Origin of the sequence: Legionella sp. 27cVA30 (genome assembly GCF_024160945.1) — a bacterium.
In the GTDB taxonomy this organism is placed as follows: Bacteria; Pseudomonadota; Gammaproteobacteria; order Legionellales; family Legionellaceae; genus Legionella_A; species Legionella_A septentrionalis.
On the sequence record NZ_JAMYXK010000001.1, the window covers coordinates 1,038,086 to 1,145,782 of the forward strand.

The window sequence follows — 107,697 nt, forward strand, 5'->3', positions numbered from 1 at the left end:
TTATTGTTTAAGGAAAAATATTGATGGGTTTTACTCTCAGCATTATACACATGCCAAATGCCTTCAGGCGCAGGCTTCCAGGCTGTGGTTAACGAGGTATTGCTGGGATCTATGTTTGCCATTTCAGCAACAGCTTCGTTATTTTCTATATTAAAACGTAACCAGGCTTTTGCTTCAACACACCAATAAGGGCCTTCAATCATCAAATAAACCTCGCCGTAATGTTGTAATAAATTATAAAATAAATTGCATAAAAAATAAACATGAAGTAAGTAAACTAAGCGAACGTTTCGTAACTCGATATATCGACAGGAAATATAGGATGTGTATTTGCCATTATCCCTGACAAGCTATTGCATGGGCATCCGGGTGAATTAATTAAAAGTCCAGCCCAGAAGCAACGCAGCATAATAATGTGTTGTACCTTGCTCACCATTCCAATGCTGGGTTATTGGTATGGAAATTCCAAGCTGCGCGGTGAATTTTTGCGTGGAAAACCAGACTGAAGGAGTGATATAAACAATATTTCCACCGGAATTAGGATCATACTGGCCGAAAATTTTATCTTTTTCGCTGTATTGGCCGTCCAATTCCAGCAGCGCTGAAAAAATATAACGGTTGGAAGCGCTGTAAAGATTTTTACCTAAACCCGTTTGATACCAGTATTGTGTACCCAAATGGGCATTGTCGGATGCTTCAATCAATAAAACCCCGGGCGAGGCAAACCACCACCAATCAACAAACATTTCATTATAAGTGGTACCCAAAAAATAGCTTGGTGCGCCAAATCCTGTCGGTGGATTTTTTTTAAGAGAGCCCGTGGGAGCGCTAATTGCTGCTACAACGGTGGCTTGTTTGCTGGCTTTAGCATTATTTGCATTGTAAAACGCATATTCCCCTTGAATGGATGCATCGGCTATCCCTGATGAACGGCTGTCTTGTGCGCTATAGTTTGCTGCGACCGGAATATTGACAAGAATGGATGCGTTATCAGTTATGCCATACAAGAAAGCAGGAACTACAGTGAGCAGGTTCTGGGTCGTGCTGGAAAGATAGTTGGTTTCTAAAAAAAATTGCAGTTGATTTTTATTGATAATATTTTGCCCAAATGAGAAAAAAGGGCCTGGCTGTTGCGATTCGCCTAAGGCAAAATTATTAATGCTGGGAGGTTTTATGGCAGGCACTGAAATTGCCTCCACATCCATGGTAAATAACAAAGCAGCTAAAAAATGGCCAAAGACAAGGTGATGGGTTTTATTTTTAAACATAGCAGCCGACAAAATAATATCCTTTTAAAGGTTATTGACCTTATTCCCCAATGCGGTTGTCTTCTTTTTCACCAAAAATAGCGGAAGGGTGAGTATAATATTTAAACTCAAGTAAATTATTACTTGGATCTTGCAGAAAGAAACTTTGGTGTTCAATTTTAGAATGAGCAAATCGGGTTTTTAAAGGGATTGCAAAAGAAATTTTTTGCGTATTTATTCGTTCAATGAACAGATTAAACTCTATTTTCTCAAGAAAGATTAAGCCAAAATGTCTAGGATATATGCTGCCTTGCTCTGCAAGTGGTGCGTCCACTTTATGCGCGACGATTTGGTGCGGGCCGAATTGAAAAATTAATGCACTCGCTGATTCTCGTCCCAATGCAAAGCCAAGCTGCTGGTGATAAAACTGTTTGGCCAGTGCAAAATCATGCACCGGGAAAGCCAGATGAAACAGTGCGTTCATAATGATATCCATTGCCGTATGTGTACCTTATAGCAATTTTCATGAGAATAAAACAACTCTTATTTGCTGTGCCGTACGGATGATATGCGTTTTAAAATAAAAAATTTATGGCATTGAAATTGGTTCATTTTGCATAATTTGTATACAATTATATGATAAAACGGTTAAATTGCTGCCTATGTAATGAAAATTTATTCCAAGGATAGTCAAACAGTTTTCATCCCTCAGTCGGGCCTGGGCTTTACTTTGTTTGAAATTTTACTGGTTTTTGCCCTGGTGGCTACGTTAGCTCTCATTGTGACTCCCATCTATCAACAATCTTCTTATCGAACAAAAATTGATCGCACAATTGCGGATATTAAAGAAATAGAAACAGCCATAGAAAATTATTATGTTGACAATGGCTATAAATATCCTGCGAGCCTTACCGAAATAAATATGAACAACAAACTTGATCCTTGGGGACACCCTTATCAGTACTTAAATATTGCAAGTTTACCAGATAAGGGAAATAACCCTAAAACGCGTAAAGATAAAAATTTGTACCCTTTGAATTCAGATTATGATCTCTACAGTATGGGAGAAGACGGTAAGACGGATTTATCACTTACTTCAGAAGTTAGCGAAGATGATGTCATTCGTGCAAATAATGGCAGCTATGTGGGATTAGGCGAAAATTATTAATTAAGGTTAACGATGAAAATTGAATTAAAATTCTTTCACAGTCGTGTTGCCCGCAGAATTTTTTTGCTGTTCGTCGTTTCCGCATTAATTCCTGTCATCTTACTTGCGCTTTTTCAATTCATGCAAATGGATCGCCAACTTAAAGAAAAAAGTCATATGCAATTGCGCCAGGATGTTAAAAATATGGGGATGCAATTGATTGGCCAATTATTTAATCTGGAAAGTCAGATAAATTTATTAGGACGCGGTTTGGAAACGGCATTAGCTGAAAAAAAGCTGCCTGCAAAGAGTGGGCATTGGGCGCAATTAGCTCCGGATTTTACCGCACTAACTGTAATGAATCTTGATACGAAGCCGGTTTCGTTAAAAGGGAAACTACTTTCTTTGCCTAAGAAAATGCCGGCCCTACCTCTGCATGGTACCTGGATAAGCTTGAGTAACGTGCCAAACAGCGGGGATAAACAAGTACTCTTGGTTCATAAAGTAGACTTCGGGCATTTTTTAATTGGCGAAGTGCAATTAGATTGGAATTTTGATTTACACCCGGGTGCATTGATTTGGGTTTTAAATTATGACAGGCAAGTGGTTTATACCAATAGCCCTACTTCTGTGCCTCCACAGTTATCGCAATATATGGCAAACCAAGATACAGGAACCTTTACCTGGAGCTTTAATGACCGAAATTACCTGGTGGGCTACTGGCATTTATTCTTAAGAGAGCGCCTGCACAGTGGTAAATGGCTGGTCGTATTAGCAGAACCTGAAACAAATATTTTTGTGCAGGCGCAAAAATTATATTTAATTTTTCTCCCTACCATTCTTTTTGCATTGATTTTAAGCATGTTGTTAAGTCAAGCTCAAATTCGCCGCATTTTAGTGCCTCTGGAAGAACTGAGCAAAGCCACCCGCAGAGTTGCCAGGCGTGATTTTACGCCGATGGTGACTGTAAAAAGTAATGATGAATTCGAGGAGCTGGCGGAAGCATTTAATAAAATGTCCAAGCGTTTGCAACATCAGTTTAAAACATTATCCATTATGTCTTCCCTGGACCAGGCTATCTTGTCCACGCAAGACGCCGAAGAAATATTGCACATCATTTTTAAAGAATTGGATGAGTTGGTGGATTATGATTTATTGATATTAGGTGTACTGGAGCGGGACGATGAACATGCCATGCAATTGATGATTGATTCTCCTGTCTATGAAATACCCAAAGTTCAAAAAGCATTTATTTCCGATAGCGAAATTGAAGCGTTGCGCAATAATAAGAATATTATTTTAAATTTAGCCGAAGCAGATCCCCCGGGTTATCTGAATGTATTGGCGCAATATCATATGCAGCATACGCTGATTTTTCCCATACTGCATCGTACGCAGCCGGTAGCCATCATTTGTTTGGGATTTGCCAATGCAGCCGCGCTCAAGGAATGCCGCACAGAAGAATTGGCTGACATTTTTTACCGGGCGGCCGTCGCATTTACCTACGCAGAATGGGAAGAACGTTTATACAGGCAAGCTCATTATGATGATTTGACCAATTTACCCAACCGTTTGTTTTTGCGAGACGAAATGAATCAGGCATTGGAACGGGCATCGCTTTATGGCAAGCATTGCGTTCTCATGTTTATTGATTTGGATAATTTTAAAGATATTAATGATACGCTGGGCCATGCCGTGGGCGATCGTTTTTTAAATAAAGTTGCGCATCGCATGCACAATGTAATTGGCAAATACGGTCTTCTTGCCCGGATAGGGGGGGACGAATTCACATTATTGATGGGGGATTTAGCCAATAAGGAAACTGCAAAACAAAAAGCAACGGAAGCTGCAGAAGCGCTTTTGCATTCTTTCTTGAGATCTTTTTATCTTGGGGAAGTTGAATATCACGCATCGGCGAGCGTTGGCATCGTATTTTATCCTGATGATTGCAAAACCAGCGATGAGCTTTTCAAATTTGCCGATATGTCGATGTATGAAGCTAAAAAAATGGGTAAAAATAATTATGTTTTTTTCTCGGCGCAATTGGAAACAAGCATTCGCGAGCGTAATCAACTCATGCAGGAAATGCATACAGCACTGGAAGAAGAACAATTTATTGTGTACTTCCAACCTAAGGTAAACAGTAAAAAAGGAGAATTAGTTGGTGCGGAAGCTTTAATCCGCTGGCAGCATCCCACTCGCGGCCTTCTGTTTCCTGATTTATTCATGCCTTTGGCAGAAGAATCCAATTTGATTTTTTCCATAGGCGAATGGGTGGTGCAGGCAGCCTGTAAGCAATTATACACATGGAAAAAACAAGGCTATAAATTATCTACCTTGGCGCTTAATATTACCGCCAAGCAGTTTACGCAAAAAGATTTGGGAAACCGCATCCAGCGCATTATTGAACAAACAGGCATTAGTCCGAAGGATTTAGAGTTCGAGGTGACCGAAAGTGCTTTTATTGCCAATTTTGATGAAAGCAATTTGATCCTTAACCAGTTAAGCTGGTTAGGTTGCCGTTTATCTTTGGATGATTTTGGTACGGGTTATTCTTCCATGCATTACTTGCATAAATTGCATCTTGATACAATGAAAATTGATCGAATTTTCATAACTAGTCTTCCAGACGATAAAAAAAATATCAGCATTATCAAAGCTATTATCACTTTAGCAAAAAATCTTAATTTGGAATTGGTGGCAGAAGGAGTAGAAACAAAAGCCCAATCTGAATTATTGTGTGAGCTTGGTTGTGCTATTCAGCAGGGGTTTTATTTCAGTAAGCCTTTGCCGGCAGATGAATTTGAATCTAAATTCTTAATGAAACAGTGATTAAACAAGAATGAGAAATAAGGCAAGGCTAAATTAAAGCTTGGGTGCGAAATGTCAAGCTCACAATCATTGAATTATATTTTCTCTACATGTCAATTATTGGTTTTATCGGCTGTTATTTTGCATGGGAAGAAGCTCTAAAACTACCATATTGTTCCTGTGCTGGCTAGAAGCTTCTTCGCCAATAAAACATCACCAGGGAGTGCCGCCACAACAACTCGGAGCTGCGTAGTTGAAACTGTAAGCACTGCCTCCGCATACATCGCAGCCTGTATTAAATCCGCAGGCACTGAGCGTGAGTGCAGCCGTGGTTAGGCAAATCACTAAAAAGAATCTTTTCATCATCTTCCTTGATTAATTCTTGTATATTAATACTACTTTATGTGTATATATTTTGCAAATAAGGCTTGAACTGTCAATTTATAAAAGCATCAGCTACGCTATTTAAATAAATAAAAAAGAGAAAATACTTATGAAACAAGGACGTAAGAGCGATACTGATAAGCAGTTCGCCAAGGGAGCTCAAGCCATTCAAGAAAATTTTGCTGCCATCATGGGGAAAATGAAAGAGCAGATGGTTTCTTTGGAAGATGCTATCTTTGCAAAAGATGCAAAAACACGCGCTGAATTGTTGGACCGCATCTTTCATGCCAATCTGGGAATGATGACTACCGGTTTGTCTCCGGCTGCATTGACAGTGGCTTATACCGATTGGCTAGCGCATCTTGCCATTGCCCCCAATAAGCGATTAGAGCTTGCGGAACTTGCGTTTAAACAATTGGCAGACTTTTATAAGAATGTAAGTGAATATCTTTTTGTCCGAGAGACGGCATGTTTCGATATAAAAGATAAACGGCTAAAGCACCGGTTTCAAAGCGATGAATGGAAAGCATGGCCTTTTTGTGCCATTGCACAGGGCTTTTTAAATCTTGAGGAATGGTGGCGGGAAGCCCTCGACATACGCGGTGTCGCAAGAAACCATAAGGATTTAATTTCTTTTGTCTGCTACCAATGGCTGGACGCGTTTTCACCTGAGAATAATATTTTTTTAAATCCAGATGTCATTAAAAAAACGTTGCAAACCAAGGGGCAAAATTTAATTGACGGTTGGCAAAATTGGCAAGAAGATTTTTGGAGATATCTTAAAGGCGAAAGGATAGCAGGCACCGAGAATTTTATTGTCGGTAAAGATGTGGCTGTCACTAAAGGTAAAGTCGTTTTCCGTAATGAGCTTTTTGAGCTTATTCAATACCAAGCCCAAACAAAAACGGTGTATCCGGAGCCTATGCTCATCATTCCGGCGTGGATCATGAAATATTATATCCTTGATCTATCGCCACAAAATTCTCTCGTCGATTTCATGGTGAAAAGAGGGCATACCGTTTTTATGATTTCATGGAAAAATCCAGACGCACATTATCGAAATTACGGTATGGAAGATTATTTAAAGAAAGGCATTTTGCAAGCGATGGATGTAGTGACCGATATCAGCGGGCAAGAGCAAATTCATGCCACTGGATATTGCATTGGTGGTACTATATTAACCATGGCGGCATCCTATATGGCTCGTCATAAAAATCGCCACTTAAAGACGATAACCTTGTTTGCTGCGCAAACAGATTTCGAAGAAGCGGGCGAGTTGATGACTTTCATTGATGAAAATCAACTTTGTTATCTGGAAGACATCATGTTTTCCCAAGGGTATTTACGCGGCGATCAAATGTCTGCTGCTTTCGAGTTATTGCGTTCCAAAGAATTAATTTGGTCTAAAGGGGTTGGACGCTATTTACTGGGGGAAAGGCAGCCGTTAAAGGATTTATTGGCATGGAACTCGGATGTCACTCGTCTGCCGTATAAATTACATGCCCAATATTTACGCTACTTTCATTTGAATAATGATTTTGTCAAAGGCGAATATAAAATCGATGGAAAATTAATCGCTTTGGAAGACATCAGGTTGCCTCTTTTTGTTGTGGCAACGGAAAAAGATCACATCGCTCCCTGGAAGTCGGTGTACAAAATACATCTTTACACCAAATGGACCGATATAACGTTTGTTTTGACGAATAAAGGTCACAACGGCGGTATCATTGCAGAGCCAGGGCATGACAATCGCAGTTACCGAATTGGTAAAACCGAAGCGGCTTCTCACTATAAAACGCCCGAAGATTGGTATGACGAGCAATCCAGCCACCCGGGTTCTTGGTGGCCGGTATGGCACGAATGGATTGCTGCTTACTCGGGCACAAAGATTTCTCCTCCAAGGCTTGGAAATCCCGAAAAAGGATACAAACCAATTTGCAATGCTCCAGGCCGGTACGTAAAAGAACGCTAAAGCTCACTATTTCTTTTGTTTGCCTATTTTGAGTTTTCCAGTTTGGCAGAAAGAGTAATCTTGGCATTGAATAACTTGGAAACCGGACAGCCTTCTTTCGCATTGCGGGCGGCCCGCTCAAAGGTCTCCTGGGTAGCATTGGGTATGACTGCGTTTAAAGTTAAATGCACAGCCGTAATGGCAAATCCATTGTCTGTTTTCTCAAGGGTAACGGCGGCGCTAGTATTGATAGAATCTGCCTGCAAACCTTCTTTTTCCAATTGACCGGATAAGGCCATAGAAAAGCATCCGGCATGAGCCGCTGCCAATAATTCTTCCGGATTCGTGCCTTTACCTTCTTCGAAACGATCGTGAAATGAGTAAGGCGTATCTGCAAGAATCCCGCTTGCTGATGAAAGAGTCCCTTTTCCATTTTTTAACCCGCCCTGCCAGTGCGCTGTTGCTTTCCGTTCCATTTTAATTCTCCTTAAGTGGTGTTTGCATAGTGTAGTAATAGTTTCGGAAAATTTAAACAGCATGGCCATGCGTTTCTTTTCAAGATGTCACGCCATGGTATGTCTTTATCTCGTAAATGTGCCAAGGAGATAGACAAGTGTTGCTGTCTCGTTTAATGACACGTCCATTTCATGGCATTCATAATAGAATAGATTTCGTTATCGCCTACTACGATGTGGTCCAATAACCGCGTATCAATAAGTTCCAGAGCGCATTGTAGTTTTGCTGTCACAGCAAGATCATAATCGCTGGCGTCCGATAAGCCGGATGGGTGATTGTGCGCTAAAATAAGGGCTGCAGCATTTAGCTGCAACGTGCGCTCGATAATTGGGCGAGGATGTATGGTTGCTGAATTGATGGTGCCGGTAAATAATTCTTCATAAGTGATGATGCGATGTTGGCTATCCAGGAAGAGGGCTGCAAATGTTTCATTTTTTTTATCGCGCAATTGCCGTTTTAAATAGGCATAAGTTTGATTTGAATTTGTTAGCGCGAAATTTTTTTGCAGGCTGATAAAATCGCTGCGACGGCACATTTCCTTCGCTGCTTGCAATTGTACGTAGCGCACCATCCCAAGCCCTGCGATTTGTTTGAATGCATGCAAATCGCAATTGAGCAAAGAACGCAAATCGCCTAGATGTGTCAATAAATCCTGAGCTAATGTCATGCAGGATTTTTTAGGACTGCCAGAACTGATAAAAGCCGCGAGCAACTCAATGTCGGCCAGGCTTTGCGCGCCGCATAAGAGTAATTTTTCGCGCACGCGCAAGCCGCGGGCGAGGTCGTGGTTGGTCATGATAATTCCTTTATAGCGAGGTTGATGTTTTGATCATATACTTTGCCCTACCATGCAAAGCATAAGCAGTATTTTTAATCCGAAACAGATCATCATGCAAGATTTTGAAAATAAAAAGATTGTCCTTGGTATTTGCGGTGGGATCGCCGCTTATAAATCAGCCTACCTGATACGTGAGCTAACCCGTTTGGGAGCCGAAGTGCGGGTGGTGATGACCGAGTCGGCCAAACAATTTATTACACCCATGACTTTGCAAGCGCTCAGCGGCAATGAAGTGCGTTCAGAATTGTTTGATCCACAAGCCGAACGAGCCATGGGGCATATTGAGCTGGCGCGCTGGGCAGATTTGCTGCTCATTGCCCCGGCCTCGGCAAATTGTCTGGCAAAAATGGCGCATGGTTTGGCGGATGATTTGCTGTCCACCTTGTATTTGGTTGCGGAAACGCCGGTATTGGTTTGTCCTGCGATGAACCGCAGCATGTGGAAACATCCTGCCACCCAGGAGAATTGCGCATTGTTAAGCCAGCGCGGGGCTATGATTATTGGTCCTGAGGAAGGCATGCAGGCCTGCGGTGAAGAAGGGATTGGCCGGATGAGCGAAGTGGAGAATATCATTACCGCACTGCGGTTTTATCCGCTTAGAAATTTGCTGCAAGGGCAAAAAATTATGATCACTGCCGGGCCAACGCGGGAAGCAATTGATCCAGTGCGTTATTTAACCAACCGCAGCTCAGGCAAAATGGGCTATGCTCTGGCACAAGCGGCATGCATGGCGGGGGCGGAAGTTCTTTTGATAAGCGGCCCGACTGCTCTGCAACCACCGGTGGGGGTGCGGTTTTCTGGTGTTGAATCAGCACAGGAAATGTTTGCAGCCGTGACGCAGCATTTTGAGCCAGGAATGATATTTATAGGCGCGGCCGCAGTGGCTGATTATCGTGTAGAAACCCCATCGGTTAAAAAACTTAAAAAAAACGAACAGACTTCCTTGACGTGTCATCTGTCGTTAAACCCGGACATTCTCGCAGCAATTGCCGCGAGCAAAAAGGCTAAATTTGTCATTGGTTTTGCGGCGGAAACAAATGATGTCATCATCCATGCGAAAGAAAAATTAAAAAATAAACAATTGGATATGATTATAGCCAACCAAGTAGGTGCTGGCATTGGTTTTGATAGTGACGATAATCAAGTGACGGTACTGACCTCTGAAACGCAAAAAGTCTTACCCTTCACCCACAAAGCAAGAATTGCAGGGCAAATTGTTGCAATCCTTGCTGCAAGCTTGCAAAATGCCGCATTATAAAGCGAAGAGGACGTATTTTGTACGGATTTTATGACATGAGGATTATATGGAACACACCATTCAATTAAAAATTCTGGATTCGCGCATAGGCGATACAATCCCATTGCCAACTTATGCGACATCCGGCTCCGCCGGTTTGGATTTACGGGCATGCATTGACGCCCCCTTGCAAGTGGCCGCACAAGAAACCATTCTCATTCCTACCGGTATTGCCATATACATTGCTGATCCAAACTTGGCGGCGGTCATTTTACCGCGTTCAGGACTGGGCCATAAACATGGTATTGTTTTAGGCAATTTAGTTGGTCTTATTGATTCGGATTATCAAGGTGAATTAAAAATTTCTTGCTGGAATCGCAATCAAGAGCATTTCACCATTAATCCTGGTGAACGCATCGCACAACTGGTTTTTTTACCCATTGTTAAAGCGGATTTCAAACTTGTAAATTCATTTAGCGAAACGTCTCGCGGCGAGGGCGGTTTCGGTAGTTCCGGGAGAAATTGATGCAAATACGGCCGAATTACCAATACAAAGCCATAGAACGCAGTGTTTTTCGCGCCTATGACATTCGCGGCATTGTGGGTACACAATTAGATGAAAATGCTTATTACAGTATTGGTAAGGCAATTGCCTGTCGTCTGCAAGAGCTTGAGCGCGGCAGCATTTTCCTGGCGCGCGATGGGCGACTGACCAGCCCGGGATTGGCTGCGGCATTAAAAACAGGTTTATTGGAAAGCGGCATGCATGTCATTGATCTGGGGGCAGTACCCACGCCGGTGATGTATTATGCCACGTGTCATTATCCTACTGATTGTGGCCTCATGGTAACCGGCAGCCATAACCCGGCCGATTATAATGGCATAAAAATGGTCTTGGCTGGAAAAACGTTGGCGAATGCCGATATCGATACCCTGTATGCTTTACACAATAAAGGAGTATGCATAGCCGGAAAGGGACGGGTCGAGGAACTGGATATTCTCACACAATACCGTGAACGCATCATCAGTGATGTGCAGTTGCACCGCCCATTCAAAGTCGTAGTGGATTGCGGAAATGGCATTGCCGGGCTTATTGCGCCATATATCATCGAGCAGTTAGGATGTGAAGTCATACCCTTATATTGTGAAGTGGACGGACGCTTCCCCAACCATCATCCTGATCCCTCTGTGGAAAGCAATTTGCATGATTTAAAAACTGCTGTGGCCATGCATCGCGCCGATATGGGGTTGGCATTTGACGGGGATGCTGACCGCTTGGGTGTCATCACCGATTGTGGCGAACTGATATGGCCTGATCGTCTGATGATGCTTTATGCTCTGGACGTACTGAAACGCTCTCCACAAGCTACAATCGTTTACGATGTAAAATGCTCCAGCCACTTGGCCGAGATCATTAAACAAGCGGGCGGAAGCGCGAAGATGTGCCCAACAGGGCATTCCATCGTAAAGGGGGTAATGAAGCAAGAAAATGCATTACTCGCAGGGGAAATGAGTGGCCATATCTTTTTTAAGGATCGCTGGTATGGCTTCGATGACGCAATTTACAGTGCTTGCCGTTTACTGGAAATTTTAAGCCAGTCCGTGCAATCTGTAAGTGAACAATTTGCAGCAATTCCAAACAGCATCAATACGCCTGAAATTAAAATTCCTATCGCTGAAGATAAAAAGTTCAGCTTCATGGAGCTTTTTAAACAGCACGCTTCTTTTCCAGGCGCGCACGTTATTGATATCGATGGCTTACGCGTTGAATTTGCAGATGGTTGGGGCTTGATCCGTGCATCCAACACCACACCTTGCCTGGTGGTGCGTTTCGAAGCCAAAGATGAGGCAAGCCTTAGTGAAATCCAAAGGTTATTTAAAGCCTCCATTCACACAATCGATCCGCAATTGGAAATTCCATTCTAGACAAGCTTGGCTACATAGAGAGTCATGGTCAAAGGTTGTTTATGCTGGTGGCGTCCAGTAATATTTTCTTGATGGATAAGCTGCATGCCGTATGGTTTGCATAATGAGGCGATGTAATCAGGATGATGGCAAAAGCGGGCACTTTCCTGAAGCCTCCAGGAATCCTCTGCACAATTTTCCGTGGTGAATAAAAATATGCCTTGTTTGTGCAAGTGTTGACCCACTTGTTTGAACAAAGGTTGCAGATCGCCGAAATAAGGCAATACGTCCGCGGCCACCACCAGATCATAAATCTGGTTGTCTTTCTTTAGAAAAGTAAGCAAATCGGCAGCAGCCAATTCATCATAAATCCCTTTGCATTCCGCTTGTTCCAGCATTTTTGCAGCCACATCAACACCAGTGAGGTGTTGACTTATTTCCCGCAAAACGCTGCCGCTTAACCCGGTTCCACACCCTAAATCCAACGCTTTCTCGACGTTTAAAACATGCAATTGATGCAGCACGCGGCTTATATGTTGCGGCAGGGAATATTGCAGCACGCCTTGTACATGTTGGTCATAATAAAGCGCATAATTATTAAAAAGATTGCTTATGTAATTAAGGCTTGGTTTTGGCTGTTTTTCACTACCGGTCAAAGCACTTAACATGAATTGGCTGGCCGCATCGTGTGGATTGGCAGCTACTGCCCGTTTTAAATAATTGATGGCTTGCTCGCGTTGTTCCAAACGAATGTAAATAGCGGCCAGATTATTTAATGCGGCAAAGTGATTTTCGTTTAATTCAAGGATGCGTTCAAAATGGGCAATCGCTTCTTGCAAATGCCCTAAAGTCATTTGCGCAACCCCTGCATTATATAAATATTCAATGTTATCAGGCTCTTGTTTAAGCAGCACATCGTAATGCATCAAGGCATTTTCGAAACGGTCATGATGCATGAATGTCGCGGCAAGATTATTGCGTGCATCCAGGTGATCAATGTTTAAAGCCAGAGCTTTGGTGAAATAATCAATTGCCACTTGCGCCTGTTTCCGCTTTAGGGCGATAACACCCATGTTGACCAAAGTTTCCACATGTTCATCATCAATACTCAAGGCAGTTTGAAATGCAGCTTCAGCTTCCTCCAGGCCGTCTTTTGCAAGAGCCAGCACGCCTAAATAAAAATGCGCATCCACGTGGTTTGGATTTAGATTGATAACATTCGTAAATTGCTTTTTAGCTGCGGCAAGTTCTTGTTGCCTGAGTAAAAGTAAACCTAAGTTATAGTGCGCAGCAGCAAAATCAGGTTCAGCGTGTACAGCCAGACGATAATGGTTTAATGCTTGCTGGTATTGTTGCTGCAGGGCATATACTGCCGCCAAATTATTATGTGCCTGCGCATAATCGGGTTTTAGTTGCAGCGCTTGCTGATAATGCTGCACGGCTTTATCCAACCATCCTGATTTTTTATAGGCATTGGCGAGATTGTTATGTAACGTGGCGTCATCGGGATTCAAGCTTAAGGCTTTTAAGAAATATTCAATGGCTTTGGGCATATCGACCAGTTGCGCATGGGCTAATCCTAAAAAATGCAGGGCATCAAAGTGCCCAGGCGTTAAGTTTAAGATTTGCTCATAGAGTTCTATCGCTTTTGATAATTCATTCTTTTGCTGGAAACGGTAAGCTTCGGCAAAAAGGGAACTTATGTCCGCATTCATTTGGCAATGTCCGATGAGTGAAAATTAAATATCGCCTAAGTTGGCAAGTAGCGAGCGCAATGCTAAGGCACGATGGCTTATTTCATTCTTAATTTTAGCAGGCAGTTCGGCGACCGTGCATTGATATTGCGGTACGTAAAACACTGGATCATACCCAAATCCCTGTTTTCCCTTAGGTTCTAACGTGATAAAACCAAAAAACTTGCCGGTTGCAATCAACGGGGTAGGGTCTTTTGCATGTTTTACCAAGGCAATGGCGCAATAAAAATAAGCTCCCCGTTGTTTTTCAGGAATCCCCTGCAGCTTTTCTAACAGTAATGCAATATTGTCTTCACTGCCGGCATGTGGCCCTGCAAAGCGGGCTGAATAAATGCCTGGTTGTCCATCAAGAATGGGGACGACCAAACCTGAATCATCTGCAAGCGCTGGTTTATGGCTCTCTGCCGCTGCGTGGCGGGCTTTAAGAATGGCGTTTTCAATAAAACTCAAGCCCGTTTCTTCAGCATCGTCGATGCCTAAGGATTGTTGCGTAATACAATGTATCGGAGCTAGCAGGGATTGTAATTCTGCAATTTTGCCAGCGTTACCAGTCGCAAGTATAAGTTCTTTCATGAAAAAATTTTAATAAATAACGAGCGTGCATTATAACCGATACCATACCATTCGCAGCTTTCAAGGAGTTAAAAATGTCCGCCTGGATGTAGTTAAACCGTCGCAAAAAAAATCTTTAGGAGCCACATGTAACCAGGTAGTTAGGAGATAAATTACCGTTGGAATGGCTTTAAAGAAATAAATAAAATTTTAAGATAAAAGATTTGATCATAGCTATCTTTGGCAATAACCGGCTGATAAGCCGGTAAATTCATTCATTCAACTCAATTACCATGACTTTAACTGGATGATTGCTGATGTTTTCATCAGAATGTAATTCATTGGCGATGTCTTTTTTCAGAAAATAAGCCGTATCTTTTTTAAGTTGCAGATAGTGGATTTTCCCTTTATCGTTTGTAATTTTTAGAAGCCCGTCGCTCAGTGCAATCAACACGCGATTATTCTCATGACGATGCATGGCCAACTGCTGTGCCGATGAGGGGTAAATGATAGTTTTCCAAACATTCACTTGTTTATTAGAAAATTGCGTGATGCGTTTGGATGAGACTGTCTCTGCTTGAGCCACTTGCAATAAAATCGAACCAAGCAGAATCAATGAAAATCGCTTCATCAGGAATCCTTGCTAATTGAAAATAGTTTATGCGTCAACGCCAATATAAATGCTAATTTCGTTGGGGGCAGTATATGCTTCAAAGTCGCTTAAAAAATTACGTTTGTGATTGGTTTTGCCAGCAAAATAATCCCAAATTTGTTGCCATGCTGCAATCACCGTAGCTGGCATAGGGCCTGTATCTTTAAAGACAAGATAATTACCGGACTGAATATTAACCGAATTCAATGCATTGGCAACAATATTCTCAGCAATCCCTGCAGTTAATGTATAAAAGCCGTTGGCGTCGGATTCATAATCCGCATAAACGCCAAAGGCAGGGGTTTTTCCGGCTAAATCACTAGCATAAAATTGCTGCCAGATGGCTGGTATTTTAGCTTTGCCAGGATCAAATTCATCACGATTGCAGGTTCTTACGCTAAACCCTGTAATAGTAAAGCCCGCAATTTGTTGCAGGATGGGTTTTGTATTTGACATCATTATTCTCCTTGCGTTTTGTGGTTGTGTTGCATGGCTTGTGCTATTTGCTGCATATCATGTTCGCTAAGCTCAAAGAGCCCAAAACGAAATGGATATCCCCAATTCTTTTTACCTTGCGTGAAATCCAATTGATTTAAAAGCGGTGCAATAAATGTTTCTTGCGCGTCAAACCAAAGAACGTCACGCCGAAACGGGCAAAAGCCATTTCCCATGTCGACTTGATAAGGTACCCCTGGTTTGACTGAGCCTATGGCAGTAAACGATTGTAATTTATCCTTGCCGCGAAAAGTAACGGTTGGGGAATAATAAACGACCCAATCATGCGGGTGCAGGCGCAATAAAGGTGCTTTTTTACCATGGCAGACTTGCATGAAACCCAATTGACGTCCTACCCGCACATGCTCGGCAGCAGCAACAGCTAGCCAATTACGCTTCATAGGTTTGTCCTGTTATTAAGGTGAATTTATTTTAATAGGAAGGGCTGACAATTTATGTCAGTAGTCTTCTTGCAGAATCGCGATGCCTTTCTTTTATTAATTGCATATAATTTAGTTAAGTGATTTTGTGGTCTTACTGAAAGGGTAAATACAGCTTGAACAAAACAATTGAAGTAGATGGATTTAAACTTGGCTATACCACAGTTGGTGAAGGTAAACCTTTACTGGTTATCGGCAGTCATGTGTATTATCCCAGGACCTTTTCCGGTTCTTTATATAAGCATTTTAAATTTATTTTTATGGATCACCGCGGTTTTGGCCAAGCAACCAAGCCCTATAATCCGCAGGATTTTTCTTTGCAAAAGCTAATTGCCGATATCGAAGCGATGCGCAAGCATTTACAGTTAGAACAACTGTTGTTGCTTGGGCATTCGGGGCACGCTTATTTTGCCCTGGAGTACGCCAAGCAATTTCCAGAGCGTGTATCGCATTTAATTTTACTCGCCGTTAGTCCTGATGCGAAATTAAGCAGCGTTGAAGCTGCCAACCGCGGTTTTGAAGAATCCGTCTGCCCCTGGCGTAAATATTTACTGGCGCAACGGTTGGCTATATTGGAAGAAGAAATAAAAGCTAAAACAAGGCCGGAATTTATTGCCCGCCTGCTCGCGTTTAGCCCGATGCTTTGGTATCAAGCTGATTATGATGCCACCCCTTTATGGGAAGGAGTGCATATCATTCCTGAAATGTTTGCAGAAGTGTGGGGAAAATGTTTTCCCACACTGGATATCACTAAAAATCTTGATGTTTTGCAATGCCCTATTTTTTTAGGGTTGGGACGTTATGATTATTGGAATCCTCCTTACTTTTGGGAAGCAGTACGCGATCGCTTTTCTCGCCTGACGATACGGGTGTTTGAACAAAGCGGCCATACACCGCAGCTTGAGGAGCCTGAGTTGTTTAATAAAATCTTGCTGGATTGGGTAATTCAGTCGGTTTAGACGAGCGTATTTAAGCTGGTTTTATGGTGCATCCAATTCACTTATTATCATTATGGCTTGAGGAAGAAAAAGTTGCCGGAGCAAATTATGCTCAACATGCCGTATTGTCGACTGTAGATATTTCCGGTAAACCGCATGCACGTGTTGTGGCTATCCGTGACATACAAGAAGATAAAATAATTTTCTTTACTCAAAAAAGAACGCAAAAAGTTACAGAAATCAATGCCTGCAGCGCATTAGCGCTCACGTTTTGGTTTGAGCGTTTCCAAAGAGAAGTGATAATTGAAGGCGAAGCAGGGTTGCTGTCTATTGAAGATAATAAACGTTATTGGGACACTTATCCAAAGTGGGCGCAATTGCGTTTTTGCAGTTACGCCCCTTCCTCAGGATTAGCAATAGACAACAAACAAATTCTGCAAAACATACAATTGCAACTTGAGCAAAAATATTCAAATAACCCGGTTCCTTTCAGTACCGATTATTGTGGTGTTTTTGTGAAACCCAGGCGCTTTGTATTATACGCCTATCGTCTGGATGAATTGTCCGATGTTTGGGAATATGAGCTTCATGGTTGTAATTGGCTAAAGAGGCGGCTGTCGCCTTAATGATGAAACGATGATTTGGAAACAAGTGTTATGCATCCGGTATTTTTTATTTTTGGTTTTGGTTACACCGCACAATGTTTAGCGGTAAAGCTGCATGCTTTGGGGTTTGAAGTTGCAGGAACTACCCGATGCCAGGAGAAGATCCTTGACGCCAACTTAGAGGGGCAATTGCTGGATTTTGCAGCGATGGATATAGAAAAATATTTGGCACAGGCAACTCATATTTTAGTTTGCATCCCGCCGGTCGCTGCGGGGGGGGATTGCGTTTTAACAAAGTATGGAAGTTTGCTTGCACATTATTCCAGCAATATTCAATGGTTAGGTTATCTTTCTTCAACTGGAGTTTATGGAAATTATGACGGGCAATGGGTGGATGAACGATCACCCTGTATCCCACAAAGTGGCCATGGTCGTTTAAGGCTCAATGCAGAAAAAGACTGGATACAGTTTGCCGAGAAAAATCAGCTGCCATTGCAGATATTTAGATTAGCTGGAATTTATGGGCCGGGAAGAAGTGCTCTGGAAAGAATACGAGCCGGAAAACCCTATAGTATTTTTAAAAAAGGGCAGGTATTTTCAAGAATTCATGTGGAAGACATAGTTTCTATATTGATTGCCTCCATGCATGCCATAAGCCCTTTCTCAATCTATAATGTGGCGGATGATGAACCTGCCCCCTCGCATCTGGTCGATGCTTATGCCGCTGATTTACTGCATCAGCCGCCGCTGCCTTTGCTTGCTTTTGAGAAGGCTGGTTTATCGCCAATGGAAAAGGAATTTTATGCCAATAATCGCCGGGTTTCGAACAGTAAGATTAAGCAAGAGTTGCAAGTGACATTGCAATACCCAACCTTTCGCGAAGGATTGCAGCAAGTTCTTGCTTTCATGCTTCGTAATAAGTCGGTGCAATGACGATATCGCGTATGCAAATACTTTTTGGTTGCTCATAAATCCAAAGCAGCATTTTTGCAATCTCGTCAACAGGAATAACTTGTTCATCGTGCAAGTTCGATTGCATTAACAGAGGCGTTTTCACTTTCGCTGGCGAAAAATTGCAAATTCGAATGCCGAATTTTGCATAGGCTGCTCTTAAGGATTCACTCAAGCTTTTTACCGCGGCTTTGCTAGCGGCATAAGTTGCCAGCTGCGGCCGTGAGTGCCGATCGGCCAGTGAGCTGATGTTGATAATAGTACCAGAGCGGCGCGATTTCATGCCAGGCAATACAGTTTCCATGCCATGAATCACACCCAGCAAATTCACGTGCACCATGCGTTCATGCTCTTGCTGTGTCAGAGTATCGAAATCGCCTGTTTTACCAAATCCCGCATTGTTAATCAGGCAATCAACAGGTCCATACTTTTCTTCGGCTTGCTGTACTGCGCGCTGGAATGCATTAAAATCGGTCACATCGGTTTCAATACAGATGCTTTCTTTTAGATTTAATGCATGCAAAGCGTGAATATTCCTCGCTAGTAATCCCAGTGGAAAACCCACTTGCGCGAATAGCCTCGCAGCGCTCGCACCAATGCCAGAACTTGCGCCTGTTATGAGGATTAAGGGTTTTGTTAATTTTGAATCCATGCAATACTCGCCAAACCTCGATTGCAAGTACTATAACCTTATACGATGACAATGTTTATTGTATTGCTGCCTTGTGCTGTATTTTTTTATGATCCCTAGTATCTATTTTCATTTTGTTCTATAATTTTACCATGTGTATTAAATTTGAGTTGTTATGAGCATTCCTGCCTATCCAAAAGCATTAATTCAGTTAATGACTAACCATGCAAAAAACTTGCATACAAAGAATGAAGCCAATGTGCCTAATGATGTGCCTTTGCCAGTTGAATATAACGAAGGCGTTGTGCGTGAAATGCAGGTAAAAGACAGTGTTGAATTTAACATCGATGCAAATGACATGCCGCTTGAGGTAGAAAAAAATTTAAAGGCTAACTTAGGGCCTGTCGATACCGAGGCAGAACTGAGTGCACATGGCCTTAAAGATAAAAAAGATTTTTCGGCAGAAATTGAAGAAGCAGCTTCGCTGCGTCCTTCGCTAAAACCATATTAAAACCATCAATAAATGCTATGTGGCAAACATAGAATGCTAATTTTCTTCATCCAGCCATTTTTCAGTTCGTTTCCTCCATTCTGCATAGCAGTCATTACCGCAAAAATATCGAACATAACCTTCGCCCTCAAAAGAATTTGCCGCTGATTTGGGAACGAGTTTCAGGCAGGTAAAACAGCTTTCAGTTTCACAGTTTTGTAAACTGAATTGCTCAAAGGATGTTAACTGGGATAAAGGTTTTCTATCTTCTTCTGCGTGCGGTTTGAGCCTTTCTTGCGGATATCCCAAAGCCAGTCCACCAATAAGAGCGTGTTCTTTGGGAAGTGCTATGCGCTCACGGGTAAAAACATCATCAAGAGTTACCCAGCAACAGCCGATCCCAAGAGCTTGCGCTGCTAGCCACATGTTCTGCATGGCTGCAGCAGCGCTGTAAATATGCTGGTTATGTTGTTTTAACCATGGATCAATATTAATTTCTGTATCGACTGTGACCAGTATTAAAAGTTGTGCATGGCTAAGAAAGGAGGCGTGGCGGGTTTTCTCAGCTAACGCACGCAGATTTTCCCTATTTTTGATCAGGGTAAAATGCCAAGGCTGCGAATTTAAAGGGCTTGGTGCATATTGACCGGCTTTAAGGATACTTTCTATATCTTTTTCATGCACTTTTTTTCCAGAATACGCACGTACGGCGCGTCTTTGCTTGATTAAACCCAGGATATCCATATCTTTCTTCCCATTGTTTCTTTTTTATAATTTATAGGCGGTTGCCTATTTTTGGCAAACATTTCTGCCGATATATTATAAAAACGAATCGCTATATATCTTTGCCGATGAAACGCCAGCAAGAATGTCTTTGTTTTTAATTTGTTGGTAGTTTCTTTAGGGCCGCAGATATAAACCCGTGTATTTATAGGATCAGTCAAGTAAAGCAACACGTGCTCGAAAATACTGGCTTGCGGATATTTTTGAATAATCAAATGGCGCTGCGTGCACTCCTCTTCACTGCTGTGAAGGAGCAGGTGCCTGTGTTATTTCAGGCCACTTGGGCCAGGATGCAAGAACTGCTTTAAGTACTTGTGCATGATTATATTGCGTATCTTTTGCAGCATAAAATAGTGAGATTTCCGAGTTGCCTGCTTGTTTCAAAATACTTTCCAGCAATTCAGGCTTTTTTTTGAGTTCATCGATGTAGTGTTTTGCAAATTCTTCCCACTTGGCGGGATCATGATTAAACCATTTTCTAAGTTTAGGGCTGGGGGCGATATCTTTTATCCAGTCATCGAAAGAAAGCTCGTTTTTTTTCAATCCGCGTGGCCATAATCTGTCTACTAATAGCCATAGTCCGTGCTTTGCAGCAGGTGGCTCATAGACCCTGTATAATTGAATGTTCTTATGATTTTTTTTCATGATAGACTCGAAATGATTTAAATTGCTAAATGTTTCTGTGCAAGCAGCAGGGCAAACATCCCTTGTTTTGGTTTGCCGGTTGCATCCAGTTTATGCAATTGTCCTGGTTTTTCATGATATTCAAGAATGGACCAACCGCTATCTTGATAAAAATGATATAGCTCTTTTGGCTCCGGCAGGTAGGTAAAGCTATGTGGGTATGAATAGGGCTCTGCCTGCACTGGAAAAACGAAAAAATTCATCCCGCCCGCTGCCGTATATTGTTGCAGTTGCGTTAGTAATGGCTTAATGCGTGTTTTATCTAAAAATTGCAAGGTCACTGTGCAGTAAATAAAATCAAACACTGCATCAAGACTTGGAAGAGGGAAATTTAAATCATGAAGTTTGAGCTTTATAGCTGATAATTGTTCTTTTTCAGCAATAGACTGGATATTTTGTATAGCATGTTTATTGTTATCAAGGCCGGTGACGTGGTGTCCTGCCATTGCAAAATACAAAGGGTTGCGCCCAGAACCGCACCCAACATCCAAAATCGTCATTTGTTTTTTATTTTGCAGATAGGTTTGCTGTACATATCTTAAATCATGATGAAGAGGAGCTAGTCCGTATTTTTTTTCGAAGTATCGATGCGGTTGACAGTAAAACGTAAGCGTTGCATCCAATTCAGGGCCTTTCGGAAGAAGCTTGTGCCAGCATGCAGGTGGCACAAGCAGCGTGGGGTGTGCTTCATGCAAAGAGCGGCGCGATAGTTCCTTACCATTCCCATCCAAAAAAATAAAATCAACCTCGCCTTTTTTTAATTCCAAATAACCCCACGTGCCTTCTTTAGTACTGTGTTTGTTTAGAAAAAATTGCAGATTTTTCTCATTATTGAGTTCTATTTTTTTGTAGGGACATAAGTTTTTTATTAAATTTTCATAATTATTCATATAAATCAGCATCTTATGTTATGAGGTTGGTAAGGCAGCATGCAAAGACATATTTTGCAGCTGCATCATTGTAATTAAGTATACGGTGATGATTTGCAAAGTTCGAATTTAACTAGAGGCGCATTGCGGCATATTTGTTTACATAACTTGTAAGGAGTAAAAGTTCAATATGGTTAAACCCATTTTAAAATCCAATTTTTTTATTCTTACTGGCGGTCCGGGTTCTGGCAAAACTTCTGTCTTGGATCAATTAGGGCAGCATCAATTTAAGATCACTGCGGAAGCAGCACGTTCTATTATCAAGGATCAGCAGGTAATAGGTGGTAATGCCCTGCATACGGGTGACCGCGATGCATTTCTTGCTTTAATGCTCACGCATGCCATTCGGGATTTTCAAAAGATGCAAGACGAAGAAACTGCTGTATTTTTTGATCGCGGCATCCCGGATTTATATGCTTATGCTAAGGCTTTCTGCAAGAAAGAAGATCTCATCGTCAATGAAGCCATATCTCAATTTAGATATAATAAAACCGTTTTTATTTTTCCTCCCTGGTGGGATATTTATGAAAATGATGCAGAGCGCCAGCAGGATTTTGCTGAAAGTTTAGAAACTTATCGAGCTCTAAGAGAGGCTTATGCTCATTGGCAGTATGAGTTGGTGGAGGTGCCAAAAATGTCAGTTGAAGATAGAGCCGTTTTCATTTTAAAAACACTAAAGCTTCTTTAGCTTGGGCGCATGGATTGCAGGGAGGGCACAGCCTCTTTAAGATTTTGCTGGTCATGTTGCTGATAGGCTTTAACGTGGCTTTCGTATACCAGTGCTCCTGCCCCTGATTGTTTGCAAAGTTTGGAATCCTGAGTCAGTTTTTCCAAGTCTTGCTTGGTTAAATAAACTGAGCCGTTTTGCGCAGTTTTACTCACCCCAGCCCCAAAAGTGTGGCTGTGAATTCCATGTTCCTTATGTAATTTTTGACAAAAAGCTTCTGCTTCTTTTTGTGAAGCAAAAGTAACCTTGATTGCATGATTATCATGGCCTTGCGTACCAGCGCGGCTGTTCTCTACTGCTTTAACATTCACCTGGGTATTAAAATCATTCATGACGTTTTTTACGGCGTATTGCGGGATAATTTCAGCAGCTTCATTTTTATACTGATTTGAATTACTGCGTATATACGCATCCAGAATAGTGTGTTCTCTATCCAGTAAAGGTACCTTTCCCTTCCTGAGTGTAGTTTCAAGCTCAACTCTGGAAGGGAGATTTTTAACAACTTCATCAAATTCAAAAGCATGAAATCTATTGGACGGGAGCTCGGACATCGACGGCATTGCATTTGGAATAACCCAATTTTTACTCGTAGGTGAAAGCAAGGGAGCCAAGGCATTGTGAGATAAGTCCTGGTTTTGCTGAATAGAGCGATAAGCTTGGGCCGGGTTTGGGATTGCAGGCGTACCACCTTGCTGGGCAAGTAGTTTATTTCCTTCTTCCAAGATAATAACACCTAACATATTTTGTCCTTTACCGTTATCCCCGGAAGCCCAATTTACATCATAGCGGCTCACTTCTACCGGCATAATTCCATTTTTCGCACACTCAATTGCTTTTTCACGCAATTCAGGGTTTTGAGCCAGCTTCAGTTGCACCACCGTTCTCATAAAATCAAGTGTTTTTCTCTCGCCGTTTGGATTATGGACTGCATGATAATCAGCGCCGCAAAGTTTATCGAAACTTTGTTTATCGGACACATTAAGACCGTGTTTACGGAGTTCGGGTAAATAAGCTCTTACCAAAGGGTCATAATCGTCGCGCGGCATAAAGACTTTATTGGTAGATTCAATCTCTTTCACCATCTTCGTCAGAGTGGCTTGTGCCGGATGATTTTGGCCTAACTGCTCTTTTAAATAAATGATTTTTTGCGCATGGAAGGCATGTTCTGAGGATGGCCAATGCAGCGTTGTATTTTTTCCACCCAGTATAACCGTTTGATCAATAGGATGTTCCCCGGGTTCCGTAGTATTGGCAAAAGCACCATATGGTTCTATTTCAGGGTTTTTGAAGGGAGCAATTTTTACCCCATTACGCTGTAAATAAGGAATAGGCATATTGGCTTTGGAAAAAATTATTATAGTTTTAGATATAGCATATGTTTCATTGTTTGACCATTTTGAATATAAAATGACTTATTTGCGTGATAAATATCTTTTTGTTGCTTTATGGTAGCCTGCAAGTATGAATTCACAGCGGATGGTAAAAGACAGACATTAAACAAATATAGTTTTTATGAGGGATTAGTTAGAATATCGTTCGATATATTTTTTATTATTTTAAAATGAGCATTGTTGAACCCATTTTATTGGGGTTGGTCTTAAGTGCAGATTCCTTCTCAGCCGCCATAGCCATGGGGCTTAAGCCTCATAAAACAAGAGATGCCTTTAAATTTGCTGCTTTATCAGGAGGGGCAGAGTTAATTGCTACTTTTGTAGGAGCCATTACGGGTGGGAAAATTATTTCCCAATTTAGCACTATTGATCATTGGATTGCGTTTCTATTATTGCTGATGGTTTCCCTCCACATGGTTTACGAAGGTTTTATCGAATGGAAAAACAGACACAGCGACATTCCCACTATTAAATTCCATGGCTTTATCAAACTGTTAATCGTTGCAGTTGCAACCAGTTTGGATGCACTTGCTGTAGGAGTGAGTTTGGGAATTTCTAACAAACCACTATGGCCTTATTTAATTTCCATAGGCGGATGGGCATTTGCATCAACCATAGTTGGCATGCGCATAGCCAATAAGATACCAAAACGCTTATCAGCAATTTTTAATCTCATCGGGGCATGCATTATATTTATTCTAGCCGTGGAAATGTTGAATTTATAATAGGTGAGCCGCACGGTAGTTAATATGATGCTGTATTTATTCCTTTAGGCTTTTCTTGTAGATTCAAACTTTGCCAGTGTAATTTATTATGTTAAAACTTATTTATTTCAGGATGAACGCATGTCCCTAAGACGGCAAGTTGCAGTATGGCTAGATCCGGCCTTAAGGCTAGCGCCAGGCTTATCTGCCGTTAATAAGCTAATTGTCTCTATTATCATTTGTTCGCTGTTACTGGCTATCATTGAAACGGAACCTTCAGTTTACCAAGGCCATGAGTGGATATTTTTAGATTCCGAATGGGTATTTACCTTCTTTTTTACAATTGAATACTTGGCACGGGTTTGGGTGAGTATAGAAAACCCCAAATATAAAACCCGATTAGCCTATATGTTATCTCCAGCAGCTATTTTAGATCTTTTAACGGTATTATTAATTTTTCTTACCATCGTGGGCACTGAGGGATTTATCCTAAGATTAGCGAGGTTGTTTCGTATCTTAAGAATTGCAAAGTTAGGGCGCTATACCGTTGCCATGCAAAATATAGCCCATGCTGTTTACCTGAGGCGGTTTGAGTTGATAATCAGTTTCGCTATAGGATTATTTGCATTGGTTTTATCTTCCTCAATTTTATACATCATTGAAGGAGGGATACAGCCAGAGCATTTTGGAAGTATACCGAGAGCGATGTGGTGGGCGATCGCGACACTGACCACCGTCGGTTATGGTGATGTTTATCCTGTTACGCCTTTAGGCAAATTATTCGGTGCAATTACCGCCATTACAGGGATTGGTGTAATTGCCATGCCTACTGGCATATTGGCAGCATCTTTTAGCGATGCGATCCAGAATATTAGAAAGAATCATCAGGGGGAGGAGTAGAGGACATTTCTCAGCAAGTTATTACCTGTGCCATACAGAATGGCCACAGCCGGGCTAGCCTAATTAAAATCTAATCGCGTGCAACGTTCATGTAACAATTGAAGATATTTTTCTTGCATTGGTCGAGATAAATAGCTGAAACCAATCAGTTGGCGCCACCGCGGTATTGCTTGCCTGAATTCATGTAAGATTTCATCAATAATTTTGGGGTTTAATGCGAGTTGTTCAACGGCAAAATATTTAAAAAAATCATGTTTCGTTAAATTATTTTTTCTGCCTCTTAAAGGCAAAGCTATTTCTTCTTTTGGTTTTTTTTGGACAATAGTTGAGTTAAGTAAGTCATATGCAGGTGATAGAGAAATTTTTTTATCCTTTGTAATCAGGGAAAAATTTTTTAAATGCATGTCTTCATTGCCGATTAAGAAGTTAAATAGAGTTAATTTGAATAATTTCACGAATTCAATCTTCGGGAAGGTGCAAAATTCTTTTATTACAACGATCACTTTTTCCATAGAGCTTTTGTATTTTGTATGGCGATCTTCGCCTGATAGCTGTGCAAAATCTTCTACTGCTAATTTTTTATTATGGCCGATGCGGTCAAATCGTTTAATGAAGTAAGTCATACTGTTGTCTTTGGAATACACTAAACCATGGACTGGCACTTCAAGGCCAACGGTTTTTGCAAGGGACATAGTAATGGCTTCATTTTCTGGCAATTCTGCATAAATTTCACTTTGTGGTTTTAAAATATAATGACCATTTTGATCAACGATTTCAAAACAACCTGCCTTGACTTTTAATTGTGCACTTAATTTCTTTTGTACACCTTGAATTGACATTTTTCCTACACGATCGAGTGCTTCTTGCCTTTGTTCCCCAGCACTTAATTCTAATGGATTAAGTTTTTTTAATTGAGGCGAAAGCAAGCGTAATCCACGTTGTGAATAGTTTTCCTGATCGCTTATGATGTCATAGGTAATAAGACAGCGTTTCATTCTACTTCCTCAATAGTCACTGAGCCTATGACGTCATGGCCAACTGTTATCAATTGACCAAAGTAATCATTTCTATCGATTTTATATTTTCGTAATAGCGCTTCAAGCAGAATACCCTCTGGTAATAAGCCTTCAAAGAATGGAGGAAATTTATCGAAATCGTAAACCGTGTTTGTTAATGGCATGGTAAGAGAAACTGGTGCTCCGTGATAATCATCAAAATAAATAAATTGATATTTCCCACCGTTTAATTCTTTTAATATCCCAGCCTTAACCCCATTAACCAATACGCTTGCTTTTCTCATATATTATTATCCGTTGGTGCTGGAAAAGGCGTTTCAAATTTTACGCGGATATTCAAAACATCGAGTATTTTTAATAATGTATTTAATTGTATGGTTTCTTTACCTTTTTCAACATCGAATATAACGGTTTTGCCTACACCAGCCAGTTTGGCGAGTTCTCGTTGCGATAACCCACTTTGTTTGCGGTAATAATAGATCATCTTTGCGATCTCACCGGGAGCCATTTTACATCCTAAAATACATTTATTACTGTTATAGCAGTAATAACAGTGAAATTAAAGGGAAAAAAGTTATTTTATAGTTAAAATCGAGGTTATTTTACTGTTATGGCGGTAATTAATTATATTTTTTGAAGAAATCAGGTATTTAAATAGCTTAAAAAAACTAAATTACTGCTAAAGCAGTAATTTATATTTGATTTTGTAATTGTCGGTTTATTGACAAGCACTGGTAAAGAGATCTAAATAATAATTTTTTCCTCAATTAGCAACCCACAACCAAAAGGGACTTTTCCGGCTGTGTTGGAGGCAATCCATCATTTATTTTCTCATCAAAATGCATCTAAAGTTTTAGGTTTATTAGTGCAATTTAGGGCAGATTTTAATTGCACTTTATTACCCCAAATGAAGAGTCACCTGCACAGTTAATTCCCAGAATATAACAGTTCCGCTTTTCTTTCCCGTAGAGCAGAGCATAATTAAATTTATTTGCTCTTTTGGGTGTTTTGAAATGTATCACGAAACAGGAAGCATCATTTTCTCTCCCTCTGATCTGACTTTGTTCATTCAAAGTCCATTTGCCTCTTGGCTGGAGCATTTGCTAATCACTAATCCTGAATTAGCCCCAAATCCTGATGAAGATGATCCCCTTCTGGCAGTATTAAAAAAAGAAGGTGAAACACATGAGCTTGAAAAATTGCTACTGTTTGAAGAGCAGGGATTTAATATAGTCAGATTGACTGCCAATCACACGGTAGAGGATGCAATTAAAGCCATGTATTCAGGCGCTGATGTAATATATCAGGCACCCTTGGCAATATTACCCTTTAAAGGCCGGGCTGATTTTTTGATTAAGAAAGAAGGTAAGAGTAAGCTGGGTGACTTTTATTATGAAGTTTGGGATACCAAACTTGCACGCAGGGTTAAAGTATCATTTATCGTACAGCTTTGCTGTTACGCGGAAATGCTAGCGCAAATTCAAGGCAGAAAACCTGATAATATCGTGGTCTCTATAGGTACGGGCGAAGAACTACACCTGCGAACTAATGATTATTTTTACTACTATCTAATTAACAAAAGACGATTCCTACAATTTCATACCGAGTTTGATGTTCACAAAAGGCCTGACCTTCTTACTTCTTCCAGCTATGGGAAATGGAGCAATTATGCTAAAAAATTGCAAAAAAAATTAGACCATTTAACTTTAGTTGCGAATATAAAACGTACGCAAATAAAAAAATTATATAAAAATGGCATAACCACCACTAAAGAATTAATAGCAGCAGAAGACAAACCAATAAGAGGTATAAGCCAGGATGTATTGCAAAAGCTCATTGCCCAAGCAAGGATTCAACGTGAAAGTCAGGACAAAATAATACCCCTCTATCAAATTCTATCTCATGAAGAAGGGAGCAAAACCGGGCTTGCTCTTTTGCCACCGTCCTCTCTTAACGATGTTTTTTTTGATATTGAAGGCGACCCATTATTTGAAGGGGGATTAGAGTATCTGTGGGGTGCTACCTACATTGATGAGCATGGGGCTCGCCAATATAAAGATCTTTGGGCGCACCATCCAGAAGATGAAAAAAAGAGCTGTGAGAAATTTATTCATTGGGTTTATCAACGTTGGTTAAATGATCCCGGCATGCATATCTATCATTACGGGCCTTATGAAGTAAGTGTTTGCCGTCGCCTGATGGGACGTTATGGAGTCTGTGAACATGAAATAGATCAGTTATTGCGTAACGAAGTCTTTGTTGATTTGTATAAAATCGTGAAAACAGCTCTACTCATTGGAGAGCCTCGCTACTCTATCAAGAATGTTGAACACATTTACCGCGCTCAACGTGAAACAAAGGTAGCTAGTGGAAGCGATTCTGTAGCGGTTTACGAACATTGGCGCGAGAACCCAGACGGGGAAAATTGGCAAACATCGCAAATTCTCAAATCAATTCGTGACTACAATATAGATGATTGTAATTCGACCCAAGAATTGGCAGGATGGTTAAGAGAAAGACAAAAAGAAGCAGGCATTTCATATCTGGGTAAAACCGAAATAGTGGAACTTGAAGCTAAAGAAGAAGCTGCTGCTGTAATTGCTTTGAGAAACCGCCTATTAAAAAAATCAGAAGATTTGTACCTCAGTAAGGAAATTGAAGAAGCCGCTATGGCAAGACTTTTTGCCTGGTGCCTTGAGTTCCACCGTCGGGAAACTAAACCTGCCTCTTGGAAGGTTTTTGATCGCTTGGATAAAAGTGAAGAAGAGCTTTTTGACGATATCGATTGTCTGGCTTTTTGTAAACGTACCGAAACCGAACCCTATTTGCCTAGCAAACGTTCACGTTTGTATGTTTTTGAATATGTATTTGACGCCAATCAAGAGTTTAAAGGGAAAGCCGAACACTACAGAGTTCTGGGTAAAGAAACGGAAGATGGTAAAAACTTGAAAGTAACTTTATATAAAGAAGGGAGTAATTTAAAGGAAGGTTTAATCGCTTTGAAAATGAAGGAAGAAATTAGGGAGCCTATTACATTAATCCCGGATGAGTATGTCAATCCAGACCCTATTCCGCAAGCCATTTACAGACAAGCGCTTCGATTTGAAAAAAAAGACTTACATAACAGCGCAATTTATGATTTTTTAAAACGCGATTTTCCTAGGATTAGAAACCTCATTAAAGGTTATGCTATTGCTCCTAGTCATGATCCTAAAGAGCGGCTAGAAGAAATCATTGAGGTAGTAAAAAATTTAGACAATAGTTATCTTCCCATACAAGGCCCGCCGGGGTCAGGTAAAACCTATACCGCAAAACACATTATTGCTGAGTTAGTTCGATTAGGAAAAAAAGTAGGCATTACTTCAAACAGCCACAAAGCTATCAATCATTTATTGTGTTGTACCGTGGAGTATTGTTTGGAGAACAGTATAAAGGGGTACTTTGCCTGTGCGGGTGATAAAGATGAAAAGGTACAAGAACTCTCAATAGAAGTTATTGAAAATAAGGAAATTACTGAACACATACAACCTGCATGCGTTATTGGTACAACGGCATGGGGTTTTTCGAGAATTGAATTAGCAGATGCTTTTGATTATCTTTTTATTGATGAAGCAGGGCAGGTAAGTGTGGCCAATTTTATTGCAATGAGCCAGTCTACTAAAAACATTATTTTAATGGGTGATCAAATGCAATTGGCGCAACCGTGCCAAGGTAGTCACCCAGAAGAAAGCGGCTATTCTATTCTTGATTATCTTTTATACCATACGCCTGCAATTCCTGAAAATCGTGGGATCTTTCTAGGTACTACTTATCGCATGCACCCTAAGATTAATGAATTTATCAGCGAAGCCATTTACGAAAGTAAGTTGGAAGCAGCGCCTGGAAATGCCAAACGCTGCATCAAAGTGCCTGCTAATTACCAGGGTATATTAAATGTAGACGCTGGAATAATTGCGGTTCCGGTAATGCATGATGGAAATCTGCAGGCGAGCGATGAGGAAGTTGCGCAGATTCACTTTCTAGCTCATGAATTAATAAACAGGGAATACACGGATAATGCTGTCAAACGATGCATTACTTGGGATGACATGTTATTTGTGGCTCCCTATAACCACCAGGTCAATAAATTACAGCAATCCCTGGGTCCACAAGCCAAAGTAGGGAGTGTAGATAAATTTCAGGGACAAGAAGCGCCTATCGTTTTTTTAAGCATGTGTGCAAGCAATGCAAACGAATCTCCACGAGGAGTCACTTTTTTATTTAATAAAAATCGCATAAACGTTGCAATTTCTCGAGCCAAGTGCTTGGCAATTGTAGTTTACAGTCCCACGCTTTTGGAGACAGAAGCAAAAAATATAGAACAAATGGAAATGATTAATCTTTTTTATAAGCTAATAAGCCGCCAAAAAGAGAGTCTTAATTGAAAGATTTGCAAGCAGGAATGTACGCTTGCCTACTCCTGGACAAATTACCGCTAATAAAGAATTGGGCAAATATTGGCGCATAGCATCGTCCATATGGTGCATAACGCCTTTTATCTTATTTTGTTATCCCTAGATTTTATATTCTTCATCAAGTGCCATATCTACGGTTGGGTATGTGAATTTAAATTTAAGCTCGGTTAGGCGTTTAGGGATGACTTTTTGTCCTCTGAGTAATAAATACTCGCCCATTTCACCGAACAAAGCCTGAATAAGCCAATCCGGCATTCTAATGAGTAGCGGTCTTTTAAGTACTCTTGCAAGTGCTTTCGCAAATTCTTTTTGTGCTATGGGATAGGGCGCAGTCATATTGACCGCACCGGTTACATCTGGATGCTCAATCAGAAAATCAATTGCATTAACCAAATCCGTGTAATGAATCCACGATAGCATTTGCTCACCATTCCCTACAACGCTCCCTAAGCCTAAACGAAATGGCAGCTCTAATTTTTTAAGCATCCCTGCCCCTTGCTTTAACACAACGCCAAATCGTAGGGTCGTTACTGGGATGCCTGCCTCAACAGCAGTCCCAAGAGATTGTTCCCAAAGAAGTCCTATATGTTGTAAAAAATTGTCAGAAGATGATGGGAGAAGAGTCTCCTCATCAAAGGACTCCAGACCGTATTTTTGTGCCCCATAAATTCCAATCGCATTGGCACAATAAAAACGAGGTTTGGCATGATGGTTGATTAACCATGCAATAAGTTGCTGGTTAGTTAAAGTACGCGATTCAACGAGTTCTTTTTTTACAGTTGGGTTCCACCGTTTAGCTCCAATATTAGAGCCTGATAAATTGACAACGAGGTCGTATTGGGTAGCATCGTGATTATTTAAGTTTTTCCAAATTAATTTATTAATATCGTTTGAAAATATATGCTCTAATTTATCCAGGCTGCGGCCCAGCACGGTAATATTGTGATTTTTTGACAAATGATTGACGAGTGCCGTACCAATTAACCCAGAAGCCCCTGCAATTAGGATATCCATGTTCATCCCTTTAATTCTTTAATGCAATAATTACCTTGAAATAAGCAGCAAATATCAGCCAAAGCACGGAGGGAATTAATCACCAGGCAATTTGTTTAGGTGCTTTTAGCTTTTACGATTAAAATTTATTTGAATAGGGTTAGATAATAAGCCAAATGGTATTTACTGTTAACCAATTTGTTATTATCGAGAGTTTGGTGAGGCTCCTTAACATTCTTTAACTTCTAAAAAATTAATTATTTATAAAAATTAAAGATAAACTACTGGCGGTTCTATTACAGGTAACGGAGTTAAAGCAACAAAATTCAGGATATAAATGAATAAATTTGTGACTCTTTTTTCAGGTCCAGATAATAAGTCTTATTTTAAAGACGAAGATCCAGGCATAGGAAGTGAAGAACCCTTAGGTTCATATTCAAAAAAATTTCCAGCTGCTGGCATGAAATTTAGAATATTTAAAGCTGGCAATAGATTTGATTGGCATAATGCACCTCAGCCTCAATTTATTATTTACTTAGAAGGTGAGGTAGAAGTTGAGGCTAGTGGTGGAGAAAAGCGTGTATTTAGACCTGGTGATGTATTATTTGCTAACGATTTAAAAGGAGCTGGGCATATTACAACAACTCTTACTGATGGTCGTTCAATAATCGTTATGACGCAAGACGAAGAAAAAGATGAAACATGGAAACAGCCATTATCCTTCAATCTAAACGGTACGACGATTTGAACTCCCTGATTCATGAAATTCTGTTAGGGTAATCCCCCCATTTTTAACGTCAGTTAAAAATGGGGGGATTACCATTTAGGCTGATAGCGGTAACAGGTTTCACTGATTCCGAACAGGACAATCGTATAGAAATGGGCTTATCCTTATCCGCCTTTTGCGCCATCTCCCTCCGGCGCGACGGTGTTATCACTTTTTTTCGATGGCCTCTTTGAGTCTCTCTGCTTTCAGCCGTTCTTCCGCGTACATCTTTTTCAGACGTCTGTTTTTATCTTCCAGCTCTTTTAAACGCGACATCATGGACGCATCCATCCCAGCAAATTTAGCGCGCCATTTGTAAAATGTGGCGGTGCTGATGACATGTTCACGGCAAAGTTCTGTGACAGGACTTCCATTTTCAGCCTGTTTTAATATCGACAATATTTGACTGTCTGTGAATTTCGATCTTTTCATGCAGAATCTCCTCTGACCTGGATTATGAGAAAATTCTACTTTTTGACACCAGTTAATTTGTTGGGGGATTACCGAGGTACTCCGACTTCCTGTCGCTTATTTTTATGCTGATTCTGATGATTGGCTGATCTCATTAAAGGTTATAATTTGTTAAGTAAGAAACGACAAAAAATTATCATTTCTATTTTGAATGAGCATAAAACTATCTAGGTCAGAGGTTTGATCCTAATTTTTTAGCCGAATGAAAGATCACTAAGAAAATTTTGTGAGAATTTAAATATTCTAATTTAAACCCTCACGAACGCAAATATTTAATTCTGCTGTAAGATTATTTTGCTAGAGTTGATTTATTCTTTTTTCCATTTGAAGCAACATTTAATGATTCTTTTGGTTTAGAAGGATAAATAATAGGACCGTTATCTAGATGGCCACTCACCGCTCTACCTTGACTGTCAGCACCAGTAACTGATCCCTCCTCGATTAGCCGTACACCTTGTTTAAGAGATATAATCTCATCAACAAGGAGTAGCAATGGTCAGAAGTATCTACACAAAAGAGTTCAAAGTTAAAGCAATTGAACTAGTATTCCCCGCGGCTTGCCGCGGTTCCTTAATAGGAAAGTTTGAAAACCATAGGTTTTCGAGTCAAACTATTGCGTATGACCCTCAAACGGGCAAGCCACTGCGTGTACCAGACGCATTATCATATTGTATTTCCCGTGAAATATCGGAAGTCATTGTTGAGCGACGAGATCACATCAGCCATAAAATCTATTGCGGTTGAGATAGGTGAGCGATATGAGATCGACTTTGAGCAACTGGGCTGCGATAAAAATCACATTCATATTCTTTGCTCATTTCATCCAAAATACAGCATTGGTGAAGTTGTGAGGAAATTTAAAAGTATCACTGCACGTGAGTTATTTAAGCAGTATCCATTACTAAAGAAAGAACTGTGGGGTGGGGAGTTTTGGTCTGATGGATATTACGTTTCGACGGTAGGTGAACGCGGGGACTGGAAGGTGGTTGAGCGTTATGTAAAAAATCAGGGTAAGGAGTCGGAAACGAAGCAGTTACGCCTCCTCTGATACCCCGTGGCTTGCCACGGGGAGGTTCATTTTCTAGAGCAAAGTAATAAGCCATTAAGACAAGTAGCGAGAGAGCTAGGAGTGGCAGAAAATAATCTGTATAACTGGCGAAGGATTTATAGAAATAATCCGGAGAAAGCCTTCCCAAACCAACCCCAGCTGACAGAACAAGATTTGGAGAAATCAAAAAATATTTTCAGAAGCAACCAGTCGTTTTTGTCACTTCGTCTCAGAGGAAATTTTTTCCAAGCAAAATAATTCACATAATCAAAAAAGCGGAAATGAGAGTAAAATTGATCAATTTATTGCCTCCATGAACCAAGAGATAGAAGAAAATGAACGATTAATCCAAGGGTTCAGTCGTACTCCTTCTTGCGGTATGTAATTGTTATCGTGTGTGGCAATTTACTCAGAAGGCCAAATTTACGGCTATTAGTTTAGGCGGTAGACATCTCATCGCCAATAGAGATGATTATCGCCAAATAATACTTTAAAAAATAAGCCAATAGTTATCTTACCGATTAAGATTACTTATTTCATCACCCAAGCATCGTAAAGGTGCTAGGCTTGTCATCATAGGAATAAGGATAAGCGGACAGCCGCGCTTTAACCACTCAATCCGATTTTGAGAATTTGCCTGCCAGATAGGATTAGTGCCTATACAAAGAGAAGTAAGCGGATAAAGAACAATTACCCCCGAAACTGTATTCCAATTCACGCACCCGCAACAAGTTGAAGCTGAGACATTATAACAGGATTGAGCCAAATCTCCCTTACTGCAATCCCACAAATCAGTACTGTACTGGAGTGGTGCATGGAAACTCGTTTGTATTATTTTCAAGATCAGCACAAATCGCATTCGCTGTGCAAAATACCAGTGCTTTTCCGCAATGCATGGTAATTTTTCACCCGGGGATGTCGAGGAATTATAACTCATTCCACAAAACTCGAATGTTTTACATTCGTTATTGTCTGTACATTTTTCTGCATCCTTAGCAATTGTACCCAAATATAACTGTTCAATGGAGCTTCAAATTTCCAAGAACATCCTCCTAAAAGATGATCTGGCCTTTTGCTAACCAGGAATTCTACAAAAATAAGGATTAGAGGATTGCCATGACGCGTTGGTTGCTTGCATGCTTAATAGGGCATGTGATACCCCATTAAATATATTTTTTTAATTTTAACTTCGTAGGGTGGATCAAAAGTAGCGATTTATTCGTTTGAATAAGCAATGATGAGCTTGTTGACACATTATTAAAATCCGGATAAAATGATTAAATTTTGCACAAATATATAATATATGACCACATATTTTGAATTTTTTTCACCTTTTTCACATTTAATAGAAAGTAAACAATATCCATTTTCTAGATTTCTTAGAACGAGCCTAATACAAAAAATTTCCGATGTGGGTACTGTATTTGCTGGAGACACACGAAAAAATACGAGACATGTAGGATTAATCGATTGGTGCACGCTTTTTATCACCCCAATCATGATTAAGATGACGGATATTCTTAGCGAAATCGATTCTATTCCGACGAATCTCGCTTTTTTCCCTTTAGCATTGCTCACAATAGGATTAATATCGGTTATAAATCTCGTCTCCCTAGTTCTTACGTTATTGCTAATTCCTATCATCGTCGCAGCGCATCTTATTTCAAGTGTGATTTCAAGGTTGGATCATCAACAGGTTCTTGCCCTAGACGGTATAGAGACTTTAACAAACAAATTATTAACTCTGGAAGGGTACTTAGAACAAACAAATTGTACCATTGAAGATTTATATGCTACTTATAGCCCTGAGAACCATGAAATAACAGTCGAAAGCTTATCAAGTGAGTCAAAATTTAAATTTCAAGTATTCAGTAATAAATCTGCGAGCGCTAAAAGCATACACTCATTCTTTAAATTAAATATAGGGCAAATAAGTAACGAATGTGAGATCGAGGAAAGTAAACTTTTGGCAGTATGAGTAATCGAGGTGAAAACGCGTTAGTTGTTAAACAGCTCGCAGCTTGCTTATATTGATTTTACGAAAGGTTAGCGGGTTATATCAATTGCGGTTGTTAATATGCTAAAGCACAAGCGGGCGGAACTTTATGCATTAAATATAGTTACTTCTACCCCGCACCTACTCATCTATTCACCTAAACGCCTCTATTCGATCGCAGCACACCTTAACATGGACTCTGTAATTGGTGTAGAGTCTAAATTATACAATTTGAGAGTTTATTCTCGAAAGGAAATGTTTAATAGCTTGGAAGATTTTTTATAGTTAAAATTTCAGAGAAGATAGTTGCTCGCCCTGCTCATATATAGATTCTTCTGCTTTCATTTTTTTCATATGAATTTGTTATGCATATAAACACCAAAAGCCGCTTGCCCTAGAGCATAAGGAACTTCATAGCATAACGGGTTTTGCTAATGATCCACAACCACTGCAAGTAATTTTCCATATTCTGTTAGTTTTGAGATGCTTTCCAATACTGGCTTAAAATCTCTAATCTCTGCATAACTCCTAGTAGCTAAATACGGCTCTAAACCAAGCTTGACTGACCAGAAAGTTGCTTCTGAAATAAGTTTTATAGAGCGTTCAATGGTATAATTTGCCATGAATTCTGGGCTGTCGACATAGAGTTGTAACCATTTAGCCAAATTTTCATTTAATAACTGTTCCAGTTTAACAATTTCCTCATGAATCATTTTGTTTATAGTTGCACACGGCCTCTTTAGTCACAGGGAATGCTGCATCATTGTTCCAGGCACTTAGCTAAAGTAGGCCTTTAGGCTTGAAAGCGGGTTTACCCTTTTCATCTTTGTAATAACCATATCTGGAGCAGAGGGAGGTTGAAAATAAGGATAGTTTTCAGCTCTTTTCTGTGGTTTGGATGTTGTAATATGGTTTGAATCTGCTCGACTTATGTGAGTCATCGTGGAGTTGCCCATTTAAAACCGAACCATCCAGGTACCAACGACGGCTCTGCGATATTCTCTTGGAGCCATCATTGTAATTTGGCTTAATAATATAAGGATTACTCTTTGCTCCCCCTACGAAAACACCCTAACCATATTGAGATAAGACAAGAATCACGTATGATATAAATCCACACATTTGGAAGTGCCATGAGTATTATTGTTACCTTAATTTTAAGTTTTATTGGCCTTATCTGGGCTGCCAACCATCTGGTAATTGGTGCGGCGGGTATTGCCAATTATTACCGTGTTTCACCCTTAATCGTGGGGCTTACTTTGGTCGCCCTGGGAACCTCAGCGCCTGAAATCATGGTGGGGATTGCCGCTGCCCTGGAGGGTGAAAATGATTTGGCGCTGGGTAATGCCATAGGCTCTAATATTGCCAATATTGGCTTGGTTCTTGGGGCAACGATTTTAATTCGCCCCTTAAAACTGCGTTCTTCGGTATTGCGGCGCGAATATCCCTTATTATTTTTATCGATGTTGTTTATCTATTCGCTGATGATCGATGGCTACTTGGGCATTTTGGATGGATGTTTATTATTACTGGGCAGTGTGGCTCTGATAGGCTATTTGCTGATCCTGGCCAAACGTTCGGGAAACGATGCCTATGCCAGAGAATTTAAACAATTAATCAACCCAAAACGCTCAGTAAAAATACACATAATGAGTCTTATATTTGGTCTGATTTTTCTTCCTCTTAGCGCCAGTTATCTTGTGAAAAGTGCTGTTGAATTAGCTTCCTTGTTCGGGATTAGTGAACTCATCATTGGCTTAACTGTTGTAGCGTTTGCTACCAGTTTACCCCAAGCTGTAACTTCCATCGTGGCGGCAATTAGAGGACAGGATGACATTGCAGTAGGTAATATCCTGGGCTCAAACATGTTTATATTGTTAGTCGTTATGGCTTTCCCCAGTATTATTAACCCTTCTGCGATTAGCCATGCCATTTTATGGCGGGATATACCGGTATTGTTCGTAGTAACCGCCTTGCTTTTATGGCTTAATTACCGGGAAAAAAGCAAAATCACTCGCTGGCATGGCGGCTTGTTATTGCTGATTTATTTCTCTTATATCGTATCGCTTATCGTCCACGCTTTATAATTTTTAGTAGGTAACTTCGCATCGTGCAATGTGCATATGCATATTGCACGAAAAGATTGTCGTCAGGGGGCCAAGATTTTCATTGCAGAAATTGCATCGGGCTGCCCTGCCTTAGCTGCGCATTTAATCCAGTAAAACGCTCTTTTCCTATCCTCCACTACTCCTTGGCCATAATAATACATATACCCCACTGCATACTGTGCATCCGCATTTCCTTTTTCTGCCTCAGGCTTTAGCCTGATGAATGCTTGACGATAATCCTGGACCTGAAAACTGCGGATGCCTTCTCTTAAATTTATTTGCGTAATAGAACAACCGCTTAGACTCAATAAAAATAAGGTAAATATTGCAATAATCATGCTGCGACCGATAACAGCATTGGCTTTTTTGAAATTCATACGTCTATTCCTTAATTAAGGGCTCGGAAGGTGGCTCAAAGATTAATTCATTTTTGGGTAAACTTAAACTCTCCAAAGTGCCATCATGTCTTACAACAACTCCTTCCGAAGTAATACGCTTAATAATGACACCGCCTGGTATTGCATCCCCAATGCCATAAACTTGCTCTTGGCCACTTGCTGTGCGAATAATTACCTGGGAATGCCGTTCATCCTCGGCAAAAATGATTCCTACAATCGTCAAATTTAGCATGGATTGTTTTATATGAGCATCATCCAGATTTTCAGGAACATACTCGCCAAATAATGACGCGCGCACATCTTGTGCGGAAGCTTCTGTAATCGCGTTATTACGCATTGAGGCAACCTGAACAACTGGCACAGGCTTATAAATAGCCGAAAAAGTGCGTACCCCGGCGATGATTTGCCATACAATTAACATCCCTAAAATGGCACAAAGTATAATAGGAAAAGCCGGACGCGCTAGCCAGGATTTGATATCTGCAAACACCATATTATTATTTACTCCGGGAATAAACAGGAGCGAAAAATATGGTGAGGATCATACTTAGCCTTTGTATTTTGTCTTTCTTGCAGGTAGTCTTCATAATGCCTTGCCCAATATCCCCCATCTTTTGTTGCATTAAACCAGCCGGAAATGTAACGTTTACCTCCCAGTCTTAATAAAATTTCATCAACTTTCAAAATGCTCTTTATAGCTTTCTCTGCATTTTCTTTTTTTAAACCCGGCGTCAAAACATTAAACGTAACTATTTTTTCTTGATTGGGCAACATAAAGTAAGGCGGCTTAATCGGCGCTACTGGGAATATGTGATAAAGATCACCCAAGTCAGGACTCAATATCTCCAGAATCTTATTAAGATTTGCCATTAATAAATTGCTGTCAATGTAACACTCATACCAGGGGTGTAGCTCTTGCCAGTTCCCTGTTTCTTTCATTAAATTCAAACGCCTATCGTGACGATGCATGTACTCTGAAAGAGTTTTGGTACTGCTTTCGGCGACTTGCCGATGCCGTAGCATATTAAGAAACGTGGCATCCACAGGCTCATTGTCGTGCTCAATTCCAATGATGGTATGGCATGTGAATTTCTTTTTCTCTTTATTTTGTACTGTAATGAATGCTTCCAGGTAATCGCAATAAGACTTCAGCTGAAATTGATCAGCTATCCAGGACGTGTAATCATCGTAAAGCAAGGTATAAGTAGTCACATGCGGCTTGCAAGTACGCAGTTTTATTTTGGCATCATAAATGATGCCAAATAACCCTGCCCCAGCAAGCGCAGCATTGAATAAATCTTTATGATTATGCGGGCTGCAAGCTAATAATTCGCCTGCCGCCGTTATTACATTTAATGCGTCAATGTGCGCGCTAACAACTCCTTTTTTAAAAGTCGATGAACCAATGCCACCTACAGATAAAACGCCCCCTGCGGTGAGGTTCATATTATACGGATACACCTGCGGCAACTTGTTACGCTCAAGGCTTTTTACTGCAATGTCGTTAAAAGAAGCGCTGCAGCCTGCTGTCAGCTCATCACCTTGCCATTGTACGACAGGATTTAATTGGCTGATGTCAACGCTTATTGCACCCTTGGGGGCGAGGGATTGTCCTGATTGGCTAAGGCCATTGGCACGGATGGTGAGCGGAAGTTTATGCCGATGCGAGAAATTTAAAAATCGTTGTAATGCAGTTAAATTGCGGGGTTTAAAAACAGCGGTTGCTTCTCCTGAAACCAAACCGCTGAAATCGTGATTAAAAACAGCAAGCGTTGACTTATCGCTAAGCAACGCTTGCCCGGTTTCTTCCTCACATTGCTTGATCTTCTGTATACTCCACTGCATTGGCTGCATGTTGTTGTTTCCTTTGTTGTGCAAGTGCCAGACGATTATTGCAGGCGATAATCAAACCATCGAACATACGGTTAAATGCTTCGTAACAACGGTCGATTAATTTTAATGCCTTGCGGCGCAGATTAATCGGCAAGCTCCGAGCGAATAATTTCTTCTCCATTTCATCTTCAAAGAGCGCATGTGCCATTTCTACCTCTAAGTGCGAGCTGGAAAAATATTTTAGATTTTTATCTTCACCCGTTTTTTGTACTTGCTTTGCTACTTTCTCGAAAAATACATGTCCTGAAGATTCCAGAGTAAGCAATAACACGATATTCAAAATTTCATCGTCAATTTTATAAAGCTCACCAAGAATAGCATAAGCTGCATCGCGAGTAATTTGTGACTCTTTGCTATACAACCAAGCCACATTATCCTTGTTGCATGATTTATCTTTGCTCATGCTTGCCATATATTTTTTATCCTGCAGAAACCATTTTTCATGGCCTGAATCTTCCAAACGGTGGTGACGAGCTACTTTTTTCAAATAGGGATCAGTAACCCGTTCTTCGTTTAAGCGCAATATATCCTGGAATGTCATAGCCCAAAAAGTAAGCTCAGGTACAAAATAACCGATTTCTTCCAAGCTGTTCAATTGACCTAATGTTTTAAAAAAAGGATGTTCCATAAATTCTTGTTGTTTGGATTCAAGATAAGATTGTATCGTTTTCATGATTGCCTCCAAGGCATAATTAACTAGACAATTTATTCCTTGCACAAATCATGCCAACTATTTAGGCCAATAAAACGTCTATTTAATTAAAATTTGGCCTTTTTGCAGTTTTTAAAAAGATTTGGTGATTGTTTTTCAAACTAAACGACAATTTTTTGGCTATGCAAATTGCCTGGATACCATATTTTTTCTATTTTAACTTTAAATCCGTCAATTTTTTGTCGTATTTAGCGATTTCTTTATCAACCATTTTCCAGTCGATTTCATCAATAGTATGAGCATCTTTACACAGGTCATTTAGAAAAGCGGCTTGCACCTCGCCGTAAGCATAAGCCGTTTCATATGGGATATTCGAAAACATGACCATGACGTGTTTTGAAACATAGCGGTCAGGATAGCGGCGCATAAGCTCATGCTCCACTTGTTTTTTTAAGTTAAATTTTTCATCACGAATATTATGTTGAATTTCCTGATAATTATCCATGGACATGGCAGCTACGGCATCAGTACTCCGCTTGCGTGCAGCATAAAATTCCGGCAACACTTTTTCCCAATTATCTTCATATTTTTCTAAGAATTCATTAAAAATACGGCAATCTTCAAAAGCCGAATTCATCCCCTGGCCGAAAAATGGGACTATGCCATGAGCTGCGTCCCCGATTAACAAACAGTGATCACGATAATACCAAGGGGCACATTGCACTGTACTTAAATTACCCGTGGGATGAGTAAAAAATTCGCCTACCAAATTTGGCATTGCATCCACCACATCGGGAAAGATCCTTTTGAAAAAATCAAGTAACGATTTTTCATCTTTTAGTGTTGCAAAACTATACTCCCCTTCTTGCGGTAAAAATAAAGAGCCCGTAATTGAATCATCACAGTTGGGGTTACCAAGCAGCATGAAGGAATCCCGAGGCCATAAATGCAAATGTTCACGAGCCATATGCACGCCATGCGTGCGGCTTATCGACAATTCTTTGTATCCATGTTTTAAAAATTCTCGTCGAGAATCAATAACTCCGGCTTTTTTTAATGCCTCACGCACGATGGATGCCGCACCATCCGCTCCAATTAAATGCTGATAGGCAACCTTGTGTGCATTACCGGAAGCATCTTGAAAAAACAATGTCTTCTCATGCAAGAAAAGATCACTTAATTTCATATTGAAATGAAGCTTGATGTTGGGATAAGTGTCAGTTTTATTCAGCAGCAAGCTATTCAATTCGCTGCGTAAAATAGCATTGATGTATTCATTTTCACTGCGGCCAAATGGCTGGTATATAATTTTATTATTCAATTCGTGAATAGCCCGAGCACGCATGGGAACCATAATCTTCTTGACTTCATCCATAAGTTCCATGACTGCCAAACTGGTAATTCCTCGGCAGGATAAAGCAAGATTGATAGAACGGCCGCCATCATCAGGCATGGTGCGGATATCATTTCTGGCTTCATATACTTCTACCTCATATCCACGTTTGGCCATGTAAAGCGCCAATAAAGTACCGGCCAAGCCAGCACCTACAATGGTTAGACTTTTCATAATTCCCCCTAATCCCCCGGAGTCCTCTAAAAATAAAGGTGGTCTTATCTATACTTGGAAAATTATACTAAGTAACAATATATCTTAGTCCTTGGCAGCCAATTAATTATTTACACTTAGAATAATTTTTTAGAAACTCTATAATTAACTCTGCTTTATTCGGTGGTTTAAAGTAATAGCCTTGCGCAAAATCGCAGCCATGGTTCAGAATAAAATTTTTCTGATATTCATTCTCTACCCCTTCCGCCAATACTTGCAAATTGAGGCTATGAGCAAGATTGATGATGGCTTTAACGATCGCGGCATCATTGGCATCGCTCACCATTTCCTTTATAAAGGATTGATCAATTTTTAATTTATCAACTGGAAATTGTTTTAAATAAGATAAGCTTGAATAACCTGTACCAAAATCATCGATGGCGAGTTTCACCCCCATATCTTTAAACTTGTACATAATTTCCACTGCATGATCGATGTTTTCAACAAGCAGACTCTCAGTCAACTCAAGTTCCAAAAATTTTGCAGGCAAGCTCGTTTTATGCAAGATTTTAGTTAATTGTTCAGGAAGATCCGCCTGGTGCAGCTGACGTCCCGAAATATTCACCGCTACAGTCAAATCCCACAAACCTTGATTGTGCCAGCGCATCAGTTGTGTACAAGCTTCCTCGATTACCCAAGGGCCAATCTCAAGAATCATCCCGTTTTCTTCGGCAATCGGTATAAAATCGAGCGGAGATACATGGCCAAGCACTTTGCTGTTCCACCTTAATAAAGCTTCCACCCCCACAACGCATTCACGCTTTAAATCCATCAAAGGCTGATAAACGAGATAAAATTCTTTATTCTGCAATGCATAGCGCAAAGCATTATCGATTTGCACATGGTTGACAACACGCCTGTTCATTTCAGGCTCAAAAATGCGATACGTGTTCCTGCCGCTATCTTTGGCATGATACATGGATAAATCGGCATTTTTCATCAACGACTCATAATCCATTCCATCACGTGGAAAAAAACTAAGACCAATGCTTGCTGTAATTTTCAAACTGTGCTGCCCGACTTTGAAAGGCTTTTCCAGCAAATTAAGAATTTCCTGCGCTAGCTTTTCACCTTCTTCTATACTGCGAAGCTCGGGGATAAGGATGACAAATTCATCGCCTCCAAAACGGGCTACTGTATCCAAATCACTGGTGGCAATTAACAAGCGGTTTGCCACTGCTTGTAATAACTTATCTCCTACCCCATGGCCTAAGGTATCATTGGTCATTTTAAAACGGTCCAAATCCAAAAAGAGAAAAGCCAATATGGATTTGTTCTTTTTTGCCTGCAAAATAGCTTGTTCGACCCTGTCTAATAAAAGCACTCTGTTCGGGAGTTCAGTCAATGCGTCGTGCGTGGCTTGCCGGAGCAATTGCTCTTCCATCTCACGGCGCAAGGTAACATCATTCAAAATCCCTACATAATGCTTGACTTGATTAAAAGAATCTTTTACCGGAGCAAGACTCAGTTCGCACCAAAACAATTCCCCGTTACGACGCATCAGCTCAAGCTCAACCGTTTCTTCCCGTTCTTCCCGAATGGCTAAATCGATGCGTTTTTGATTTGTCTGATCCGTATTTTTACTATGTAAAGCAGTTAAATCCTTTCCAAGAATATGTCTTTCACTATAACCAGTAATCCGTTCAAAGGCATTGTTAATGTATATGATGGGTTGATTCGGTTTTACGATGTCTATGATTGCTATGCCATGGGTGCTGGCTTCAATAGCACGCTCACGGATCCTTAATTCATCGTCTGCAATGCGCTTTTGGGTAACATCGCGGAAACTGTACACGCGCCCTACAATTTCTGCACCAATACGCTGTGGTTGGGTATAACGTTCAAAGATGCGTCCATCTTTAAAATGCAGTTCCGGTAATTCTCCTTCCCACTCGGGGTTTTGATAGAGAAATTGCACATCCGCAATGATTTTTTCAGGTTCAATTAATTGCTCTAAAATGTAATCAAAACTCAATTTTTCAGGTCCCGCTTCCATTAAATGGCTGGGGATACGCCACATATCGACAAATTTCTGGTTCCAATCCACCACCTGCCCTTGTCCGTTTACCATCATGATGCCATCAGCCGTGGATTCCAACGTGGCCCGCAACAAAGATAACGATTTTTCAAGCTCGATTTCTTTGATGGGTTTGTTTAATTTGATGTTTTCGGTTAGGGGTGTCTGTTTTTTCCGTTTAAACTCGGGTTGGTTGTGATACCATTGTTCCAGAAAAGTTATCAGCTCAGGTGTTACGCTTAACAAGCCCAATTCGTCACAAATATCCGTAACGGAAGGCTCCTTACCTTTTTGTTTAATGCGCGCAGCTGCAGATGCAACTCTCTTATAGTCAATTTCTTGCTTGCGCATGTAACCCCTCGCCTAAAACCCTGTCCGTTATAAATAACGGCAATTTCCCTATATTCTTTAATTATAATCGACCGGCATAAAAACGTTTTTATATAAAAAGCTTTTTTAATAAGCGCTTAAGTATAAAATGGTTGCAGGTAAAAATTTATCAATTTTGGTTAACAGGATGATCGTTATGGATAAACATTTTGATACACGTTCCATTCATGCTGGGCAAACTGCAGATGCAAGCACCGGGGCTGTCATGACGCCTATTTATGCCACATCGACCTATAAACAAACAGCACCTGGTGTACATCAAGGATATGAGTATTCACGCACGCAAAACCCCACCCGCAATGCTTATGAAGCTTGTATTGCAAGTCTGGAATCAGGCACTCGGGGTTTTGCTTTTGCATCCGGGATGGCAGCCATTAATACCGTAATCGATGTGCTGAATGCCGGCGATCACGTCGTGGTTATGGACGATCTTTACGGTGGCAGCTATCGGATTTTTGACAAAGTAAAAACACGCACTTCCAATTTATCCTTTTCCTTCGTCGACATGTGTCAACCGGAATTAATTGAAAAAGAAATAAGGCCGAATACCCGCATGATTTGGCTGGAAACCCCTTCCAACCCCATGCTCAAACTTGTTGACCTTTGCAAAATAGCAGAATTGGCTAAACGTCATCGTCTTATCGGGGTTGTCGACAATACTTTTGCAACCCCATGGATCCAACGGCCGCTGGAACTCGGCTTTGACGTGGTGGTGCATTCAGCCACTAAATATTTGAATGGCCATTCGGATGTAGTTAGCGGCGTGGTCGTGGTGGGTGATAACCAAGAATTGGCAGAAAAACTCGCTTTTTTACAAAATTCATGCGGTGCGATTGCTGGTCCATTCGACAGCTTTTTAGTCCTCAGAAGTTTAAAAACTCTCTCTTTGCGCATGCAACGGCATTGTGAGAATGCAAATAGCCTGGCCCATTGGCTGGAGCAACATCCGGGCGTCCGTAAGGTAATCTATCCTGGCTTGACAAGTCACCCGCAACATGTTTTGGCCAAAGAACAAATGCGCGGATTTGGAGGCATGATTTCCATGGTCATTGATGGCGACCTTGAGCGTGCAAAACGATTCTTAACACGCTGTGATTTATTTACTCTGGCTGAAAGCTTAGGTGGGGTAGAAAGTCTAATTGAACATCCTGCCATTATGACGCATGCCTCCATTCCAGCAGAAACAAGAAAAAAACTGGGGATAGAAGATGGTTTCATTCGTCTTTCGGTAGGAATCGAATACATTGAAGATTTAAAAGCCGACCTTAAATACGCGTTAAGTTAATATCTCGACAAGCGATAGCCAGATTTTCTGGTTTTCGCTTGCTGCCCTAACAATCGGGTTTCATCGATAAAAATCCAGATACCAGGCGACAAAGCGCTCTATGCCTTCTTGAATGGAAACTTGGGGCGCGTAACCTAAGTCATCTTGCAGGCGGGATGTATCAGCATGCGTGGATAAAACATCGCCTTCCTGCATGGGCATGAATTGTTTGATTGCATGTTTGCCTGTAGCTTGCTCAAGAGCTGAAATATAATCCATCAAATTCACCGGACACCCGCGGCCTATATTATAGATGCGATAAGGTGCAAAACTAGTGGCTGCATCAGGATCTTGCCCGCTCCAACAAGGGTTTGCCTCTGCAGGTTTGTCGACCGCCAGTGAAATGCCCATGATGATATCGTCAATGTAGGTAAAATCGCGCTGCATTTGTCCATGGTTGTAAACTTTGATCGGTGTGCCATTTAAAATATCACGCGTAAATGAGAAGAATGCCATGTCCGGCCTTCCCCAAGGACCATATACCGTAAAGAAGCGCAAACCGGTGGTGGGTAATTTATATAAATTCGAATAGGAATGGGCAATTAATTCATTGGCTTTTTTCGTTGCCGCATAAATAGTCAAAGGATGCGTAACAGCATCGCTTTCGTTATAAGGTTGCGCACTGTTAGCCCCATACACGGAACTCGTTGAAGCATAAACCAAATGCTCGATTTGGTAAGTTTTACAAGCGTCAATCACATGAGTAAAACCAACTACATTCGATTGCACATAAAGATGGGGATTTTTCAACGAATAGCGCACCCCAGCTTGCGCTGCAAGATGCACAACCCTCTCCGGCTTGTGTTTTTTAAATATTTTATCGATGTGTTCGCGATCGCAAATATCAAATGGGTAAAAAACAAAATTGGGGTAAGATTTAAGTTGCTCTAATCTTGACTGTTTTAATCGCACATCGTAATAATCGTTTAAATTGTCAATTCCAATCACTTGATCGCCGCGTTCCAGTCGCATTTTAGCAAAATGATACCCAATAAAACCCGCGCTTCCGGTTACTAACAAGTGCATTATAAAAGCTCAATATTCACAATAAAATGCAGTATACTCCCTATCCTAAAACCTGCAAACTGTATCAGCAAGTCCAGGCTGCTGCGGTTTAACTAAACTCACTTAAAAGGGATTCTATGACCACTTTGCAACAAATTATTGAAAACTCGTTCGAGCAACGCTTGTCGCTTTCACCGGAGAATGCCTCGCCGCAAATTAAACAAGCGGTCGAAGAAGTGATGCTGGGGCTTGATCAAGGTTCCTTGCGTGTGGCGGAAAAACTAAACGGCGATTGGGTCACGCATCAATGGATAAAAAAAGCAGTTTTATTGTCTTTTAGACTTTACCCCAATCGCGTGATTGATGCTGGCTTTTGCCAATTCTACGATAAGGTTCCCCTTAAATTTGACGGTTTTACCAATGAGCATTTTCAGGAAGTCGGTGCACGCATCGTTCCGCACGCGATGATCCGGCGCGGTGCTTTCATAGGTAAAAACACCGTATTGATGCCGTCTTATGTAAATGTAGGTGCTTATATCGATGAAAATGTATTGGTAGATACTTGGGCTACCGTAGGTTCGTGCGCGCAAATTGGCAAAAACGTTCATTTATCAGGTGGTGCTGGCATAGGCGGGGTTTTAGAACCATTGCAAGCGAATCCCACCATTATTGAAGACGATTGTTTCATTGGAGCTCGCTCTGAAGTTGTGGAAGGAGTGATCGTCGAGCGTGGCTCTGTGATTTCCATGGGCGTATTCTTAGGACAAAGCACCAAAATTTATAATCGCATGACCGGTGAAATCACCTATGGGCGCATACCAGCAGGATCCGTAGTCGTCGCTGGCAATTTACCAAGCGATGATCGCACGCACAGCCTTTATTGTGCTGTGATTGTCAAACAAGTCGATGAAAAAACACGCGCCAAAGTCAGCATTAATGAATTGCTGCGGGATGCTAATCGATGACTGAAATTCGCGAGTTACTCGCCGCGCTGATAAGCTTCCCCTCCATCACCCCCAGGGATGAGGGTTGCCAGGAATATATGATTGCCTATTTGGAAAAAGCAGGGTTTCAATGCCAACGCTTTAATTGCGATCCGGTTGCCAATTTTTTTGCTTGTTATGGTACTCATGGCCCCTTATTGTTATTTGCTGGCCATAGCGATGTAGTCCCTGCCGGCGATCGGGCAAAATGGGCAAGAGATCCATTTGCCTTAACCGAAGAAAATGGAGTTTTGTTTGGGCGAGGTACTGCGGATATGAAAGGCAGCCTTGCTTGCATGATGACTGCTGCTTCGCATTTCATCAAAAAATATCCCGATTTCCCCGGCAGACTTGGCTTTCTCATCACCAGTGGTGAAGAAGGCGATCAGTTTGATCTCGGCACACCTTATGTTATGGCGCACTTAAAGGAACAAGGCATTCATCCTGATTACTGCATTGTTGGCGAGCCTTCCAGCTCCAAAATGGTGGGCGATGTCATTAAAATTGGCCGACGCGGTTCGCTCACCGCAAAAATAGTTGTCCATGGGAAACAAGGCCATGTTGCCTATCCGCATTTAGCTGAAAACCCCATCCATAAAGTCATTCCTGCATTGCAGGAGTTAACGGCCCATGCATGGGATGCAGGAAATCGTTACTTCCCTCCTACTTCATTGCAAATTACTCATATTGAAGCTGGCGGGCAAGCCGGCAACATCATTCCAGGAACATTGACCCTGCAATTTAATCTTCGTTACTCGACGGAGCAAACCGCCAAACTTATTGAACAACAAGTACAAGCATGTTTCTCCCGTTACGACTTGAATGCAGAAATCACATGGCGTTTAAATGGAGAACCTTTTTTGACCGATCATGGGCGTTTACTGGATTGCACGCTTAAAAGCATCAAATTCCATATGGACTTCGCACCCGAATTATCCACCAGTGGAGGCACATCGGATGGACGCTTTATCGCGCCTTATGGGGTCGAAGTGATAGAACTTGGTCCAGTCAATGAAACAATCCATCAAATCAATGAATGCGTTTCTTTAAATGAATTGCTGAAACTGGGTGACATTTATTACACAATCTGCGAGGAACTTTTTGCGGTATAAGAGAAAAGCAGATTATTTCACATGTGCTAATATTCCCTGGTTAGCAAGGCAGCAAGCCAGGGCATTCTAATTAATTCTAGTTTTGAGTAGCTGCATCCGACAGAATGGCAACCTCTTCACTGGCTTTTTCATCAACTACTTTTGCCACGCAAGCATCGGACCAAACGTTAAGAGACGTTTCCAGCATATCAATTAAACTGTAAAACGGCAGAATGATACCCAGTAAGGTAATCGGCACATTCATACTGGCCAGCAAGCTCGCGCTTAAGAAAAAACATCCCATAGGCACACCTGCATTTCCGATGGCAGCGACTGTAGCCACTACCACCCACAACCCCATGGACGCGAAGGAAACCTCGATGCCATGATTTTGCATCAAATAAATTACTGTCGCAAAAATAAAAGCAGCGCAGCCATTCATATTCAAACTGGTGCATAATGGCAATACAAACCGGCTGATTTCAGGCTTCACCTGCAGATTTTTCTCGATTGTATCCATAGTCACCGGCAATGTACCCACAGAAGACTTGGAGAAAAAAGCAAGCGATAACGCAGGAAACATACCCTGCATGGCAGCAAAAGGTTTAATTCCTTGCGATTTCAGCCATAACGGTAGAATGATGAAACCTTGCACCAAATTTGCGAGCACGATCACTAATAAATACTCGCCAATGCCGCGGATAGCTATACCGGTTTTTAGCTGCACCATAGTGGAGGTAATAAATCCAAATAAACCAAACGGGATGATGGCAATCACCCAACGGATGATAACCGTGAATAAACCATGAGCTCCTTTGAAAAATTGCGTAATGGTTTGCCTTGCTGCAGCATCCGGGATAAAACGAACCGCAATGCCAATGACCAGGCTTAAAAATAAAACACTTAGCACTTGATGCTCCAAAAAAGGAGCCAGCAGTGAAGATGGAATTAAGCTTAAGATATGATCAAGATAACTGCTGTGTTGCACTGCAATATCAGGAACTTGCGGTATTTCGCCAACCATTGCAGGATGAATAAGGCTATACAACAGACAACTGATTGCAGCCGCAATCAGTGTAGTGGCCAGGGTATAAGTCATGGTTCTGCGCCAAACGCCGCGCATAATCCCATCGGAACGATAGCCAGACATGGTTACGATAATCGATAGCGAAATAATTGGCAGGCTGATGCATTTAAACAATTTAATGAATACATCAGCAATAAATAAACCTAGTGTTTGCAACCAAAAAATATTTGACAGTCCGCTCACAATACCGAGCATAATCATGATTGCATAAATTAAAGGGGTGCTGAATCTAATTTTTTTAGTTGGAACAGAATGTTGTGCACACATGACAGAAACCTTATGTTGTCAGTTAAAACCGAGGTTAGAAATGTTTTAACAGCAACAACAGCCCCATGAAGAAATTGAAGAGAAAAATATTTTTGGGGCGCCTACATTAAGAAGTAAATAAGTCATGCTTCAGTCTGCTACAAAATTATACAGAAAGATGTATTTTAACACATATGATTGCGAATTTAAAGACATTATTTGAATTTGTCATTTAGCAATGCCGCTGGCGTTATGCAAATCTCTAGTCTGGCCTATAAAAAAATTCTTGGGTTTCTTCTTCTCGAGGTGATTGTGAGAAAAAATTATACGGCGTTGAGCTAAAAGAACTAATAGCCTGCGGCTGGGATGCCGTGCTGCTCGACGCACTCGCTGAATGGCTTGCCAAACTGTTGCTGCCAGCCTCTTTACTTTGGATTTCAACCATTGCTTGTTCCGCTTCTTCTGCAGTCATAAAAATAGCAAAAAAATCATCATCCACAACGTTCGCTGCCGTGATGATCGTACCTTGCGATTGCATTAATGTTTCCCAATATTTTTTATGAACTGCAGGCAACTGCGACAAGCTCTCTCTAGGGCTTAAACCCGAATCTAGCAACACATCATAATTATCAATGACCACGAAGGGACCGTGTACATGCACCTCAAGCTTATCATCCTCTTCTTCTATCCAATCCGCATTATAAGCTTTTATAAGTTGCTTACATAAAAAAGCCGCGCGCTTGCTACCTCTAATCTCTGCTAAGGATTTAACTCGATGATCACCATGTTCCATTTCTGGGGTATAAAACGAAGCCAGTACTTGTTCACCTACAAGGTAATAAGTCATGGTTTTGCAATTTATATCCCCATATAAAGCCTTAGCTTGCTTAAACGCTTTAAGAAAAGCATTTTGATAAATTAAATCGCGTTGCTGCCGTTTGAATTCTTCTGGTGAAAGAACTTGACCACCTCTTAACCCGGCCATCGTTCCATTATTCCGCCCCTGTCGTTTGGAGATGTCTTCGGGCTTTAACTGGGATGCCGCTTCTAAAAAAGACTTTCGATATTGTGCAATATAAGTTTTATTCCAGCCCTTCTCTTCCATTTTTTGCTGCGAGAGAAGAGTTCCTCCGTTTAAAGCAGTTCGACACCCATTCGTTGCTGCTTGAGTCAATAAGCGTTGCTCTGGAGTTAATTTTGCGAATTGTTCGTCAAAAGCTTTTTCATAAGCATCTGCATAGCCTTTGCCTCTTCGCATGAGTTTCTCTCGTGCAGGTTTGATGCAATTTTTTTTGGCAGCCTCTTTTCCTGAGTTTTCTCCCTGCTTGGCGCAACAATTGTCATGAGCTTTTTCATAGGCATCTGCATACACAATACCTTCTACTAACAATTTTTCTCGGGAAGGCATCGGAATTTTATTTTTTACATCGTGCTCAGCTGCATCAGACCCCCTTTTAATTTCCGCAGCATTTTCCTTATCCGCACAGCGAGCGTAAATGGATTTAAAAATTTTAATATAGTTGGGGCTTTCATTCTTCCATTCTTCACAATTGTCCTGGGGACATGGATGTTTAGCGGCGAAACATTTTCTGGCAGCATAATAAGCTCTCTGATAAGTTTGTTTATTTTTGCTATTTTGTTGGTCATCCCCAGGAACATCTTGCTGTATGGATTTCTGTTTACGTTTTTTCGAAGAATGCTGCGGTAGAGATGATAAAGGCAATGCCTCAGGATTTTCTATCGGCCTGCTGGCATGCTGCTGTTCTTTTTCAGGATAAGCGGTTTGCACAGGCGGCAAGTAACTCAATTGATGCTGATTATCTACATCAGACTGGATAACGGGTTGGTTGGATAAACGCAGGTGCAATGGTGGCCAGTACAATGGACCAAATATTTCTTGAGGATTTAAAGGGGGAGTAGGCGTCTGCCAAGAAGACGCCAAAGTAGAAAGAAAACCTTCCGTAAAGTATGAACTTAGCGGCTTTTGCTCTGGTGCGGGTAAAAATTGGGCTTGATGCGTGTTGTTCGTTCTTTGCTTTTTACGGGAAGGTTCGTACATTATATCTTTCCTGGAATAATTTTGGCTTATTATATATCATGTTGGATAAAATATCATCAAAATTATCTTTCTGATAAAGATTACTCCACGCTGATGGCAAATTTGCTAGTGTTCAGAATTATACAATTACTGCCGTGGCTTATTGGTAAGCTCGATTTACTATGAGTAAAAGACAGCTTGGGAGAAAATTAAAAACTTCCTCCCGGCAAAATGGGATTAAGGCGTCAATACTGCGCCTGTGTGGTGAGCTTGCTTCAAACGCGAAATGCGCCCGTATGCCTCTTCAATGCGCGCAACAGGAATATCCCCTGCGCGGACTAACTGTTCAATTTTATCAATTACATGAGTGGCGCTTATTTGTCCTAACTGGTTACCAAAAATCAACATGTCAGTACCTGCATTGATGGTCATTCGCAGTGCATCATCCAATGCATAATACTCACTGATTGCCTTCATCTGTAGATCGTCGCTGATCACCACGCCAGTGAAACCCAATTTATGGCGCAAAAGATCAGTTAATATAGAATATGATAATGTGGCAGGTATTCCACTAGCATCCAATTGCCGGTTTACTACATGTGCGGTCATCACCATAGCTGGCGTATTATTGGTAAACAACCTGGCATAAGGATAAAGCTCATTATCATGATAATGCTCAGTCACATCCACAAAGCCAAGATGGGTGTCGCCTACTGCACTGCCATGCCCGGGAAAATGTTTGTAGGTACAGATGATTCCTTCTTCATTGAAAGCATGTACGAATTGTCTTGCAGCACGTACAACTTCTTCGGGTTCGGAGGAAAAACTGCGGCCTAATTTACCAATGATGCCTTCATTTTCGTTTAAATTCAGATCGACAACCGGCGCAAAATTAAGATTAAATCCTAATTTTTTCAGTGTTAAAGCCATTTTTTTAGCCTCCTGATACAAATCTTCGTCAGAAAGCAAAGCTTGATCACAAGGACGCACGGTAGACATACACCCGGGTACGGCAGCAAGACGGTCAACTACCCCACCCTCATAATCTAATGCAATATATAGTGGCAAGTTATACTCACTGGGATTAGCATTTGCATAAGAAACCAGCTGACGGTTCAAGGTAATAATTTGCTCTTGATCCCTTAAGTTTTTCCCAAATTGATTGGCCGCAACGTCGAAATCAAATAACAGCACGCCACCCAAACCATCTGTTTTTAACCATTCAGCGATAGGGCTATCCTCATTGATTTCATAGCCAGCAAATCCCATGATGAGCATTTGTCCGATTTTATTACGTAAATGGGGCATGCTTTCGTCTCCATTGCAGATTGAACTGTAAAATAAAGACGAATCATATCAAGGCATAGGCTTAAAGGTAAACTGCAGAGGGATATCCTAGCACACAGGTTGTCCGGCTACTTTGCAAAAGGTGCAAATGATGAAATTAACTACTGTGGTGGTATAGGCGGCACTTCTTTCATGTTGCATGTGCAATTGCCCCCTGCTTCCGGTGGCAATGGAACTTCAGCAAATTGCTGGGGGTAACAAAGAGAAATATTCCAAGCCAGTTCCTTTTTTTTAACTTCTTTTGGGAGCTCCCAATATTTTTTTCCCATATAGACTTTCCCTTCATCCCCTTCCCAAAAAACAGGATTAAACTTGGCTTTAAGTTTTAATTTTTGCCCGGGCTGGCACTCAAATTTTTCCCTGGCCCACATACGGTTTGCTGGAATGAGGACACTTGTTACTTCTTTATCCTTATTCGTAGGATCTTGAAGAATGACGGTTACATTATAGTTTTTCCAGCAACTACTTTTAACAACCGTCAGATAACATGAAAATGCATAAGTAGGTGTGCTTAAGCCCAGGGCACACATCATCACGAACCATTTGTTCATTTTATACTCCGCAGCATATAATTTTATTATAGAGCAGTTTGTTAAAACGGCCTTCGTGACACACCACCACGATAAATACATCTCCATTTGCCCAATTGCTTTAGCTGCATTTGCCATGCCTGCGATCTGGTCTATGCGAGAGCTAATAAATCGCATTCAGTTGTTTGCTCCTGCTCAAGTCCTGGGAAGTCAATTTCCTCAATTGTTTTGCAAGTTTTGTTAAGAATCTTCTGCGAAGCAGTTGCCGGATGGAAAAAGAAACGACCGGTTATTGCGTAGTTAACCAAAAATGCCACGCCTAAAGTCACCAAAGCAATGGCCAAATTGGTTAAAATTTCCTTTAACCCTCTATGCTTCTCAAGTTCTGGCGTTGCTTTGTCAATGGCATCCTGGCAAGTTTGCCTGAATGCTTTCGCTCGTTCAGATAACTCGCTTTTTTTCTTTAACTTGGCAGTGCCTTCCCCTAATTTATTAGATTCTTCTAATAGCTTACGGGAATCTTTCATGTAGTTAATATAGGCAAGCTGCAAGGTATTTAACAACTCACGCGTTTCACGGCTAGCTGCTTTTTTATCACGCGTTACAAAATCAGAATGTTTTTTCGACAATTCAGCACAGCATCGATGAAATCTGTTAAATGCATCGAGATGGTTCCCTAGCTCTTCTTCGCTTAATAATGGATATTTTCTTTCTTGGAATTTTTTAACCGCAGCAGGAGAAAGATTTTTAGTCTGCTCAGGATAACGCCTGAGGGATTGTTGGTAACGATGCTCAACTTGCTTCCTTGCATCCTCTTCTGCCTCATTCAAGTATTGTTCGACAATATCGTCTATTTTTTCTTGATAAGCCTGCATCTGCCCATCGTTCTTGGGAATGGGAAGGGCTTCCATCGCCTGCTTTGCAGATTGATAGTATTGGCTGCTCTCTCTTTCAAAGCCGCCAATGACAGTAAGAACGTCCGGGAATAAAGAAAGGCTCTCATTCACCATAAAAGGATACAGCGGATTGAGCTCAGGTCGTTCAAGCCTTGCCAGTGCTGATTCGATTTTCTGTGAAGCCTTATCATAATCCGCCTTGCTGACTACTTTCTGGCGTAGATGCTTGAGAAGTAACGACTTGATACGGGCGATTTCTTCCTCATCGTCACTATTGATAATGATATGAGTTAAGCTGATGCACATATAAAATGCATCATAGCCAATCCAGGTAATGTCTTTTGGCAAGTGGATTTTCCTTAAGCTGCTGCAACCATAAAACGTATAATGCTCAATATGAGTAATACCTTTTGGCAAATGGATCTCGTTTAGGCTGCTGCAGTTACGAAATGCCCCCATATTGATTTGAGCAACGCCTTCTGGCAAGTGGATTTCCCTTAAGCTACTGCAGCCATCAAATGCACCAGCACCAATCTGAGTAATGCCTTGCGGCAAGTGGATTTGCCTTAAGTTACTGCAGTCATCAAATGCACCAGCGCCAATCTGAATAATGCCTTTCGGCACGTGGAATCCGGTTAAGCCCCTGCAGTCCTGAAATGCCCCAGCAGCAGGCTGAAGGATGGACCGGCGAATTAGCATGGTGCCATTTTCTATATCTAAATAGGAAACCCACCTTAAAGCAGTGTCCTCCTCAGAAATGATCATCTTGGTTTGCTCATCAGTTATAATTAATTAAAATTATTATACATTGTGTAAAATAATAGCCAAAACATATCCGGCACGGTAAACGCATCTAATCTGACCCAATCTCTCTAGCTAAGTAATCGAGATTGCTGCAAGCCTTATACTACACTTACAGCAAATGCTTGTTTGCATGATGAGCCAAATACTGGGTGGGTTGGCAAATCAATTTCGCTTACTAAAGGTCACGAAACCTTCATGAAGTAGCTCGGCTTTGCCCACCTGCTTCTTTGAAATTCGCTAAAACACTCAATAAAAGCGCCTATTCAGTCAATTCTCCATGAAAATTGCCTATCTTTTCTTATTTGCAGTACCTATTTAAAGTAGTTGGGCAAATGATGCTTCGTCATAAATACATGGTTATAGAGATTGATTTTTATGTCATTCAAGTATACTCTTGCGCACTTGGGAGAGATGGCCGAGCGGTCGAAGGCGCACGCCTGGAAAGTGTGTATACGGAAACGTATCGAGGGTTCGAATCCCTCTCTCTCCGCCAACTATGCCTTCGTTAAATCCATACCTAACAATAATTCATCATAAAATGTATTCTCAATACAAACTGCCTTTTTAATTTTTCCCTCTATTTCGAAACCTAGAGATAAATAAAGCAGGATAGCTGCAACATTATTTATATTTACAGATAAATTTATTTTTACGATTCCTTTTTCTAAAGCAAACTTTAAGCCTTCATGAACTAATAACTTCCCTATTCCTAAGCGCCAATATTTTTTTAATACAGTAACGCCTAACTCCCCAATTCTTTGTAGCCTGGGCTTACTGCCACGAATGATGGTGAGCACCCCCACAATTTCCCCAGCGATCACACCTAAGAGGAACACATTTCCCTCTTCACCAAAGGATTGCCTGATAAATTCAATTTCCTCGTCGATTGTCAAATTTAAATCGGCACCGCTGAATGTTAAGAAATTGGTTTCATCCCCTACTCTTTTTAAATAGGAAATTAACGACTCGGCATCCGCTTCTTTAGCTGTGCGCATGCTAAGTACCATCTTATTAGGTAAAAGGATTTCTTTTTTCATGGCACGAAGTTGCAATATGAGCGGGCTATTATTTAAACATATTAAACAGTGCCCATTGGATAAAAATAATGTAAACTTCCTGAAATTTGGAAACAACAAATCCTGCTGCAATTGGCTGAACAATCTCCCCTTTATTTCCTTAAATATGTCGTGAGTTTTACTAAAAAAGACATCAACACATCAAACGATGACTCTTATGCTGATGCATTGTCTTCTCATGATTTTTTTATTAGATCTTGCCTGTAAATAACTCATTATGAATATTAACAGAGCATAAGCGTCGTTGATTTGAGCAGGTAAGCCTGATATTTTAAAACCTTCTTTGCCTAGGTTCTGTCGACATTGATGATTGTGTATAATCTGCGATAGAAATGACATGGTGGTTTTATGCTTACAGATGATGAATGGAACAGGATTAAAGATTGCTTACCAGGTAAGTCGGGGGATCCTGGTCGGAGGGGATCAGACAACCGGCTTTTTGTAGAAGGTATAATGTGGATGGCTCGGAATGGTGATTTAAATGGAGAGAAGAAGTCGTTAGAATGCTTCGCTTTACGAAGAACAATGGAATAACTGAAGGGTTTCATCGGAAGATGAAATTGATTCAGAGAAGAGCTTACGGATTTAGAAATTTTGAAAATTATAGGTTGAGAGTTAGAGTGCTGTGCGGATAAGTGAAGGCTCTCCCCCAAATACAGGGGCACTTTAATCGGATTATAGTAATCTAACTCTTTGATTTTGCAGTCAAAAGAGGATTAAAGTGCCGAAGAAAGATATTATCCTAAATTTACCTGGTTATTCAATAACCACGGTTACCATATTTCTCAGGCAATGACCTCCATTTTGCACCATTCCGAGCCATCCACATTATACCTTCTACAAAAAGCCGGTTGTCTGATCCCCTCCGACCAGGATCCCCCGACTTACCTGGTAAGCAATCTTTAATCCTGTTCCATTCATCATCTGTAAGCATAAAACCACCATGTCATTTCTATCGCAGATTATACACAATCATCAATGTCGACAGAACCTAGATAAAAGGAAAAATTTTACAATAAATACAATCACTCGTATCTCAATAGTTCATTGAGATACGGAATGGATTTATCAAAAATTAAATATTGATTTTTATCAACTGCTTGGGCAATTTTGCTTACTGAATTAGTTAAATCATGGGGTGTTGAGTTCTAAACCATCGTCACTTTCACTGTCATTGTATTCATACTCGTTTTCTTCTGGTGTTGCTTGCGTTTTGTTTGCATTCACAGAAGCAAGCGTGCGAGTCAAAATATAAACTACCCCTATAAAAAAACCCAGAACAGTGGAGATTAAGGAAGTAAGTGCCATTTTCAAATGAGTACCACCACTTTGGAATTCCTGTAGGGCATCGTTCACTAAGCTTTTGGCTCGTATCTCTGCATCCGAAGCAGAGCTTATTGCCACACGCGCGCTTTCTGCCAATATCATCAATGCCACAGGTATGGCTGCTAATGCGGCAGCGCTATGGCCAATAGTTGTAACTGCAGAATAAATGGGAATAAGTATAGGTGATGCTAAAGTTACGCAAATATCTTTCTTATCCTGAAAAGGGGTCCAAAAAAAAGAATTTAATGTTTCCCGTACGCTCACTCGAAATTCACTCCTATTTTAGGTGTTATTAATATACATTTTTTTCAATAAATGATCAATTGTCAGTGCTTTTTCTATGTATTTTTGACCTGATAGTGAGCCTATCCCAGGATGAGATAGTAAGGTTAGGTCTAGCTGCTAAGGATGATAAAAATATTTAATACGTAGACAGAGTAAAATTTGCATCATTCTTATGAGTTACAACATCTGCTATCGATATAATGGTTCGCGACACAACGCTGATTAAACCTAAAATAGGGCCAAGCAGCGCCAATGGCACGAAAGCAAAGGCCATAAAGATGCTTTCCATGCCGCTTATAAATATCTCTTTTCCTTCCTGTAACTTATCATTTGCCCTGTGGTACTCACTATTTGAATAGGTAGTAAACCGGAGGGCGTCAATTAATTGTCCAATGACTAAAATGATTAACGCTAAGCCCGCACATGCATAACTAATAGCCATAAGGCCAAAATACACAGGAGCCAGAATAGGGGAGGCCAAGGTTACCAACACATCTTTTATGCCTGAATACGGGGTCCAAAAATTACGCTGCAAGGCGGCTTTACTATAGAAATCAAGTTCCATTGTTGCTCCATTATTGTGCTTAAATATTTAACAACAAAAAGGAGCGGTAGTTATACCATAATTACGCGCTGCTTCAATAATGAAAACTTCCGCTACAGCAATGTATAAACTAGCAAGAATTTATTTGGTGGCCTATATATTCTTGAAAGGATTGCTGAAAATTACTCAGGAGTTGTAATGGGACATTCAAATGAAAAAGACAACAGCAAGTATGCTTATTTTGAATGTCAGGTTTGTCAGGTACTTGATGCAGGACATCCCGAACACAAGTCTCGCTCCTATGCTTGGCGTCCAGCCACTGATATCTATGAAACCGATGCCGCCATCATTATAAAAACAGAATTAGCAGGCATGCAGGCAAAAGATTTCAATATTACGTTTATCGATCATCTATTGACAATTAATGGAGTACGCAAGGATAGCGAGGCTAAATTAAATTATCACTGCCTTGAAATACCTTATGGCGCCTTTCAGGTAAGAGTGCTTATTCCGGGTAAATATAAAGAAGCAGATATCAGCGCACGCTATGAAAATGGGTATTTATACGTGCTCTTACCAAAAGCTTTGTGAAGCCTCCATATATCAGTTGAAAAGGATGTAAACATGGAAATTCTTACTCAAAAGGATGAGGGGAATAAAAGTTCGGATATCCGTCCTGAAATTCCAGTAGAACTCCCTATTTTGGTGTTACGCGGCAATTTGGTATATCCCTCCATGGTTATGCCACTTAGCATTGAGCAAGCCAATTTGATTCAATTGGTTCATGATGTGGCTTTAAGCCCTTCGCGGGTTTTGGGGTTGGTAGCCATTAAAGACGATAGAACTGAGGGTGATAACAATAATATATATACCATGGGCACGGCGGCTACTGTTTTACGGTTATTTCATGTTCCTGACAATACGGTACGTTTGATTGTACAAGGGCTGGAGAAAATTCGAATTAAAGAATTTACCAGCACAGAGCCTTATCTTAAGGCAAAGGTTGAGGTGGTTTCAGAGAGCATGGCTCAAAATAAGGAAACCGAAGCGCTTATGCGCAACACCATTGAATTATTAAGGCGAATGGTTGCATTGGCTCCTCATTTACCGGAAGAGCTCTTAATGGCTGCCTTAAATGTGGATGAACCGCGTCAGTTAGTATACATCATTGCTACTAATTTACGCATGGATCTCAACAATGCACAAAAACTTTTGGAATTAAACACCATTGAAGACAAATTAATGGAGCTTAACAAATTACTCGGTAAGGAAATTGAAATACTTGAGTTAGGAAAAAAAATTCAAAGCCAAACCCAAACGCAAATGGAAAAAAACCAGCGCTCTTATATTCTTCGCGAGCAGCTTAAGCAGATTAAAAAAGAGTTGGGCGAGGAAGATGATGAAACAAATGAAATTAATGAGTATCAGGAAAAAATTCTCACAGCGCATATGCCGTCTGAAGCTGGGAAAGAAGCCAGTCGCGAGCTGCAGCGTATGCAAGCGATGACTCCAGCTTCTGCGGAGTATCACATTATTAAAACTTACCTTGATTGGTTGATTGAAATACCTTGGGAGAAACGGACTGAGGATAATCTGGATATTACGCGCGCGCGCAAGATTCTGGATGAAGATCATTATGATATGAAAGAAATCAAGGAGAGGCTCCTTGAATACCTTGCTGTAAGAAAATTGCGTTCTGAACGCGACCGGGAAGAAAAGCATCACCATAAGGGTTCCATACTTTGTTTTGTCGGCCCGCCTGGGGTGGGAAAAACGTCCCTAGGCCAATCCATTGCCCGTGCTCTGGGACGCAAATTCATCCGGATGTCACTAGGTGGGGTGCACGATGAGAGTGAGATTAGAGGGCATCGCCGTACTTATATAGGGGCTATGCCTGGACGCATCATCCAATCGATTAAAAGAGCCGGTTCACGTAATCCGGTGATGATGTTGGATGAAATAGACAAAATAGGTTCAGATTTTCGCGGTGATCCTTCTTCGGCTTTATTAGAAGTTCTGGATCCTGAACAAAATAAGACGTTTGCAGATCATTACTTGGATGTTGATTTTGATTTATCCGAAGTGATATTCATTTGCACAGCAAACCAACTGGAGCCAATTCAACCCGCATTACGGGATCGCATGGAAATTATCAAGTTAGCGGGTTATACCGAAGAAGAAAAAGTACACATAGCAAAACAATACCTCATCCCACGACAAATCCCAGAAAATGGCCTTACAGCAAAAGAAATCAAGTTCAAAGACCGTGCAATCCGTAAAATCGTACGTGAATACACTCGCGAAGCAGGGGTGCGTAACTTAGAGCGGGAAATTGAATCCCTTTGTCGCAAAGTTGCGACTTTGGTTGCAGAAAATAATCGGGATATACCCATCGTAGTCACCCCGGAAAAAGTTGAAGAATTGTTAGGTAAGCCAAAATACTATTCTGAAATCGCGGAGCGGACCACTCTTCCTGGAGTGGCTACAGGACTTGCTGTGACTCCTCTCGGTGGGGGCGATATCTTATTTATTGAAGCCACTAAAATGCTTGGTTCCAAACGATTTATCATTACAGGGCAATTGGGAGAGGTTATGAAGGAATCGGCACAAGCCGCATTGTCGTATGTGCGTTCGAAAGCTCATGAGCTGGGTATCGCTGAAGAATTATTTGAAAAAAATGATATCCACATTCACATTCCGGCGGGTGCAACGCCAAAAGACGGCCCCAGCGCCGGAGTTACCATGGCAACCGCATTGGCATCCCTGATGACCAATCGTTTGATTAACAGTGAAGTCGGCATGACGGGTGAAATCACTTTACGTGGCAAAGTCTTGCCTGTAGGCGGAATTAAAGAAAAAGTACTTGCAGCACATCGTGCAGGCTTGAAAAAAGTTATTATCCCCAAACGCAATGCTAAGGATTTGGAGGATTTACCTGAAGAAGTCCGGCAGGAAATGGAATTCATTCTGGCAAAAGACGTCAGCGACGTATTTGCAGCGGCGCTCAATCCTGAAGCAAAATCCTAATCCACCCTTGCATAGGTTGCAGTTCAAGGCATAATCAAAGTCATGGCGTTATACATTAAGGATAATTTTATGAACGATATTAGCCGCGGGAATATACGTGTTCGAGGTTTTGCCAATGAGGAAATGGATTTTCAGCTGCTAAGGCAACTAGGGGCAACCTCCTATGGGGCAGCTTCTGTGGGGGAGTGTTTCAATCTTTCTGCTAAAATTGCTGATGGCAATCCTAAGAATTGGGTGCAAGAATTCACCCGTTTGGCCGAATGGCAAAAAAACGATGGTTTAGAGCGCTTGCTTAAAAATCACATTATCAGTGGCCGCGAACAATTGTTTAAAGCATGTAATTCGTTCCGTGCTGCTGAATATTATTCGCCTTGTGCGTCAGAACAACATCGTACATTGGGTTTAAATTCAGCGGATTGCTTTAGGACCGCAATCAGTACTTTGGATATTCACTTCGAAACCCACAGCATTACTTATCAGGATATAGCCATCCCGATTTATTTTTTCTCCCCTGCCAATGATGGGGTGCAGCGCAAGACAGTTTTAATGGTAAGCGGTTTTGATGGAACCATGGAAGAAGAGTTTTTTATGCGTGGATGGGCAGCAATTGAACGAAATTATAATGTAATTCATTTTGCGGGTCCGGGGCAAATGGATGTATTTCGGCAATATCCAACTACATTTTTTCAGCCTGATTTTGAGCAGGTAGTCAGTAAGGTCATTGATCATATTGCGTTCCGGCAGGAAGTGAATATGAACAAACTGGCTTTGGTAGGTATTAGCATCGGCGGTTATTTCGCAACGCGTGCCGCAGCTCATGAGCCACGCATAAAAGCTCTAGTCGCCAACTCTCCCATCCTTGACGTCTATGCTTATCTTACATCATTTGTTCCTGGGAATCCTTTGGATATTCCGGATGATCACGACTTTACATTGGCAGATATTCCCTTTATTCCCGATACCGAGTTTCCCGTTGAATTAAAAGCAAGAACCGAGCAGTTATTGATGCGTTATGGGAGACACTCTTTTAAAAACACATTTAAATACTTGCAAGAATTCCAGGTGGGGGAGGCAATCAACAATATTACATGTCCTTGTCTTGGCCTTATAGGAACCGCAGAAGGGGAGGAGCCTAGGAAACAATTTGCCGAATTTTGCCGGCAAGTTAGAGCGGATAGTTATGAATTCAACGATTTTGAAGGTGCGAGCACGCATTGTCAGGTCGGTAATGTTTCTTTTGCGAATGCAGTCATGTACGATTGGTTGGATCAACTGTAATCGGAGGAGAAACTTATGCAGTGTTATCGAATATTGATTTTGGTTTGTTGTACTTTTTTGGCAAGTTGCCAAGTGTATCAAAATCAAAGTTTATTCACCCTTAAACCTAACGATGCCACTATCACCACCTCGGTCATGGATGCATTGGTGAGTAATCGCGAATTGGCTCCTTATAATTTGCACGTCGAAAGCGAAGACGGAGTCGTACACTTAAGCGGTTATGTGAAAACCATCCGCCAAAGCGATATCGCAGGTGAAGTAGCCAAAAAGGTTGCCGGGGTAAAATCTGTGGAAAACAACATCATTGTCAGAAAATAAACATGATTAAGCCTGATTATTGTGCCGTGATAATCAGGTTTAATCTCCTAAAAAACAAACAATTAGATTCAAATACAATCATTCCTTCCTTTACTTATTTTTCACTGTATCCAATACTTTAGTTATAAAAATCAATTTCCAAGAGCACAATAACATGAACGCATGGACACAGCAGTTGGAAGAACGATTGCTCAAGCAATTGGGAAAAAGCAAAGGTTTGGCATTAAGTAAAAAGTACGTGCAAAAATTTCCAGCAGGATATCGTGATGATTTTGATGCCATCCGTGCGGAAGCTGACATTGCCAAACTTGAAACTCTCTCTGAAAACCATACTCTGGCGATTAGCTTATATTTCAAGGCGGGTGAAGAGGGCGATTTGCATCTGCGTTTGTATCAATGGAGGAAACCGGTGCCGCTGTCCGATGTTTTACCCATGCTTGAAAATTTTAATTTGCGTACCCTGGCAGAGCATCCTTATAAAATCCAATTGGAAAAAAATAAAATGGTTTGGATTAAGGATTTCCATTTGGAGTATAAGGAAGGGAAGCTGGAACTTGAAAAGGTAAAGGTACTATTTGAAGATGCATTTGCTAAAGTTTATTTCAATCTAGCTGAAAATGATGGCTTTAATAAACTAATTCTCGGAGCTTCGTTATCATGGCAAGAAGTCATTATTTTGCGTGCGTATGCCAAATATCTCCATCAAATACGCTTCCAATATAGCCAGGCTTATATTGAAAAGGCATTAATAAATAATGCATCTTTAATGAAAGACTTGGTTGAGTATTTTAAGTTGCTACACGATCCTGGGCGATTTAAAAAAAATCAATCCGCTGCTTTAGAAGTAGAAATTCTGCAGAAACTGGAGTCAATTCCCGCATTGGATGAAGACACCATAATTCGCCGTATATTAAGTTTAATTAAGGCAACTTTGCGTACTAATTATTTCCAGCGCACTCATAATAATGAGATTAAACATTATTTGGCTCTTAAGTTAAATTCCCGTACTATCCCTGAAATGCCCTTACCCGCTCCCCTATTTGAAACCTTTGTTTATTCTTCACGTTTTGAAGGGATTCATTTACGTAATGCGAAAATTGCTCGTGGCGGTTTGCGCTGGTCCGATCGACGGGAAGATTATCGTACGGAAATTCTAGGATTAATGAAGGCTCAAGTCGTAAAAAACTCAGTGATTGTCCCTTCCGGCGCCAAAGGCGGGTTTGTACTTAAAGCAGTGCCTCCTGGTGCTGGACGTGATTTTATGGTTAAAGAGGTAACGTATTGCTACACAGGTTTTGTAAGTGGTTTATTAGATCTTGCCGATAACATCAAGGATGGAGCGTTTGTTCCCCCGAAGGATGTCGTGTGCCATGACAGCCCCGACCCTTATCTGGTTGTCGCCGCTGATAAAGGAACGGCCACTTTTTCCGATCTTGCCAATAGTATTTCCAAAGCATATGACTTTTGGCTGGGTGATGCATTCGCCTCAGGAGGTTCTGCGGGATATGATCATAAAAAAATGGGTATTACAGCCCGGGGTGCATGGGAATCGGCCAAACGCCATTTCCGTGAGCTTGATATTAACATCGCTGAGCAACCGATTACCGTAGTCGGTATTGGCGATATGAGCGGCGATGTATTTGGCAATGGATTGTTATATTCCAAAAACCTTAAGCTAGTTGGTGCTTTTGACCATCGCCATATTTTTATTGATCCTAATCCGGATGCCGAACTATCATTCGCCGAGCGCCAACGGTTGTTCACTCTTCCTGTTTCATCTTGGGAAGATTACAACCCAAGTTTAATTTCTGCAGGCGGAGGCGTTTTTAAACGCACGCTTAAATCCATCCCGGTTACTGCGGAAATGAAGCAGAGATTTTATATCGAGGAAGATACACTGACTCCAGACGAATTGATCCGCGCACTTCTTAAGTCGCCTGTGGACTTATTATTCAATGGCGGGATCGGTACGTATGTTAAATCCAGTCAGGAGAGCCAAGCCGAGGTAGGCGATCGCAGTAATGAGCGGTGCCGGATAAATGGCAAGGACTTGCGTTGCCGGGTAGTTTGCGAAGGTGGAAATTTAGGGTTTACCCAACGCGGCCGTGTGGAATTTGCCTTACATGGCGGCTTAATCAATACTGATTTTATTGATAATTCGGCTGGGGTCGATTGTTCCGATCATGAAGTGAATTTAAAAATTCTTTTGGATCATGAAGTGCAGCAGGGAAATTTATCACGGACTGCACGCAATAATTTGCTCATGTCTTTAACATCCGAGATAGCGCAATTGGTTTTAAAAGATAATTACCATCAAGCCTTGGCATTAAGCTTTTCTAGATTTTCAGCTGCAAAAGACATAGTCCAACATACTGATTATATAAAACATTTGGAAGCGCAGGGAATTCTAGATCGCCAGGTGGAATTTTTGCCAGATGATAAAGAACTCATTGAACGTAAGGTAGAAGCCATTGGTTTAACGCGTCCTGAGCTTGCTGTTTTGTTAGCCTATACAAAAATTAATCTTAAGGCAGAAATTTTAAAATCCGATCTGCCCGAAGATGCTTATCTTAAAGAAATCATTCAGACAGCTTTCCCGGCCAAAATTGGTAAAAAATATAAAAAATCCATGCAACAGCACCAATTGCACCGCGACATTATAGCAACCCAACTTGCTAATGAAGTGGTCAACAACATTGGTATGACGTTTATTTATCAAACCCAAAAAGAAACGGGGACGCCAGTTGATAAAATCATACGTGCCTACACCGCAGCTTCAGCTATTTTTGAAACCAATGAATTGCAACGCATGGTTGAGTCACTTGATTTTAAAATATCCCTGGCGGAGCAATTTGATATCATCACTAATATTCGCCATTTACTCATCTTATCCACCCGCTGGTTTTTACAGGGCCGCCGTTTAAGTTTGGATTTGCAGGAATTAATCGGTAAGTATTACAAATCCGTAAAGCGGCTTGAAAAGATCATTCCTGAACTTATGGGAGGTTTTACGAAACAGTATTTGGCTTCCATGACGATGAAATTTCAGAAATCAGGTCTTTCGCAAGCGATTGCCGAACGCATCGCTACGTATCGCGCTATCTATACCGCACTGAATATCATAGAAGTAGCCCATATCAATGGTTTCGATTTAATCAAAGCTGCAAAAGTTTATTTTGCCAGTGGCGAGCGTATGAATTTGTTATGGTTTAGAGATCAAATTGCTAGCGAGTCTCGTGAAGGGCATTGGAATACGCTTGCGCGTTTTGCCCTAAGGGATGAGCTGGACAATGCCCAGCAAGCAATGACTGTGGCAATTATGCAATCTACACCGGATAAATGGGATGTAAACAGACGCATTGATAGATGGGTGAGTGATAACCAGACTATTATTTTGCGCTGGGAGCAGCTTTTATCAATGCTACACAGCAGCCAGGCGATCGAGTACAGCATGTTTTTTATTGTTATTCGCGAATTTATCCGCCTGATTCAGGCTGCCTGCATCAAATAGCTTGCCGTGTTGCAATATTTATTAATAAGTATCCATCCTTAATGAAGGTTCTTTTTCTTTGTTATTGCTTGCCGAGAGGGGACGCGAGAAGAATCCATTCCTAAGCGCTAATGGCACTGAGGGTGAAACGGGAGAAAACTGGGTTTTTGAAGAAAGATTATCATTATTATTTTCAAGAACTAATAGCAATTGAGGTTGGGAAAACATACCTGTCATTTCCTGAAAATAAGGATGGTTATTTTTTAAGAGTAAGGCGATTAGGTCGCTTGCGTCTTCGACGGTTAGTGCAGGTATAACTTTTTTCAGTAATTCATTATTTAAAAGCGAGGGGGAAGTATATGCTATTCTGCACAGAATTTTTAAAGCTGTCTTTTTTACAAATCCATCCTCATCATTCAGGCAGCCTGCAAGTTGGGTTAACGCGGAGCTAGATAACGTATTCGGAAAATAGTGGCTGAGTGTTTCCAACAGGAGCACAGCACTCTTACGGGCAAAGGAAGGCGTTGCCGCTATATTTAGGATTAAAGGCATTCTTTTTACTATAAGTAGGTGCATCTCCTGGGGGCAGGATTTTAAAAAAGAGCGTATGACCCAAAGGCCAAGAATTTGTTCATCTATATCTTTCCGCTCCAATTTGGCCAGATACTGTGTGGCATAAAAGTAAATTACGCGCGGTGTTTGCAAGCTTATAATCGCGCTAATTAGCGAAACCAGTTTTTTTTGAATGATATTATTCTTTTCAGCTTCAAGCGATGCAAAGAGGCTGGAAAGGCCTTTAGAACCCAATATTTCCGGCGCTATTCTCACTAAAAACTTCAGTGTTTGTATTGCGTAAATCTGTAATTGCGGATGTTGGTCTCTTATATTTTCACTCACAGAGGTCATTATTTCTTCATTTAAAAATAATTTTAATGTTTTCGGACATTTTTTTGCCAGAAGAGAAAACATGAACAGGGCACTTCTGCGTGAGAATGTATTTGCTTCTTTAAGCTTATTGGCAAGAGAGCAAAGGAAGTTGTTATTTAATAATTGTGAGAAATGCTGGGCAGGAAAATCCTTTAATGTTGCATAAAGCTGATTTTGTACATCGAATTGTTCACTATCCAGTTTATTGACAATAATATTCAGTTGATTTTCCGATAAAGACACTTCACTTTTTGTAATGAGAAACGCTATGGCTTGTAATGCTTTCGTGGCAATATAATCTTCACTATCGCGCACTTGGATAATAAAACCATTCAATAAGTCCGCGTAATTTTTATTTTTGTCAGGTAAGATTGGAATTAATCGAGAAAATAAGCTTAAGGAATTCAATTGCATATAAATGTCGTTTTGACTTAAATTTTCAATTATTTTGGTAGCATGTTTTTCTGTTATTAACACTGAATGGTTCAAAATTATAGTTGCAAGTGCATGCTGGGCCACGCATTGGACGTCGACATCAGAATGGGTCAAATGCATAACCAACTTATCCGTAAGAGATTGCATTTGTTCCTTGTTTAAAAAAATAGCTAATTCATCCTTTAATAAATTGATTGTTTCCAGCGCTATTTCATGGGTATTGGCATTGGATATGGCTTCTATTGTTTTGAGGAGATTTTCGCAATAAATACGAATAGTATGGATTTGCAGTTCAGTAAATTTTTGTGGATGTTTTTTCCATAAAAAAGATAAAACGTGCAATACCATAGGGGAGTTGCTGTTTTTAGTATTAAGCATTTGAATCAGGGTATCGAGATTTTCCTCTGTAATTAACTGCGGTTGTTTTTCAGCGATTACGCGGCAGGCAAGCAGAACAGGCAGAGCTCCTTCGGAGTTTGTTTTAATCACGTCTAAAAGTGTTTTGACAGTAATTAGGTGTGGAAAAGTAATGAAAATACTCCACACGACTGCTGTGTTGGGTAGCGATAATTGCGTTGGCTCTTCTTTAAATTGCTCTAGCAAAAATTTGATATTTTCATCTTTAAGAAGAGGTAATAAGCTGGCTAAACCTACTACACGGTACTCTTTCAAGAGAGTGAGTTTATTTAAAAAATCCAACTCAGCTGGAAGGATGAATTCTCCTGATTTAATTTTAAATCCGATATGCAATGCATGCAGTTTAATGAGGGTAGGAGAATAATCAAGTTTGTGTGCTAATAAATAACTAAGTTGCTGCTGTAAATAGGCAGTAATGGATGAATAAAAATTGATATCTTTTTTTTTAATATTTTCTATGGGCTGGAGCAATTGAGCAAAAAGCCGTTGGTATAAGATATTCCAGGAAGCCTCATCTTTTTTTTCTTTGATTGTTGCAAACAGCGGCATCAATACACTGGCAATATAATTTGCCTTTTTAGTAAGGGAAAAATTTGCAATTTCATCATGAGAAAGAAAAAAACTCATTTCGGTAATCAAGGAGTTTAACTTTAAGGCAGACAGAGGTGGTTTAGGCATGGTTTTATTTTATCCCAAATGAAATATAACCAGTCATACTATAGTACTGTAACTATAAAACAGGATAAATAAAAAATTCATGCATTATTCACGCGCATAACCTATTAAATCTAAGCTTCGTTGCAAATATTCAGCAAGAAAAGGATGGCCCAATAAATAATCAGGCAAATTATCCGGTAAATTATTTTGTGCAGATTGTCGAGCGCTCTCCCAATCGTCAAAATCACCGCGTCCTAAGTACATTAAGGTCAGTAAATCCAGTTTTTTTTCCACCGTTAATGCGTCAATAACATTTTTTATCTCAAGATAAGTTAAATCATCCTGGTGATCGGCTAAAATTTGCGCCCAATCGTATTCATATTCCGTTTCAGGCATCTGTTCACCAAAGGTAACTTCTTCTTTCGCATGAAATTCTTTAGTTTTTTCAATTAAGTCACTCACAATTTGCGGGTTTACAGATAAAATATCGATGCTTAACATGGCTACATTCCTTTGCCTTATATGCTTATAATAATTATAGAACACCGACTAAATAGAGCATGAGTACCTTAGGTAGAGAAGCGATAACTTGAGAATATAATTTCTATAAAATTATAGAAATTATTGGCCAGTTATCTAATTATCGTTAGTAAAATTAAATATAGGAAGTTATTTTAAGCGATATGAATACCCCATTTCTTTCTTCCACAAACGAATTGATACAGCAGGCGGAACACGCGCTAACGAATTCTTTATCGGTCCTTAAAGACTTGGCTCAACATGCGGATGCTTTGCCTGGGTCTGATTCAGTGGGAGGTAGAGTACAAACCCTGCAATTAATTTTACAGTATCGATTAGATACCCAGGATGCTCTATTGCGGCTTTTACACATTGAACAAACGCTGCTGCAAGTTTTAGGGATTGCGCCGCAACATTCTTCCCGGATTAACATGGAGAGAATTGCTTTTGCCCTGGGCCACGATGATTTACGCCACATTTTGCATGCATTAAGTCAATTGATTGATTCTTTGGCAAAGATTGCGAATCGGATGGGAAACCGCGAGCGCTTCACTGATCAAGTCACACACCAGCAAGCATTGAAAGCCAGCAATCGTTATTTAAAGTTTCAAGAGCGTTTGCAGAGCGCTGCTGAACAACAAAAGCGTTTTGTTATCACATTGGATGATATTCATCGGAACATAAAAGAGTTGGTGAAGCGGGAAGCAATCGGACCTGTTCTTGATCACATTGCGGCACTGCGCGGTCCTATATCGCAATTTTTTCAAGCAGTACAAAATGGTTTGGGCTTATCCCATGCCCTTTACGAAAAAACTAATAAAAACATGGGCGTAACTAAAGAATTGAGCATTTTGTTGCAGCAGGCAGATTTAGTATTGCGTGAAATCCCGGCTTTGCATCCGCGGCAAACTCTTCTTTCGCCGGCAAAAATGTCAAGCCCCGATCGCTTGGAAGAACGTGCAACTGCAAAGCGAATGGGGCATTTTTTTCATTTGTAATGACGCCTTTTTATGCCAAGATATTATCCAAGTCATGTGCCAGCAAACGTCGATTGGCGCGAAAATACGTAAGCGGCGAATGTTCAAGCAAGTCGGATAATCGCTCCATGTAGATGCAAGCATAGCGGTCCACTTGATAGGCAAAATAACTTTCTTCTGCCCCAGCCCGAAAAATTCGCTCCCATTTTGGATTAAAAAATTTATGTTGTTCCTGCAGTAATTCCATGATTTGTTTGTCAACCGCATTTATTTGTATCTGTAAAGCCTGAATTTCATTGTCATAGACATGCGTTTCTTCTTCAATGCTTTTGGTATTTATCTTGATATAATTTTCTTCAAGTTTGCGCTTCGTTTTCATGGCAGCGTTAATCTGCAATTCAACGGGCCTTGCTTTTACCTGTGCTGCTATCTCATCGCCGAGTTCTTCTACGACGAGAGCCGTGCGCCAATTACAGTCTTTCTTTAAACGTAAAATATCGCCATAAATATGATCGCCAATATATAAAATTTCATCTCCTTTTAAATGCAAATCTTCTGTGAATTTTGTTGCATATCCTCCCTGATAGACACCGGGAGTAATTTTTCCTGTAACGTTGGTCATTGTGCCGGTTGTCGGATGAACGGCAAGAAATCTTGACTCGTCATAGAAAAAACGCGGTTTATTGGCGAGTGTAATCACATATTCAAACAAATCCTGCCAATTTTTGCCTTTTTCCATGAAAGGATCGATAGTGTATTCCAATAAAAGTTTTGCATATTGATACTCAGAATTGGTCAAAATAAATATTTTTTTCCCATGCTTGATGTAACGTTTAAGCCCTTCTACTACGGTGTGATCTTGATAGACAAACTGCTCCGGTGCATCACAGATCCGCCGCTTCAAGGTGCCTTCTGCGTGGACTTCATCCACGCTGTTTAATACGTCTAACGCAATGACATTATAACTGGGTAGTTCATGAGGGTATTGATCTTTATAATCAATTAACTGGCTATATAAAACGCAAAATGCAATGGAGAAAGACGTATCGATAGCCATGTAATTCGGATCACCTAAATCCACATAAATACTGCGGTAAAACTGCTTTTGATCAGAAAATTGTATGGCTTGTGTACCATGATAACTCTGGCGGATAGCTGCATATCGACTTAATTTTAAGATATTGCCATTCTTGCTATCGACTACCAGCCCACGAATTGCATCTTTAAAATTAAATTTAAAGCTGCGGATGTTTTCAGGATATTTCTTACTGTTTATCAAATTATCAATGACCAATTGATACACTAAAGCTTCGAAGTTTTCAGTTTTATAACGGATCAGCGTATGATCCATATCCAAGCCGATAAACTTAATTTTTTTCATGTTCAAGATGCGGTTTACAAAAACTTTCTGATTCATGCCTTTTCTCTCAAATATTTGCCGTTAAAGAGCGTTGTACTAATCATGGATATATGGCTGATAGTCGGGGAACCACATGGTGTTATGAATTGCTGTCTCAATGTTCTTTTCAGACTGCGCATCTGCATGTTTTTCTTTAATCGCTTCCAATAGGACTGCTTTTGCGATGTGCTGACTGACTTTGCGTATGGACGTTAGTTCGGGTAACAAGCATCCTTGGCCGGTAATAGTCGCGGGTGCCAGTTCACTCAGTGCTAATGCTGCGGCCATCATCATGCCATCCGTTACCCGCTTGATTTTACCCGCAACCACGGCTAAGCCTATGCCGGGGAAAATATAGGAATTATTGCATTGCGAAATGCTTATTTCTTCCCCATTTATGTAGACTGGGGCAAACGGGCTGCCTGTCGCCACTAAAGCTCGGCCTTTTGTCCAGGTTAATAAATCATTAGGAGTAGCTTCCGCTCTGGAAGTGGGATTTGACAGAGGAAAAATAATGGGCCGCTGGCAATAATGACCCATGGTTTCCACCATGGTTTGCGTAAATTGGTTGGCTTGACCGGATACACCGAGAAGAATAGTCGGTTGTGCGTGCTGGATGACATCCAAAAGGCTGAGTTGTTTCCTTGCTGGTTGCCAACCTGATAATGATTTGCGGGAATGGGCAAAAGGTTTTTGAAATGGCAGCAATCCAGGCAACTCATCATGCAATAACCCTAAGCGATCCACGAGATAAAAACGGGAACGCGCCTCTTGTTCGCCGAGCCCCTGGCTTACCATCATTTGCACTAGTTGTTCGCTAATGCCGCATCCTGCCGAGCCTGCCCCTAATAAAGCGATCCGATGCTCCCTAAGTGGCATGTTGCTAATTCGTGTGGCGGCCATAATGGCTGCCACAGTCACTGCTGCTGTACCCTGGATGTCATCATTAAATGTACACAATTGCTCACGGTAGCGTTGCAATAAAGGATAGGCATGTTGTTGGGCAAAATCTTCGAATTGCAATAATGCTTGTGGGAAATGCCGCTTGACCCCTTGTACAAATTGATCGACAAAATGATCATACTCACTGCCATTTATACGAGTATGACGCCAACCTAAATATTGCGGATCATTTAATTTTTCCTGGTTATTTGTACCCACGTCGAGAACGATGGGTAAAGTTTCACCAGGATTGATGCCACCGCAAACCGTATATAAGGATAGTTTACCAATTGGGATACCAAGCCCGCCTGCACCTTGATCGCCCAATCCTAAAATGCGTTCACCATCGGTCACCACGATGACCCGTATACTGCGTTCCTGTGCAATGGACGCCAGGATGGCATCCATTTTATGTGCCTCCGGATAACTGATAAACAATCCTCGCGGTTGCCGGTAAATATGATGGAAAAATCGACAAGCTTCACCTACCGTAGGCGTATAAATGATCGGTAACATTTCCGTAAGATTTTCTAAAACAAACCGGTAAAACAAAACTTCATTGCGATCTTGTAAAGCGCGCAAATAAATATGTTGCTCAAGTGGGCTCTGTTTTGCTGCATAAGCATCACGGCAGCGTTGTAATTGCTCGCTAATTGTTTCGGTATTGGCGGGAAGCAAGCCGTATAAGTGAAATAATTCTTTTTCTTCGGGAGTAAACGCAGTGCCTTTATTTAATAAAGGATTGCGCAGTAATGTTTGTCCAGTTGCAGATACTTTAATTGCCATCTGTTGCCCCTGTATCCTTTTGCTTATAATAACAATTCAGTAATTCCCTTATGCATTTTGCATATTAGCACGTATGCTGTTGTTAACAAGCAAGGAAGACTCAAAGCTGCAAAAGAAGGCGTAAATTCAGAGTCTTAAGATAGGGTATGGTTTTTTAAAATTTAAGGATTGCAAAAAAAGTGTTCAATAAAGATACCATTTTCCTGGGTTTTTTGTTATAATTTCCGCCACTTTTAAACCCGGGCTAGGAGTCATGGTTGTCTGAGTCAGTTGCAATTGATTCGCAGGGCATTTTTCCTCGCACTTATTGGATGCCTTGGCTGGTATGTTTATCAGCCGGATTATTTTTTCTGTACGAATTTTTTCAGCTCAATCTATTTGATGTGATTAATGAGCCATTGCGCCAGGAATTTCACATCAATGCTGCAGAATTGAGTTGGATGTCCAGTGCTTACCTTTGGGCAGACATCTTGTTTTTGCTGCCTGCCGGAATTATTCTTGATCGGTTTTCTACCCGTTTTGTTATTTTAGCCGCCATGTTTATCTGTGTGTTAAGCACGGTGGGATTTGCTCTGACCCACTCATTCGTCTGGGCTTCTTTTTTCCACTTTCTATCCGGCATCGGGAACGCATTTTGTTTTTTATCTTGCGCTGTTCTGGTTTCACGCTGGTTTCCGCCGCGCCGGCAAGCGCTTGTCATCGGTTGCCTGGTGACGATGGCATTTATAGGCGGCATGATGGCGCATACTCCTTTGGCATTTCTAAATGAGCAATATGGGTGGCGAAACGCTTTATTTATTGATGGCGGAGCAGGGGTATTATTATTTTTCTGGATTTTTTTTACGGTCAAAGACCGCCCTGACAACCAGAAAAAGACAAGCTCTGTGAATCAAGCGGCATCGTCCGGTTTTTCACGGGCATTGCTTAATCCGCAAAATTGGCTGGCTGGCTGTTTTACTTCTTTCCTTAATTTGCCGATTATGGTGCTTTGTGCCTTGTGGGGTGCAAGCTATCTGGAAACCGTGCATCATTTATCCAAGATGGCAGCCAGTAATGCCGTTAGCTTGATTTTGGTGGGGAGCATCATCGGGTGTCCTGTTGTTGGGTGGTTATCTGACTACATGGGGCGGCGCAAACCGCTGATGATCCTTGGCGCTATGGCAACTTTGCTGACGGTTCTGCCATTGTTTCTGCATAGCTCCATTCCTCCGGTAGTTTTATGCACACTATTTTTTTTGCTTGGGTTTTTTACCAGTACTCAAGTGATTTCATACCCCCTGATAGCTGAGAGTAACCCAGCCAGCAGCACCGGCTCTGCGACCGGGATTTCTTCAGTAATTATCATGGGTGGCGGTGGCCTCGGGCAGGTTTTGTTTGGCATATTAATGCATCATCATGCCGGGGCAGCGCAGTATTCAGCAGCGGATTTTCAGTTCGCTATGTGGATGTTCCCTGTTACGATTGTGGCTGCGCTAGTAGCCGTTTTCTTTACCCGTGAAACCTACTGCAAACGTTATAGTTAAGGAGTCTTTTTTATGCAGCCATTGGTGGAAGAATACAGAAGATTCGACCTGGTAAAAACAACGCTGTTACCATGGATAATTTGCTTCGCTGCATCCTTATTTCTCTTTTATGAATTTATTCAGGGCAATATGTTTGCCTCGATTGCAGATAACATAATGCGGGATTTTCATATTCAAGCCGACAAAATGACTTATTTGTCCAGTATTTATTATCTCGCCAATGTAATTTTTCTTTTTATTGCAGGGATATTGCTCGATCGTTTTTCAACAAAAAAAACCATAGTAATTGCCATGCTGCTCTGTATTTTGAGCACATTTCTTTTGGCTTATGCCCACTCGTTTTACCTTGCACTTTTTTGTCGGTTTGTAACAGGCATCGGTAGCGCATTTTGCTTTCTTGGACCTATCCGTATTGCTTCGCGCTGGTTCCCGCCTAACCGCATGGCGCTGGTTACCGGCGTAGTCGTGACTATTGCCATGACAGGCGGTATGTTGGCCCAATATCCATTAACCAAATTGGTGCTTGAATTAGGTTGGCGCGATTCGCTTATTCGAGTAGGTTGGCTGGGTGTCGCATTATTATTATTCATGATGTACTGGATTAAGGATAAGCCGCAAGAAGAGGCCTTAGCCACCGCCAAAAAACTGGATGTATTAACCACGGCAAAAATGGCTTATCTAAATTTGCAAACATTTCGGGCGGCTCTTTACACCAGCTTGATGAATATGCCTATTGCCGTGCTGGGGGCAATGATAGGTTCTTTATATTTAATGCAGCGGCTTGGGGTGAGTAAGGAAGATGCTGCATTGGTTAATTCCATGTTATTCCTCGGTGCCATTGTAGGCGGTCCTGCCATTGGCTGGTTTTCAGACAAATTAGGTTTGCGTGTATTACCCATGAAACTGGGTGTGCTGGCATCTTTGCTTACTCTATTAGGGATTATGTATTTACCCGTATCCCTGACCATGATGGGTTTTTTATTCTTTTTGCTGGGTTTTTTTACTGCCGCCCAGGTAATCAGCTACGCTTTGGTAGCAGAAAGCAGTCCTGCTGCAATGACGGCCATGGCAGTGAGTATGATTTCCTTGCTGACCCAAGGCGGATATATTCTTTATCAAAATTTATTCAGTGCCGTATTGCTATGGCATGGTGACATGCATATGGTTGCGGGAACGCCGGTGTATTCTTTTACAGCGTATCAAACCGCAGCCTTGATCATGCCGCTGGGATTGGGTATTGCCCTGTTCGCATTGTTTAAACTGAAAGAAACGTATTGTCGGCATATTCAAGGATAAGTATGGATTCTGGACGGGTTTGTATACTATTAATGGATTCATTAGGTATTGGTGCAAGTCTTGATGCCCCAAGCTATGGGGATGCAGGCGCAAATACCTTTATGCATATTTACCAGGCTTGCCGGGATAGGCGTGCCGACCAATCCGGATTACGCAATGGCGATTTGCACATCCCCAATCTGGCGCGTTTGGGTTTATACCACGCCGCAATAGCCAGTGCGGGGGTAAAATTTATCGATTTATCCACTTTGGCCGAGCCTGCCGGCTATTATGGCTATGCGGTGGAGCAAAGCCTTGGGAAAGACACCCCTAGCGGGCATTGGGAATTGGCAGGAGTGCCAGTTATGTTTGCATGGGGCTATTTCCCTGAGGCCATTCCGTGTTTTCCCCCGCAATTAATAGAAAAATTCATTGAACGCGCGGCTTTGCCTGGGGTTTTAGGCGAAAAGCATGCATCGGGTACGGTGATTATTGAAGAGCTGGGAGAAGCGCATTTACTGTCTGGGAAACCCATTGTTTACACATCTGCGGATAGCGTTTTTCAAATTGCAGCACACGAAGAGTATTTTGGCTTGGAGCGCTTGTACCAAATTTGCGAAATTGCCCGTGAACTGGTTGATGAGTATAAAATTGGACGCGTCATAGCGCGGCCTTTTACTGGAATTCCAGGAAAATTTAAACGCACTGGCAACCGCCGCGACTACGCAGTACCGCCGCCGCAGCCAACATTATTGGATTTTTTGAAAAATGACGGGCGGGAGGTTATTGCCATTGGCAAAGTGGCCGATATTTATGCGCATCAGGGGATTAGCAAAACCATTAAAGCAGATGGTAATCAAGCGCTTTTTGATGCAACCTTGGAATGCATGAAGACAGCGCCTGATAAAAGCCTTGTCTTTACCAATTTTGTAGATTTTGATTCATCGTACGGCCATCGTCGCGATGTGGCGGGTTATGCTCATGCTTTGGAAGCTTTTGATGCACGTTTACCGGAATTGGAGTCTTTATTAAAGCCTAATGATATGGTTGTCATCGCTGCCGATCATGGCTGCGATCCTACTTTCCCTGGAAGCGATCACACGCGGGAGCATATTCCTGTTTTAATGTTTGGCCCGAATTTAGCCAGTCGTTTTATAGGAAGACGGGAAACTTTCGCAGACATAGGGCAGACGCTTGCAGAATACTTCGCAGTTAAGCCCCTGCAGTATGGACTTTCTTTCTTAAATCAGCCATGAGCTATCCTGTTTCCTTTTTAGAATATTGCACGCTTCTTAATTTGCGCCTCACTTCCATGCGCAAGGAAATTCTTTACATTTTATGGCAAGCGAAAAAGCCTCTGAAAGCCTATGAAATTTTAGAAGCTTTATTAAAAATAAACCCCAATGCCAAGCCGCCTACTGTGTACCGCGCCTTATTATTTTTTGTAACACAAAACATGGTCCATAAAATTGAATCGATTCAGAGTTATACGTTATGCTCTGAACCGGAAAAAAACTTGTTCTCGGAAGTGTTGATGGTTTGCAATAGTTGCCATGAAGTTGTTGAAACCTATGACGCAATGATGCAGGCGTTGGTTTTAAACATAGCGGCAAAAAATGATTTTAAACTAAAACAGCATGTCATCGAGTTGAAAGGAGTTTGCCATAAATGTGCGGTATAGCGCATGGCTTTTATTTTATTCTCGCAGCCATCGTAATTGCTATTCAGATTGCGTTCCAAAACGTATGGAGAAGTAGAGAATTCAATATTGCTGCATGCTGGGTTGCTCAAATATGATACATTTGTGGGTTTTAATGAACTGAGGATTTTCTAATGCCAACTTTGACTGACGCCATAAACGCGATAATTGCTGGAAATGATGAAGATTCAATTGTAGGTAAGTTAACGTCTATTCCCAAGTATCTCTTCTTTCAGCCTTTTCAAAAAAATTTTAGTGATGTGGCGCTCACGGTTACCGCTTCGGTGACCGCCCCCCTTGTTCTGGGAGTGATGACGGCAGTAGCCGCAGCAATGGTGGTAACGCTGCCGCTTGTTGCCATAGCTTTATTTGCTGCTAACCGCTTTTTCGCTGCACGTGGTTACGAGGATGAATATGAGCCAGGGAATGAAGATGACATAAGAAATAAGGCTTTTGTTGGGGGGGCGCTGGCACTGCTTGGCGCCATGATTGCACTGGCTGCGACCCCTATATTATTGCTGTTCACGGTGCTCGCAACCCCACTGGCCTTAGCGTCTGTCATAAGCCGGACAGCAGCGACCATTGCCGATGCGATACAAAGTGAAGACGAATTGAATGCATACGGTTGTCAATAGAAATCGATTGCTAAATTATTGTTTGTTTTATGCAAATTACAGCGGCATCCTTCCCACCATAAATAATTCATCCTGGACCCTCTGAAACCGTCATGAGTTAACTACAGCAGGATGTCATTTAGCTGAAAGTAATTTGCCGAAGATGCAACATAATAGTATTTGTTCAATTTGTGGATGCCATAATGACCATGGCTGCCTAAGGTTGAGTCGCAAAAGATGAGCTGAAGTTTTTAAGGAATTCCATTGTGAAATTTGCATAAACATGATACATTGTGAGTTTTAAATAAACTGGGGATTCTTCTGATGCCAACCTTAACGGATGTATTTAACGTTGAAACGTCGATTGGGACGAAATTAAGGAGTACTTTCTTTCAACCTTTTCAAAAAAATTTCAGTGATGTAGCACTCACTTTCACTGCGCCAGTCAGTGCTCCTCTTTTTTTTGGCATGCTGACAGTGGCTACTGCAGCAGTGGCAGTAGCTTTGCCATTGGCTTCTATCGCTTTATTTGCTGCCAACCGCTTTTTTACAGCACGCGGTGCTGAGCATCAAATTGCAAATGATAGTAACGATATACGCAGCCAAACTCTTGCCTTAAGTGGCTTTGCATTGATTGGTGGCGTGGTGGCATTGGTTGCCACCCCTCTGTTGTTGCTGCTGACGGTGCTGGCAGCCCCATTGGCTTTAGTGTCTATTGCAACCCGTACAGCAGCGACCATCGCTGATGCGGTACAAGGTGCAGAGAATTCTAGACCACAACATGTGTATTAATGGTTTTGTAGTTCTGCCTATGGCTGCATTTGCAGCCATAGCATTCAAATTTATCAGCCTCATCCTTTCACAAGATAATTCCTTCTTAAAATATATTTTTTATAATATATTTGCATAATGTGTTTAATTGTAGTACAATTTGATTTTATTATGCAGTCGAGGATGTATTATGCCCAGATCTTTTATCCCTACTTTAAACGATGTATTAAATTCCGAAGGACTAGAATTTACTGAAAAGGTAAGGTTAGGCATAAAACAAACTTTTTTTCAGCCTCTGCGCCGGGATAATCCCAGAGACTTCGTGCATACCTTGTGTTTGCCAATCACAGCACCTCTTTTTATGACTGCAGCTACAGCACTTGCTGCATTGCTGGCGCCGACGCTATTGGCTGCTTCGGCGGCTTTATACGTGACCCATAAATTTCTTGAGGCACGCGATACCAACAATAATCCGGACCAGGAACATGCCCGGGATTCTGGGTCAGATGTACTTTTCTATAGCAAAATTGCGGCTGAGTATACATTAAAGGCTGCCGGGGTATGTTTCGCACTCACTCCTTTCTTATTGTTGGGTGCTATTTTAAGTGTGCCTTTAGGGCTAGGAGCTATTGTGACCCGTGCAATTGCTACTCTGGTTTCTCCTCCTGCTTATGATGGTGCAGAGAATGAGCCTCAATACCCTAGGGATGCCTGTACAAATAATTGATTTTTTTAGTACAGAAAATGTTTTTATATTATTCAGCAATAATGTTTGTTCAGAGGACGTGCTATGCCGACTATTACCGAAGTTTTGAATGACCAGTATCAATCTATACCGCAAAAAGCCGTCGGGGCCTTGCATGCAACTTTTTTCCAACCCTTCAAAAAAGGAGCTACGAGCGATATTCTCTTCACGCTGGCTTCACCGATTAGTTTCCCGCTGTTTTTGGGAGTGGCTACGGCCATATCCGCTTCTTTGCTGGTTACTTTACCGGTTTTATCCCCCTGTTTGCTGTTCGCCAGTTCTTTTTTAAAAGCACGCGGCGCGGATGCACAGTCCAATGGTTTTTTTAGGCCAGAACATTTATATAATGCTGCCATGGCAAGTTCAGTCCTTGCAGTTATCTGTGCGGTAGCAACTCCAGTATTATTATTGGCAACATTATTGTCTGTTCCATTGGCATTACTCTCCATGGCGACTCGAGCCGGGGCAACTATTGTTGAGTCGGCTCGCGAGCGAAATAATGCAGAATATCCGGCATATTAGGTGTGATGCATAGTGTGCAAACATGGAATGTGGTATTCAAGGGAATATGCCAGGAGGTAACTTAACTTTCTGGATATTCCCCTTGTCGTTATTTTTCATCCAATTTATACATTTTTATTGCAAATCATAATTAGAAAACAAAATTTTATTGCAAAAACTTTACGAACTCCCATCATAATTGCAAATAAAATTACCAATCCCCATTGATTTTTCTGATGTCATCCCCAAATTATGCAATTTGATTTTGTGAGGATTAATTTTGGAACAATTTCGCGGCACAACCATTTTATCCGTACGGCGCGGCAATCAGGTCGTTATAGGTGGTGACGGTCAAGTCACTATGGGTAACACCGTGATGAAAGGAAATGCGCGCAAAGTTAGGCGTTTATATAAAGATAAGGTTATTGCGGGTTTTGCCGGAGGAACGGCGGACGCATTCACCCTGTTTGAGCGCTTTGAAAGTAAACTGGAGCTGCATCAAGGCCATTTGGTGCGGGCTGCAGTCGAATTGGCCAAAGATTGGCGCACTGACAAAATTCTAAGGCGCCTGGAAGCTCTTTTGGTGGTTGCAAACAGCAAGTCATCTCTCATCATCACGGGTAATGGTGATGTAATCGAGCCAGAAGAAAGTTTGATGGCAATTGGTTCAGGCGGTCCCTTTGCACAAGCTGCCGCGCGTGCGCTTCTTGAAAACACGGATTTATCTGCACTGGAGATAGTTAAAAAAGCATTAGCCATTGCCGGCGATATCTGTATTTATACCAACCACAATTTAACCATTGAAGAATTAGACAGTGAGTAATTTAATGAGTGACATAAAAACTGTAATGACTCCGCGCGAGATTGTCGAGGAATTGGACCGATACATCATAGGACAAGACCAGGCCAAGCGGGCCGTGGCTATTGCCCTGCGCAACCGTTGGCGTCGTTTGCAAATCCCGGATAGTATTTTACGCAATGAAATAATGCCTAAAAACATCTTGATGATTGGGCCGACCGGGGTCGGGAAAACAGAAATAGCGCGAAGATTGGCACGCCTGGCAGAAGCTCCTTTTATCAAGGTGGAAGCTACAAAATTTACTGAAATTGGCTATGTTGGCCGCGATGTGGATGCCATTTTGCGCGATTTAACCGACATTGCGGTGAAACAAGAGCGTGAATTGGCTATGAGAAAAGTACAAAATATCGCCGAAGAAGCAGCTGAAGAACGCATTTTGGATACCTTGCTGCCGCCGCCGCGTGGCAATTTAAGCCCTGCGGAAAAAGATTCAGCCACGCGCCAGATTTTCAGGAAACAATTGCGTGAAGGCAAGCTTGATGACAATGAAATTGAAATCGATTTAATGGCTTCCAATGTAGGGGTGGAAATTATGGCACCTCCTGGCATGGAAGAGATGACGAATCAATTACAAGCCATGTTTCAGCAAGTGGGTTCAGGAAAAACAAAAACAAGGAAATTGCCTGTCCGCAAAGCAATGAAATTGTTATGTGAAGAAGAAGCAGCAAAACTTATCAATGAAGATGATATAAAAACGCGCGCTATTGAAAATGTAGAGCAAAACGGCATCGTTTTTATTGATGAAATCGACAAAATTACCAAGCGTCCAGAGCACGGAGGTGATGTCTCCCGCGAAGGAGTACAGCGTGATTTATTGCCGTTAATAGAAGGAACAACGGTTTCAACTAAATATGGCATGATTAAATCGGATCATATCCTTTTTATCGCATCAGGCGCTTTTCATGTCGCAAAACCTTCCGATCTCATTGCAGAGTTGCAGGGAAGATTGCCTATTCGTGTCGAGCTTTCAGCTTTAAGCGTAGAAGATTTTGTGCGGATTTTAACGGAACCAAATGCGTCTTTGACGGAACAATACATTGCTCTTATGGCAACAGAAGGCTTGCATCTTGCATTCACTGAATGCGGCATTCAAAGAATTGCCGAAGTGGCGTGGCAAGTAAATGAGCGCACGGAAAATATTGGCGCACGCCGTTTATATACTGTTATGGAGCGTTTGCTTGAAGTGGTTTCATTCGAAGCAACTGATAAAGCGGGTGAAACCGTATGCGTCGATAAGGATTATGTGAATCAGCATTTAGGCAAATTAGTAGCGGATGAAGATTTAGCCCGTTATATCCTGTGATAAATCACCAAGTTTGTGCAGGCGCCAAGCGTTTGCACAAATTTAACCCTCATGGTTCTCTTTCAGCATTTTCTGCACTGTCTCTGCTTCATCTTTATTTTCGCGGAATAATTCATCCAAAGTAATGCTTAATTTCTCCTTTAAGTCCTGATCCGTTTCCCTAAGATGTCGATGCCAACGTTTCGCGATCGGTGAATCCGTTGAAATTAATGCATCTACATGCGGGAAGCGGTACGGTAACAAACGGATTAAGTCATAAAATGTTAGATAAGATAAATCCCTGCTTAAAATATAATGGCTGTCTGACGTTGTCTGAATGAGTTTTAAATTCGAGAGTATAGCTAACATTTTTCCTATATCGACGCAAAAAGGCTGGCTGCTGATATTGATTAATTCATCCAATGTCACGCTTCTACCTTGCAATTGTTTGCGCCAAAGAATGTGTAGCCATAATAAGGCGTGCACAAAACCATCCAGAGGCATACCCTGTCGTCTTTGATGATGTACAGAAAGGGCATAGCTGATTTCAGCCCCAATTAAAATGATGACCCAAACCCAATAAACCCACAGGAAAAAAAGAGGAATGATGGCAAAAGCGCCGTATAGCAATTGATAGCTGCCGTATTGAGTTAAATAGTGGCCGAAAGCATGTTTAGCCGATTCAAATAATAAGGTTGCCACTAAAGCGCCGTAAAACCCATGAGTGAAGCGCACCTCGCAGTTGGGTACTACCACATAAAGAAAGGTAAAACCCACTAGAGATAATAAAAAAGGAATAGAGCTTAATAAAAAGGGCGCGTAATAGCCTCTAATTAAAGGCATGGAAAAAAAATAAGAACTGGCGGCCAGGCTTAATCCCAATAAAAAAGGGGCCAAAGATAAAATACCCCAGTACAGGAGGAAAGCTGAAGTGCCCTGGCGAGGCGAACTAACTCGCCAAATTTTATTCATGGAACGCTCAATGGTATACATCACCAACAAGGCAGTAATAAATAGAAAAATAACGCCAATTGCTGATAATTTGGACACTTGCGTTGCAAACAATTGTAAGTAATTCTGAATTGCTTTCCCTGTGGCTGGTACAAAATTCTCAAAAATAAAATCTTGCAAAGGGCCTGAGAAACTTTGAAAAACTGGAAAGGACGATAATACCGCAAATCCAACTGACATCAGCGGCACGATAGCCAGCAAGGTGGTAAAGGCTAGAGCCGAGGCGCGGTAGGTGCAATCGTCTTCAATAAAATGATTCACTACGAATTGAATGAAGAGTTTTGCTTCTATAAATTTTTCTGTGATTTTTTGTTTCAAATTCGCGTAATGAACCATTCTGACGTGCTTGCGTAAATAGGTATTACTACATTTTTTAGTGCAAAATACAAATATATTCAAAAAGTCAGCAAGATAGGAAATTAAGGCTTACAGTTGCCATTTGCCTGGCAGAAGTTGTCCTGTAAGATAGAAGAGGTAAAAACTAGGAGTTTTAATTAACACACTTGGAGACGCTTATGTCAGGGATGAAACGAGTTTTATATTGTCTGGGTGCGTGTTTTATGTTGGGAGCAAGCCATGTTTTGGCATGTACAGGTTTGCAGCTCAAAGCACAGGATGGCGCGTTTATAAACGGCAGAACCGTCGAGTTCGGCATTCCCATGAACCTTTCCGGACTGGTTATATCGCGAAATTATGAATTTACCGGAACGCTTCCTGAACAAGCATCTGGCTTGCGTTACCGCGCCAAATATGCGGCAATTGGTGGCAGTGCATTTGATGAAGCTTCAATTTTAGACGGTATCAATGAAAAAGGTTTATCAGCAGGCATGTTTTATTTTCCAGGATATGCTTCATACACGGCAGTTACCCCGGAAAATCAAAGTCGAGCCTTGGCCCCGACCGAATTCATTACTTGGGTCTTAACGCAATTTGCAACTGTGGATGAAGTTAAGCAAGGTATTAACACCATTGTTATTGCTCCCACCGCGCAAAAAAATTGGGGTGGTGTACCGCCATTTCATTACATCGTTTATGATAAAACTGGTAAAAGCATTGTAATTGAACCTTTAAACGGGCGATTAACTGTTTGGGATAATCCTATCGGCGTTATCACCAATTCGCCGACATTTGATTGGCACTTAACCAATTTATCTAATTACATGAACTTGTCTCCTTTTAATATTCCTTCTAAAAACATCGGTGGGTTGCAACTTAAAGAATTTGGGCAAGGAAATGGCTTGCGCGGCTTGCCGGGAGATTTTACGCCTCCCTCCCGATTTGTGCGCGCGGCACTATATTCCGCAAGTGCCTTACCCATAGCGACTGCTGAGCAGGGGGTGTTTAATGTTTTTCATATTTTAAATCAATTTGATATTCCGGTAGGTGCTGTCCGCGCTGAGGAAAATGGCAAAATGATGGTGGAAAATACTTTAGCGACTACCGTTAAGGATCCGCAAAATCTCAAGTATTATTTTAAAACGTATGAAGATCAATCTATCCGGGTCATTGATTTGCAACAGTTTGATTTGAACAGTAAAGAGCTGATATCGATTAGTTTCAGCGGCAAGCAAGCGGTTACCGATGTGTCAAAAAAGGGGATTCCGCTGCAAAAATCTAAAAAAATCAGCAATTAGCAGAATAATCTCCCAGGCTTCCTCTTTTGCAAATGACGATAAGGCGGGGAGGTAAGCCCATCCAGTTTTGCTTGGATACAAAAATCAGCCTGCATTGATTATGATCACTCTGCTATACTGTGATCATCATTTTATTTGGTTTGCCAGAAGTTATTCCTATATCAGTGTTCTTATGAGACTATCCGCAACGACAAATATGGATTAGTGAGTGTATGCATGAATAAGCCGTATGTATTGGTTTTATACTATTCCCGCAGTGGCTCCATTGCCCAACTTGCGCAATACGTCGCCCGCGGCATAGCGCATGTAGACGGTATTGAGGCGCGCATCAGGAGCGTGCCCCCGGTGTCGGCAACGTGTGAAGCTACCGAGAAAGCTGTACCAGATGCGGGAGCTCCTTATGCTTCGCTGGAGGATTTACGCAATTGCGCCGGCCTTGCTTTAGGAAGTCCTACACGATTTGGTAATATGGCAGCACCTATGAAATATTTTGTGGATAACACCACGCCTTTATGGTTATCCGGTGAGTTAGTCGACAAACCCGCTTGTGTTTTTTCTTCTTCAGCCTCTATGCATGGTGGGCAGGAATCCACGCTGCTTAGCATGATGCTGCCTTTAATTCATCAAGGAATGATTATGGTGGGTCTACCCTATACAGAGGCTGCTTTGAATACAACGCATACGGGAGGTACTCCCTATGGGGCAACCCATGTAGCTGGTGTAAATAATGATAATCCATTGAGTCAGGATGAAATAACGCTGGCAAAACGGCTTGGGGAGCGAGTCGCTCGCGTTGCCTTACAAATGAAAAAATAGTGATATGAAAATTATTAGTTTTAATGCAAATGGTATTCGCTCTGCTGCACGCAAGGGCTTTTATGATTGGTTGCATAAGCAAGAAGCCGATTTTGTCTGCATTCAGGAAACCAAGGCGCAAACAGAGCAATTAAAAGATGATCCGCTTTACTATCCGTGTGACTATTTTTGCGACTATTTTGACGCAGTTAAAAAAGGTTACAGCGGTGTTGCTATTTACGCCCGCCAAAAACCACAGCAGGTTGTTAAGGGGCTGGGATTTCCTTTCTGCGATGAAGAAGGCCGCTATATACAATTTGATTACCCTAAATTCAGTATTATTTCCTTGTACATGCCTTCAGGAACCAGTGGTGAGGTGCGGCAAAGCATTAAGTTTGATTTTTTGGTACGTTTCGCCAGGCATTTGCAGGAATTGAAAAAAACAGGGAAGGAGTTAATTATTTGCGGCGATTATAATATTGCTCATAAAAAAATTGATTTAAAAAATTGGCGAGGTAATCAGAAAAACTCAGGGTTTTTACCGGAAGAGCGGGCTTGGATGGATGAATTATTCAGCAGCATGGGTTTTTTTGATGCTTTTCGCTTGCACAATCAAGAAGAAGAACAATACACCTGGTGGTCTAACCGTGGACGTGCATGGGAAAAAAATGTAGGGTGGCGCATCGATTATCAAGTCATTACTGCCGGTTTAGTGGAGAGTATTGCTGCAGTGGATATTTATCGTGCCACGCGGTTTTCCGATCATGCACCCTTAACGATCGAATATCATGGGGAGTGGTATGCTTAAAATAGCAAGCTGGAATGTGAATTCACTAAAAATTCGCCTGGAACAAGTCTTATCTTGGCTCAAAAGCTCGGAAGTGGATATTTTAGCCTTGCAGGAAACCAAGCTCATAGATGAACAATTCCCCACGTTTGAATTTCACAATCAAGGGTATCATGTAGCTTATACAGGCCAAAAAACTTACAATGGCGTTGCAGTCATTAGCCGTAAACCGATTGAACAAGTAACCATTGAGGTTCCGGGTTTTATGGACCCACAGCGCCGCATGCTGGCAGTTACCATTGCTGGAATGCGCCTTATTAATCTTTATGTACCAAATGGCAGTGAAGTCGGTTCCAGTAAATACCAATATAAGTTAAATTGGCTGGAAGTCATGACTGGATTTATTCAGCAAGAATTAAAACATTACCCGCATTTGGCTGTTGTTGGGGATTTCAACATAGCTCCGGAAGATAAAGACGTGCATGACCCCTCTGTTTGGGATGGGTGTGTAATGGTTAGTCCCCAGGAACGCAAGGCGTTTGCCGATTTAGCGCTTTTAGGTTTGCATGATAGTTTCCGCTGCCTGCACCCGGAAGAGCAAGCGTATACGTGGTGGGATTATCGGGCTGCCTGCTTTCGGCGTAACAGGGGGCTGCGGATCGATCACATTTTGCTGAGTGACAAATTAAGGCAGCATTGTTTGGAAAGTTGGATCGATGTCGAACCGCGCCGAGCTGAGCGTCCCTCTGATCATGCGCCTGTATGTGCTAAACTAAGTGAACTGCAATTACATTTGCTTTAAAACCCCATATCTGTTATTGTTTTGCGTTATTTGTGGAGTATGGTGCCTGGCAAAGGCATGGTATTGACCGAGGTGGGGCTGTGTCATTGTACCGTGCAGATCAGGTGGCGATACTCATTTATCATGTCATAGAGAGTAGTATTATGAAAGCTTCGATTCATCCTGAGTACACAACCATCAACGTAACTTGCAGTTGCGGTCATTCATTTGAAACTCGTTCTACTTTATGCAATGATTTAAGCATCGAAGTGTGTGCACAATGCCATCCTTTCTATACCGGAAAACAAAAGCTGGTAGATACCGGAGGCCGAGTACAAAAATTCCGCGATCGTTACAGCAAAGATCGTCGCGGCAATTAATTCATTATTCAATAAAAAACAAGATCATATACATTGGCGCATTTAAAATGCGCCTTTTTTTTGCAATAAAAACTATTCATCCCTAAAGAATTTCTATATGATTTTTTTCTGGATGACTTGAAACGAGAGTAAGCACTTTGGACAAAGATGATTTAAAAAGCCGTGCGTTGCAGTACCACGAATTTCCCACGCCCGGAAAACTGGGGGTGTATGTAACCAAATCCACAAATTCTCAAGAGGATTTATCATTAGCTTATACACCGGGAGTAGCTGAGCCCGTGCTGGCTATTGCCGAAAATCCGGAAGACGCCTATCGCTACACTGCCAAGGGCAATTTAATTGCGGTAATGACCAATGGTACTGCCGTACTTGGCTTGGGGGATGTGGGGCCGCTGGCCAGTAAACCCGTTATGGAGGGAAAAGCGGTTTTATTCAAACGTTTTGCCGGCATTGATGTTTTTGACATCGAAATCCATGCAAACGAACCGCAGGCATTCATCACCACAGCAAAAAATATCGCCCCAACTTTTGGTGGCATTAACCTTGAGGATATTAAGGCTCCGGAGTGTTTTGACATTGAAAAAGCCTTAAGCGAACAATTAAATATTCCTGTGTTTCATGACGACCAGCATGGTACAGCGATTGTAGTCGCGGCAGGGTTGCTAAATGCCCTTGAGCTGCAGCAAAAGAAACTGTCGGAAGCGCGCATTGTCTGTATCGGTGCAGGAGCCGCTGGCATTGCTTCCATGCGCTTGTTGGTGGCGTTAGGCGCAGATAAACGCAATATGTTTTTATTAGACAGCCGCGGTGTAATCCACACTGGCCGGGATGATTTAAATATTTATAAACAAGCATTCGCGCAAACAACCGACAAACGCACGTTAGCCGATGCTCTGGTCGATGCCGATGTCTTTATTGGCGTAGCAAAGCCTGATTTACTAAATGCCGATTTATTAAGTTTGATGGCGCCCAGGCCGATTATTTTTGCTTTATCCAACCCAAATCCTGAAATAAGACCTGAATTGGCTTTAAAGTTATGCGATGATTTAATTATTGCAACAGGCCGAAGTGATTACCCAAACCAGGTAAATAACGTATTATGTTTCCCATACATTTTTCGCGGCGCATTGGATGTGCGTGCTACCTGTATCAATCAAGCCATGCACGTTGCCGCGGTGGAAGCGATACGCCAATTGGTGCATGAACCTGTTCCACAAGAAGTTAAAGATAATTATCCTGGTGTAACGGATTGGGAATTTGGACCGCAATATATCATCCCCAAACCGATTGATCCCAGGTTGCGCGAGCGGGTTTCGGTTGCCGTAGCAAATGCAGCAATTGCAAGTGGCGTAAGCAGAAAGAATGCTTTGTAGCTTACCCATAGAACTCATACGTAAACCTTTACGTTAAGGAGCTTATTTTGTCTACCAGCAATAAACGCTATCAATTAGTAGGATGGTTAATCTGTAGTTTAGGTGCGGTGTATTACGCTTATGAGTATTTTTTGCGCATATCCCCCAGTGTAATGGAAACTGAATTGCGCAATCATTTTAATTTATCCGCCGCAGGTTTTGGCTTTCTATCCGCTTTTTATTATTACGCTTATGTTCCTATGCAGTTGCCTGTAGGCGTGCTCATGGATCGTTTCGGTCCACGGCGCTTGCTGACTATCGCCTGCCTAATTTGCGTAATAGGTACGTTTATGTTCGCAGGGACCACTTCTTTTCCAATTGCTGCTGCAGGGCGCTTTTTAGTGGGGTTAGGTTCGGCATTTGCTTTCGTTGGCGTATTGAAATTGGCCACGCTTTGGTTGCCTGAGAATAAATTGGCTATGGTGGCTGGTATAGCTACCGCCCTGGGAACTATAGGGGCTATGATTGGCGACAATTTACTGGGATATATGGTGTCCTGGCTGGGATGGCAAAAAACAGTAAACTTTACTGCAATTTTTGGTATTGGACTCATCGTGGTGCTGTGGTACGGCATACGTGATCAACGGCGTACCCAGCAAGTGAGCGGTACCATAGACAGTTTCCGGCGCAACATGGTTGATTTAGGGATCATTGCCCGGAACAAGCAAATTTGGATTAATGGTTTGTATGGATGCCTGGTTTATTTGCCTACCACTGTATTTGCAGAATTATGGGGGATTCCATATCTGCGCCATGCACATGGCCTCACTGAAGCGGGCGCGCATTTTGCCAACTCACTGCTTTTTTTAGGATTTACAATTGGGGCGCCGCTTGCCGGTTTTATTTCCGACACGCTTAAAAAACGTAAACCACCGATGTTAATAGGTGCTGCCGGAGCAGCCTTGATTATGATGGCAATCCTGTATACCCCGGGGCTAACGCAGCATTGGCTGAATGCATTAATGTTTTTACTGGGCTTGCTTTATAGCGTACAAGCGATCGTGTTTGCCGTGGGGCGTGAACTTAGTCCAAAAGAAGCGGCAGGTACCGCTATTGCCATGACCAATATGATCGTTATGATTGGCGCCATGTTTTTACAACCGCTGGTGGGCCAGTTATTGATGTGGAGTTCCCAGTCGCGCGCAGCAAATCTGCCTGAACAAGCATTGCATTTAGATAAAATGCAACAATTCTACACAGCAAATGATTATCAATTCGCTATGACTATCATTCCCTTGGGAATTTTAATAGCCGCTGTTTTAACCTTTTTCTTAAGGGAAACTTATGCACACGCTGACACAAATGCTAGAAAATAAATCCATAAAGAAACAAATTTATTTCGGTTGCTTGGTTTGTGCGATAGGAGCTATTTTTTATTGCTATGAATTCGTGCTGCGGATTATCCCAGGGGCATTACAAAGTGAATTAAGTGCGGCTTTTGGACATATTTCTGCCACGACATTTGGCCAGCTGTCTGCTTTTTATTACTTCGCTTATTCCCCCATGCAACTACCGGTGGGCTTGCTCATGGATCGGTTCGGCCCGCGTCGCCTGCTGACATTTGCCTGTCTGTGTTGTACCGTGGGTTCTTTTATGTTTACCTACTCTTCTTCAATTGCCATAGCAGGTAGCGGCCGTTTTCTTGTAGGTTTTGGTTCGTCGTTTGCATTCGTAGGCGTATTGTCTTTGGCTATGCATTGGCTGCCACGGCGTTATTTTTCTCTGGTAGCCGGCTTAATCACTACGTTGGGCATGTTGGGATTGGTTTACGGCGAAGTTAAAATAACCGAAATGGCTGTTTCCATGGGGTTGCAGCATGTATTGTTTATGATGGTTGTTTTTGGCGGGGTACTGACTGTTCTGATTTTTCTCATGGTGCGAGATGGGCCAGGTGGATTTCAAAGCAAGACGCAACCTTTACCGGAATTTTTCCGCAATGTCATGCATGTGCTGACGTCGCCGGAAGTGTGGATCATCGGATTTGTGGGAGCCTGCCTTTATACTTCGCTTTCTGTATTCGGCGAACTCTGGGGGAAAACTTATTTGGAGCAAGCGCACCACCTGACTAAAGTAGAGGCAGCACATACGATTTCAGCCATGTTTCTAGGCTGGGCTGTGGGGGCGCCAATTGCCGGGTATTTTTCCGATCGTAGCGGCCGGCGCGTATTGCCTTTAGTATTAGGCGCCTTCATGTCCCTGATTTGCATTAGCCTCGTTTTATACTGGCCCGGATTGTCTTATGTTGCGTTAAATATTTTGCTTTTCCTCTATGGGGTATTTAGTGCGACTGAAATTATTGTTTTTGTCATGGCTAAGGAAAATAGCGGCGCCAAATTATCAGGAACAGTATTTGCTGCTACCAATATGATAGTTACTTTGGGTGGAGTGATTTTCCAGCCGTTGGTAGGTAAATTATTGGATAAGTTCGGAGATAGTGGCGTCGTAGGCGGGGAGCATATTTACACGGTTGTGGATTACCAGGTCGCTTTATCCATTCTTCCGTTGTCTTTATTGATGGTCATGATTGCTGCTTTTTTCTTAAAAGATCACAAGTTTTCTCAAAATTAAGTATTTGCTGGATGCAGGCGTAAGATGGGTTGCCTGCATCCAGCATCATTTATTGCAAGCAATTTTCAACAAAAGCTTAGGAATTCAACAGAGTTCACAGGATACCCCTTAAATTATTTAAGTTAGACGCATTCTGTTTATTGCAGAAGATTTCTTCTTAACGAAAAACAGCGAGCAACTCTTTCACCGGAAGCCGATTTTTTCCATTCCGATTAATTGAGCGTTTAACGGAAAATGAAATAATTTCTGCATGCTGGTAATGATGCCGCGTGAATTCCGTATCATGATTGGAAATAATTACAGTAATACCTTTTGTAGCGCTTTCCATGGCTAATTTGGCCAGCAGTATTTGCTCAGTTTGGCCAAATTTTTTATGGATATAGGAAGAAAAATTGGTGAGCTGGTGGCGCGGGGCATAGGGTGGGTCGCAATAAATGACATCGCCTGGCTTCGCCAAAGCAAAGGTTTTGCGAAAATCAGCATGAATGAAATGAGCCATTTGGCTTTTATGATGAAAGAAAATCATTTCCTCGCGTGGAAAATAAGGTTTATCGTAACGGCCGAAAGGGACGTTATAAATCCCTTGTTTGTTATAACGGCATAAGCCATTGTAGCCATGGCGGTTTAAATACAAAAAAATAGCTGCCCTTAAGCGTGGGTCATTTTCCTGATTGAATATTTGTCGTAGTGCATAATATTGAGAGGCGTAATTGTTGTCCGGGCAAAAAAATTGCTCGCAATAAGCAATAAAAGTTTCACCTTCTTTTTGCAAGCATGAAAACAAAGCAATTAAATCCTTATTTTCTTCAGCAACCAAATAATTCGGATAGTTTGAATTGATAAAAATTGCTGCCGAGCCAGCAAATGGTTCGATCAGCCGGTTTGCGGCAGGTAATGACATTAAGATCTGCTCAAGACAATTGTATTTATTTCCGGCCCATTTTAAAAAGGGTCTTATTTTTTTTGTCATATAGCGTGCGGGAAACCTTGTGTTTGTTTCTGCTGCAATATTACTGCATCATAAAAAAAAGACCAGGGATTTCTGGATTTACATCCTTCCTGGTCAAATAGGAGAAATATTTGGCTTACTAGCTGAAATTGCTTGCAATATAAAGCAGTACCACGGCTGTTAATCCTATCAAAGCTAAGGTGATATTCCCGCCGGGAATGAATACCTTATCCCCTGTACTGGTTAAGGTCGCGCTTTTTCGGCCGCGCCATGCCATAACTACGGGTAAGAGCAATAACAAGATAACGCAGCAAATTCCAGCATAACTTAAAGCTTGCAAATACACGCCAGGGTTAAATAATACCACGAGAAGCGGGGGCAGGAAGGTTAACCCCAAAATGCAATGGCCTTGTTTGCCTGCTTTTTGTAATTTTAAGCCATCAGCCAGGAAGTCGAATAACCCCAAGGAAACACCTAAAAAAGCAGTGATCATGCAAATTGATGTGAAAAAGCCAAAGAAGCCACTTATCCATTTACTATGGATGGCTTCGCTCAAGGCATTCATTAAACCACTGGTCGCATGATCGCTATTCATTAATACCACTAATCCATTACTGCCTTCACGTTGAATGACGCCCATAATGATTGCTTCCCAGACAATGTAGCAGACTAACGGTATCAGGGAGCCAAAGAGGATGACTTTTCTTAAAGAAGTTATATCGTCCTGAAAGTATTCACGTAAGCTCGGCACAATTGAGGCAAAACCAAACGATGTAATTAAAATCATAAAGCTGCCTGCAATTGCAGGCATTGAGCCCCCTTGCCAAATAGTGACATCGATGTGCGGGCTGATAATCAACACCAACAATAGGTAGACGCCGAGTTTCCCAAACATGAGCCCGCGGTTCACATAATCGACGGCCCGGATCCCTTTATATATGATGAGGCTGAACAAGACAGTAAATAACAGCGAAGTACCCCAATTAGGCAGTTCGATACCGGCCTTGTGCAGCAAGCCGCTAAAGACATCTGTTCCGCCGGAGATATAGGCGGCAAGCAGGGTATACAGTAAGAAAAGATAAGTCACCCAAGCAATGATTTGTCCTGGGAGCCCTAAAGTGGCTTTTGCCATGGAAACCATATTGCTGCCGGCAGGAAGGCGAAGATTTACTTCAAGGATCAGTAAGGCGCCTGCAGTCATGATTAACCAGCATAATACCAAGAAAAAGATGGAAGCCGTAATGCCTGCAGCTGCGGTAGATACTGGTAATGCCAGCATGCCGCCCCCAATGGAGGTACCAACGATTAATAATATGCCGCCAATGAGTTTTGAGTTTGCCACAGTTTGTCTCTTTTGGTCAAAAATAATCCAACATGATAATTTAAAATGCTAAATAAGTCAATATGATCCTTTAATCAACGTGCCATAAGGCTTTGCCATTAAGCATAACCAGGTTGCATTAAGAGCTTAAGGCTGCAACTAATAATGCAACTGAACAGATTAAAACAAAAAATTGCGTGGTTTTACCGCCAGGTACTATAAACGGCGAGTTAAATTTTTTCCGACCCGCCAAAGACATAAGAACAGGCAACAACAGTAATAAAATAATGCAAAAAAAGCCGGCGTAGTTCAAAGCTTGCAAGTATGCACCTGGATAATAAATTACCACCAGTAAAGGCGGTAAGAAAGTCAGCAAAAATAAGCCAAATCCTTCTTTGCCGCGTTGTGCAAGGTTTAATCCATCGCCTAAAAAACTGATAAGACATAAGGATACGCCCAAAAAAGCAGTGAGCATGCAGATCGACGTGAAAAAATGAAACAGCGATGAAATGATGGAATTGTTTACCGTATTGCTTAAGAAAGCAGCCAGAGAACTCGTAGCGTGTTCATCATGCAGGAGTTCTTTAAGTCCCCCAGCTCCTTCAGCCGGCAAGCTGCCCATGATCACAGCATCCCATGCTAAATAACAAATCAATGGGATGAGAGAACCTATAAAAACTACTTGTTTCAGTGCGCGAACATTATCATTAAAGTATTCGCGCAAATTAGGCACGATGATAGCAAAGCCAAATGAGGTGATTAAAATCATGACGGTGCCGGTGATGTAGCGGTAATCCCCTCCGGCAAAATATTGTGGTTTAACGTAAGGTGCGATAAGCAATACCAAAATTAAATATACCCCAAGTTTGGCGAACATCAACCCGCGGTTTATTAAGTCGACCTGACGAATCCCCCCATAAACGATGAACCCAAAAAACAAGGTAAATAATACAATTAATTGCCACTCTGCAATGTGGACATGCAGCATTTGCAATAAACTGCCCAATACATCTGCACCGCCTGAGATATAAGCAGACAATAGGGTATATAGCAGAAACAGGTAACTGAGCCACGCGATGAGTAATCCGGGCTTGCCCAGCGTCGAGGTAGCCATGGAAACCATATTTTTACCTGCAGGAAGATATAAATTAACTTCGAGGATAAAAAATGCGCCTAACGTCATTACTACCCAGCATAGGAAAAGAAAAAGAGACGATTGCCAAAAACCGGTCGCGGAATTTGCTACCGGTAATGCCAACATGCCGCCGCCAATTGAGGTACCGACAATGAGAAGAATCCCACCAATAAATCTTGAACGCATGGATAAAATGGTAAAGTAACGAAGGGAAATGGTATCAGAACTCGATTTAAGCGACAAATTTAAACTTTAAGATTTAAATTTGCTGCAAATCCTGAATCATCTGCATAATTGTTATTGAGGTTAACCGGGCTTTTTAATGCCCATAAGCCTATGGCAGTGAGAAGAATACCAATACCGAGCAAAGAAAGACCTGCGGCAAAACCCACCGGGAAGGAAAACAGCATAGCGGCAGCGCCTCCTAACATAACGGCAGGTCCTAATGATAATAAAATCAATCCCAGGTTGTTAGAAAAAGAAGAGGGGCGAGCCGCGGGCAAGGGTTGTTTAATTGGAGTGGGGCTGATTGCGGAAGGAGAAGGAGATTTTTGCACGAAAAATGTTAGGTTTGTTTGCGGTGCTTGTGCAAGAGACACGATAGGTGATGATGGTTTAACCGAATCCGCTGGTAAGACGTTTGTAGAGGTTGAAAGTTTATTCTCTACTGCAATAGTTGTTTCAAGGCTTTCTGGCAGTTGCGTTTCTTGTTTGGTTTCTTTTTTCTTTGGTGGTTCTGCTTTAAGAAGCTGCAATAATTCTTTTGAAAGAGCGCCCTTTGTATTTTTTTTATAGACGGTGCCGTAAGCAGCTAGCGCAACAAGATTGGCGAGACAGTAAAGCCAGCAGGTCTGGGATTTAAAAGGCTGCTGCTCACCCGCAATAAAAGTGATTTTATCGGCATGTTGTTGTAAAAAAAGATTATTCTCAATATCCGGCTTTGCGGTAATTCCAGCTTGGTTCACAGTCCTGGAATCCGTGATGATAATTTTTTTAAGTTCGCCGGTTTCATCCATTTGCGCGAATAAGGCATGCCAATGAGCATATTGCGCGGTAGAGTACAAACGCATGTGGCATATTACTGCATGTGGTGTTTGATTGGCTAATATGGTGTTTGCGAATTCATCTTCTTGGTGAACATGTAAAATAGTCAATTGTTCATCATATTGATCGCAGCTGAATATGGGCGTAGATGAGGAGTTTTGCCTTTCTGCAAGTTTGGTGTAGAGCTGCTGGAAAACTTTTTCCAATTCTCGCGGGACGGAGGAATTATTCAAAGCGTCAATAAAACCTAAGGGGCTCTCGCGAGCGATCTGATCAGATAGGGTTGGCATGGTTCATTCTGAATAAGAAGTAACTTATTATAGGCTAAAAGTTTATTTTTTTCAAAAAAAATACATTGTGGAGAAAAATTATCGCAATATGCTGAATACTTTGGATTTGGGAGCAATGCTTGCTGGAGTCACCCATTGTATTTCTATGCGGCGGTTATAAGCGCTGCCATGAATTAAATTGTTATCTCCAATGGTATGCTTGTCGGCATAGCCTTCAGGATGCAGGCGTTGCGCCGGAATATCATTGGCCCACAGAAAGGTTAACATGGTTTCTGCCTGCGCTTGTGATAACATTTTTTTGTGATGTCGGGAACCTACATTATCAGTGAAAGCCGCTACATAAATTGGGCTGCAATCATAAAGTTTAATCAAGCGAATGATGTTGGCTAACCCTGGATAACAGCGGTCGTCCAAACGTGGACTGTTGAATTGGAAATAGCGATCCGTGGGGACGATAAGGGTCATTGTATCCCCATATTTCACGAATTGAATGTCTTGATTTTGCAACTCTTTAAGTAAGGTGCGTTTGCTGGCTTTTTGATAACCTGCCATGGTTCCGGCCACGCCGCCGATCACTGCTCCTACTCCTGTACTTCCTGCTAATGCCCCAGCCAAAGCACCGAATCCAGCACCAACACCGGCACCTCTCGACATGTCTCTTAGCGCACGTTTGTCTTCGCGAAAGTTATTATAAGGAGGATGATAACAACCGTTTAGAAAGAGAGAAAAAACACTGATGAGTGCTATGAAACCAGAAGATTTAACTGGCATTTTAACTCCTGTAACGATTAATCGTGCGATTTCTCAGTCAAGAATTTGCCGCGACACTAAATCTTACATTATCAAGCATCCTTGCAGTTTTCGCAAATAACTTAAGTTTGAAGGCGTGTTTTAGTTTAAAAATGCAGTATGATTTTGATATTTAAGTAGAATTGATTTGTAAAATCCTCACTGCTATCCTTTTTATTTGCTTAATTAAGGATTGTTTAATCTTGTCGGAATCATCGAAACTAAGTCCAAGCATGTTTTCTTTATCAGTGGCAGCGCTTGGAGTGGTATTTGGGGACATTGGCACCAGTCCTCTATACGCTATGCGTCAGTCGTTAGATGGTTTACCTATTAATCTGGCTGACGTGTTAGGGGTGTTGTCGCTTATTTTTTGGTCGTTGATTGCAATAATTTCCATTAAATATTTAATTATTTTATTTCGTGCAGACAATGATGGTGAGGGGGGTATTCTGGCTTTATTGGCCTTGCTGAAACAATTTATAGGCAATCGGGCTAATTTGGCATTTGCAATCGGCATTTTTGGTGCTGGTCTATTGCTGGGTGATGGCATGCTGACGCCTGCCATTTCAGTGTTGAGTGCCATCGAGGGCTTACATGTGATTGTCCCCTCCCTGTCTGATTGGGTTGTCCCGTTAACCGTAGTGATTTTAATTTTATTATTTTGGTTTCAATCTTTGGGCACTGCTAAAATTGGCATTGTTTTTGGACCCATTCTTCTCACCTGGTTTTTAACCCTGGCAGTATTAGGAGTTATCCAAATCGTACAAAACCCTGTGGTGCTCAAGGCAATCAATCCCTGGTATGCATATGAATTTTTTCATCTCAATGGCTGGCATGCCTATACGTTGTTAGGCGGCGTATTTCTGGTCGTAACGGGAGGCGAAGCTCTTTATGCCGATTTGGGACATTTTGGCAAAAAACCTATCCGTTTGAGCTGGTTTATCATTGTCTTGCCTGGCTTGCTGCTTAATTATTTTGGCCAGGGGGCTTATTTGCTAAATCATCCTGCAGGCATTGTAAATCCTTTTTACATGCTGGCCCCGGAAGGTTTCTCCTTGCCTTTGCTGATATTAGCCACCATGGCTACCATTATCGCTTCGCAAGCAGTTATTACAGCAACTTTTTCTTTGACCAAACAGGCTGTTCTTTTAGGATTGTATCCGCACCTGCCTATTATCCAGACTTCGGGGATGCGAAAAGGGCAAATTTATATCCCGCAAGTGAATCTGGTTTTGGCGGTAGGAACCTTGAGTTTAATTTTTACATTTAGAAATTCAAATGCTTTGGCCCATGCCTATGGGATTGCCGTTAACTTGGATATGCTGTTGACCAGCATGCTGGTTGCTTATTTAGCCATAAAAAAATGGAAATGGAATTTATTACAAATTACCTTGCTGTTTTCCTTTTTTGGAGCCATTGATTTAGCTTTCCTGGGAGCCAATTTGCAAAAATTGTCTACGGGAGGTTGGGTACCCATTGTTTTTGCCCTGACTTGCGCATTCATCATGTATACCTGGTATAGCGGCAGACGTTATTTACGCAAGGCTTATTACATGAAAAAGGAAGAACTCTCGAAAATTTTAAAACAATTCGATTATAAAAGCCTCAATAGGCTTCCCGGGGTTACTGCAATCTTTATTACTGATATTTATGATAAAAGCGGAGGGACATTTCTACATTTTCTAAAACTTAACCGCACCTTACCAGAATATATTTTGATCGTGAATTATACAGTAGAAAATATTCCTTATGTATCATCGCTAGGTTCTGTCGACATTTATCTTAACCAAAGGGCGGTTGCAGCAATATAAATGAACGATAAAAAAGATTGAGCAAGTTTATCATATCGTGTTGCCACTCTTCTAAAATGTTTGAGTTTATTAAACATGCGTTCGATAAGGTTGCGTTCTTTATAAATATCTTTGTCATACTCCCTGAGCACCTTTCGATGAGATTTTGGCGGTATGCCGGGGTTACTGCAATCTTTATTACTGATATTTATGATAAAAGCGGAGGGACATTTCTACATTTTCTAAAACTTAACCGCACCTTACCAGAATATATTTTGATCGTGAATTATACAGTAGAAAATATTCCTTATGTATCATCGCTAGATCGTTTTGAAATTAAATGCTTAAAACCAACGGTTTGCGAATTGACGTTGCATTATGGCTTTATGGATACGGTTTCCATACCGCAAGCTTTATTTGTAGCGCATGATCGAGGCATCCTGCCTTTCCCTCTCAATATTGATAATGCTACTTATCTTTTAGAAATCCCAAACGTAGTTGCTTCACGTAAGCAAAGAACGTTGTGGTTTTATTGGCAAGAAAAATTATTTGCGTTTTTAGTGCGCAATTATTCTGCCAATTTAAATATAGAATTTTATCAATTGCCGTTTAATCGGACTATTGCAATGGGTACGTATTATTTGATTTAAGACTGATAGACAATCCTGCATCATTTGGCTGCTGCAATGCCCGGCAGTTTCTGCCCAAAGTGTGCTGCGGTAAAATAATTTGCACATTTATTCCTTTAATCGTTGGGCTGGCTAATGCATCGTGCAGATAGTCAATAAGTGAAACTTCCACTGTTTTGCCATAATTTGAAGAAGCTTGCCGAAACACTAAAGTCCCATTTTTCCAGAATGCAAAACCTAAGTGAGAAATATTAAGACACGTGCCAATTTCTTTGCGCAAGTCCCAATTGGGGCGCACGATTTCAATAATTGCACCATTAGGGATTTGTTTAAATAAAAAATCGTTTGCTCGGCCGGTGCGATCGAATAATGTAGTTAAGGGAATATAGGGCACAAAGGATTTAACCACACTAAGCTTGTTTCCTTCGTGTTTCAAGGCATCTAATCGTTTGTTAAGTTCAGTTGCATCTCCCTTAAGGCGCAGGTCGTCTACCGTAAAATGCTGATACCAGCCTGGTTTGTTAATGAGCGCATATGCTATTTTTGCTACCGGTTGATTTTTTTTGTTTTTAAATTTGGTTGTAATGTCTTTGATAAAACCCTGCTTCTGATTGTTTAAATTCCAGTCTACCGAGGTAAAGTGATTGCGGGTAATGAAGGAAATTTTCCCATTCTGATAACGAAGTTTGCGTAAACATTGGTTAAAAGTTTCAAGGTCAGGGGAAAATGCTATGGCAAGCACCGTCTCGACATAAGTCAGGCAATCAAAGGCGTCCGTACGATACAGCGGATTTTGGTCGTAATCCCCCTGGCTTCCTTCTCCCAACGCACCGAGCAGGTAAGGTTTATTTAGGAATTTAGCACTGATTGCATCGATGCGTTTTAGCATATCTAATTTCGGCGTTTTATGCAGAGTATGGTATAGTTCTGCAATCACTTGTTGTGCTTCGGATTCATATTCATTTTTTGGCGCAGCAAAAAGCGTTATGGATAACACCATAAAAATACCAACGATAATCCATTTTAAAAAAGATAAAAAATTCATTTGATTTCCATTAAAATTATAAATTTACGCAGAGCGCATCATGACAATCAGCTGGTGATGATAACGTGCCTGTCCCGCGGAGGGAATAATGCTGAACGCAATTTGGTTAGGAATGATTTTTTTATCGGTCATTGTAGGTATTCTGCAGGGGCGCTTGGATAATGTTGTAAATGCGGTCACGGATTCTGCAAAACTGGGGTTTGAAATTGCTCTGGGCCTGGCAGGGATTATGACTTTATGGCTTGGGATCATGAATGTGGCTTCAGAATCCGGATTAATCAACATCCTGGCGCGCTGGTTAAGGCCCATTATGAAACGGCTTTTTCCAGACGTACCAGCCGAACATCCTGCCATGGGGGCTATGATACTTAATATCGCTGCAAATATGCTCGGCCTTGCCAATGCTGCTACACCCTTTGGACTGCAAGCCATGAAAGAGTTGCAACGCTTAAATACCCATATCAATACAGCGACTCATTCGATGTGCATGTTCCTGGCCATCAATACTTCCAGTGTGCAATTGATCCCTGCAACAGCGATTGCTTTTCTTGCCGCGAACGGGAATTTGCATCCTAGCAATATCATCATTACATCGCTGCTTGCGACTTCTTTTTCTACACTGGTGGCGATCGTTGCCGCCAAGCAATTTGCAAAATTGCCTCGCTATCGAAAAACTGAACTCGTGGATACAGAATGAATGCTATAGCCAATCAAATATCAAATGCCCTCTTTCTTTTATTTATTGTGGGGATCCCACTTTATGCCGTGACTAAAAAAATTAATGTTTTTGATTCTTTCATTACTGGGGCCAAGCAAGGATTTGAAACCGTAGTAACCATCATCCCTTATCTGGTGGCGATGATCGTAGCAATTGGCATGTTGCGGGCTTCGGGTTTCTTTGAGCTACTGCATGGAGGATTGGCCCCTCTCTTAAGTCGCATCGGCATGCCTCCGGAACTATTGCCGTTGGCTTTAATACGCCCATTTTCAGGCAGTGCATCCACAGGTGTTATGGCAGAATTAATACATGAGCACGGCGGTAATTCATTTATTGCCAAAACAGCAGCCACCATGATGGGCAGCACGGAAACGACTTTTTATGTCGTCGCAGTGTATTTTGGCGCTGTAGGCATACGCCGCACCCGGTATGCAATTCCGGCCGGTTTGTTGGCGGATTTTGCTGGCGTTGTCGCTGCAATTTGCGTATGTCGCTATTTCTTTGCAGATTAATCAATGTATATTAAGCGGTGCGGGCAGATTTTTTATTGGACGCTAACTGTGCTTCTTCATAGAGTTTCATTTGTGCGAATAAGGCCAGGGCGTGTGCTTTAAAAGCTGCCATTTCGCGTGCGGGAATCGGGGATGCTCTTGGCAAATCCACGGTAGTTGGGTTTTTAGGCTGCTTATTAATGTGAAACTCATAATGGCAGTGTGGACCTGTGGCCAACCCCGTCTGGCCTACGTAGCCAATAATCTGACCTCGTTTTACCCGATCACCTCGAGATAATCCTTTTTGAAATTTGAGCATATGGCCATATATTGAACTATGATTTTGGTCATGTTTAATTTTTATCATATTACCATAACCATTTTGCCGGCCAATGCTTTCAATGCGCCCATCGCCAATGGCTCGTATCGGGGTGCCGATAGGGGCTGCCAAATCAACTCCTTTGTGCGGTCTTCGCCTTTTTAAAATGGGATGATATCGCGATAGGCTGAATGTCGAGCTGATATGGCTGAATTGCACTGGATAGCGGGAAAATGCTTTCTTTAAACTGGTTCCTTGCGGGGAGAAGTAATCATAATCCCCATTTGCTCTTGTATGCCGAATGGCTTGATGGGTCTTGCCGCGGTTGGTATAGCTTACTGCAACAATGTCACCGGTATTTACTAATTTATTTTCGATAAAAAAAGCTTTATAGACGATAGTAAACTGATCGCCCGCGCGAACTTCTTTACTGAAATCAATTTCCCATTTAAAAATTTCAGTCATTTGCTGAATCAGCTTATAGGGAATGTTCTTGCGTTTGGCTGTGCTGTATAACGAACCTTGGATGGTTGCCGTGACGTAATGCTCATGGCTATCCATTTTTCGCGAATTGATTTCGCTTTTATACTGGTTACCTTGTTTTGCAATGGTTAATGATTTTATCTGATCCAGAGGGACTATCATTTTTTCAAGTGCATGATTGCGAATTAAAATTTGTAATTGTTGTTTCGCTTTTAAATTAGCCAGCGCTTTTGCATGCGGATTATTGTATAAAATAGCTTGCAGGGTTTGTGGACTTAAGCCCAAGCGTTTGAAAATACTGGATAAGGAATCCCCGGGCTGTAGGGTGATAATCTTCCATTCCTCTTCCGTTGTTGCAGCAACGGTAGTTTGTTTATTTTGAGTCTCATGTACTGCGGTGTTAACGCTTTCGGTAATGGATTCCTCTTCCTCTTCCGATTCATCCACTAATTCTTCCATTTTAGGCAAGCTTAAGGTTTTATTAGTATAAGTGACTGATTTATGTCGAAAAGCCTTAATTATAAAATAAGGCAATAGCAATATTGCAGATAAAATAATGATGACTAGCAGCTTGGAGGGCTTGGCAGGTTTGGGAGGTAAGACTTTTGGTTTAAGATCCATGTTGTGCCTTTACTGCTATCATCTAAAGTACGCAATCACATCAGAACTGCAGGAAATTGAAAAAGTTTTAAATAAATGCTTTTTCAGTCCCTAGCAGGAACGAAATATCCGGGCTAAGATACCCGCTGTAACAAGTTAGGTCAACATTAAAAAGGTTTTGGTGTCATGGTAATTGAAAAAACAGCATATAATGAATTACTTCGCGGTTGCGAAGAAATTTTGCCTGCACAAGAGTTGGAAAAAAAGCTGCAACAAGGTAAGTCCTTAAAAATTAAAGCAGGTTTTGATCCAACAGCCCCCGATCTGCATCTGGGCCATACCGTATTACTTAATAAATTGCGCCAATTCCAGGAATATGGCCATGAAGTAATTTTTTTGATAGGTGATTTTACGGCAATGATTGGTGACCCTACGGGTAAAAATGTCACCAGGATGCCATTAAGTCGTGAGCAGGTGTTGGAGAATGCACAAACTTACCAACATCAGGTATTTAAAATTCTCGATTTTGAAAAAACAACGGTCGCGTTTAATTCGCAGTGGCTCAATCGCATGACAGCCGTTGATTTAATTCGTCTGGCTGCAACGCATACGGTTGCTAGAATGTTGGAACGGGATGATTTTCACAAGCGTTATACTGCAGGACAACCCATCGCCATTCATGAATTTTTATATCCATTATTGCAAGGTTATGATTCCGTTGAGTTAAAAGCCGATGTGGAATTGGGGGGTACGGATCAAAAATTTAACTTGCTCATGGGGCGGGAGTTACAAAAGCATTTTCATCAAGAGCCGCAGGCTGTCATGATGTTGCCGTTGATAGAAGGTTTGGACGGCATTAAAAAGATGTCTAAATCATTAGGTAATTATGTAGGCATTAATGAACCGGCCGATGCGATGTTTGGCAAGCTCATGTCAATTTCCGACGAATTGATGTGGCGCTACATTGATTTACTGAGTTTTAAAACCGGTGCAGAAATAGCGAAAATCAAACGAGCAGTCGTGGAAGGATTAAACCCGCGCGATGTCAAAATTGATTTCGCAAAAGAAATTGTGGCGCGTTTTCATGATAACGCCCAGGCTGAAACTGCCCATCAAAACTTTATTGAGCGCTTTCAAAAAAAATTAGTTCCTGAGGATTTAGAGACAAAAACGATTAAATGCAACAGCGAAACAACAATAGCGCAAATTTTAAAACAAATTGACTTGACTAAAAGCACATCAGAGTCTATACGTTTAGTTAAACAAGGTGCTGTAAAAATAGACGGGGAAAAAATTTCTGACCCTGCGCTAATTCTACCCATCGGAAGTACATTCATCATTCAGGTAGGTAAACGCCGCTTGGTAAAATTAAGCGTCCAAGCCTCTGATTAAAAAAATTTGAATTTTTTTCAAAAAGTGTTTGACAAAGGGCGTTAGATGAGTAGAATACGCACCACTGCCTGAGATTGGCGAGTTCCTTAAGAAGATAGAAGACAAACTGTGTGGGCGCTTTGAATAGCGAAGTACATAGAGAAATTGCTAGTAGAGATACTGGCGCCGGGCCTTGTACACACCGCCCGTCACACCATGGGAGTGGGTTGCACCAGAAGTAGATAGTCTAACCTTAGGGGGGACGTTTACCACGGTGTGGTTCATGACTGGGGTGAAGTCGTAACAAGGTAGCCGTAGGGGAACCTGCGGCTGGATCACCTCCTTAAAATAAAATGCGACTTCAAAGTGCCCTCACAGTTTGTTTTCCTGGGTCTGTAGCTCAGTTGGTTAGAGCGCACCCCTGATAAGGGTGAGGCCGGTGGTTCAAGTCCACCCAGACCCACCATGATTGACACAGTAAGTCTTTTGCTGGTATCCAGATGTAATAATTTTTAAGAGAGAGTTATTTAGTCTGGGCGACCGGAAGTTCATTAACAATTTGGTAGAGATTGAGGTAAACACAAGCGTCGTGGTATGCGTTTACGTGAGTAGATGTATATTGCGGTAATGGGCTATATGACTGAGGATACTGAGGTTATATGGTCAAGAAGAGAAGCGCAAACGGTGGATGCCTTGGCAGTAAGAGGCGAAGAAGGACGTGGAATCCTGCGAAAAGCTTTGGGGAGCTGGAAACGAGCGATGATCCGAAGATGTCCGAATGGGGGAACCCGGCACCATGTGAATGGTGTCACTTATGACTGAATACATAGGTTATGAGAGCGAACCTGGGGAACTGAAACAT

General features: G+C 41.5%; 97 protein-coding genes, 2 tRNA genes, 1 rRNA gene, 6 pseudogenes and 1 other annotated feature (1 of these 107 running past the window's edge). Of the genes and pseudogenes, 56 read left to right on the forward strand and 50 right to left on the reverse strand.

The features are described 5' to 3' along the window. The 3 genes from NKV53_RS04665 to NKV53_RS04675 form a co-directional block, all read right to left on the reverse strand. A protein-coding gene (locus NKV53_RS04665) for a hypothetical protein (protein WP_126954682.1) crosses the window boundary here: on the reverse strand, window positions 1-203 show its 5' end (the start). 1,366 nt of this gene lie to the left of the window's left edge; 203 of the gene's 1,569 nt are visible here — the first part of the coding sequence; its start codon is at window positions 201-203; its stop codon lies off the left edge, out of view. Between the two features lie 171 nt (window positions 204-374). Next, window positions 375-1,280 (reverse strand): hypothetical protein, encoded by a 906-nt coding sequence (locus NKV53_RS04670; RefSeq protein ID WP_233581895.1) that lies wholly within the window; start codon window positions 1,278-1,280, stop codon window positions 375-377. A 28-nt stretch (window positions 1,281-1,308) separates the two neighbouring features. Continuing rightward, complete coding sequence (locus tag NKV53_RS04675) at window positions 1,309-1,731, reverse strand: VOC family protein (RefSeq protein WP_126954683.1); 423 nt, start codon at window positions 1,729-1,731, stop codon at window positions 1,309-1,311. A 183-nt stretch (window positions 1,732-1,914) separates the two neighbouring features. Between NKV53_RS04675 and NKV53_RS04680 the strand changes: the two genes are divergently transcribed. The 3 genes from NKV53_RS04680 to NKV53_RS04690 all read left to right on the forward strand — a co-directional run bounded on the left by NKV53_RS04680 (window position 1,915) and on the right by NKV53_RS04690 (window position 7,561). After that, window positions 1,915-2,415: a prepilin-type cleavage/methylation domain-containing protein gene (locus tag NKV53_RS04680; RefSeq protein WP_126954684.1), complete on the forward strand. Its 501-nt coding sequence runs from the start codon at window positions 1,915-1,917 to the stop codon at window positions 2,413-2,415. 12 nt (window positions 2,416-2,427) lie between these two features. Then, entirely contained in the window at window positions 2,428-5,226 is a 2,799-nt protein-coding gene (locus NKV53_RS04685; RefSeq protein WP_253350768.1) for an EAL domain-containing protein, read from the forward strand. Window positions 5,227-5,698: 472 nt separating this feature from the next. Beyond that, window positions 5,699-7,561, forward strand: coding sequence for an alpha/beta hydrolase (locus tag NKV53_RS04690; protein ID WP_233581897.1), 1,863 nt, complete (start codon window positions 5,699-5,701; stop codon window positions 7,559-7,561). Between the two features lie 23 nt (window positions 7,562-7,584). On the opposite strand, the gene NKV53_RS04695 is transcribed toward NKV53_RS04690, so the two are convergent. Beyond that, complete coding sequence (locus NKV53_RS04695; RefSeq protein ID WP_126954686.1) at window positions 7,585-8,016, reverse strand: OsmC family protein; 432 nt, start codon at window positions 8,014-8,016, stop codon at window positions 7,585-7,587. Window positions 8,017-8,168: 152 nt separating this feature from the next. Continuing rightward, on the reverse strand, window positions 8,169-8,855 hold the full coding sequence (gene radC / locus NKV53_RS04700) for a DNA repair protein RadC (protein ID WP_371923173.1): 687 nt from the start codon (window positions 8,853-8,855) through the stop codon (window positions 8,169-8,171). 91 nt (window positions 8,856-8,946) lie between these two features. Here radC and coaBC point away from each other — a divergent pair, with 91 nt between their 5' ends. The 3 genes from coaBC to NKV53_RS04715 are packed head-to-tail and all read left to right on the forward strand — an operon-like array spanning window position 8,947 to window position 12,057. Next, entirely contained in the window at window positions 8,947-10,152 is a 1,206-nt protein-coding gene (gene coaBC, locus NKV53_RS04705; RefSeq protein WP_126954688.1) for a bifunctional phosphopantothenoylcysteine decarboxylase/phosphopantothenate--cysteine ligase CoaBC, read from the forward strand. Window positions 10,153-10,198: 46 nt separating this feature from the next. Continuing rightward, a complete protein-coding gene (gene dut, locus NKV53_RS04710) occupies window positions 10,199-10,657 on the forward strand; it encodes a dUTP diphosphatase (RefSeq protein WP_126954689.1) in 459 nt (152 codons plus the stop codon). Next, the gene (locus tag NKV53_RS04715; protein WP_127033451.1) at window positions 10,657-12,057 is read left to right on the forward strand and encodes a phosphomannomutase/phosphoglucomutase; all 1,401 of its coding nucleotides are present in this window, start codon (window positions 10,657-10,659) and stop codon (window positions 12,055-12,057) included. The genes dut and NKV53_RS04715 overlap by 1 nt, the downstream gene beginning before the upstream one ends. Here the strand turns inward: NKV53_RS04715 and NKV53_RS04720 are convergent. From NKV53_RS04720 to NKV53_RS04740, 5 genes are all read right to left on the reverse strand, one after another. After that, window positions 12,054-13,751 (reverse strand): tetratricopeptide repeat protein, encoded by a 1,698-nt coding sequence (locus NKV53_RS04720; protein ID WP_253350770.1) that lies wholly within the window; start codon window positions 13,749-13,751, stop codon window positions 12,054-12,056. The two genes, NKV53_RS04715 and NKV53_RS04720, sit on opposite strands and share 4 nt — an antisense overlap. A gap of 24 nt (window positions 13,752-13,775) precedes the next feature. Then, the gene (rdgB, locus tag NKV53_RS04725) at window positions 13,776-14,363 is read right to left on the reverse strand and encodes an RdgB/HAM1 family non-canonical purine NTP pyrophosphatase (RefSeq protein ID WP_253350772.1); all 588 of its coding nucleotides are present in this window, start codon (window positions 14,361-14,363) and stop codon (window positions 13,776-13,778) included. Window positions 14,364-14,613: 250 nt separating this feature from the next. Continuing rightward, a complete protein-coding gene (locus tag NKV53_RS04730; RefSeq protein WP_126954693.1) occupies window positions 14,614-14,973 on the reverse strand; it encodes a hypothetical protein in 360 nt (119 codons plus the stop codon). Window positions 14,974-15,000: 27 nt separating this feature from the next. Beyond that, a complete protein-coding gene (locus tag NKV53_RS04735; RefSeq protein ID WP_253350774.1) occupies window positions 15,001-15,450 on the reverse strand; it encodes a GyrI-like domain-containing protein in 450 nt (149 codons plus the stop codon). A gap of 2 nt (window positions 15,451-15,452) precedes the next feature. Further along, complete coding sequence (locus NKV53_RS04740; protein ID WP_199737804.1) at window positions 15,453-15,890, reverse strand: EVE domain-containing protein; 438 nt, start codon at window positions 15,888-15,890, stop codon at window positions 15,453-15,455. Between the two features lie 155 nt (window positions 15,891-16,045). Between NKV53_RS04740 and NKV53_RS04745 the strand changes: the two genes are divergently transcribed. Genes NKV53_RS04745 through NKV53_RS04755 form a run of 3 tightly spaced genes read left to right on the forward strand, consistent with a single transcriptional unit; the run spans window position 16,046 to window position 18,405 of the window. Then, window positions 16,046-16,888, forward strand: a complete 843-nt coding sequence (locus tag NKV53_RS04745) for an alpha/beta fold hydrolase (RefSeq protein ID WP_126954694.1) — start codon at window positions 16,046-16,048, stop codon at window positions 16,886-16,888. A 23-nt stretch (window positions 16,889-16,911) separates the two neighbouring features. Next, window positions 16,912-17,493, forward strand: coding sequence for a pyridoxamine 5'-phosphate oxidase family protein (locus tag NKV53_RS04750; protein ID WP_253350776.1), 582 nt, complete (start codon window positions 16,912-16,914; stop codon window positions 17,491-17,493). Window positions 17,494-17,523: 30 nt separating this feature from the next. Continuing rightward, on the forward strand, window positions 17,524-18,405 hold the full coding sequence (locus tag NKV53_RS04755) for an SDR family oxidoreductase (protein WP_253350778.1): 882 nt from the start codon (window positions 17,524-17,526) through the stop codon (window positions 18,403-18,405). On the opposite strand, the gene NKV53_RS04760 is transcribed toward NKV53_RS04755, so the two are convergent. Beyond that, window positions 18,377-19,075, reverse strand: a complete 699-nt coding sequence (locus NKV53_RS04760; protein WP_253350780.1) for an SDR family oxidoreductase — start codon at window positions 19,073-19,075, stop codon at window positions 18,377-18,379. The genes NKV53_RS04755 and NKV53_RS04760 overlap by 29 nt on opposite strands. A gap of 154 nt (window positions 19,076-19,229) precedes the next feature. Between NKV53_RS04760 and NKV53_RS04765 the strand changes: the two genes are divergently transcribed. After that, complete coding sequence (locus NKV53_RS04765) at window positions 19,230-19,565, forward strand: hypothetical protein (protein ID WP_127033441.1); 336 nt, start codon at window positions 19,230-19,232, stop codon at window positions 19,563-19,565. A 36-nt stretch (window positions 19,566-19,601) separates the two neighbouring features. Here the strand turns inward: NKV53_RS04765 and NKV53_RS04770 are convergent, their stop codons facing one another. From NKV53_RS04770 to tehB, 3 genes are all read right to left on the reverse strand, one after another. Next, a complete protein-coding gene (locus NKV53_RS04770; RefSeq protein ID WP_253350782.1) occupies window positions 19,602-20,288 on the reverse strand; it encodes a DUF3330 domain-containing protein in 687 nt (228 codons plus the stop codon). A 276-nt stretch (window positions 20,289-20,564) separates the two neighbouring features. Then, window positions 20,565-20,972 carry a DUF488 domain-containing protein gene (locus tag NKV53_RS04775; RefSeq protein WP_126954700.1) on the reverse strand — a complete coding sequence of 136 codons (408 nt, stop codon included), beginning with the start codon at window positions 20,970-20,972 and terminating at the stop codon, window positions 20,565-20,567. 17 nt (window positions 20,973-20,989) lie between these two features. Next, the gene (gene tehB, locus NKV53_RS04780) at window positions 20,990-21,901 is read right to left on the reverse strand and encodes an SAM-dependent methyltransferase TehB (RefSeq protein WP_126954701.1); all 912 of its coding nucleotides are present in this window, start codon (window positions 21,899-21,901) and stop codon (window positions 20,990-20,992) included. Window positions 21,902-22,070: 169 nt separating this feature from the next. Here tehB and NKV53_RS04785 point away from each other — a divergent pair, with 169 nt between their 5' ends. Beyond that, the gene (locus NKV53_RS04785) at window positions 22,071-22,628 is read left to right on the forward strand and encodes an AAA family ATPase (RefSeq protein ID WP_127033648.1); all 558 of its coding nucleotides are present in this window, start codon (window positions 22,071-22,073) and stop codon (window positions 22,626-22,628) included. Here NKV53_RS04785 and NKV53_RS04790 read toward each other — a convergent pair. Continuing rightward, on the reverse strand, window positions 22,625-24,001 hold the full coding sequence (locus NKV53_RS04790; protein WP_126954703.1) for an NADAR family protein: 1,377 nt from the start codon (window positions 23,999-24,001) through the stop codon (window positions 22,625-22,627). The two genes, NKV53_RS04785 and NKV53_RS04790, sit on opposite strands and share 4 nt — an antisense overlap. Before the next feature lie 227 nt (window positions 24,002-24,228). Here NKV53_RS04790 and NKV53_RS04795 point away from each other — a divergent pair, with 227 nt between their 5' ends. Together NKV53_RS04795 and NKV53_RS04800 are read left to right on the forward strand one after the other, a co-directional pair. Continuing rightward, window positions 24,229-24,783, forward strand: coding sequence for a manganese efflux pump (locus NKV53_RS04795; protein WP_126954704.1), 555 nt, complete (start codon window positions 24,229-24,231; stop codon window positions 24,781-24,783). A 120-nt stretch (window positions 24,784-24,903) separates the two neighbouring features. Then, window positions 24,904-25,662, forward strand: a complete 759-nt coding sequence (locus NKV53_RS04800; RefSeq protein ID WP_126954705.1) for an ion transporter — start codon at window positions 24,904-24,906, stop codon at window positions 25,660-25,662. Between the two features lie 59 nt (window positions 25,663-25,721). Here NKV53_RS04800 and NKV53_RS04805 read toward each other — a convergent pair whose 3' ends face one another. Genes NKV53_RS04805 through NKV53_RS04815 form a run of 3 tightly spaced genes read right to left on the reverse strand, consistent with a single transcriptional unit; the run spans window position 25,722 to window position 27,186 of the window. Next, window positions 25,722-26,657, reverse strand: a complete 936-nt coding sequence (locus NKV53_RS04805) for a HipA domain-containing protein (RefSeq protein WP_253350784.1) — start codon at window positions 26,655-26,657, stop codon at window positions 25,722-25,724. Beyond that, on the reverse strand, window positions 26,654-26,962 hold the full coding sequence (locus NKV53_RS04810) for a HipA N-terminal domain-containing protein (protein WP_253350786.1): 309 nt from the start codon (window positions 26,960-26,962) through the stop codon (window positions 26,654-26,656). Before NKV53_RS04810 ends, NKV53_RS04805 begins: the two co-directional genes overlap by 4 nt. Continuing rightward, entirely contained in the window at window positions 26,959-27,186 is a 228-nt protein-coding gene (locus NKV53_RS04815; RefSeq protein WP_253350788.1) for a helix-turn-helix transcriptional regulator, read from the reverse strand. The genes NKV53_RS04810 and NKV53_RS04815 overlap by 4 nt, the downstream gene beginning before the upstream one ends. Window positions 27,187-27,691: 505 nt before the next feature. On the opposite strand from NKV53_RS04815, the gene NKV53_RS04820 reads away from it, so the two are divergent. Next, window positions 27,692-31,102, forward strand: coding sequence for a TM0106 family RecB-like putative nuclease (locus NKV53_RS04820; RefSeq protein ID WP_253350790.1), 3,411 nt, complete (start codon window positions 27,692-27,694; stop codon window positions 31,100-31,102). A 129-nt stretch (window positions 31,103-31,231) separates the two neighbouring features. On the opposite strand, the gene NKV53_RS04825 is transcribed toward NKV53_RS04820, so the two are convergent. Beyond that, the gene (locus tag NKV53_RS04825; protein ID WP_126954710.1) at window positions 31,232-32,146 is read right to left on the reverse strand and encodes a TIGR01777 family oxidoreductase; all 915 of its coding nucleotides are present in this window, start codon (window positions 32,144-32,146) and stop codon (window positions 31,232-31,234) included. A 316-nt stretch (window positions 32,147-32,462) separates the two neighbouring features. Here NKV53_RS04825 and NKV53_RS04830 point away from each other — a divergent pair, with 316 nt between their 5' ends. Next, a complete protein-coding gene (locus NKV53_RS04830; protein ID WP_127033628.1) occupies window positions 32,463-32,873 on the forward strand; it encodes a hypothetical protein in 411 nt (136 codons plus the stop codon). A 77-nt stretch (window positions 32,874-32,950) separates the two neighbouring features. On the opposite strand, the pseudogene NKV53_RS04835 reads toward NKV53_RS04830, so the two are convergent. Next, a pseudogene (locus tag NKV53_RS04835) lies at window positions 32,951-33,323 on the reverse strand (transposase); the annotation flags it as partial. Between the two features lie 658 nt (window positions 33,324-33,981). Here NKV53_RS04835 and tnpA point away from each other — a divergent pair. The 3 genes from tnpA to NKV53_RS04845 all read left to right on the forward strand — a co-directional run bounded on the left by tnpA (window position 33,982) and on the right by NKV53_RS04845 (window position 36,388). Further along, complete coding sequence (gene tnpA, locus NKV53_RS04840; RefSeq protein ID WP_058529752.1) at window positions 33,982-34,410, forward strand: IS200/IS605 family transposase; 429 nt, start codon at window positions 33,982-33,984, stop codon at window positions 34,408-34,410. 6 nt (window positions 34,411-34,416) lie between these two features. Then, window positions 34,417-34,668 carry a transposase gene (locus NKV53_RS12025; protein WP_371923162.1) on the forward strand — a complete coding sequence of 84 codons (252 nt, stop codon included), beginning with the start codon at window positions 34,417-34,419 and terminating at the stop codon, window positions 34,666-34,668. Window positions 34,669-35,713: 1,045 nt separating this feature from the next. After that, a complete protein-coding gene (locus tag NKV53_RS04845) occupies window positions 35,714-36,388 on the forward strand; it encodes a hypothetical protein (RefSeq protein WP_127057200.1) in 675 nt (224 codons plus the stop codon). Window positions 36,389-36,837: 449 nt separating this feature from the next. On the opposite strand, the gene NKV53_RS04850 is transcribed toward NKV53_RS04845, so the two are convergent. Further along, complete coding sequence (locus tag NKV53_RS04850; RefSeq protein WP_126954398.1) at window positions 36,838-37,119, reverse strand: hypothetical protein; 282 nt, start codon at window positions 37,117-37,119, stop codon at window positions 36,838-36,840. 420 nt (window positions 37,120-37,539) lie between these two features. On the opposite strand from NKV53_RS04850, the gene NKV53_RS04855 reads away from it, so the two are divergent. Beyond that, complete coding sequence (locus NKV53_RS04855) at window positions 37,540-38,493, forward strand: calcium/sodium antiporter (protein ID WP_126954397.1); 954 nt, start codon at window positions 37,540-37,542, stop codon at window positions 38,491-38,493. A 62-nt stretch (window positions 38,494-38,555) separates the two neighbouring features. Here the strand turns inward: NKV53_RS04855 and NKV53_RS04860 are convergent, their stop codons facing one another. The 6 genes from NKV53_RS04860 to NKV53_RS04885 form a co-directional block, all read right to left on the reverse strand. After that, window positions 38,556-38,852, reverse strand: coding sequence for a tetratricopeptide repeat protein (locus tag NKV53_RS04860; RefSeq protein ID WP_126954402.1), 297 nt, complete (start codon window positions 38,850-38,852; stop codon window positions 38,556-38,558). 43 nt (window positions 38,853-38,895) lie between these two features. Further along, window positions 38,896-39,405, reverse strand: a complete 510-nt coding sequence (locus tag NKV53_RS04865) for a type II secretion system protein N (RefSeq protein ID WP_126954396.1) — start codon at window positions 39,403-39,405, stop codon at window positions 38,896-38,898. An 8-nt stretch (window positions 39,406-39,413) separates the two neighbouring features. Next, complete coding sequence (locus NKV53_RS04870) at window positions 39,414-40,766, reverse strand: FAD-binding protein (protein WP_253350792.1); 1,353 nt, start codon at window positions 40,764-40,766, stop codon at window positions 39,414-39,416. Continuing rightward, a complete protein-coding gene (locus NKV53_RS04875; protein WP_126954394.1) occupies window positions 40,723-41,478 on the reverse strand; it encodes a hypothetical protein in 756 nt (251 codons plus the stop codon). The genes NKV53_RS04870 and NKV53_RS04875 overlap by 44 nt, the downstream gene beginning before the upstream one ends. 190 nt (window positions 41,479-41,668) lie before the next feature. After that, window positions 41,669-43,024, reverse strand: coding sequence for an NAD(P)/FAD-dependent oxidoreductase (locus NKV53_RS04880; RefSeq protein WP_253350793.1), 1,356 nt, complete (start codon window positions 43,022-43,024; stop codon window positions 41,669-41,671). A 106-nt stretch (window positions 43,025-43,130) separates the two neighbouring features. Next, window positions 43,131-45,431, reverse strand: coding sequence for an EAL domain-containing protein (locus tag NKV53_RS04885; RefSeq protein ID WP_126954392.1), 2,301 nt, complete (start codon window positions 45,429-45,431; stop codon window positions 43,131-43,133). A 175-nt stretch (window positions 45,432-45,606) separates the two neighbouring features. Between NKV53_RS04885 and NKV53_RS04890 the strand changes: the two genes are divergently transcribed. Beyond that, on the forward strand, window positions 45,607-46,755 hold the full coding sequence (locus NKV53_RS04890; protein WP_126954391.1) for a PLP-dependent aspartate aminotransferase family protein: 1,149 nt from the start codon (window positions 45,607-45,609) through the stop codon (window positions 46,753-46,755). 60 nt (window positions 46,756-46,815) lie between these two features. Here the strand turns inward: NKV53_RS04890 and NKV53_RS04895 are convergent, their stop codons facing one another. Continuing rightward, window positions 46,816-47,820 carry an NAD-dependent epimerase gene (locus NKV53_RS04895; protein ID WP_126954390.1) on the reverse strand — a complete coding sequence of 335 codons (1,005 nt, stop codon included), beginning with the start codon at window positions 47,818-47,820 and terminating at the stop codon, window positions 46,816-46,818. 116 nt (window positions 47,821-47,936) lie between these two features. Here NKV53_RS04895 and dapD point away from each other — a divergent pair, with 116 nt between their 5' ends. After that, window positions 47,937-48,764, forward strand: a complete 828-nt coding sequence (dapD, locus tag NKV53_RS04900) for a 2,3,4,5-tetrahydropyridine-2,6-dicarboxylate N-succinyltransferase (RefSeq protein WP_253350794.1) — start codon at window positions 47,937-47,939, stop codon at window positions 48,762-48,764. Next, window positions 48,761-49,894, forward strand: a complete 1,134-nt coding sequence (dapE, locus tag NKV53_RS04905; RefSeq protein WP_126954388.1) for a succinyl-diaminopimelate desuccinylase — start codon at window positions 48,761-48,763, stop codon at window positions 49,892-49,894. The genes dapD and dapE overlap by 4 nt, the downstream gene beginning before the upstream one ends. 76 nt (window positions 49,895-49,970) lie before the next feature. Here the strand turns inward: dapE and NKV53_RS04910 are convergent, their stop codons facing one another. The 5 genes from NKV53_RS04910 to NKV53_RS04930 all read right to left on the reverse strand — a co-directional run bounded on the left by NKV53_RS04910 (window position 49,971) and on the right by NKV53_RS04930 (window position 56,782). Then, the gene (locus NKV53_RS04910) at window positions 49,971-51,227 is read right to left on the reverse strand and encodes a dicarboxylate/amino acid:cation symporter (RefSeq protein ID WP_126954387.1); all 1,257 of its coding nucleotides are present in this window, start codon (window positions 51,225-51,227) and stop codon (window positions 49,971-49,973) included. A 241-nt stretch (window positions 51,228-51,468) separates the two neighbouring features. Next, window positions 51,469-53,265: a hypothetical protein gene (locus NKV53_RS04915; protein WP_253350796.1), complete on the reverse strand. Its 1,797-nt coding sequence runs from the start codon at window positions 53,263-53,265 to the stop codon at window positions 51,469-51,471. Between the two features lie 216 nt (window positions 53,266-53,481). Beyond that, window positions 53,482-54,552 carry a glycoside hydrolase family 3 N-terminal domain-containing protein gene (locus NKV53_RS04920; RefSeq protein ID WP_253350797.1) on the reverse strand — a complete coding sequence of 357 codons (1,071 nt, stop codon included), beginning with the start codon at window positions 54,550-54,552 and terminating at the stop codon, window positions 53,482-53,484. Window positions 54,553-54,692: 140 nt separating this feature from the next. Further along, window positions 54,693-55,142: a hypothetical protein gene (locus tag NKV53_RS04925; RefSeq protein ID WP_253350798.1), complete on the reverse strand. Its 450-nt coding sequence runs from the start codon at window positions 55,140-55,142 to the stop codon at window positions 54,693-54,695. Between the two features lie 131 nt (window positions 55,143-55,273). Further along, window positions 55,274-56,782: a leucine-rich repeat domain-containing protein gene (locus tag NKV53_RS04930; protein WP_126954383.1), complete on the reverse strand. Its 1,509-nt coding sequence runs from the start codon at window positions 56,780-56,782 to the stop codon at window positions 55,274-55,276. A 444-nt stretch (window positions 56,783-57,226) separates the two neighbouring features. Here NKV53_RS04930 and NKV53_RS04935 point away from each other — a divergent pair. Beyond that, window positions 57,227-57,314: transfer RNA gene (locus tag NKV53_RS04935), tRNA-Ser, on the forward strand. Between the two features lies 1 nt (window position 57,315). On the opposite strand, the gene NKV53_RS04940 is transcribed toward NKV53_RS04935, so the two are convergent. Next, window positions 57,316-57,858, reverse strand: coding sequence for a GNAT family N-acetyltransferase (locus NKV53_RS04940; protein ID WP_127057203.1), 543 nt, complete (start codon window positions 57,856-57,858; stop codon window positions 57,316-57,318). Window positions 57,859-58,245: 387 nt separating this feature from the next. Between NKV53_RS04940 and NKV53_RS04945 the strand changes: the two are divergent. Both NKV53_RS04945 and NKV53_RS04950 read left to right on the forward strand, forming a co-directional pair. Next, a pseudogene (locus NKV53_RS04945) lies at window positions 58,246-58,368 on the forward strand (transposase); the annotation flags it as partial. Window positions 58,369-58,373: 5 nt separating this feature from the next. Then, window positions 58,374-58,532: pseudogene (locus NKV53_RS04950) on the forward strand (transposase); the annotation flags it as partial. Window positions 58,533-58,672: 140 nt separating this feature from the next. Here the strand turns inward: NKV53_RS04950 and NKV53_RS04955 are convergent. The 3 genes and pseudogenes from NKV53_RS04955 to NKV53_RS04965 all read right to left on the reverse strand — a co-directional run. Beyond that, window positions 58,673-58,831: pseudogene (locus tag NKV53_RS04955) on the reverse strand (transposase); the annotation flags it as partial. Window positions 58,832-59,028: 197 nt separating this feature from the next. Continuing rightward, window positions 59,029-59,487: a hypothetical protein gene (locus NKV53_RS04960; protein ID WP_126954449.1), complete on the reverse strand. Its 459-nt coding sequence runs from the start codon at window positions 59,485-59,487 to the stop codon at window positions 59,029-59,031. Window positions 59,488-59,644: 157 nt separating this feature from the next. Continuing rightward, window positions 59,645-60,073, reverse strand: coding sequence for a hypothetical protein (locus NKV53_RS04965; RefSeq protein ID WP_126954450.1), 429 nt, complete (start codon window positions 60,071-60,073; stop codon window positions 59,645-59,647). 177 nt (window positions 60,074-60,250) lie between these two features. On the opposite strand from NKV53_RS04965, the gene NKV53_RS04970 reads away from it, so the two are divergent. The 5 genes from NKV53_RS04970 to NKV53_RS04990 all read left to right on the forward strand — a co-directional run bounded on the left by NKV53_RS04970 (window position 60,251) and on the right by NKV53_RS04990 (window position 68,186). Then, a complete protein-coding gene (locus NKV53_RS04970) occupies window positions 60,251-60,643 on the forward strand; it encodes an Hsp20/alpha crystallin family protein (protein ID WP_127032621.1) in 393 nt (130 codons plus the stop codon). A 33-nt stretch (window positions 60,644-60,676) separates the two neighbouring features. Next, entirely contained in the window at window positions 60,677-63,079 is a 2,403-nt protein-coding gene (lon, locus tag NKV53_RS04975; protein ID WP_253350800.1) for an endopeptidase La, read from the forward strand. Window positions 63,080-63,148: 69 nt separating this feature from the next. Continuing rightward, the gene (locus tag NKV53_RS04980) at window positions 63,149-64,357 is read left to right on the forward strand and encodes a S9 family peptidase (RefSeq protein WP_126954453.1); all 1,209 of its coding nucleotides are present in this window, start codon (window positions 63,149-63,151) and stop codon (window positions 64,355-64,357) included. A 15-nt stretch (window positions 64,358-64,372) separates the two neighbouring features. Beyond that, window positions 64,373-64,675, forward strand: a complete 303-nt coding sequence (locus NKV53_RS04985; RefSeq protein ID WP_126954454.1) for a BON domain-containing protein — start codon at window positions 64,373-64,375, stop codon at window positions 64,673-64,675. A 154-nt stretch (window positions 64,676-64,829) separates the two neighbouring features. Further along, complete coding sequence (locus tag NKV53_RS04990; protein ID WP_126954455.1) at window positions 64,830-68,186, forward strand: NAD-glutamate dehydrogenase domain-containing protein; 3,357 nt, start codon at window positions 64,830-64,832, stop codon at window positions 68,184-68,186. 21 nt (window positions 68,187-68,207) lie between these two features. On the opposite strand, the gene NKV53_RS04995 is transcribed toward NKV53_RS04990, so the two are convergent. Together NKV53_RS04995 and NKV53_RS05000 are read right to left on the reverse strand one after the other, a co-directional pair. Beyond that, window positions 68,208-70,622, reverse strand: coding sequence for a hypothetical protein (locus NKV53_RS04995; RefSeq protein WP_127032617.1), 2,415 nt, complete (start codon window positions 70,620-70,622; stop codon window positions 68,208-68,210). Window positions 70,623-70,706: 84 nt separating this feature from the next. Then, entirely contained in the window at window positions 70,707-71,102 is a 396-nt protein-coding gene (locus tag NKV53_RS05000; protein ID WP_126954457.1) for a DUF3775 domain-containing protein, read from the reverse strand. 182 nt (window positions 71,103-71,284) lie between these two features. Between NKV53_RS05000 and NKV53_RS05005 the strand changes: the two genes are divergently transcribed. After that, entirely contained in the window at window positions 71,285-72,118 is an 834-nt protein-coding gene (locus NKV53_RS05005; RefSeq protein ID WP_127032616.1) for a hypothetical protein, read from the forward strand. Between the two features lie 10 nt (window positions 72,119-72,128). Here NKV53_RS05005 and NKV53_RS05010 read toward each other — a convergent pair whose 3' ends face one another. After that, complete coding sequence (locus NKV53_RS05010; RefSeq protein WP_127032615.1) at window positions 72,129-73,514, reverse strand: HAD-IG family 5'-nucleotidase; 1,386 nt, start codon at window positions 73,512-73,514, stop codon at window positions 72,129-72,131. 39 nt (window positions 73,515-73,553) lie between these two features. Next, the gene (locus NKV53_RS05015; protein ID WP_127032614.1) at window positions 73,554-75,224 is read right to left on the reverse strand and encodes an NAD-dependent malic enzyme; all 1,671 of its coding nucleotides are present in this window, start codon (window positions 75,222-75,224) and stop codon (window positions 73,554-73,556) included. Between the two features lie 257 nt (window positions 75,225-75,481). Between NKV53_RS05015 and NKV53_RS05020 the strand changes: the two genes are divergently transcribed. The 10 genes from NKV53_RS05020 (at window position 75,482) to hslU (ending at window position 84,514) form a co-directional block, all read left to right on the forward strand. Further along, window positions 75,482-76,747: an MFS transporter gene (locus tag NKV53_RS05020; protein WP_199739167.1), complete on the forward strand. Its 1,266-nt coding sequence runs from the start codon at window positions 75,482-75,484 to the stop codon at window positions 76,745-76,747. Window positions 76,748-76,759: 12 nt separating this feature from the next. Further along, window positions 76,760-78,043, forward strand: a complete 1,284-nt coding sequence (locus NKV53_RS05025; RefSeq protein WP_126954461.1) for an MFS transporter — start codon at window positions 76,760-76,762, stop codon at window positions 78,041-78,043. A gap of 2 nt (window positions 78,044-78,045) precedes the next feature. Next, on the forward strand, window positions 78,046-79,278 hold the full coding sequence (locus NKV53_RS05030) for a phosphopentomutase (RefSeq protein WP_126954462.1): 1,233 nt from the start codon (window positions 78,046-78,048) through the stop codon (window positions 79,276-79,278). After that, the gene (locus tag NKV53_RS05035) at window positions 79,275-79,703 is read left to right on the forward strand and encodes a Fur family transcriptional regulator (protein WP_126954463.1); all 429 of its coding nucleotides are present in this window, start codon (window positions 79,275-79,277) and stop codon (window positions 79,701-79,703) included. The genes NKV53_RS05030 and NKV53_RS05035 overlap by 4 nt, the downstream gene beginning before the upstream one ends. A gap of 152 nt (window positions 79,704-79,855) precedes the next feature. After that, entirely contained in the window at window positions 79,856-80,356 is a 501-nt protein-coding gene (locus tag NKV53_RS05040) for a hypothetical protein (RefSeq protein WP_126954464.1), read from the forward strand. Window positions 80,357-80,659: 303 nt separating this feature from the next. Further along, on the forward strand, window positions 80,660-81,127 hold the full coding sequence (locus tag NKV53_RS05045) for a YwiC-like family protein (protein ID WP_126954465.1): 468 nt from the start codon (window positions 80,660-80,662) through the stop codon (window positions 81,125-81,127). Between the two features lie 169 nt (window positions 81,128-81,296). Beyond that, complete coding sequence (locus NKV53_RS05050) at window positions 81,297-81,833, forward strand: hypothetical protein (RefSeq protein ID WP_126954466.1); 537 nt, start codon at window positions 81,297-81,299, stop codon at window positions 81,831-81,833. Between the two features lie 63 nt (window positions 81,834-81,896). Next, window positions 81,897-82,373 (forward strand): hypothetical protein, encoded by a 477-nt coding sequence (locus NKV53_RS05055; protein ID WP_126954467.1) that lies wholly within the window; start codon window positions 81,897-81,899, stop codon window positions 82,371-82,373. A gap of 259 nt (window positions 82,374-82,632) precedes the next feature. Continuing rightward, the gene (hslV, locus tag NKV53_RS05060; RefSeq protein ID WP_126954468.1) at window positions 82,633-83,175 is read left to right on the forward strand and encodes an ATP-dependent protease subunit HslV; all 543 of its coding nucleotides are present in this window, start codon (window positions 82,633-82,635) and stop codon (window positions 83,173-83,175) included. Window positions 83,176-83,179: 4 nt separating this feature from the next. Then, the gene (hslU, locus tag NKV53_RS05065; RefSeq protein ID WP_233579651.1) at window positions 83,180-84,514 is read left to right on the forward strand and encodes an ATP-dependent protease ATPase subunit HslU; all 1,335 of its coding nucleotides are present in this window, start codon (window positions 83,180-83,182) and stop codon (window positions 84,512-84,514) included. A gap of 42 nt (window positions 84,515-84,556) precedes the next feature. Here the strand turns inward: hslU and NKV53_RS05070 are convergent, their stop codons facing one another. Next, entirely contained in the window at window positions 84,557-85,840 is a 1,284-nt protein-coding gene (locus tag NKV53_RS05070; protein ID WP_126954469.1) for a YihY family inner membrane protein, read from the reverse strand. 179 nt (window positions 85,841-86,019) lie between these two features. Between NKV53_RS05070 and NKV53_RS05075 the strand changes: the two genes are divergently transcribed. The 8 genes from NKV53_RS05075 to NKV53_RS05110 all read left to right on the forward strand — a co-directional run bounded on the left by NKV53_RS05075 (window position 86,020) and on the right by NKV53_RS05110 (window position 93,861). Continuing rightward, window positions 86,020-87,138: a choloylglycine hydrolase family protein gene (locus tag NKV53_RS05075; protein WP_126954470.1), complete on the forward strand. Its 1,119-nt coding sequence runs from the start codon at window positions 86,020-86,022 to the stop codon at window positions 87,136-87,138. A 216-nt stretch (window positions 87,139-87,354) separates the two neighbouring features. Then, on the forward strand, window positions 87,355-87,954 hold the full coding sequence (gene wrbA / locus NKV53_RS05080) for an NAD(P)H:quinone oxidoreductase (RefSeq protein ID WP_126954471.1): 600 nt from the start codon (window positions 87,355-87,357) through the stop codon (window positions 87,952-87,954). Between the two features lie 4 nt (window positions 87,955-87,958). Further along, window positions 87,959-88,741: an exodeoxyribonuclease III gene (locus NKV53_RS05085; protein ID WP_126954472.1), complete on the forward strand. Its 783-nt coding sequence runs from the start codon at window positions 87,959-87,961 to the stop codon at window positions 88,739-88,741. After that, window positions 88,734-89,522, forward strand: coding sequence for an exodeoxyribonuclease III (xth, locus tag NKV53_RS05090; RefSeq protein ID WP_126954473.1), 789 nt, complete (start codon window positions 88,734-88,736; stop codon window positions 89,520-89,522). The genes NKV53_RS05085 and xth overlap by 8 nt, the downstream gene beginning before the upstream one ends. Window positions 89,523-89,665: 143 nt before the next feature. After that, window positions 89,666-89,881: a 50S ribosomal protein L31 gene (gene rpmE, locus NKV53_RS05095; RefSeq protein ID WP_126954474.1), complete on the forward strand. Its 216-nt coding sequence runs from the start codon at window positions 89,666-89,668 to the stop codon at window positions 89,879-89,881. Between the two features lie 137 nt (window positions 89,882-90,018). After that, entirely contained in the window at window positions 90,019-91,254 is a 1,236-nt protein-coding gene (locus NKV53_RS05100; protein ID WP_126954475.1) for a malic enzyme-like NAD(P)-binding protein, read from the forward strand. Window positions 91,255-91,301: 47 nt separating this feature from the next. Then, entirely contained in the window at window positions 91,302-92,609 is a 1,308-nt protein-coding gene (locus NKV53_RS05105; protein WP_126954476.1) for an MFS transporter, read from the forward strand. Next, complete coding sequence (locus NKV53_RS05110; RefSeq protein ID WP_126954488.1) at window positions 92,587-93,861, forward strand: MFS transporter; 1,275 nt, start codon at window positions 92,587-92,589, stop codon at window positions 93,859-93,861. The genes NKV53_RS05105 and NKV53_RS05110 overlap by 23 nt, the downstream gene beginning before the upstream one ends. A gap of 157 nt (window positions 93,862-94,018) precedes the next feature. Here NKV53_RS05110 and NKV53_RS05115 read toward each other — a convergent pair whose 3' ends face one another. The 5 genes from NKV53_RS05115 to cmpA all read right to left on the reverse strand — a co-directional run bounded on the left by NKV53_RS05115 (window position 94,019) and on the right by cmpA (window position 99,371). Beyond that, entirely contained in the window at window positions 94,019-94,831 is an 813-nt protein-coding gene (locus NKV53_RS05115; protein WP_126954477.1) for a Dam family site-specific DNA-(adenine-N6)-methyltransferase, read from the reverse strand. Between the two features lie 118 nt (window positions 94,832-94,949). Then, window positions 94,950-96,152, reverse strand: coding sequence for an amino acid permease (locus NKV53_RS05120; protein ID WP_126954478.1), 1,203 nt, complete (start codon window positions 96,150-96,152; stop codon window positions 94,950-94,952). A 118-nt stretch (window positions 96,153-96,270) separates the two neighbouring features. After that, the gene (locus NKV53_RS05125) at window positions 96,271-97,452 is read right to left on the reverse strand and encodes an amino acid permease (protein WP_126954489.1); all 1,182 of its coding nucleotides are present in this window, start codon (window positions 97,450-97,452) and stop codon (window positions 96,271-96,273) included. Between the two features lie 59 nt (window positions 97,453-97,511). Then, the gene (locus NKV53_RS05130; protein ID WP_126954479.1) at window positions 97,512-98,600 is read right to left on the reverse strand and encodes a hypothetical protein; all 1,089 of its coding nucleotides are present in this window, start codon (window positions 98,598-98,600) and stop codon (window positions 97,512-97,514) included. 78 nt (window positions 98,601-98,678) lie between these two features. Then, window positions 98,679-99,371: a C-OmpA-like family protein CmpA gene (gene cmpA / locus NKV53_RS05135; RefSeq protein ID WP_126954480.1), complete on the reverse strand. Its 693-nt coding sequence runs from the start codon at window positions 99,369-99,371 to the stop codon at window positions 98,679-98,681. Between the two features lie 251 nt (window positions 99,372-99,622). Here cmpA and NKV53_RS05140 point away from each other — a divergent pair, with 251 nt between their 5' ends. Beyond that, window positions 99,623-101,200, forward strand: coding sequence for a potassium transporter Kup (locus tag NKV53_RS05140; protein WP_253350814.1), 1,578 nt, complete (start codon window positions 99,623-99,625; stop codon window positions 101,198-101,200). Here NKV53_RS05140 and NKV53_RS05145 read toward each other — a convergent pair. After that, window positions 101,167-101,355 (reverse strand): annotated as a pseudogene (locus NKV53_RS05145) (transposase); the annotation flags it as partial. The gene NKV53_RS05140 and the pseudogene NKV53_RS05145 sit on opposite strands and share 34 nt — an antisense overlap. A gap of 3 nt (window positions 101,356-101,358) precedes the next feature. On the opposite strand from NKV53_RS05145, the pseudogene NKV53_RS05150 reads away from it, so the two are divergent. After that, window positions 101,359-101,829 (forward strand): annotated as a pseudogene (locus tag NKV53_RS05150) (potassium transporter Kup); the annotation flags it as partial. Here NKV53_RS05150 and NKV53_RS05155 read toward each other — a convergent pair. After that, complete coding sequence (locus tag NKV53_RS05155; protein ID WP_126954481.1) at window positions 101,798-102,853, reverse strand: N-acetylmuramoyl-L-alanine amidase-like domain-containing protein; 1,056 nt, start codon at window positions 102,851-102,853, stop codon at window positions 101,798-101,800. The pseudogene NKV53_RS05150 and the gene NKV53_RS05155 sit on opposite strands and share 32 nt — an antisense overlap. An 88-nt stretch (window positions 102,854-102,941) precedes the next feature. On the opposite strand from NKV53_RS05155, the gene NKV53_RS05160 reads away from it, so the two are divergent. Both NKV53_RS05160 and NKV53_RS05165 read left to right on the forward strand, forming a co-directional pair. Further along, on the forward strand, window positions 102,942-103,550 hold the full coding sequence (locus tag NKV53_RS05160) for a nucleoside recognition domain-containing protein (protein WP_126954482.1): 609 nt from the start codon (window positions 102,942-102,944) through the stop codon (window positions 103,548-103,550). Beyond that, window positions 103,547-104,083 carry a spore maturation protein gene (locus NKV53_RS05165; RefSeq protein ID WP_126954483.1) on the forward strand — a complete coding sequence of 179 codons (537 nt, stop codon included), beginning with the start codon at window positions 103,547-103,549 and terminating at the stop codon, window positions 104,081-104,083. The genes NKV53_RS05160 and NKV53_RS05165 overlap by 4 nt, the downstream gene beginning before the upstream one ends. Window positions 104,084-104,093: 10 nt before the next feature. Here NKV53_RS05165 and NKV53_RS05170 read toward each other — a convergent pair whose 3' ends face one another. Further along, entirely contained in the window at window positions 104,094-105,485 is a 1,392-nt protein-coding gene (locus NKV53_RS05170) for a peptidoglycan DD-metalloendopeptidase family protein (protein ID WP_126954484.1), read from the reverse strand. Between the two features lie 165 nt (window positions 105,486-105,650). Between NKV53_RS05170 and tyrS the strand changes: the two genes are divergently transcribed. From tyrS to NKV53_RS05185, 3 genes are all read left to right on the forward strand, one after another. Continuing rightward, window positions 105,651-106,856, forward strand: a complete 1,206-nt coding sequence (tyrS, locus tag NKV53_RS05175) for a tyrosine--tRNA ligase (protein WP_126954485.1) — start codon at window positions 105,651-105,653, stop codon at window positions 106,854-106,856. 16 nt (window positions 106,857-106,872) lie between these two features. Continuing rightward, window positions 106,873-107,181: a sequence feature (16S ribosomal RNA rRNA prediction is too short), on the forward strand. Between the two features lie 43 nt (window positions 107,182-107,224). Then, window positions 107,225-107,301 (forward strand) — tRNA-Ile (locus tag NKV53_RS05180). A 195-nt stretch (window positions 107,302-107,496) separates the two neighbouring features. Beyond that, a 23S ribosomal RNA gene (locus tag NKV53_RS05185) occupies window positions 107,497-107,697 on the forward strand; the annotation flags it as partial.

Coding starts and splice junctions, on each gene's coding strand:
- NKV53_RS05085 (WP_126954472.1), top strand. CDS start 87,959: ATGAAAATTATTAGTTTTAATGCAAATGGTATTCGCTCTGCTGCACGC.
- NKV53_RS05045 (WP_126954465.1), top strand. CDS start 80,660: ATGCCAACCTTAACGGATGTATTTAACGTTGAAACGTCGATTGGGACG.
- NKV53_RS04775 (WP_126954700.1), bottom strand. CDS start 20,972: ATGAAAAAAAATCATAAGAACATTCAATTATACAGGGTCTATGAGCCA.
- NKV53_RS04930 (WP_126954383.1), bottom strand. CDS start 56,782: ATGATCATTTCTGAGGAGGACACTGCTTTAAGGTGGGTTTCCTATTTA.
- NKV53_RS04685 (WP_253350768.1), top strand. CDS start 2,428: ATGAAAATTGAATTAAAATTCTTTCACAGTCGTGTTGCCCGCAGAATT.
- NKV53_RS05025 (WP_126954461.1), top strand. CDS start 76,760: ATGCAGCCATTGGTGGAAGAATACAGAAGATTCGACCTGGTAAAAACA.
- NKV53_RS04790 (WP_126954703.1), bottom strand. CDS start 24,001: ATGCCTATTCCTTATTTACAGCGTAATGGGGTAAAAATTGCTCCCTTC.
- NKV53_RS04750 (WP_253350776.1), top strand. CDS start 16,912: ATGGTGCATCCAATTCACTTATTATCATTATGGCTTGAGGAAGAAAAA.
- NKV53_RS04810 (WP_253350786.1), bottom strand. CDS start 26,962: ATGAGAAAAGCAAGCGTATTGGTTAATGGGGTTAAGGCTGGGATATTA.
- rpmE (WP_126954474.1), top strand. CDS start 89,666: ATGAAAGCTTCGATTCATCCTGAGTACACAACCATCAACGTAACTTGC.
- NKV53_RS05170 (WP_126954484.1), bottom strand. CDS start 105,485: ATGGATCTTAAACCAAAAGTCTTACCTCCCAAACCTGCCAAGCCCTCC.
- NKV53_RS04940 (WP_127057203.1), bottom strand. CDS start 57,858: ATGAAAAAAGAAATCCTTTTACCTAATAAGATGGTACTTAGCATGCGC.
- wrbA (WP_126954471.1), top strand. CDS start 87,355: ATGAATAAGCCGTATGTATTGGTTTTATACTATTCCCGCAGTGGCTCC.
- NKV53_RS04715 (WP_127033451.1), top strand. CDS start 10,657: ATGCAAATACGGCCGAATTACCAATACAAAGCCATAGAACGCAGTGTT.
- NKV53_RS05035 (WP_126954463.1), top strand. CDS start 79,275: ATGAGCTATCCTGTTTCCTTTTTAGAATATTGCACGCTTCTTAATTTG.
- NKV53_RS04765 (WP_127033441.1), top strand. CDS start 19,230: ATGAGCATTCCTGCCTATCCAAAAGCATTAATTCAGTTAATGACTAAC.
- hslU (WP_233579651.1), top strand. CDS start 83,180: ATGAGTGACATAAAAACTGTAATGACTCCGCGCGAGATTGTCGAGGAA.
- NKV53_RS05050 (WP_126954466.1), top strand. CDS start 81,297: ATGCCCAGATCTTTTATCCCTACTTTAAACGATGTATTAAATTCCGAA.
- NKV53_RS05130 (WP_126954479.1), bottom strand. CDS start 98,600: ATGCCAACCCTATCTGATCAGATCGCTCGCGAGAGCCCCTTAGGTTTT.
- NKV53_RS05030 (WP_126954462.1), top strand. CDS start 78,046: ATGGATTCTGGACGGGTTTGTATACTATTAATGGATTCATTAGGTATT.
- NKV53_RS04970 (WP_127032621.1), top strand. CDS start 60,251: ATGGGACATTCAAATGAAAAAGACAACAGCAAGTATGCTTATTTTGAA.
- NKV53_RS05165 (WP_126954483.1), top strand. CDS start 103,547: ATGAATGCTATAGCCAATCAAATATCAAATGCCCTCTTTCTTTTATTT.
- NKV53_RS04915 (WP_253350796.1), bottom strand. CDS start 53,265: ATGTACGAACCTTCCCGTAAAAAGCAAAGAACGAACAACACGCATCAA.
- lon (WP_253350800.1), top strand. CDS start 60,677: ATGGAAATTCTTACTCAAAAGGATGAGGGGAATAAAAGTTCGGATATC.
- NKV53_RS05140 (WP_253350814.1), top strand. CDS start 99,623: ATGTTTTCTTTATCAGTGGCAGCGCTTGGAGTGGTATTTGGGGACATT.
- rdgB (WP_253350772.1), bottom strand. CDS start 14,363: ATGAAAGAACTTATACTTGCGACTGGTAACGCTGGCAAAATTGCAGAA.
- NKV53_RS04865 (WP_126954396.1), bottom strand. CDS start 39,405: ATGGTGTTTGCAGATATCAAATCCTGGCTAGCGCGTCCGGCTTTTCCT.
- NKV53_RS04805 (WP_253350784.1), bottom strand. CDS start 26,657: ATGAAACGCTGTCTTATTACCTATGACATCATAAGCGATCAGGAAAAC.
- NKV53_RS04770 (WP_253350782.1), bottom strand. CDS start 20,288: ATGGATATCCTGGGTTTAATCAAGCAAAGACGCGCCGTACGTGCGTAT.
- NKV53_RS04755 (WP_253350778.1), top strand. CDS start 17,524: ATGCATCCGGTATTTTTTATTTTTGGTTTTGGTTACACCGCACAATGT.
- NKV53_RS05015 (WP_127032614.1), bottom strand. CDS start 75,224: ATGGCAATTAAAGTATCTGCAACTGGACAAACATTACTGCGCAATCCT.
- NKV53_RS04925 (WP_253350798.1), bottom strand. CDS start 55,142: ATGAACAAATGGTTCGTGATGATGTGTGCCCTGGGCTTAAGCACACCT.
- NKV53_RS04980 (WP_126954453.1), top strand. CDS start 63,149: ATGAACGATATTAGCCGCGGGAATATACGTGTTCGAGGTTTTGCCAAT.
- NKV53_RS04885 (WP_126954392.1), bottom strand. CDS start 45,431: ATGCGCAAGCAAGAAATTGACTATAAGAGAGTTGCATCTGCAGCTGCG.
- NKV53_RS05005 (WP_127032616.1), top strand. CDS start 71,285: ATGAATACCCCATTTCTTTCTTCCACAAACGAATTGATACAGCAGGCG.
- tyrS (WP_126954485.1), top strand. CDS start 105,651: ATGGTAATTGAAAAAACAGCATATAATGAATTACTTCGCGGTTGCGAA.
- NKV53_RS05115 (WP_126954477.1), bottom strand. CDS start 94,831: ATGACAAAAAAAATAAGACCCTTTTTAAAATGGGCCGGAAATAAATAC.
- NKV53_RS04785 (WP_127033648.1), top strand. CDS start 22,071: ATGGTTAAACCCATTTTAAAATCCAATTTTTTTATTCTTACTGGCGGT.
- NKV53_RS04675 (WP_126954683.1), bottom strand. CDS start 1,731: ATGAACGCACTGTTTCATCTGGCTTTCCCGGTGCATGATTTTGCACTG.
- NKV53_RS04990 (WP_126954455.1), top strand. CDS start 64,830: ATGAACGCATGGACACAGCAGTTGGAAGAACGATTGCTCAAGCAATTG.
- NKV53_RS04910 (WP_126954387.1), bottom strand. CDS start 51,227: ATGTGTGCACAACATTCTGTTCCAACTAAAAAAATTAGATTCAGCACC.
- NKV53_RS04855 (WP_126954397.1), top strand. CDS start 37,540: ATGAGTATTATTGTTACCTTAATTTTAAGTTTTATTGGCCTTATCTGG.
- NKV53_RS04820 (WP_253350790.1), top strand. CDS start 27,692: ATGTATCACGAAACAGGAAGCATCATTTTCTCTCCCTCTGATCTGACT.
- NKV53_RS04880 (WP_253350793.1), bottom strand. CDS start 43,024: ATGAAAAGTCTAACCATTGTAGGTGCTGGCTTGGCCGGTACTTTATTG.
- NKV53_RS04815 (WP_253350788.1), bottom strand. CDS start 27,186: ATGGCTCCCGGTGAGATCGCAAAGATGATCTATTATTACCGCAAACAA.
- NKV53_RS04850 (WP_126954398.1), bottom strand. CDS start 37,119: ATGATTCATGAGGAAATTGTTAAACTGGAACAGTTATTAAATGAAAAT.
- NKV53_RS05000 (WP_126954457.1), bottom strand. CDS start 71,102: ATGTTAAGCATCGATATTTTATCTGTAAACCCGCAAATTGTGAGTGAC.
- NKV53_RS04720 (WP_253350770.1), bottom strand. CDS start 13,751: ATGAATGCGGACATAAGTTCCCTTTTTGCCGAAGCTTACCGTTTCCAG.
- coaBC (WP_126954688.1), top strand. CDS start 8,947: ATGCAAGATTTTGAAAATAAAAAGATTGTCCTTGGTATTTGCGGTGGG.
- NKV53_RS04740 (WP_199737804.1), bottom strand. CDS start 15,890: ATGAAGCGTAATTGGCTAGCTGTTGCTGCTGCCGAGCATGTGCGGGTA.
- NKV53_RS05125 (WP_126954489.1), bottom strand. CDS start 97,452: ATGCGTTCAAGATTTATTGGTGGGATTCTTCTCATTGTCGGTACCTCA.
- NKV53_RS04985 (WP_126954454.1), top strand. CDS start 64,373: ATGCAGTGTTATCGAATATTGATTTTGGTTTGTTGTACTTTTTTGGCA.
- NKV53_RS04795 (WP_126954704.1), top strand. CDS start 24,229: ATGAGCATTGTTGAACCCATTTTATTGGGGTTGGTCTTAAGTGCAGAT.
- NKV53_RS05055 (WP_126954467.1), top strand. CDS start 81,897: ATGCCGACTATTACCGAAGTTTTGAATGACCAGTATCAATCTATACCG.
- NKV53_RS04845 (WP_127057200.1), top strand. CDS start 35,714: ATGACCACATATTTTGAATTTTTTTCACCTTTTTCACATTTAATAGAA.
- NKV53_RS05075 (WP_126954470.1), top strand. CDS start 86,020: ATGTCAGGGATGAAACGAGTTTTATATTGTCTGGGTGCGTGTTTTATG.
- dapE (WP_126954388.1), top strand. CDS start 48,761: ATGACTGAAATTCGCGAGTTACTCGCCGCGCTGATAAGCTTCCCCTCC.
- NKV53_RS04860 (WP_126954402.1), bottom strand. CDS start 38,852: ATGATTATTGCAATATTTACCTTATTTTTATTGAGTCTAAGCGGTTGT.
- NKV53_RS04890 (WP_126954391.1), top strand. CDS start 45,607: ATGGATAAACATTTTGATACACGTTCCATTCATGCTGGGCAAACTGCA.
- NKV53_RS04875 (WP_126954394.1), bottom strand. CDS start 41,478: ATGAAAACGATACAATCTTATCTTGAATCCAAACAACAAGAATTTATG.
- NKV53_RS04825 (WP_126954710.1), bottom strand. CDS start 32,146: ATGGATATCCTAATTGCAGGGGCTTCTGGGTTAATTGGTACGGCACTC.
- tehB (WP_126954701.1), bottom strand. CDS start 21,901: ATGAATAATTATGAAAATTTAATAAAAAACTTATGTCCCTACAAAAAA.
- NKV53_RS04800 (WP_126954705.1), top strand. CDS start 24,904: ATGTCCCTAAGACGGCAAGTTGCAGTATGGCTAGATCCGGCCTTAAGG.
- NKV53_RS04920 (WP_253350797.1), bottom strand. CDS start 54,552: ATGCCCCATTTACGTAATAAAATCGGACAAATGCTCATCATGGGATTT.
- NKV53_RS05040 (WP_126954464.1), top strand. CDS start 79,856: ATGCCAACTTTGACTGACGCCATAAACGCGATAATTGCTGGAAATGAT.
- tnpA (WP_058529752.1), top strand. CDS start 33,982: ATGACCCTCAAACGGGCAAGCCACTGCGTGTACCAGACGCATTATCAT.
- cmpA (WP_126954480.1), bottom strand. CDS start 99,371: ATGCCAGTTAAATCTTCTGGTTTCATAGCACTCATCAGTGTTTTTTCT.
- NKV53_RS04680 (WP_126954684.1), top strand. CDS start 1,915: ATGAAAATTTATTCCAAGGATAGTCAAACAGTTTTCATCCCTCAGTCG.
- NKV53_RS04730 (WP_126954693.1), bottom strand. CDS start 14,973: ATGAAGCGATTTTCATTGATTCTGCTTGGTTCGATTTTATTGCAAGTG.
- NKV53_RS05160 (WP_126954482.1), top strand. CDS start 102,942: ATGCTGAACGCAATTTGGTTAGGAATGATTTTTTTATCGGTCATTGTA.
- dapD (WP_253350794.1), top strand. CDS start 47,937: ATGACCACTTTGCAACAAATTATTGAAAACTCGTTCGAGCAACGCTTG.
- NKV53_RS04965 (WP_126954450.1), bottom strand. CDS start 60,073: ATGGAACTTGATTTCTATAGTAAAGCCGCCTTGCAGCGTAATTTTTGG.
- xth (WP_126954473.1), top strand. CDS start 88,734: ATGCTTAAAATAGCAAGCTGGAATGTGAATTCACTAAAAATTCGCCTG.
- NKV53_RS05070 (WP_126954469.1), bottom strand. CDS start 85,840: ATGGTTCATTACGCGAATTTGAAACAAAAAATCACAGAAAAATTTATA.
- NKV53_RS04830 (WP_127033628.1), top strand. CDS start 32,463: ATGAATAAATTTGTGACTCTTTTTTCAGGTCCAGATAATAAGTCTTAT.
- NKV53_RS05010 (WP_127032615.1), bottom strand. CDS start 73,514: ATGAATCAGAAAGTTTTTGTAAACCGCATCTTGAACATGAAAAAAATT.
- NKV53_RS04760 (WP_253350780.1), bottom strand. CDS start 19,075: ATGGATTCAAAATTAACAAAACCCTTAATCCTCATAACAGGCGCAAGT.
- NKV53_RS04690 (WP_233581897.1), top strand. CDS start 5,699: ATGAAACAAGGACGTAAGAGCGATACTGATAAGCAGTTCGCCAAGGGA.
- NKV53_RS04695 (WP_126954686.1), bottom strand. CDS start 8,016: ATGGAACGGAAAGCAACAGCGCACTGGCAGGGCGGGTTAAAAAATGGA.
- NKV53_RS04870 (WP_253350792.1), bottom strand. CDS start 40,766: ATGCAGCCAATGCAGTGGAGTATACAGAAGATCAAGCAATGTGAGGAA.
- NKV53_RS04735 (WP_253350774.1), bottom strand. CDS start 15,450: ATGTCAAATACAAAACCCATCCTGCAACAAATTGCGGGCTTTACTATT.
- dut (WP_126954689.1), top strand. CDS start 10,199: ATGGAACACACCATTCAATTAAAAATTCTGGATTCGCGCATAGGCGAT.
- NKV53_RS05155 (WP_126954481.1), bottom strand. CDS start 102,853: ATGAATTTTTTATCTTTTTTAAAATGGATTATCGTTGGTATTTTTATG.
- NKV53_RS04895 (WP_126954390.1), bottom strand. CDS start 47,820: ATGCACTTGTTAGTAACCGGAAGCGCGGGTTTTATTGGGTATCATTTT.
- NKV53_RS04995 (WP_127032617.1), bottom strand. CDS start 70,622: ATGCCTAAACCACCTCTGTCTGCCTTAAAGTTAAACTCCTTGATTACC.